Annotated in this window: 93 protein-coding genes, 3 pseudogenes and 1 riboswitch (1 of these 97 running past the window's edge); of the genes and pseudogenes, 54 read left to right on the top strand and 42 right to left on the bottom strand. The window is 71.6% G+C overall.

Annotated features, from left to right (window positions below; translation table 11 throughout):
• The 8 genes from AQJ84_RS01800 to AQJ84_RS01770 all read right to left on the bottom strand — a co-directional run.
• On the bottom strand, nucleotides 1-73 hold the beginning of the coding sequence (locus tag AQJ84_RS01800; RefSeq protein WP_053192318.1) for an electron transfer flavoprotein subunit alpha/FixB family protein. Its footprint begins 893 nt before the window's first position; 73 of the gene's 966 nt are visible here — the first part of the coding sequence; it begins with the start codon at nucleotides 71-73; the stop codon falls past the left edge of the window.
• Between the two features lie 31 nt (nucleotides 74-104).
• Entirely contained in the window at nucleotides 105-887 is a 783-nt protein-coding gene (locus AQJ84_RS01795; protein ID WP_030043636.1) for an electron transfer flavoprotein subunit beta/FixA family protein, read from the bottom strand.
• 24 nt (nucleotides 888-911) lie between these two features.
• Nucleotides 912-2,090 carry an acyl-CoA dehydrogenase family protein gene (locus tag AQJ84_RS01790; RefSeq protein ID WP_030043635.1) on the bottom strand — a complete coding sequence of 393 codons (1,179 nt, stop codon included), beginning with the start codon at nucleotides 2,088-2,090 and terminating at the stop codon, nucleotides 912-914.
• 55 nt (nucleotides 2,091-2,145) lie between these two features.
• The gene (locus AQJ84_RS01785) at nucleotides 2,146-3,390 is read right to left on the bottom strand and encodes a CaiB/BaiF CoA transferase family protein (protein WP_078632302.1); all 1,245 of its coding nucleotides are present in this window, start codon (nucleotides 3,388-3,390) and stop codon (nucleotides 2,146-2,148) included.
• A gap of 61 nt (nucleotides 3,391-3,451) precedes the next feature.
• On the bottom strand, nucleotides 3,452-3,880 hold the full coding sequence (locus tag AQJ84_RS01780; RefSeq protein WP_053192316.1) for a zinc ribbon domain-containing protein: 429 nt from the start codon (nucleotides 3,878-3,880) through the stop codon (nucleotides 3,452-3,454).
• 248 nt (nucleotides 3,881-4,128) lie between these two features.
• On the bottom strand, nucleotides 4,129-4,422 hold the full coding sequence (locus AQJ84_RS01775) for a putative quinol monooxygenase (protein WP_030043631.1): 294 nt from the start codon (nucleotides 4,420-4,422) through the stop codon (nucleotides 4,129-4,131).
• Complete coding sequence (locus AQJ84_RS42835; protein ID WP_128092351.1) at nucleotides 4,419-4,652, bottom strand: hypothetical protein; 234 nt, start codon at nucleotides 4,650-4,652, stop codon at nucleotides 4,419-4,421. Before AQJ84_RS42835 ends, AQJ84_RS01775 begins: the two co-directional genes overlap by 4 nt.
• A gap of 97 nt (nucleotides 4,653-4,749) precedes the next feature.
• Nucleotides 4,750-5,712, bottom strand: coding sequence for a carbohydrate kinase family protein (locus AQJ84_RS01770; RefSeq protein ID WP_053192314.1), 963 nt, complete (start codon nucleotides 5,710-5,712; stop codon nucleotides 4,750-4,752).
• A 248-nt stretch (nucleotides 5,713-5,960) separates the two neighbouring features.
• Here AQJ84_RS01770 and AQJ84_RS01765 point away from each other — a divergent pair, with 248 nt between their 5' ends.
• From AQJ84_RS01765 to AQJ84_RS01695, 14 genes are all read left to right on the top strand, one after another.
• The gene (locus tag AQJ84_RS01765; protein ID WP_030043628.1) at nucleotides 5,961-6,977 is read left to right on the top strand and encodes a sugar ABC transporter substrate-binding protein; all 1,017 of its coding nucleotides are present in this window, start codon (nucleotides 5,961-5,963) and stop codon (nucleotides 6,975-6,977) included.
• Nucleotides 6,978-7,125: 148 nt separating this feature from the next.
• On the top strand, nucleotides 7,126-8,121 hold the full coding sequence (locus AQJ84_RS01760) for an ABC transporter permease (protein ID WP_030043627.1): 996 nt from the start codon (nucleotides 7,126-7,128) through the stop codon (nucleotides 8,119-8,121).
• Nucleotides 8,118-8,954 (top strand): ATP-binding cassette domain-containing protein, encoded by an 837-nt coding sequence (locus tag AQJ84_RS01755; RefSeq protein WP_030043626.1) that lies wholly within the window; start codon nucleotides 8,118-8,120, stop codon nucleotides 8,952-8,954. The genes AQJ84_RS01760 and AQJ84_RS01755 overlap by 4 nt, the downstream gene beginning before the upstream one ends.
• Nucleotides 8,955-9,029: 75 nt before the next feature.
• Nucleotides 9,030-10,046, top strand: a complete 1,017-nt coding sequence (locus AQJ84_RS01750) for a LacI family DNA-binding transcriptional regulator (protein WP_030043625.1) — start codon at nucleotides 9,030-9,032, stop codon at nucleotides 10,044-10,046.
• A gap of 106 nt (nucleotides 10,047-10,152) precedes the next feature.
• Nucleotides 10,153-11,967, top strand: coding sequence for a methylmalonyl-CoA mutase family protein (locus AQJ84_RS01745; protein WP_053192313.1), 1,815 nt, complete (start codon nucleotides 10,153-10,155; stop codon nucleotides 11,965-11,967).
• Complete coding sequence (gene scpA, locus AQJ84_RS01740; RefSeq protein WP_053192311.1) at nucleotides 11,964-14,138, top strand: methylmalonyl-CoA mutase; 2,175 nt, start codon at nucleotides 11,964-11,966, stop codon at nucleotides 14,136-14,138. The genes AQJ84_RS01745 and scpA overlap by 4 nt, the downstream gene beginning before the upstream one ends.
• The gene (meaB, locus tag AQJ84_RS01735) at nucleotides 14,135-15,112 is read left to right on the top strand and encodes a methylmalonyl Co-A mutase-associated GTPase MeaB (RefSeq protein ID WP_030043623.1); all 978 of its coding nucleotides are present in this window, start codon (nucleotides 14,135-14,137) and stop codon (nucleotides 15,110-15,112) included. Before scpA ends, meaB begins: the two co-directional genes overlap by 4 nt.
• Nucleotides 15,113-15,209: 97 nt before the next feature.
• A riboswitch (cobalamin riboswitch) is annotated at nucleotides 15,210-15,392 on the top strand.
• A 30-nt stretch (nucleotides 15,393-15,422) separates the two neighbouring features.
• Nucleotides 15,423-16,124, top strand: a complete 702-nt coding sequence (locus AQJ84_RS01730) for an energy-coupling factor ABC transporter permease (protein ID WP_030043622.1) — start codon at nucleotides 15,423-15,425, stop codon at nucleotides 16,122-16,124.
• Nucleotides 16,121-16,552: an energy-coupling factor ABC transporter substrate-binding protein gene (locus AQJ84_RS01725; protein ID WP_030043621.1), complete on the top strand. Its 432-nt coding sequence runs from the start codon at nucleotides 16,121-16,123 to the stop codon at nucleotides 16,550-16,552. The genes AQJ84_RS01730 and AQJ84_RS01725 overlap by 4 nt, the downstream gene beginning before the upstream one ends.
• A gap of 6 nt (nucleotides 16,553-16,558) precedes the next feature.
• Nucleotides 16,559-17,308, top strand: coding sequence for a cobalt ECF transporter T component CbiQ (gene cbiQ, locus AQJ84_RS01720; RefSeq protein ID WP_053192309.1), 750 nt, complete (start codon nucleotides 16,559-16,561; stop codon nucleotides 17,306-17,308).
• Nucleotides 17,305-18,168, top strand: coding sequence for an energy-coupling factor ABC transporter ATP-binding protein (locus tag AQJ84_RS01715; RefSeq protein WP_030043618.1), 864 nt, complete (start codon nucleotides 17,305-17,307; stop codon nucleotides 18,166-18,168). Before cbiQ ends, AQJ84_RS01715 begins: the two co-directional genes overlap by 4 nt.
• 138 nt (nucleotides 18,169-18,306) lie before the next feature.
• Nucleotides 18,307-19,077 (top strand): carbonic anhydrase, encoded by a 771-nt coding sequence (locus AQJ84_RS01705; protein ID WP_030043617.1) that lies wholly within the window; start codon nucleotides 18,307-18,309, stop codon nucleotides 19,075-19,077.
• A gap of 131 nt (nucleotides 19,078-19,208) precedes the next feature.
• The gene (locus AQJ84_RS01700) at nucleotides 19,209-19,496 is read left to right on the top strand and encodes a hypothetical protein (RefSeq protein WP_030043616.1); all 288 of its coding nucleotides are present in this window, start codon (nucleotides 19,209-19,211) and stop codon (nucleotides 19,494-19,496) included.
• Between the two features lie 164 nt (nucleotides 19,497-19,660).
• Nucleotides 19,661-20,629 carry an ABC transporter substrate-binding protein gene (locus tag AQJ84_RS01695; RefSeq protein WP_030043615.1) on the top strand — a complete coding sequence of 323 codons (969 nt, stop codon included), beginning with the start codon at nucleotides 19,661-19,663 and terminating at the stop codon, nucleotides 20,627-20,629.
• A 33-nt stretch (nucleotides 20,630-20,662) separates the two neighbouring features.
• On the opposite strand, the gene AQJ84_RS01690 is transcribed toward AQJ84_RS01695, so the two are convergent.
• Complete coding sequence (locus AQJ84_RS01690; protein WP_030043614.1) at nucleotides 20,663-21,532, bottom strand: isocitrate lyase/PEP mutase family protein; 870 nt, start codon at nucleotides 21,530-21,532, stop codon at nucleotides 20,663-20,665.
• 250 nt (nucleotides 21,533-21,782) lie between these two features.
• Here AQJ84_RS01690 and AQJ84_RS01685 point away from each other — a divergent pair, with 250 nt between their 5' ends.
• Both AQJ84_RS01685 and AQJ84_RS45210 read left to right on the top strand, forming a co-directional pair.
• Complete coding sequence (locus tag AQJ84_RS01685) at nucleotides 21,783-23,291, top strand: family 43 glycosylhydrolase (protein ID WP_030043613.1); 1,509 nt, start codon at nucleotides 21,783-21,785, stop codon at nucleotides 23,289-23,291.
• Nucleotides 23,292-23,329: 38 nt separating this feature from the next.
• Nucleotides 23,330-23,428 (top strand): annotated as a pseudogene (locus AQJ84_RS45210) (AbfB domain-containing protein); the annotation flags it as partial.
• A gap of 22 nt (nucleotides 23,429-23,450) precedes the next feature.
• Here AQJ84_RS45210 and AQJ84_RS01680 read toward each other — a convergent pair.
• A complete protein-coding gene (locus tag AQJ84_RS01680; RefSeq protein ID WP_030043612.1) occupies nucleotides 23,451-24,053 on the bottom strand; it encodes an HAD-IIIA family hydrolase in 603 nt (200 codons plus the stop codon).
• 91 nt (nucleotides 24,054-24,144) lie between these two features.
• Between AQJ84_RS01680 and AQJ84_RS01675 the strand changes: the two genes are divergently transcribed.
• Complete coding sequence (locus tag AQJ84_RS01675; RefSeq protein WP_030043611.1) at nucleotides 24,145-24,585, top strand: SRPBCC family protein; 441 nt, start codon at nucleotides 24,145-24,147, stop codon at nucleotides 24,583-24,585.
• Nucleotides 24,586-24,635: 50 nt separating this feature from the next.
• Nucleotides 24,636-25,958: a lanthionine synthetase LanC family protein gene (locus tag AQJ84_RS01670; protein WP_030043610.1), complete on the top strand. Its 1,323-nt coding sequence runs from the start codon at nucleotides 24,636-24,638 to the stop codon at nucleotides 25,956-25,958.
• Here AQJ84_RS01670 and AQJ84_RS01665 read toward each other — a convergent pair.
• The 5 genes from AQJ84_RS01665 to AQJ84_RS01645 all read right to left on the bottom strand — a co-directional run bounded on the left by AQJ84_RS01665 (nucleotide 25,910) and on the right by AQJ84_RS01645 (nucleotide 32,605).
• Nucleotides 25,910-27,061 (bottom strand): XdhC family protein, encoded by a 1,152-nt coding sequence (locus AQJ84_RS01665; RefSeq protein ID WP_030043609.1) that lies wholly within the window; start codon nucleotides 27,059-27,061, stop codon nucleotides 25,910-25,912. The two genes, AQJ84_RS01670 and AQJ84_RS01665, sit on opposite strands and share 49 nt — an antisense overlap.
• A 51-nt stretch (nucleotides 27,062-27,112) precedes the next feature.
• Nucleotides 27,113-28,570, bottom strand: a complete 1,458-nt coding sequence (locus AQJ84_RS01660) for an NCS2 family permease (RefSeq protein WP_030043608.1) — start codon at nucleotides 28,568-28,570, stop codon at nucleotides 27,113-27,115.
• A gap of 161 nt (nucleotides 28,571-28,731) precedes the next feature.
• Nucleotides 28,732-31,128 (bottom strand): xanthine dehydrogenase family protein molybdopterin-binding subunit, encoded by a 2,397-nt coding sequence (locus AQJ84_RS01655; protein WP_030043607.1) that lies wholly within the window; start codon nucleotides 31,126-31,128, stop codon nucleotides 28,732-28,734.
• 2 nt (nucleotides 31,129-31,130) lie between these two features.
• Complete coding sequence (locus tag AQJ84_RS01650; RefSeq protein WP_030043606.1) at nucleotides 31,131-31,715, bottom strand: (2Fe-2S)-binding protein; 585 nt, start codon at nucleotides 31,713-31,715, stop codon at nucleotides 31,131-31,133.
• Complete coding sequence (locus tag AQJ84_RS01645; protein WP_053192307.1) at nucleotides 31,715-32,605, bottom strand: FAD binding domain-containing protein; 891 nt, start codon at nucleotides 32,603-32,605, stop codon at nucleotides 31,715-31,717. Before AQJ84_RS01645 ends, AQJ84_RS01650 begins: the two co-directional genes overlap by 1 nt.
• 321 nt (nucleotides 32,606-32,926) lie before the next feature.
• On the opposite strand from AQJ84_RS01645, the gene AQJ84_RS01640 reads away from it, so the two are divergent.
• Nucleotides 32,927-34,594, top strand: coding sequence for a PucR family transcriptional regulator (locus AQJ84_RS01640; RefSeq protein ID WP_053192305.1), 1,668 nt, complete (start codon nucleotides 32,927-32,929; stop codon nucleotides 34,592-34,594).
• 126 nt (nucleotides 34,595-34,720) lie between these two features.
• Complete coding sequence (locus tag AQJ84_RS01635; RefSeq protein WP_030043601.1) at nucleotides 34,721-35,500, top strand: hypothetical protein; 780 nt, start codon at nucleotides 34,721-34,723, stop codon at nucleotides 35,498-35,500.
• Between the two features lie 446 nt (nucleotides 35,501-35,946).
• On the opposite strand, the gene AQJ84_RS01630 is transcribed toward AQJ84_RS01635, so the two are convergent.
• Complete coding sequence (locus AQJ84_RS01630; RefSeq protein WP_053192303.1) at nucleotides 35,947-36,756, bottom strand: GntR family transcriptional regulator; 810 nt, start codon at nucleotides 36,754-36,756, stop codon at nucleotides 35,947-35,949.
• Between the two features lie 155 nt (nucleotides 36,757-36,911).
• On the opposite strand from AQJ84_RS01630, the gene AQJ84_RS01625 reads away from it, so the two are divergent.
• The gene (locus tag AQJ84_RS01625; RefSeq protein ID WP_053192301.1) at nucleotides 36,912-37,769 is read left to right on the top strand and encodes a (2Fe-2S)-binding protein; all 858 of its coding nucleotides are present in this window, start codon (nucleotides 36,912-36,914) and stop codon (nucleotides 37,767-37,769) included.
• A 303-nt stretch (nucleotides 37,770-38,072) separates the two neighbouring features.
• The gene (locus tag AQJ84_RS01620) at nucleotides 38,073-39,116 is read left to right on the top strand and encodes a DUF2637 domain-containing protein (RefSeq protein ID WP_030038895.1); all 1,044 of its coding nucleotides are present in this window, start codon (nucleotides 38,073-38,075) and stop codon (nucleotides 39,114-39,116) included.
• A gap of 75 nt (nucleotides 39,117-39,191) precedes the next feature.
• On the opposite strand, the gene AQJ84_RS01615 is transcribed toward AQJ84_RS01620, so the two are convergent.
• Nucleotides 39,192-39,614 (bottom strand): ATP-binding protein, encoded by a 423-nt coding sequence (locus tag AQJ84_RS01615; protein ID WP_030038894.1) that lies wholly within the window; start codon nucleotides 39,612-39,614, stop codon nucleotides 39,192-39,194.
• Between the two features lie 961 nt (nucleotides 39,615-40,575).
• Complete coding sequence (locus AQJ84_RS01610) at nucleotides 40,576-41,274, bottom strand: hypothetical protein (RefSeq protein ID WP_030038893.1); 699 nt, start codon at nucleotides 41,272-41,274, stop codon at nucleotides 40,576-40,578.
• Between the two features lie 175 nt (nucleotides 41,275-41,449).
• Between AQJ84_RS01610 and AQJ84_RS01605 the strand changes: the two genes are divergently transcribed.
• Nucleotides 41,450-42,979 (top strand): helix-turn-helix domain-containing protein, encoded by a 1,530-nt coding sequence (locus AQJ84_RS01605; RefSeq protein WP_374935422.1) that lies wholly within the window; start codon nucleotides 41,450-41,452, stop codon nucleotides 42,977-42,979.
• 16 nt (nucleotides 42,980-42,995) lie between these two features.
• Here AQJ84_RS01605 and AQJ84_RS01600 read toward each other — a convergent pair whose 3' ends face one another.
• Both AQJ84_RS01600 and AQJ84_RS40405 read right to left on the bottom strand, forming a co-directional pair.
• Complete coding sequence (locus AQJ84_RS01600) at nucleotides 42,996-44,738, bottom strand: pyruvate dehydrogenase (protein ID WP_030038891.1); 1,743 nt, start codon at nucleotides 44,736-44,738, stop codon at nucleotides 42,996-42,998.
• 88 nt (nucleotides 44,739-44,826) lie between these two features.
• On the bottom strand, nucleotides 44,827-46,488 hold the full coding sequence (locus AQJ84_RS40405) for a protein phosphatase 2C domain-containing protein (protein WP_079076126.1): 1,662 nt from the start codon (nucleotides 46,486-46,488) through the stop codon (nucleotides 44,827-44,829).
• 445 nt (nucleotides 46,489-46,933) lie between these two features.
• Here AQJ84_RS40405 and AQJ84_RS43835 point away from each other — a divergent pair.
• Together AQJ84_RS43835 and AQJ84_RS01590 are read left to right on the top strand one after the other, a co-directional pair.
• Nucleotides 46,934-47,056: pseudogene (locus AQJ84_RS43835) on the top strand (helix-turn-helix transcriptional regulator); the annotation flags it as partial.
• Nucleotides 47,057-47,143: 87 nt separating this feature from the next.
• Nucleotides 47,144-47,626, top strand: a complete 483-nt coding sequence (locus AQJ84_RS01590; RefSeq protein WP_030045930.1) for a DUF456 domain-containing protein — start codon at nucleotides 47,144-47,146, stop codon at nucleotides 47,624-47,626.
• Here AQJ84_RS01590 and AQJ84_RS01585 read toward each other — a convergent pair.
• The 6 genes from AQJ84_RS01585 to AQJ84_RS01560 form a co-directional block, all read right to left on the bottom strand.
• On the bottom strand, nucleotides 47,589-48,125 hold the full coding sequence (locus AQJ84_RS01585) for a methylated-DNA--[protein]-cysteine S-methyltransferase (protein ID WP_037805121.1): 537 nt from the start codon (nucleotides 48,123-48,125) through the stop codon (nucleotides 47,589-47,591). The two genes, AQJ84_RS01590 and AQJ84_RS01585, sit on opposite strands and share 38 nt — an antisense overlap.
• On the bottom strand, nucleotides 48,122-49,525 hold the full coding sequence (locus AQJ84_RS01580) for a DNA-3-methyladenine glycosylase 2 family protein (RefSeq protein WP_053192273.1): 1,404 nt from the start codon (nucleotides 49,523-49,525) through the stop codon (nucleotides 48,122-48,124). The genes AQJ84_RS01585 and AQJ84_RS01580 overlap by 4 nt, the downstream gene beginning before the upstream one ends.
• A 90-nt stretch (nucleotides 49,526-49,615) precedes the next feature.
• Nucleotides 49,616-50,725 carry a ribosome small subunit-dependent GTPase A gene (rsgA, locus tag AQJ84_RS01575; RefSeq protein ID WP_030045926.1) on the bottom strand — a complete coding sequence of 370 codons (1,110 nt, stop codon included), beginning with the start codon at nucleotides 50,723-50,725 and terminating at the stop codon, nucleotides 49,616-49,618.
• Nucleotides 50,726-50,969: 244 nt separating this feature from the next.
• Complete coding sequence (locus tag AQJ84_RS01570; protein ID WP_053192271.1) at nucleotides 50,970-52,448, bottom strand: cellulose-binding domain-containing protein; 1,479 nt, start codon at nucleotides 52,446-52,448, stop codon at nucleotides 50,970-50,972.
• A 318-nt stretch (nucleotides 52,449-52,766) separates the two neighbouring features.
• Nucleotides 52,767-54,086, bottom strand: a complete 1,320-nt coding sequence (locus tag AQJ84_RS01565; RefSeq protein ID WP_053192269.1) for a radical SAM protein — start codon at nucleotides 54,084-54,086, stop codon at nucleotides 52,767-52,769.
• Nucleotides 54,087-54,210: 124 nt separating this feature from the next.
• On the bottom strand, nucleotides 54,211-55,218 hold the full coding sequence (locus AQJ84_RS01560; RefSeq protein WP_030044787.1) for a hydroxyacid dehydrogenase: 1,008 nt from the start codon (nucleotides 55,216-55,218) through the stop codon (nucleotides 54,211-54,213).
• A gap of 106 nt (nucleotides 55,219-55,324) precedes the next feature.
• On the opposite strand from AQJ84_RS01560, the gene AQJ84_RS01555 reads away from it, so the two are divergent.
• The 10 genes from AQJ84_RS01555 to AQJ84_RS01510 all read left to right on the top strand — a co-directional run bounded on the left by AQJ84_RS01555 (nucleotide 55,325) and on the right by AQJ84_RS01510 (nucleotide 67,792).
• A complete protein-coding gene (locus AQJ84_RS01555) occupies nucleotides 55,325-56,569 on the top strand; it encodes an FAD-binding protein (protein ID WP_030044788.1) in 1,245 nt (414 codons plus the stop codon).
• 115 nt (nucleotides 56,570-56,684) lie between these two features.
• On the top strand, nucleotides 56,685-57,929 hold the full coding sequence (locus tag AQJ84_RS01550; protein WP_030044789.1) for an ROK family transcriptional regulator: 1,245 nt from the start codon (nucleotides 56,685-56,687) through the stop codon (nucleotides 57,927-57,929).
• Nucleotides 57,930-57,971: 42 nt separating this feature from the next.
• Nucleotides 57,972-58,802, top strand: a complete 831-nt coding sequence (locus AQJ84_RS01545; RefSeq protein WP_051870269.1) for a hypothetical protein — start codon at nucleotides 57,972-57,974, stop codon at nucleotides 58,800-58,802.
• Nucleotides 58,803-59,007: 205 nt separating this feature from the next.
• A complete protein-coding gene (locus AQJ84_RS01540) occupies nucleotides 59,008-60,267 on the top strand; it encodes an ABC transporter substrate-binding protein (protein ID WP_030044790.1) in 1,260 nt (419 codons plus the stop codon).
• 20 nt (nucleotides 60,268-60,287) lie between these two features.
• Nucleotides 60,288-61,253 (top strand): carbohydrate ABC transporter permease, encoded by a 966-nt coding sequence (locus AQJ84_RS01535; RefSeq protein ID WP_030044791.1) that lies wholly within the window; start codon nucleotides 60,288-60,290, stop codon nucleotides 61,251-61,253.
• Entirely contained in the window at nucleotides 61,250-62,146 is an 897-nt protein-coding gene (locus AQJ84_RS01530) for a carbohydrate ABC transporter permease (protein ID WP_030044792.1), read from the top strand. Before AQJ84_RS01535 ends, AQJ84_RS01530 begins: the two co-directional genes overlap by 4 nt.
• Nucleotides 62,147-62,173: 27 nt before the next feature.
• A complete protein-coding gene (locus tag AQJ84_RS01525; RefSeq protein WP_053192267.1) occupies nucleotides 62,174-65,047 on the top strand; it encodes a glycoside hydrolase family 2 TIM barrel-domain containing protein in 2,874 nt (957 codons plus the stop codon).
• A 131-nt stretch (nucleotides 65,048-65,178) separates the two neighbouring features.
• Entirely contained in the window at nucleotides 65,179-66,183 is a 1,005-nt protein-coding gene (locus tag AQJ84_RS01520; protein ID WP_053192265.1) for an ABC transporter ATP-binding protein, read from the top strand.
• Nucleotides 66,183-66,986 (top strand): ABC-2 family transporter protein, encoded by an 804-nt coding sequence (locus AQJ84_RS01515; protein ID WP_030044797.1) that lies wholly within the window; start codon nucleotides 66,183-66,185, stop codon nucleotides 66,984-66,986. Before AQJ84_RS01520 ends, AQJ84_RS01515 begins: the two co-directional genes overlap by 1 nt.
• Before the next feature lie 5 nt (nucleotides 66,987-66,991).
• Nucleotides 66,992-67,792, top strand: a complete 801-nt coding sequence (locus AQJ84_RS01510) for an ABC transporter permease (protein ID WP_030044798.1) — start codon at nucleotides 66,992-66,994, stop codon at nucleotides 67,790-67,792.
• Nucleotides 67,793-68,147: 355 nt separating this feature from the next.
• Here the strand turns inward: AQJ84_RS01510 and AQJ84_RS01505 are convergent, their stop codons facing one another.
• A complete protein-coding gene (locus AQJ84_RS01505) occupies nucleotides 68,148-69,452 on the bottom strand; it encodes an MFS transporter (protein WP_030044799.1) in 1,305 nt (434 codons plus the stop codon).
• A 152-nt stretch (nucleotides 69,453-69,604) separates the two neighbouring features.
• Here AQJ84_RS01505 and AQJ84_RS01500 point away from each other — a divergent pair, with 152 nt between their 5' ends.
• The 5 genes from AQJ84_RS01500 (at nucleotide 69,605) to AQJ84_RS01480 (ending at nucleotide 74,708) form a co-directional block, all read left to right on the top strand.
• Complete coding sequence (locus AQJ84_RS01500) at nucleotides 69,605-70,138, top strand: AAA family ATPase (protein ID WP_030044800.1); 534 nt, start codon at nucleotides 69,605-69,607, stop codon at nucleotides 70,136-70,138.
• 134 nt (nucleotides 70,139-70,272) lie between these two features.
• Nucleotides 70,273-71,592 carry a jacalin-like lectin gene (locus AQJ84_RS01495; protein WP_030044801.1) on the top strand — a complete coding sequence of 440 codons (1,320 nt, stop codon included), beginning with the start codon at nucleotides 70,273-70,275 and terminating at the stop codon, nucleotides 71,590-71,592.
• 96 nt (nucleotides 71,593-71,688) lie between these two features.
• Nucleotides 71,689-72,273 carry a TetR/AcrR family transcriptional regulator gene (locus AQJ84_RS01490; RefSeq protein WP_030044802.1) on the top strand — a complete coding sequence of 195 codons (585 nt, stop codon included), beginning with the start codon at nucleotides 71,689-71,691 and terminating at the stop codon, nucleotides 72,271-72,273.
• Nucleotides 72,266-73,081, top strand: a complete 816-nt coding sequence (locus AQJ84_RS01485; protein WP_051870270.1) for an alpha/beta fold hydrolase — start codon at nucleotides 72,266-72,268, stop codon at nucleotides 73,079-73,081. Before AQJ84_RS01490 ends, AQJ84_RS01485 begins: the two co-directional genes overlap by 8 nt.
• A gap of 214 nt (nucleotides 73,082-73,295) precedes the next feature.
• Nucleotides 73,296-74,708, top strand: coding sequence for a hypothetical protein (locus tag AQJ84_RS01480; protein ID WP_030044804.1), 1,413 nt, complete (start codon nucleotides 73,296-73,298; stop codon nucleotides 74,706-74,708).
• Here the strand turns inward: AQJ84_RS01480 and AQJ84_RS01475 are convergent.
• The 3 genes from AQJ84_RS01475 to AQJ84_RS01465 form a co-directional block, all read right to left on the bottom strand.
• Nucleotides 74,698-76,677, bottom strand: coding sequence for a PE-PGRS family protein (locus tag AQJ84_RS01475; protein ID WP_225877455.1), 1,980 nt, complete (start codon nucleotides 76,675-76,677; stop codon nucleotides 74,698-74,700). The genes AQJ84_RS01480 and AQJ84_RS01475 overlap by 11 nt on opposite strands.
• 5 nt (nucleotides 76,678-76,682) lie before the next feature.
• Entirely contained in the window at nucleotides 76,683-78,383 is a 1,701-nt protein-coding gene (locus AQJ84_RS01470; RefSeq protein ID WP_053192263.1) for a DUF2264 domain-containing protein, read from the bottom strand.
• A 114-nt stretch (nucleotides 78,384-78,497) separates the two neighbouring features.
• Nucleotides 78,498-79,541 carry a rhamnogalacturonan acetylesterase gene (locus AQJ84_RS01465; protein WP_030044807.1) on the bottom strand — a complete coding sequence of 348 codons (1,044 nt, stop codon included), beginning with the start codon at nucleotides 79,539-79,541 and terminating at the stop codon, nucleotides 78,498-78,500.
• Nucleotides 79,542-79,755: 214 nt separating this feature from the next.
• Here AQJ84_RS01465 and AQJ84_RS01460 point away from each other — a divergent pair, with 214 nt between their 5' ends.
• Nucleotides 79,756-81,432: a rhamnogalacturonan lyase B N-terminal domain-containing protein gene (locus AQJ84_RS01460; protein ID WP_030044808.1), complete on the top strand. Its 1,677-nt coding sequence runs from the start codon at nucleotides 79,756-79,758 to the stop codon at nucleotides 81,430-81,432.
• Nucleotides 81,433-81,439: 7 nt separating this feature from the next.
• Here AQJ84_RS01460 and AQJ84_RS01455 read toward each other — a convergent pair whose 3' ends face one another.
• A complete protein-coding gene (locus AQJ84_RS01455; RefSeq protein ID WP_030044809.1) occupies nucleotides 81,440-82,852 on the bottom strand; it encodes a family 43 glycosylhydrolase in 1,413 nt (470 codons plus the stop codon).
• Between the two features lies 1 nt (nucleotide 82,853).
• On the bottom strand, nucleotides 82,854-83,942 hold the full coding sequence (locus tag AQJ84_RS01450; RefSeq protein WP_030044810.1) for a glycoside hydrolase family 43 protein: 1,089 nt from the start codon (nucleotides 83,940-83,942) through the stop codon (nucleotides 82,854-82,856).
• 190 nt (nucleotides 83,943-84,132) lie between these two features.
• On the opposite strand from AQJ84_RS01450, the gene AQJ84_RS01445 reads away from it, so the two are divergent.
• Nucleotides 84,133-86,232, top strand: coding sequence for an autotransporter-associated beta strand repeat-containing protein (locus tag AQJ84_RS01445; protein ID WP_053192261.1), 2,100 nt, complete (start codon nucleotides 84,133-84,135; stop codon nucleotides 86,230-86,232).
• A 121-nt stretch (nucleotides 86,233-86,353) separates the two neighbouring features.
• Here the strand turns inward: AQJ84_RS01445 and AQJ84_RS01440 are convergent, their stop codons facing one another.
• Entirely contained in the window at nucleotides 86,354-87,499 is a 1,146-nt protein-coding gene (locus tag AQJ84_RS01440; RefSeq protein WP_030044812.1) for a protein kinase family protein, read from the bottom strand.
• Nucleotides 87,500-87,508: 9 nt separating this feature from the next.
• Nucleotides 87,509-88,894 carry an amino acid permease gene (locus tag AQJ84_RS01435; RefSeq protein ID WP_053192259.1) on the bottom strand — a complete coding sequence of 462 codons (1,386 nt, stop codon included), beginning with the start codon at nucleotides 88,892-88,894 and terminating at the stop codon, nucleotides 87,509-87,511.
• A gap of 131 nt (nucleotides 88,895-89,025) precedes the next feature.
• Between AQJ84_RS01435 and mmuM the strand changes: the two genes are divergently transcribed.
• Entirely contained in the window at nucleotides 89,026-89,952 is a 927-nt protein-coding gene (gene mmuM / locus AQJ84_RS01430; RefSeq protein ID WP_053192257.1) for a homocysteine S-methyltransferase, read from the top strand.
• Between the two features lie 149 nt (nucleotides 89,953-90,101).
• A complete protein-coding gene (locus tag AQJ84_RS01425) occupies nucleotides 90,102-91,163 on the top strand; it encodes a LacI family DNA-binding transcriptional regulator (protein WP_030044815.1) in 1,062 nt (353 codons plus the stop codon).
• 25 nt (nucleotides 91,164-91,188) lie between these two features.
• Here AQJ84_RS01425 and AQJ84_RS01420 read toward each other — a convergent pair whose 3' ends face one another.
• The 7 genes from AQJ84_RS01420 to AQJ84_RS01390 all read right to left on the bottom strand — a co-directional run bounded on the left by AQJ84_RS01420 (nucleotide 91,189) and on the right by AQJ84_RS01390 (nucleotide 102,378).
• Nucleotides 91,189-92,790 carry a carboxylesterase/lipase family protein gene (locus AQJ84_RS01420; protein ID WP_053192255.1) on the bottom strand — a complete coding sequence of 534 codons (1,602 nt, stop codon included), beginning with the start codon at nucleotides 92,788-92,790 and terminating at the stop codon, nucleotides 91,189-91,191.
• Between the two features lie 175 nt (nucleotides 92,791-92,965).
• Nucleotides 92,966-94,213 (bottom strand): alginate lyase family protein, encoded by a 1,248-nt coding sequence (locus tag AQJ84_RS01415; RefSeq protein WP_030044818.1) that lies wholly within the window; start codon nucleotides 94,211-94,213, stop codon nucleotides 92,966-92,968.
• Between the two features lie 38 nt (nucleotides 94,214-94,251).
• Nucleotides 94,252-97,602, bottom strand: coding sequence for an alginate lyase family protein (locus AQJ84_RS01410; RefSeq protein WP_225877456.1), 3,351 nt, complete (start codon nucleotides 97,600-97,602; stop codon nucleotides 94,252-94,254).
• A complete protein-coding gene (locus tag AQJ84_RS01405) occupies nucleotides 97,599-99,137 on the bottom strand; it encodes a glycosyl hydrolase family 28 protein (protein ID WP_053192253.1) in 1,539 nt (512 codons plus the stop codon). Before AQJ84_RS01405 ends, AQJ84_RS01410 begins: the two co-directional genes overlap by 4 nt.
• A gap of 33 nt (nucleotides 99,138-99,170) precedes the next feature.
• Complete coding sequence (locus AQJ84_RS01400; RefSeq protein ID WP_030044821.1) at nucleotides 99,171-100,034, bottom strand: carbohydrate ABC transporter permease; 864 nt, start codon at nucleotides 100,032-100,034, stop codon at nucleotides 99,171-99,173.
• Nucleotides 100,031-101,029, bottom strand: coding sequence for a carbohydrate ABC transporter permease (locus AQJ84_RS01395; RefSeq protein ID WP_030044822.1), 999 nt, complete (start codon nucleotides 101,027-101,029; stop codon nucleotides 100,031-100,033). The genes AQJ84_RS01400 and AQJ84_RS01395 overlap by 4 nt, the downstream gene beginning before the upstream one ends.
• Nucleotides 101,026-102,378, bottom strand: coding sequence for an ABC transporter substrate-binding protein (locus tag AQJ84_RS01390; RefSeq protein ID WP_030044823.1), 1,353 nt, complete (start codon nucleotides 102,376-102,378; stop codon nucleotides 101,026-101,028). The genes AQJ84_RS01395 and AQJ84_RS01390 overlap by 4 nt, the downstream gene beginning before the upstream one ends.
• A gap of 566 nt (nucleotides 102,379-102,944) precedes the next feature.
• On the opposite strand from AQJ84_RS01390, the gene AQJ84_RS01385 reads away from it, so the two are divergent.
• The 9 genes and pseudogenes from AQJ84_RS01385 to AQJ84_RS43830 form a co-directional block, all read left to right on the top strand.
• A complete protein-coding gene (locus tag AQJ84_RS01385; RefSeq protein WP_198536359.1) occupies nucleotides 102,945-103,958 on the top strand; it encodes a hydroxyacid dehydrogenase in 1,014 nt (337 codons plus the stop codon).
• A 379-nt stretch (nucleotides 103,959-104,337) separates the two neighbouring features.
• Nucleotides 104,338-105,426: a LacI family DNA-binding transcriptional regulator gene (locus AQJ84_RS01380; protein WP_030044824.1), complete on the top strand. Its 1,089-nt coding sequence runs from the start codon at nucleotides 104,338-104,340 to the stop codon at nucleotides 105,424-105,426.
• A gap of 471 nt (nucleotides 105,427-105,897) precedes the next feature.
• Entirely contained in the window at nucleotides 105,898-107,229 is a 1,332-nt protein-coding gene (locus AQJ84_RS01375; protein ID WP_030044825.1) for an ABC transporter substrate-binding protein, read from the top strand.
• An 11-nt stretch (nucleotides 107,230-107,240) separates the two neighbouring features.
• Entirely contained in the window at nucleotides 107,241-108,125 is an 885-nt protein-coding gene (locus AQJ84_RS01370) for a carbohydrate ABC transporter permease (protein WP_030044826.1), read from the top strand.
• On the top strand, nucleotides 108,125-109,036 hold the full coding sequence (locus tag AQJ84_RS01365) for a carbohydrate ABC transporter permease (protein WP_198536358.1): 912 nt from the start codon (nucleotides 108,125-108,127) through the stop codon (nucleotides 109,034-109,036). Before AQJ84_RS01370 ends, AQJ84_RS01365 begins: the two co-directional genes overlap by 1 nt.
• Complete coding sequence (locus AQJ84_RS01360; RefSeq protein WP_030044828.1) at nucleotides 109,033-110,619, top strand: family 43 glycosylhydrolase; 1,587 nt, start codon at nucleotides 109,033-109,035, stop codon at nucleotides 110,617-110,619. Before AQJ84_RS01365 ends, AQJ84_RS01360 begins: the two co-directional genes overlap by 4 nt.
• A 190-nt stretch (nucleotides 110,620-110,809) precedes the next feature.
• Nucleotides 110,810-111,853, top strand: coding sequence for a LacI family DNA-binding transcriptional regulator (locus tag AQJ84_RS01355; protein ID WP_053192250.1), 1,044 nt, complete (start codon nucleotides 110,810-110,812; stop codon nucleotides 111,851-111,853).
• A 91-nt stretch (nucleotides 111,854-111,944) separates the two neighbouring features.
• On the top strand, nucleotides 111,945-112,532 hold the full coding sequence (locus AQJ84_RS01350; RefSeq protein ID WP_030044830.1) for a hypothetical protein: 588 nt from the start codon (nucleotides 111,945-111,947) through the stop codon (nucleotides 112,530-112,532).
• A 116-nt stretch (nucleotides 112,533-112,648) separates the two neighbouring features.
• Nucleotides 112,649-112,778, top strand: a pseudogene (locus AQJ84_RS43830) (IS630 family transposase); the annotation flags it as partial.
• Between the two features lie 71 nt (nucleotides 112,779-112,849).
• Here the strand turns inward: AQJ84_RS43830 and AQJ84_RS01345 are convergent.
• Nucleotides 112,850-113,893, bottom strand: a complete 1,044-nt coding sequence (locus AQJ84_RS01345; RefSeq protein WP_030044831.1) for a GlxA family transcriptional regulator — start codon at nucleotides 113,891-113,893, stop codon at nucleotides 112,850-112,852.
• A gap of 136 nt (nucleotides 113,894-114,029) precedes the next feature.
• Here AQJ84_RS01345 and AQJ84_RS01340 point away from each other — a divergent pair, with 136 nt between their 5' ends.
• Nucleotides 114,030-114,956, top strand: coding sequence for an NADP-dependent oxidoreductase (locus AQJ84_RS01340; RefSeq protein WP_053192248.1), 927 nt, complete (start codon nucleotides 114,030-114,032; stop codon nucleotides 114,954-114,956).
• Nucleotides 114,957-115,343: the final 387 nt, after the last annotated feature.

Here is a 115,343-nt window from a genome sequence, read left to right as displayed (position 1 = left end):
CCGCCAGGAGCTCATAAGTGGATTTGTTGACATGGTGCCCGTCATGGTCGACGAGCACGAGGACATCGGGCATGGGTGCCTGGTCTCTTCTCTGGTCGGGTCGTTCAGAGCAGCTTGTGGGCGATCAGGTACGCGGCGACCTGCCGGCCTGCCGAGCCGTCGTCGGTGATGCGGGTTCCGGCCGACCGTGCGGGGCGCGCGACGGCCTCCACCACACGGGTGCGGGTCACGAGGAATCCGGCGTCGTCCGCGTCGGGGAACAGGTCGTCGAGGTCGACCGTGTCCACCGGCTTCTTCTTGGCGGCCATGATGCCCTTGAAGGAGGGGTAGCGCGGTTCGTTGATCTTCTCGGTGACGCTGACCAGCGCGGGCAGCGGTGCGTCGAGCGTCGCCTCGCCGTTCTCGGTCCGGCGCTCGGCGCGCACCCGTCCGGCGCCCACGTCGAGCTTCCGTACGTGGGTCACCTGCGGCAGCGCGAGCAGGTCGGCGACGACGGCGGGGACCGCGCTCGCCTGACCGTCGGTGGTCGCGTCGCCGGCGAGCACCAGGTCGACGTCCGCCACTCTGCGCACGGCGGCCGCCAGGACCTTCGCGGTGGTCAGCACGTCCGCGCCGCGCAACCGGTCGTCGCAGACGTGGATTCCCCGGTCGGCGCCCATCGCCAGCACCTTGCGGACGGCTTCGAGCGCGGACTCGGGTCCCATGGAGACGACGGTGACATGGGCGTCCGCCGTGTCCTTCAGGCTCAGGGCCTCTTCGGCGGCTCGCTCGTTGATCTCGTCCAGGACGAGGTCGGCGTCCTCACGGTCGAGGGTGTGGTCGGCCCGGGACAGGGTGCGTTCGGCACCACTGTCCGGGACCTGCTTGACGAGTACGACGATGTTCACGGATCTGCTCTCGGTCTTCGGTGGTCAGCGGAACGCCGCCTGGCCGGTGATCGCCTGCCCGACGACCAGGGTGTGCATCTCACTGGTGCCTTCGTACGTCAGCACGGACTCCAGGTTGTTGGCGTGGCGCAGCGGCGAGTACTCCAGGGAGATGCCGTTGGCCCCGAGGATCGTGCGGCACTCCCGTGCGATGGCGATCGCCTCGCGGACGTTGTTGAGCTTGCCGACGCTGATCTGCTCGGGCCTGATGCGGTGCTGGTCCTTGAGCCGGCCCAGGTGAACGGCGAGCAGGGCGGCGTTGCCCACCGACACGCTCATGTCGGCGAGCTTCTTCTGGGTGAGCTGGAAGGCGCTGATCGGCTTGTCGAACTGCACGCGGGAGTCGGCGTACTCGATCGCCGCCTGGATGCAGTCGCGGGCCGCGCCGACCGCGCCGAACAGGATGCCGAAGCGGGCCTCGTTGAGGCAGGACAGCGGTCCTCGCAGCCCCTGGGCGAGGGGCAGTCGCGCCGAGTCGGGCAGCCGTACGTTGTCGAAGTACAGCTCGGAGGTGATGGACGCGCGCAGCGACATCTTCTGCTTGATGTCCTGGGTGGTGAAGCCGGGCGTGCCGCGCGGCACGAGGAAGCCGCGGATGCCGTCCTCGGTCTGGGCCCAGACGGTGGCCACGTCGGCGATGCCGCCGTTGGTGATCCACATCTTGGAGCCGTTCAGGATCCAGTCGGCGCCGTCGCGGACGGCCCTGGTGCGCATCCCGGAAGGGTTGCTGCCGAAGTCGGGTTCGGTCAGGCCGAAGCAGCCGATCGCCTCGCCGGCGGCGAGCCGGGGCAGCCACTCCTGCTTCTGCTCCTCCGAGCCCCACTTCCAGATGGAGAACATGGACAGCGAGCCCTGCACGGAGACGAAGCTGCGGAAGCCGGAGTCCGCCGCCTCCAGCTCCAGACAGGCCAGTCCGTAGCTGACGGCGTTCGTGCCGGAGCAGCCGTAGCCTTCGAGGTGCATGCCGAGCACGCCCAACTTGCCGAGTTCCGGGGCGATCTCCCGCGCGAAGTGCGCGTTCTCGAACCACTCGCCGATGTGCGGGCGCACCCGGTCGGAGAGGAACTTGGCGACGGTGGCCTGGATCTCGCGTTCCTCGTCGGTGAGGGTGGAGGGGAGGTCGAGCAGGTCGAGGGGGTCCTTCATCGGCTTGGCGCCGCTCATCGTGAGCTCCTGGGGTGGTGGTGATCGGTGGGGTGGTCGTGCCGCGCTCGAACGGTCAGGTGGCCGCTTCGCCGGGCGCGGAGGAGTGGTCGAGGAGGCCGTGCGCGATCTCCGCGCTGTGCTGGCCCAGGCGCGGCGGCGCGAGGTGGTACCGGGCGGGTGTGCCGCTCAGCGTGATGGGGTTCGCGACCTGGCGCGAGGCCCTGCCCCGCGCCCCGTCGGCCGGTGCCGCGGGGATGTCGACGATGCCGGGAAGGCCGAGCTTGTGGGCGAAGTCGAACGCTTCGTGGAGGGTGTTGACCGGTCCGGCGGGCACTCCCGCGGCCAGCAGGACGGCCGACCAGTGGTCCGCTCCGGCGGTGCCCAGCCGCCGCGCCAGGATGTCCCGCAGTTCGGTGCGGTGGGCGACCCGGTCCGTGTTGGTGCGGAAGCGGTCGTCGAGGGCGAGACCGGGTTCTCCCACGACGTCGGCGAGCGCGGCGAACTGCCGGTCGTTGCCCACCGCGATCGCGATCGGGCGGTCGGCGGCGGGGAAGGTCTCGTACGGGGCGATGCTCGGGTGCGCGTTGCCCATACGGCCCGGGACGACACCGGCGACGGCGAACGCCGACGCCTGGTTGACCATGGCCGACAGCAGCGAACTGAGGAGGTTCACCTCCACGTGCTGGCCCTCCCCGGTGGCGTCCCGGTGCCGGAGGGCGGCGAGGATGCCGAGTGAGGCGTGCAGGCCGGTGATCACGTCGACGAGTGCCACGCCCGCTTTCACGGGCTCCCCGGCGGCGTCCCCGGTCACGCTCATCAGACCGCCGACGGCCTGTACGAGCAGGTCGTACCCGGGGATCGCGGCGCCCGCGCCGCTGCCGAAGCCGCTGATCGAGCAGTAGACCAACCTCGGGTGCCGGGTGCGGAGTTCCTGGTGGCCGAGCCCGAGCCGTTCCATCGTGCCGGGGCGGAAGTTCTCCACCAGCACGTCGGACCCGGCGACCAGGGCACGGGCCTGTTCGCGGCCGGCGTCGGTGGTGAGGTCCAGGGTGACGGACTTCTTGTTCCGGTTGACGCCGAGGAAATAGGTCGAGGTGCCCTCGTGGTCCGCGGGCGGGTGCCAGGCCCGGGTGTCGTCGCCGACGCCGGGCCGTTCGACCTTCACCACCTCGGCACCGAGGTCGGCGAGGAGCATGGTGGCGTAGGGCCCCGCGAGAACCCGGGAGAAGTCGGCGATGCGCAGCCCTTCCAGCGCGCCGCGCCCCGCTCCCTCGGCGGCGCCGGCCTGTCCGTCGGGGCCATGGTGCTGGGTGCTCACGCACCCTCCTCTCTTGGCGTGCGGCCTTCGCTTCGGGCGGCCGCGTCTCGTCCGTCTCCCGTCACCACCAGCGCTCCGAGGTCGACGCCGGGCGCGTGGGTTCGACGACGGGCAGTCCTTGACCGAGGGGGGCGACAGCCCGGACGACGCTCACCCGCGAGCCGACCGCGACCGGTGTCTTGCCGGTGGCCTGGCAGAGCAGGTTGAAGCCCTCGTGCATCGCGACGAACCACGTGTTGTGCGGGACGTGGCCGTGACGGCGGACGACGACCCCGTCGCCGGCGCTCTGCTCCCGCCGGAAGGCCGTCGAGCCGCAGGCACGGCAGAACGAGCGGCGGTAGGCCGGAGTGCCGCACCACAGGCAGCGCTGGAAGAACAGGCCGCCGCGGTCCGCCGGAGCGTTCGGTGGGGCGGGCGGGGTCGTCGCGGTGTCAGCCGCTTCGCGTTCTTCTCCGAGCGCGATGTGTTCGAGGGTGTCGGTCTGGGGCATCACGGCCTCCTGCACTCAGTTCGGTGACCGGAAACGGGTGGTCGGAATCCGATGTGGCTCCCTCAGCCTGGCCCTGTCCAGGAGCGCCGGTCAACGACGGGCTGACGCATCTTTGTGCGCGGAACGCGTTCCGTTCACCGAGGTCAGAGCCACCGCGCGGGCACTACTCTGGCCCGGTCCGTGACATGCCGAGGGCCGGACCCGCGAGGCGGGCCCGGCCGAGGTCGAACAAGCGGCTCGAGGGGCCGTCAGGTCACCGGATCGAGGAAGGTCAGCACCGAGGCGTCCTCCTCGATCAGGGGAGTGAGAGCGGCGTTGAACGGACCGCCGTACGGAGCCTTCAGGTGCGCCTGGAAGGCGTCCTCGTCCTGGTACACCTCGAAGATCCAGTAGGCGCGCGGGGCGGAGGCCTTGGTGTAGACGTCGAAGGCGAGGTTGCCTTCTTCCTCGCGGACCGTCCGGGCGTAGTCCCGGATCAGGCGGGCGACCTCGTCCTCCGCTCCCTCGCGGGCGGTGAACTCGGCGAGCAGGGTCTTCTTCACGGTCTCGTGTCCTTGTCGGTCGTGGGCGGAGTCGAGGCTCCGGACGGTGGTTTGTCCGGCTTCACCGAGCCGTTGTCGGCGAGGATCTGCCCGCCTTGGCAGGCGGGGTCGGGGAGGGTCTGGTCGGTGATCACGGCCTCGCCGCTGCGGGGTGGACCGACCGTGCGGGTCGCCCGGTACGGCTTACGTCGTCCACGCCGCCGGGGGGTGTCCTCGTCGACTGGTGTCATCGATGACATGGAGTGGCCCCGAGGATGGACGAAGTTTCGCCGACGCGTCAACGGTGCGGGCGGCCCGGCCCGGCCCGGCGGGCGCCCCGCCTGCCGGTCAGGCGCCGCCGGCGGCCGTGAGCTCTTCCAACTGGCTCTGCCACGGCGGGTTGGGGCCGGCGACGGAGCAGGTCAGGGCCGCGACCCGGGTGCCGAACCGGCAGGCCTCAGCGACGTCGTCGAGGCCGAGTTCCGTCAGCCGGCCGCCGAGGAGGCCGCGGGCGCCGAGATGGTGCAGCAGCCCGGCGGTGAACGAATCCCCCGCCCCGACCGTGTCGACGACGGCCGTCGTCACGGCGGGCACCTCCAGCCGTTCGCCGTCGAGCGAGGCCAGGACGCCGTCGGCGCCGCGTGTGATCACGACGAGCCGCGCCCCGGCCGCGTGCCAGACATCGCACGCCCGCTGCGGCGACGTGTCCGGCAGCAGGAGTCCCAGGTCGTCCTCGCTCAGCCGCAGCACGTCGGCGAGGCCGCACCAGTGCGCCAGCCGGGCACGGTAGACCTCGGGACGCACCAGCAGCGGCCGGACGTTGGGATCGATGCTGATGGTCGCCCGGGGGGCGGCCGCCGCCAGGAAGTCCTCCACCACCGCCGCGCCGGGCTCCCGGACCAGGGCCAGGGATCCGGTGTGCACGCAGGCGGCCCGGGACAGGTCCACCCGGGCCAGCTCCTTTGCCGTCCACTGCCAGTCGGCCGTGTTCTGCGCGTGGAAGGAGAACGCGGCCTGCCCCTGCGCGTCGAGTTCCGCCACGGCCAGCGTGCTGGGTTCGGCGGCCTCGACGGCGTCCGACAGATCCACCCCCGACGCCTCCAGACGCGCGCGGAACAGGCGGCCGAACACGTCACCGGACAGCCGCGCGAGGAAGTGGGCCGGGGTGCCGAGGCGGGCCAGGGCCACCACCGTGTTCGCAGGTCCGCCGCCGGGCAGCACGCGCAGGGCGAGTTCGTTCGAGGTGCTCGCGGGCTCGGCGAACGCGTCCGCGACGCACTCCCCCAGGACGGTGATCTGACGCGGGCTCATGGGCTGCTCTTCTCTGACGGACGCACGGGCACACCGGACGCGTCGAGCGCGGCTGCCGGGCGGCTCCGGTGACCGGGGCCGGGAGCGTTGCCGATTTGTGACGAGTGCAGGGCATTGACGTTTCCGGGAGACGGAGTCCATCATCCTCGCCAGGCAGTGTCAACGATGACATAAGTCAACGATGACACCTCGGGCAGCATGCTCTGATCCCCGACCCCGTGCCGCTCGCTATCCCACAGGAGTCGATCATGTCTCGCACCACTCGTCCGTCCTCCTCCCTCCTCAGAGCCGCCGCGGTCACGGGCGTCGTGGCCCTCACCCTGACGGCCTGCGGGTCCGGTGCCGACTCGGGCTCCTCGTCCTCCGGCTCCGGCAGCGTCAAGGTCGGTCTGATCACCAAGACCGACACCAACCCGTTCTTCGTGAAGATGAAGGAGGGCGCGGAGAAGGCCGCCAAGGAGAACGGTGTCCAACTGTCCACCGCCGCGGGCAAGTTCGACGGCGACAACGCCGGACAGGTCACGGCCATCGAGAACATGGTCGCCGCCGGTGTGAAGGGCATCCTGATCACCCCGAGCGACTCCAAGGCCATCGTGCCCGCGGTCGAGAAGGCCCGCGCCAAGGGCGTCCTGGTCATCGCCCTGGACACCCCGACCGAGCCGGAGAGCGCCGTCGACGCCCTCTTCGCCACCGACAACCTCAAGGCGGGCGAGCTGATCGGCGAGTACGCCAAGGCCGCCATGAAGGGCAAGACCGCGAAGATAGCCGCCCTCGACCTCGCACCGGGTGTCTCCGTCGGCGTCCAGCGGCACAACGGCTTCCTCAAGGGCTTCGGCGCCACCGACAAGGACGTCGCCTGCGCCCAGGACACCGGCGGCGACCAGGCCAAGGGCCAGACGGCGATGGAGAACTGCCTCCAGAAGGAGCCCGGCATCAACGTCGTCTACACCATCAACGAGCCGGCCGCGCTGGGCGCTTACACCGCGCTCAAGGCCAAGGGCCGGGAGAAGGACGTCCTGATCGTCTCGGTCGACGGCGGCTGCACCGGGACCCAGGCGGTCAAGGACGGCAAGATCGCCGCCACCTCGCAGCAGTACCCGCTGAAGATGGCCGCCGAGGGCGTCAAGGCCGTCGTGGCGTACGCCAAGGACGGCAAGAAGGCGTCCGGTTACACCGACACGGGCGTCACCCTGATCACCGACAAGGCGCAGGACGGGATCACGTCCGAGGACACCGCCTTCGGCCTGGAGAACTGCTGGGGCTGAGCGGGCCCCTGAGGACCGTACGCCCGCGCCTTTCCCCTCAGCGGGGCGGCCGTCCCTTCCTCCCTGACCGGGGGGACGGCCGCCCGCTCGTCCTCTTGCCCTCCGACCAGGGCGGGCAACGACTTCTGTCTTCCGACAAGGATCTCGCATGACAGCCTCGACCACGCCGTACGCCGAGCTCAAAGCACCCACCACGGCCCGCAGACTGCTCACGGCACCGACCACGGGTCCGCTGGTCGCACTCCTCCTGGCCTGCGCCTTCTTCTCCCTCTCGACCGACCAGTTCCTCACGGGCGGCAACTTCTCGCTGATCGTGCAGCAGGTCATGGTGGTCGGCACCCTCGCCATCGGGCAGACCCTGATCATCCTCACCGCGGGCATCGACCTGTCCTGCGGTGCCGTGATGGCCTTCGGCAGCATCGTGATCGCCAAGATGGCCGCCGAGGGCTCCCTGCCCCCGCTCGCGGCCATCGCCCTGGGCCTGGCCGTCTGCGGCGGCTTCGGGCTGCTCAACGGGCTGTTGGTGCAGAAGATCCCGCTGCCGCCGTTCATCGTCACCCTCGGCATGCTCAACGTGGCGTTCGCACTGACCCACATCTACTCCGAGGAGCAGACGGTCACCAACCTGCCCGGACCGCTGACCGCTCTGGGCGAGACCTTCCCGCTGGGCCACACCGACATCACCTACGGCTCACTGGTCACCATCGCGCTGTTCCTCCTGCTCGCGTACGCGTTGAGCAACACCGGCTGGGGACGGCACGTCTACGCCCTGGGCAACAGCCAGGAGGCGGCCCGCCTGAACGGCATCCGCACCTCCCGCCTGACCATCGGCATCTACGCCGTGGCGGGTCTGCTGTACGGCATCGCCGCCCTGCTGCTCATCTCCCGCACCGGAGTCGGCGACCCGCAGGCCGGCCAGACCGACAACCTCGACAGCATCACCGCGGTGGTCCTCGGCGGCACCAGCCTCTTCGGCGGACGCGGATCGGTCCTGGGCACCTTCATCGGCGTCCTCATCGTCGGCGTCTTCCGCAACGGCCTGCAGTTGATGGGCGTCGCCTCCATCTACCAGACCCTGATCACCGGCGTCCTGGTGATCCTCGCGGTGACCGTCGACCAGCTCTCCCGGAAGAAGGCCCGATGACCGCCACCTCCTCCCCCACGCCCGTGCTGCAGGCCCGCGGACTGGTCAAGCGCTACGGCCACGTCACCGCCATCGACGGCGCCGACTTCGACCTGCTGCCCGGCGAGGTGCTCGCCGTCATCGGTGACAACGGAGCCGGCAAGACCAGCCTGATCAAGGCCCTGACCGGCGCGGTGGCCCCCGACGCGGGCGAGATCCGCCTGCACGGCGAACCCATCACCTTCTCCGGACCCCAGAGCGCCCGTGCGCACGGCATCGAGACGGTCTATCAGGACCTCGCGGTGGCCGCCTCCATGGACATCGCCTCGAACATGTTCCTCGGACGCGAGCTCCGCCGCCCCGGTGTCCTCGGCAGTGTCTTCCGCATGCTGGACAAGAAGCGCATGCGTCAGGAGGCCGCCGAGCACATGTCCGACCTGAAGATCGGTCTGCGGTCGCTGACGCAGTCGGTCGAGACCCTCTCCGGCGGACAGCGGCAGGCCGTGGCCGTCGCCCGTTCCGTCGCCTGGGCCCGCAGTGTCGTCGTCATGGACGAACCCACCGCCGCGCTCGGCGTGAAGGAGTCCGGTCAGGTCCTGGACCTCATCCGGCGGGTGCGGGACAAGGGCATGCCGGTCGTCCTGATCAGCCACAACATGCCGCACGTCTTCGAGATAGCCGACCGGATCCACGTCCACCGGCTGGGCCGGCGCGCCGCCGTGATCAAGCCCTCCGACTACTCCATGGCGGAGGTCGTCGCCATCATGACCGGCGCCCTCACCGTCGACGCGGCCGGAGATACTGTCGTTGCGGATTCGGAGGCCGCGAAGGCCGCCGGAGTCCAGGCCACCTGACAGCACAACCCAGCTCTCGTGGTTTCCGGCCGAGGCCGCGGCCGGAACCGAGGGCCCTCAGGAGACGGTTTCCTCATGGCAGCGAACCGCCGCCCCACCCTCGCCGACGTCGCCCGAGAAGTCGGCGTCAGCGCCAAGACGGTCTCCCGTGTCCTCAACGAGGACGGGCCCGCCTCGGCGCAGACCAGGGAACAGGTGCTCGCCGCGGTGGCCAAGCTCGGCTTCCAGCCGAACCTCATGGCCCGCAACATCCGCGTCGGCGGCCCCGACACCACCATCGGCCTGGTCATCCCCGACCTCGCCAACCCCTTCTTCGGAGCAGTGGCCCGCGCCATAGAGGACACCGTCCGCGAACGCGGACTGACCCTGCTCATGGGCTCCTCCGCTGACGACCCCGACCGCGAACGTGCCCTGACGGACAAGTTCCTGGCGCGCCGCGTCAGCATCCTGATCGTCGTCCCGTCCGTCGGCGCCGACCACTCCCACCTCAAGCCACACCGCGCCACGGGACTGCCCGTGATCTTCCTCGACCGCCCCGGAGTCGGCCTGTCCACGGACAGCATCGTCAGCTCCAACCGGGCCGGAGCCCACGACGGCGTGGCCCACCTCGTCGCCCACGGCCACCGGCGCATCGGCTTCGTCGGTGACCTGCCCACCAGGCTCTACACCCGCCGCGAACGCCTGGCCGGATACCGTTCGGCCCTCCAGGAAGCCGGAGTCCCCCACGACCGTTCGCTCATCGCCGACGCCCACGACCAGCAGGGGGCCGAGGCCGCGACCGCCCGGCTCCTGGGCCTGGCCGATCCCCCCACCGCCCTGTTCGCCGGCAACAACATCATGGCGCTTGGCATCGTCGCCGAACTGGCCCGCACCAAGCGCAAGGACGTGGCTGTCGTCGCCTTCGACGACGTGTCGCTGGCCGAGGCACTCGAACCGGCCCTGACCGTGGTCGCCCAGGACGCCGAGGCGCTCGGCCGAACGGCGGCGACCACCGCGCTCGCCCGACTCGACGGAGACCGCTCGCGCGCCCGCACCACCACCGTCCCCACCCGGCTGATCGTCCGCGGTTCGGGTGAGCAACGGCCGGCCTGAGGGCACCGGGAGGACGACGGCGAGGCCGAGGTCACAATCATGGGGAGGGCAAGGTCACAGCCGTGCCCTCTCCTGCTCCTTTGCGCCGCTGGCCTAGCATCCGAGCATGACGGTCCTGCCTGACGACGGGCTTGAACTGGCCGCCGAGTTCCCTGACGTTTCCCACGAGCAGTGGCAGCGCCTCGTTGCGGGTGTGCTGCGCAAGTCGGGCAAGGACGTCGAGGGTGCTCAGGCCGAGCAAGCCCTGTCCACCGCGCTGGAGGACGGGCTGCGCACCCGTCCCCTGTACACGGCGCGCGACTGCGCGCCCGAGCCCGGCTTCCCGGGGTTCGCCCCCTTCGTCCGCGCGAGCCGGCCGGAGGGGAGCACCCTCGGTGGCTGGGACGTACGTCAGCGGCACACGACGGCCGACAGCGGCGGGCTGCTCGCGGACCTGGAGAACGGCGTCACCTCCCTCTGGCTCACCGTCGGCGACGGTGGCATCCCCGTGGCCTCGCTCGGCCGCGCCCTGGACGGCGTCCATCTCGACCTGGCTCCCGTCGTCCTGGACGCCGGGCCGGAAGTGGAGCCCGCGGCACAGGCGCTGCTTCGGCTGTACGAGGAGCGGGGCGTCGCCAAGGGGGCGGCGCGCGGCAACCTGGGCGCCGATCCGCTCGGCCACGAGGCCCGTACCGGACAGGCCCCCGACGTCGCGTCGGCGGCCCGTCTCGCGCGGCTGTGCGCCGACCAGTACCCCGGGCTGCGGGCGTTGACGGTGGACGCGCTGCCGTACCACGAGGCCGGCGGCTCGGCCGCCCAGGAACTGGGCTGCTCCCTGGCGACCGGGGTGGCGTACCTGCGCGACCTGACGGAGAAGGCCGGGCTGAGCGTCGAACAGGCGTGTGCCCAGCTGGAGTTTAGGTACGCGGCGACCGCCGACCAGTTCCTGACGATCGCCAAACTGCGGGCCGCCCGCCGCCTGTGGGCCCGGATCGCCGAGGTCTGCGGTGCGCCGGACGCGGGGGCACAGCTCCAGCACGTGGTGACCTCGCCGGTGATGATGTCGCGCCGCGACCCGTGGGTGAACATGCTGCGCACGACCATCGCCACCCTCGCCGCCGGGGCGGGCGGGGCCGACTCGGTCACCGTGCTGCCCTTCGACCACGCGCTCGGGCTGCCGGACGCGTTCGCACGCCGTATCGCCCGCAACACCTCGACGATCCTCATCGAGGAGTCGCATCTGTCCCGGGTGATCGACCCGGCGGGCGGCGCCTGGTACGTCGAGCGGCTGACCGACGAACTGGCCCACGCGGGCTGGGAGTTCTTCCAGCGGATCGAGCGGCTCGGCGGGCAGGCGGCCGCGCTGCGCTCGGGACGGCTGGGTGAGGACCTGGCCGCGACCTGGCACCGGCGCAGCAGCAGGCTGGCCGAGCGGCGCGAACCCGTCACCGGGGTCAGCGAGTTCCCGCACCTGGCGGAGAAGCCGGTCGTCCGCGAGCCCGCGCCGGAGCCGCCGTCCGGCGGACTGCCGCGGGTGCGGCGCGACGAGGCGTTCGAGACGCTGCGCGCCCGCTCCGACGCCCACCTCGCGGCGACCGGCCGCCGGCCGCGCGTCTACCTCGCCACGATCGGTCCGGCCGCCGCCCACACCGCGCGGGCGACCTTCGCCTCGAACCTCTTCCAGGCGGGCGGCGTCGAGCCGGTCACCGAGGGCACGTTCGAGCAGAGCGGCGCGACGGAGGCCTGCCTGTGCTCCAGCGACGCGCTCTACGCGGAGCAGGCCGAGACCGTGGCCGAGGAGCTGCGGTCGGCCGGTGCCTCGCAGGTGTTCCTCGCGGGTCGTCCCGGCCGGTACGCCGGTGTCGACTCGTACGTCTTCGCGGGCTGTGACGCCGTGGCCGTCCTGTCCGCCGCCCTCGACCGCATGGGAGTGTCCCGATGAGCATCCCCGACTTCTCCGGGATCGAGCTGGGGGCCCCGACCGTCGGCGGCGGCGCCGACGAGTGGCGTACGGCCGTCAAGCGGGCGGCGGGCGGGGACGACCTGCTCTGGGAGACCCCGGAGGGCATCCCGGTCAAGCCGCTGTACACCGGTCAGGACCTGGAGGGCCTGGACTTCCTGGGCACCTTCCCCGGCACGGCCCCGTATCTGCGCGGCCCGTACCCGACGATGTACGTCAACCAGCCCTGGACGATCCGCCAGTACGCGGGCTTCTCCACGGCCGAGGAGTCCAACGCCTTCTACCGGCGCAACCTCGCCGCCGGGCAGAAGGGCCTGTCGGTCGCCTTCGACCTGCCCACCCACCGCGGCTACGACAGCGACCACCCCCGGGTGACCGGTGACGTCGGCATGGCCGGCGTGGCGATCGACTCGATCTACGACATGCGGCAGCTGTTCGACGGGATCCCGCTGGACCGGATGAGCGTGTCGATGACGATGAACGGCGCCGTGCTGCCGGTGCTCGCGCTGTACATCGTCGCCGCCGAGGAACAGGGCGTACCGCCCGAGAAGCTGGCCGGGACCATCCAGAACGACATCCTCAAGGAGTTCATGGTCCGCAACACCTACATCTATCCGCCGAAGCCGTCGATGCGGATCATCTCCGACATCTTCGCCTTCACCTCGCAGCGGATGCCCCGCTACAACTCCATCTCGATCTCCGGCTACCACATCCAGGAGGCGGGTGCGACCGCCGACCTCGAGCTGGCCTACACGCTCGCCGACGGCGTGGAGTACCTCCGGGCGGGGCGGGAGGCGGGCCTGGACGTGGACGCGTTCGCGCCCCGGCTGTCCTTCTTCTGGGCGATCGGCATGAACTTCTTCATGGAGGTCGCCAAGCTGCGGGCGGCGCGCCTGCTGTGGGCGAAGCTGGTCCGGCAGTTCGAACCGCAGAACGCCAAGTCGCTGTCGCTGCGCACCCATTCGCAGACCTCGGGCTGGTCGCTGACCGCGCAGGACGTGTTCAACAACGTGATCCGTACGTGCGTGGAGGCCATGGCGGCCACCCAGGGCCACACCCAGTCGCTGCACACCAACGCGCTCGACGAGGCACTCGCCCTGCCCACCGACTTCTCGGCCCGCATCGCGCGCAACACGCAGCTGTTGCTCCAGCAGGAGTCCGGCACGACCCGGACCATCGACCCGTGGGGCGGCAGCGCCTACGTCGAGCGGCTGACCCACGACCTCGCCCGCCGGGCCTGGCAGCACATCCAGGAGGTCGAGCAGGCGGGCGGCATGGCGCGGGCCATCGACGCCGGCATCCCCAAGCTGCGCATCGAGGAGGCCGCCGCCCGCACCCAGGCCCGCATCGACTCCGGCCGGCAGCCGGTCATCGGTGTCAACAAGTACCGGGTGGACAGCGACGAGCAGATCGATGTCCTCAAGGTCGACAACTCCTCCGTGCGTGCCCAGCAGATCGAGAAGCTGCGGCGGCTGCGCGAGGAACGGGACGAGCGGGCCTGCCAGGACGCGCTGGACGCGCTCACCAGGGCGGCCGGGGGCGACGGCAACCTGCTGGAGCTGGCCGTGCACGCCGCCCGCGCCAAGGCCACCGTCGGCGAGATCTCCGACGCCCTGGAGAAGGTGTACGGCCGGCACGCGAGCCAGATCCGTACGATCTCCGGCGTGTACCGCAACGAAGCAGGCGAGTCCCCGTCCGTGGAACGCACCCGCACCCTCGTGAACGCCTTCGCGGAGGCCGAGGGCCGCCGACCGCGCATCCTGGTCGCCAAGATGGGCCAGGACGGCCACGACCGCGGCCAGAAGGTCATCGCCACCGCCTTCGCCGACCTCGGCTTCGACGTCGACGTCGGCCCGCTGTTCCAGACGCCGGCCGAGGTCGCCCGGCAGGCGGTCGAGGCGGACGTGCACATCGTCGGCGTCTCGTCACTGGCGGCGGGCCACCTCACCCTCGTGCCGGCGCTGCGCGAGCAGCTCGCGGAGGAGGGCCGTGAGGACATCATGATCGTGGTGGGCGGGGTGATCCCGCCGCAGGACGTGCCCACGCTGCTGGAGATGGGCGCGGCCGCCGTCTTCCCGCCCGGGACGGTGATCCCGGACGCGGCGTACGACCTGGTGGCACGGTTGTCCGCCGACCTCGGGCACGACCTGTGATCGATGTCGACGCCTACGTGAAGGGGGTCCTCGACGGGAAGCGGGCGGTCATCGCCCGTGCCGTCACGCTCGTCGAGTCCACCCGCCCGCAACACCGGGCGCTCGCACAGGAGTTGCTGACCGCGCTGCTCCCGCACAGTGGCCGGGCCCGGCGGATCGGCGTCAGTGGCGTGCCAGGGGTGGGCAAGTCGACGTTCATCGACGCGTTCGGCACCCTGCTCACCGCGCTCGGGCACCGGGTGGCGGTGCTCGCCGTCGACCCCTCGTCCAGCCGTACCGGTGGCTCGATCCTCGGCGACAAGACCCGGATGGAACGTCTGGCCGTCGACCCGGCGGCGTTCGTGCGGCCCTCCCCCACCGCGGGCACGCTCGGCGGGGTCGCCAAGGCGACCCGCGAGTCGATCGTGGTGATGGAGGCGGCCGGCTACGACGTCGTCCTCGTGGAGACGGTGGGCGTCGGCCAGTCCGAGACCGCGGTCGCGAACATGGTCGACTCCTTTCTGCTCCTCACCCTGGCCCGCACCGGCGACCAGTTGCAGGGCATCAAGAAGGGCGTCCTGGAGCTGGCGGACGTGATCGCCGTCAACAAGGCGGACGGCCCGCACGAGCGCGACGCCCTCGCGGCGGCACGGGAGTTGTCGGGCGCGCTGCGGCTGATGCACGGCCGCGACGCGGCCTGGACACCGCCGGTGCTGAGTTGCAGCGCACGGGAGTCGACCGGCCTGGACACCGTCTGGGAGCGCCTGGAGCAGCACCGCACGCTCCTGGAGTCGACCGGGCGCCTGGCCGCCAAACGCCGCGAGCAGCAGGTCGACTGGACCTGGAGCATGGTCCGTGACGAACTCCTGGGTCGCCTGCACGCCGATCCGGCGGTACGGGCCCTCGCACCCGTTCTCGAACAGCAGGTGCGGGACGGTGAGTTGACAGCCACCCTGGCCGCCGAGCGGGTTCTGCGGGCGTTCGAGGAGCCCTGACCGGGCGCACGGGACCGGCCGGGTGTGCGCCGGGCGCGAGCTGTCGGGCGCCGCCCCCGCGCCCCCGTCTGCGCTTGTCAGCACCCCTGTACGAGCACTACTGTCACCACGCCTTGGTGAACGGGAAATCCGGTGTGATGCCGGTGCGGCCCTCGCCACTGTGATCGGGAAGTCCGGCTCCGGCCCTCGCGGGCAGCCACTGGGTCCTCGGACCCGGGAAGGCGGAGCACGGGCGGTGGTACCCGTCAGCCAGGAGACCGGCCAAGGCGCGTCAACCATCCACGAGGTGCTGGAGAGGGTCTGCTGAGCCATGCACATAGCCGAGGGTTTCCTTCCTCCGGCGCACGCGGTCGCCTGGGGCGTCGCGTCCGCGCCTTTCGTCGTCCACGGAGTCCGGTCACTCACCCGTGAGGTCAGGGAGCATCCCGAGAGCACCCTGCTGCTCGGTGCCTCCGGGGCCTTCACGTTCGTCCTGTCGGCACTGAAGCTCCCGTCGGTGACGGGCAGTTGTTCCCACCCCACCGGCACGGGCCTGGGCGCCATCCTGTTCCGGCCGCCGATCATGGCGGTGCTGGGCACCATCACCCTGCTCTTCCAGGCGCTGCTGCTCGCCCACGGCGGCCTGACCACGCTCGGCGCCAACGTCTTCTCGATGGCGATCGTCGGACCCTGGGCGGGATACGGCGTCTACCGGCTGCTGCGGCGTTACGCCGTGCCGCTGATGGTCGCGGTGTTCTTCGGCGCGTTCGTCGCCGACCTGTCCACCTACTGCGTCACCAGTGTGCAGCTGGCGCTCGCCTTCCCCGACCCGAGCAGCGGTTTCCTGGGGGCGCTCGCCAAGTTCGGCTCCATCTTCGCCGTCACGCAGATCCCGCTCGCGGTCAGCGAGGGGCTCCTCACGGTGTTCGTGATGCGCCTGCTGGCCCAGTCCAGCAAGGGTGAACTGAGCCGGCTCGGAGTGCTCGTGGCCGACCGGAAGACCACGACCGGGACCGAGGCGGTGGCCCGATGAGCCGTAACGCGAAGATCAACACGCTGCTGCTGGTGATCGTGGCGGCGCTGGCCGTCCTCCCGCTGGCCCTGGGCCTCGGCGACCACAAGGAGGAGCCGTTCACGGGCGCCGACGGGGAGGCCGAGACCGCGATCACGGAGATCAAGCCCGACTACGAGCCGTGGTTCTCGCCCCTGTACGAACCGCCCTCCGGCGAGATCGAGTCGGCGCTGTTCTCCCTCCAGGCGGCGCTCGGCGCGGGCGTCCTCGCCTACTACTTCGGTCTGCACCGGGGCCGGCGCCAGGGCGAACTGCGTGCCCTCGCGCAGCGGGACGTCCGAGTCGCCACGGCTGCCGACGGCGCCTCCGACGAGCCCGGCGGCTCCGGCGAGTCCGGCGAGTCCGGCGAGTCCGGTGTCTCCGGCGTCTCCGCTCACGAACGGGCCTGAGCGCGCGTGCTGCCGATCGACGCGGCGGCGCACAGCAGCCGCTGGCGCCGCCGCCACCCCGTGGACAAGGCCGTGCTCGGGCTCGGCCTCACCCTGCTCGCGATCTCGCTGCCGCCCTGGCCGGGCGCGGCCCTGGTGCTGGTGACGGCGCTCGCCGTGCTGCTCGGCCCGGCGGGCGTGCCCGGTCGCCGGCTGTGGCGCGCCTACCGGGTACCGCTGGGCTTCTGCACGACGGGCGCTGTCACCCTGCTCGTCCAGGTCGGCGGGCCCGACGGGTTGGTGACCCTGGCCGCCGACGGGCCGGTCCGCGCCGGGGAGTTGCTGCTGCGTACGTCGGCCGCCTCCCTCGGCGTCCTGCTGTTCGCGTTCACCACGCCGATGTCCGACCTGCTGCCCCGCCTGGTCAGGGCGGGGGTGCCCGCTCCCGTGGTGGACGTCGCGCTGGTGACGTACCGGATGAGCTTCCTGCTCCTGGACTCCGTGCGCCGGATCCGGGAGGCCCAGGCGGCCCGGCTCGGTCACACCACCCGGGCCGCCACCTGGCGTTCGCTGGGCGGGCTCGGTGCCATCGCCTTCGTCCGGGCCTTCGACCGGGCGGCACGGCTCCAGGACGGACTCGCCGGACGCGGCTACGACGGCACACTGCGCGTCCTGGTGCCCGAGGCCCGTGTCTCCGCCCGCTTCACCGCCGCCAGCCTCGCGCTCCTCACGGCCGTCGCCGCCCTCACCTTCGTTCTGGAAAGGCCGCTGACATGAGCGAGCCCGTGCCGGTCGCCCTGCGGGGCGCTTCCTTCGCCTACGAGGAGGGCCCCACCGTGCTCAGCGGGCTCGACTTCGAGATCCGAGCGGGCCGCGCGCTCGCCCTGCTCGGCCGCAACGGCAGCGGCAAGACCACGCTGATGCGGCTGCTGAGCGGCGGACTGCGCCCGCACACCGGCGAGTTGACCGTCGAGGGCCGGACCGTGCGCTACGACCGGGCCGGGCTGACCCGGCTGCGTACGACCGTCCAGCTGGTCGTGCAGGACCCGGACGACCAGTTGTTCGCCGCGTCCGTCGCCCAGGACGTGTCGTTCGGGCCGCTCAACCTCGGTCTGCCCGACGTGCAGGTTCGGGCCCGCGTCGAGGAGGCGCTCGCCGCCCTGGACATCACCGCCCTGGCCGACCGGCCCACCCACCTGCTCTCCTACGGTCAGCGCAAGCGGACCGCGATCGCCGGGGCCGTCGCGATGCGGCCCCGTGTCCTGATCCTCGACGAGCCGACCGCCGGCCTCGACCCCGACGGCCAGGAACGGCTGCTGGCCACCCTCGACGAACTGCGCGGCTCCGGCACGACGGTCGTGATGGCCACCCACGACGTCGACCTCGCCCTGCGCTGGGCCGACGACGCCGCCCTCCTCACACCGTCCGGAGCGCGCACCGGCCCCGCCGCCACGATGCTGGCCCGCACGGATCTCCTCCAGCAGGCGGGACTGCGGCTGCCCTGGGGGGTCGCGGCCGCCCGGCTGCTCCGCGAGCACGGGTTGTTGGCCGACTCCGCTGCGGGGCCGCGCACCCCGGACGAACTCGCCGCCCTGACGGCGGACCGGGCCGCTCCGCCGATGCCCGCCGACGGCTGACGCTCCGTCAAGAAGGCGTCACCTCTTGGCGGAAGTGAATTGGACGAACGCTTCTCCCGCCCTTGATCGACGTTGTACGAGCCCTAACCGGTCCTCGGAAAGAGTGGAGATCACTCGACCGGAAGGAAGCAGCAGATCATGGGCAGTGTCGGCATACCGCAGCGCAGGGCCGTTCTCACCGGAGGGCTGGTGGCCACGGCGGCCCTGATCACCGGCTGCTCGTCGAAGGCGGAGGGGGCCGGGGCGACGAAGACGGCGGCCGTGGGCGCGGCGACGACCCCCTCGCCGGCCGCGACCACCCGGCCCGACTCGCCCCGGACGGCGTTCGCTCGGCTGATGGACGGCAACGCGCGCTGGGTGGAGGGGACTCTCCAGCACCCCGACCGGGACCCCGGCCGCCGTGAGCTCGTCGCCCAGGAGCAGGACCCCTACGGTGTGATCCTCTCCTGCATCGACTCCCGCGTGCCGCCGGAGCTGCTCTTCGACACCGGGCTCGGCGACCTGTTCGTGCTGCGGACCGGTGGCCAGGTGGTCGGACCGGTGGTGACCGGCTCCGTCGAGTACGGGCCCATGACCTCGGGAACCCCGCTGATCCTCGTCCTGGGCCATCAGCGCTGTGGCGCGATCAAGGCGGCGTACGAGGCGATGCGCGACGGCAAGAAGCTGCCCGGCAACCTGCAGGCGATCTCCGACGCCCTGCGGCCGGCCTACACGGAGACCGTCAAGGCGAAGACCGGCGACCCGGTCGACACGATGATCCGTATCCATGTCAGGCAGACCGCCGCGGACCTGCGCTCCAACAAGGATCTCGCGCCGCTGGTGAAGAAGGGCGAACTGGCCGTCGTCAGCGCCTACTACTCGCTCGACACGGGCCGGGTTGAAGTCCTCGCCGGCGCGCCGTCCGCGTGAGGCGGGGCCGCTTTGCGACCAGTCGCCCGCACCGGGTCCGGACCTCAGGAGCGCGCTTCGGCGCGGGTGACGAACGCGGTGAGCCGGGCCCACATCTCCGGGGCGTTGGAGTACATGGGGAAGTGGGCGTAGTGACTGATCTCGGCGAGCTCGACGCCGCCCTCGGTCAGAGCCGGGAGGTATGGGCGCGGTCGGTGACCTCCCAGATCGCGATGGTCGAGTGCGGCCTCGGTGTCACCGTGGTGCCCGCCGCGGCGTCCGCGGCACGCCCCGCCGTCCGGTTCAGGCCGCTGCGTCACGCGACGGCGACCATCGAACTCACCGCCATGACGAGGTCCAGCCCCGACGCGCTGGCCGAGCGCCTCACGGTCCTCGCGACGCGACTCACCACGGAACAGGCTCCGCCGCAACGCCGTTGAGTGGGGGCGGAGTTGTCCGGGGTACTGACAGCACGAAAGCTGGTGTGTAGATTGCCGCCGTCAAGAAACTGCACAACATAAGCCAGGGCAGCCGGTCCGCGACCGGCGGTTCCGGCCTCCTGCCCGACCCCCCTGCCTCGTCGTGCTTCCTTCAGGAGGAGCCCATGCAAAGGCGCGTTCACGGGCTGGCCGCAGTGTTGATCACCGTCGCCGGTGTGGCCGGGTGCGGGTCCTCGGACTCGGGGTCGGGCGGGCCTTCGTCCTCGGGCGGGACCACCACGGTCAAGGTCGGGGTCATTCCGATCGTCGACGTGGCGCCGCTCTACCTCGGGCAGCGCAAGGGGTTCTTCACCAGCCGCGGCATCAAACTGGAGATGGTGAGCGCCCAGGGCGGCGCGGCGATCATTCCCGGCGTGGTGAGCGGCCAGTTCCAGTTCGGGTTCAGCAACACGACGTCGTTGATGCTGGCCCAGGTCAAGGGAGTTCCGGTCAAGTCCGTGGCCAACGGCGCGGCCACCAACGGCAAGGTCGGGGCCGACGTCACCGGGGTGGCGGTCAGGAAGGACAGCTCGATCAAGTCGGCCGCGGACCTCGCCGGGCACACCGTGGCGGTCAACACCCTGCAGAACATCGGGGACACCACGGTGCGCGAGTCGGTGCGCCAGGCCGGCGGCGACCCGTCCGAGGTCAAGTTCGTCGAGATCCCCTTCGACCAGATGCCGGCCGCCCTGGACGACGGGCGGGTGGACGCGGCCTGGATGGGCGAACCCTCGCAGACGATCGCCAAGGCGCAGGGCGCCCGCATCGTGGCCTCACCCTTCGCCGAGACGGACCCCGAGCTCACCGTGGCCACCTACTTCACCTCGACGCAGCTCGCTCAGCAAAAACCCGACCTGGTGAAGAAGTTCACCGAGGCGATGACCGAGTCGCTGCGGTACGCCTCGGACCATCCGGACGAGGCCCGCCAGGTCCTCACCGCCTATACGAAGATCAGCGGCGATGTCCTGAAGAACCTCACGCTCCCCAGCTGGCCGGCGCAGGTCGACATGGCGTCGCTGGAGAAGCTGGCCTCGCTCAGCGAGAAGGACGGCCTCTTCGGCGACCAGAAGCCGGACCTGCAGGCCCTGTTCTGACGCACCGTCACTGTCGCTACCGGCAAAGGTCGTTCAGTGACGGGTCTGGTCGGGTCCCGGCTGGAAGAGCTGGTTGAGGTCGGTCTGGGAGAGCTGGTCGTCGGCGTAGGAGAAGGTGCCCTGGTCCGCCAGCTCCCTCGCGGCGCTCAGCAGGTGCCGGTACATGCTGCGGGCGATGCTGCCGCCGACGGTGACGCGCCGCACGCCGAGTGCCCGGAGGTCGTCCAGGGACAGCGCGTTGCCGGTCAGTCCCATCACGACGTTGAGCGGGCCGTCGAGTTCGCGCACCAGCGTGGCGATGGTCGCGGCGTCGCCGGCACCCGGCACGAACGCGCAGTCCGCGCCCGCCGCCAGGTAGGCGTTGGCCCGGTGGACGCACTCGTCGAGTGAGCCCCCGACCAGCAGCGCGTCGGTCCGGCCGACGAGGACGAACGGCTCTCCTCCGGCGTCCAGGGCGGCCCGGGCGGCCTGGATACGGTCCGTCGCGAGCGCCTGGTCGTAGAGGGGCCTGGCGCGATCGCCGGTGAAGTCCTCGATGTTGCCGCCCGCGGCGCCGACCGCGAGGGCCATGGAGATCGTGGACGCCACGACCTCGGGCGCCTCGCCGTAGCCGTCTTCGAGGTCGGCGCTCAGCGGCACCGCGATCTCGCCGGCGATCTCGCCCACCCGGCGCATCATCGTGTCGCGGTCGACGCGGCCCGCCGGTCCGTGCTCGGCGAAGTAGTCGTGGTCCGGGCGTCCCAGGGAGAACGCGACCCCCGCGCTCGTGGTCGCCACGGCGGGAAAGCCGGCTTCCTGAAGGATGCGGGCGCTCCCCACGTCCCACGCGTTGGGCAGCAGGAAGCAGCCCTCCCGGTGCAGCTCGACGAAGCGTCGCGCTCGTTCTCGGCTGTGGCTTTCCATGAAGTCCTTCCTGAGGTGCTTCCCTAGGCCCTTCCCGAGGCCCTTACGCGACCGGCTCCAGGAGAACCTACGGTCCCGGTTTCACGGGCGGAACCCCCGACCCGGAAGCCGGCTTCGACGCTGAGCATCGCCACGCGCGTCTCCGATGCGGAGCGCATGTGACCAAACCGTTGACGCAGGCATGCCCCCCACTTATCTTCTGATCGAATTTACGAACCACGTTCGATATTACGGACAGGAACGGTCTCGTATGCCGCACTCCCCCTCCCTCTCCCCCTCGCACCGCAGATCCTGGATCCTGTGCGTGCTCGCCGTGCTCGTCGCCCTGGTGTCGGCGACGACCCAGCCGGCCGTCGCGGCCGACGGCCGCCCGTACACCAACCCGCTCAAGTCCACCAAGGGCGCCGACCCCTGGCTGGAGTTCTACGACGGCAACTACTACCTGGTCACCACGACGTTCACCGGCGTCCTCGGCATGCGCAAGTCGCCGACCCTCGCGGGCCTCGCCACCGCGCCCACCGTGCAGGTGTGGTCGGACACCACGTCGACCCGCAACACCAACATCTGGGCGCCGGAGATCCACTTCCTGAACGGCCACTGGTACCTGTACTACTCCGCCGGCCAGAGCGGCGTGGCCTGCTGCGACTCGCAGCGCACCCATGTCCTGGAGAGCACCGGCACCGACCCGATGGGCCCCTACACCTACAAGGGTTCGCTGACCGGCTCCAACCTCACCCCGGGCGGCTGGCTGATCGACGCGAGCGTGCTGCAGGCGGGCGGCAAGCTCTACCTCGTCGGCAGCGGATTCGTGAACGGCAGCACCCAGAGCCTGGTCATCGCGCCGATGAGCAACCCGTACACCCTGGCGAGCAGCACCTTCAGCGTCATCTCCAGTCCGACGCTCGACTGGGAACGGGTGGGCTCCCCGGTCAACGAGGGCCCCGAGCCGCTGTATCACGACGGCCGCACCTTCCTGTCGTACTCCGCGAGCTCCTGCCAGACCCCCGACTACAAGCTGGGCCAGTTGGAGCTGACCGGCACCGACCCGCTCAGCCCGGCGTCCTGGACGAAGAAGCAGACCCCCGTTTTCCAGCGCAGCGACGCGAACAGCGTCTACGGCCCCGGCCACAACGGCTTCTTCACCTCGCCTGACGGCACCGAGAACTGGATCGTCTACCACGCCAACTCCGCGTCGAACGGCGGCTGCGGCAACGCCCGGACCACCCGCGCCCAGGAGTTCACCTGGAACGCCGACGGCACCCCGAACTTCGGTGCCCCCGTCGCCCTCGGCACCTCCCTGCCCGGCCCCTCCGGCGAGACGGCGGCGACCCCGACGTCGTACACCCTCGTCAACCGCAACAGCGGCAAGTGCCTGGACGTCGAGGGCGGCAACACCGCCAACGGCACCAACGTCTTCCAGTGGAGCTGCACCGGCGGCGCCAACCAGAAGTGGCGGATCGAGGACCGCGGCGACGACACCAGCCGCCTGGTCAACGTGGCCACCGGCGGCGTGCTGGACGCGGCCGAGTGCTCCACCGCGGACGGCGCCGACCTGCGCCAGTGGTCGTGGCTGAACAACAAGTGCCAGCGCTACCGACTGGTGTACACGGCGACGGGTGACTACGTCCGGATCGTCAACGAGAACAGCGGCAAGGTCGCCGACGTCGCGAACTGCGGTACCGCGAACGGAACCGACGTACGCCAGTGGACGTGGCTGAACAACACCTGCCAGCAGTGGCGCCTCGTCCCCACCACCTGATCGCCGCCCTCTGGTCCGGAGAACTCCGAGTCGTACGACTACGCGGCCGCTACATCCGGCACTACGACAACCTGCTGTACGTCCAGGCGTTGAGCACGGCCACCGACCGGGCGGACGCCACGTACTACGGCCAGTGAGACACCGGCACCGGAGAAGGGCTCACCCGCGCCCTTCTCCGGTGTCGTACGCGGCTTCGATCGGCCGCTCGTCGGCCAGCACCCGGCCCCGCGGCGGCGGTCCGGTCAGCAGCGCGCGGACGGCGGTCAGCACGTCCGGCGCCACCAGCTCGGCGCGCGCCGTCACCGCCGGCGGTGTCCCGTCGGCCGGTACGAGGATGCCGTGGGCTCCCGCCCGGCGGGCGGCCTCCAGATCCACTCCGGTGCCTCCGACGACGACACAGTCCCCGGGGGCGGTGCAGATCCGTCCGGCCGCCCACAGCAGCAACCCCGGTTCGGGCGGTCGGCAGCGGCAGCCCTCGTCGGGTCCGTGCGGGCACACGCCCCACACGTCGAAGGGGCCGAGGAGTTCCTCGACACGGTGGTGGACGCGGCGGACGTCGGCGTCGGTGAGCCGTCCCCGCGCGTCACCCGGCCACCGCCGGGCGACGACACCGGTGCGGACGCCGTGCAGGCGCAGCAGGCCGAGCGCCTCACGGGCGCCCGGGGCGGGACGTACCCGGTCGGGGTCCGCGCCGCCGGGTCCGTTCTCGACGAGGAGGCCGTCCCGGTCGAACAGCACGGCCTTCACCTTCATGCCGGTCATGGCAGACGGGTATCCCCGAGGCGACGACACATGCGTCGCACCGGTGCCACGCACCACCTGATCGACGGCCCGGGTTCCCTACGATCCTCGCGTGGCCACCTTCTTCCTCGAACGCACCGTCCCGCTCCCCCGCGAGGAGGCGTGGCGTCGCATCACCGACTGGCCGCGGCACGGCGACGCGGTGCCGCTCACGCGAATCATCGTGAGCACGCCGCAGCCGACACACCAGGGCACGGTCGTCGTGGCCCGCTCGGGCGTCGGACCGCTGACCTTCGACGACCCCATGGAGGTCACCCTCTGGCGCCCTCCCACACAGGACCTTCCCGGCCTGTGCCGGCTCGACAAACGCGGCCGCCTCGTCACCGGCTGGGCCGAGCTCGAAGTGCACCCCGGCCCGGGCGGCCGTACCCGCGTCCTGTGGCGCGAGGAACTGCGCGTCCGGCTCCTCCCCCGCCTCTTCGACCCGCTGCTGGCGGCGTCGGCACGGTATGTGTTCGGTCGGGCGGTGAACGCACTGCTGAGACGCCCCTGACGCCGAGGGTGCCGTGGGCGCGCGGCAGGCCGGATGCCAGAGTAGGCCGCATGACGCACGCGGAGGGGGCGGTCGTGAGGGTGGACGGGACCGAGGTCGAGGCGCTGGCGGCGGACGCGTTGCGCTGGCTGCGCGGGACCGCGCGGGAGACCGGCGGCGGTGGCCTCGGCTGGAGTACCCGCCCTTCGGACGACGAGCTCAACCCCATGCTGTACAGCGGCACGGCAGGGGTCGTGCCGGTGCTGCTGGAGGCGTGGCGGCACTTCGGGGACGACACGTACGCCGACACCGCGCTGCGGGCGGCCCGCTCACTGACCGCCGCCGTCGACGAATGCGCCGACAGCTCCCTGTACTTCGGCCTCACCGGGATGGCCCTGACACTGCGGACCGTCCACCGGGAACTGGGCGACCCCGCCGCCGACGTCGCCGCGGACCGGGCCATGGAGCTGGTGCGGACCCGCTTCGACGGGACGCGCTGGGGCGAGTTGTTCGAGCTGATGGGCGGCAACGCGGGAATCGGCCTCGGCGCCCTGCTCGTCGGCGACGCCGACCTGGCCGTGCGGGCCCTGGAGCCGTACGCGCGCACCGCGGAGGCACTGCCGGGAGGCGGCGTCCACTGGGAGTTCCGCACCGGCCGGGAGGGGCGCATGCACCACATCTCCCACGGCACGCTGGGGATCGTGTACGCGCTGGCCACCGTCGGCACCGCCACGGGACGCACGGACCTGGTCGAACTGGCCGAGGCCGGCGCCGCCGGGGTCGTCGACCGGGACGAGGACGGACCGGAGGGCTTCCTGGTCGCCCACTCCGACCCGGCCCACCTGCCCGACCTGATCGCGCGCCACAGCTACGGCTGGTGCCACGGCCCCGCCGGCGACGCCCAGGTGTTCCGCGGACTCCGCGACGTCCTGGGCGACGCGGCCTGGTCGGCGCTGGCCGACCGGTGCTGGCACACCGTCACCCGCTCAGGACTCCCGCGCCGCCTGCGCCCCGGCTTCTGGGACAACAACGGCCGCTGCTGCGGCACCGCCGGGGTCCTGGCACTGGCCTGCGACCGCATCGCCGAACAGGACGACGGCCACGACTTCGCCCGGGTCCTGGTCGCCGACCTCACCGAGCGCGCCACCCGGGACGCCGAGGGCGCCCGCTGGTCCAACTTCGAGCACCGGGCCACCCCGGGCGAGCTGGAACCCCAGACCGGCTGGGCGATGGGCAACGCGGGCATCGCACGGGAGCTGATGCGCTTCGTACGGCTGGGCCGGGGCGGCGACCCGGACTACGCGTTCGCCTGGCCGGACCAGCCGGCGGTGCGCCGCACCGGCGTTCAGGCCACCGACCCGATCCGCCCCGCCGGCACCGACGCCCCGTCGTGATGGATCGGCGTGTGCGCGCCCGTCAGTGAGACCCCGCTGCCGCCGCGCCGGCCGGCGACGATCTCGGCGGCGATCGACAGGGCCGTCTCCTCCGGCGTACGGGCGCCGAGGTCCAGGCCGATGGGCGACCTGAGCCGCGCCAACTCCATTTCGCTCACGCCGACTTCACGTAGCCGCTCGTTGCGGTCCAGGTGGGTGCGCCGGGAGCCCATGGCACCGACGTAGGCCACCGGCAGCCGCAACGCCAGCTTCAGCAGGGGGACGTCGAACTTGGCGTCGTGGGTCAGCACGCACAGGACCGTGCGGGTGTCGACGTCCGTGCGCTCCAGGTACGTGTGCGGCCACTCGACCACGATCTCGTCGGCCTCGGGGAAGCGGGCCCTGGTGGCGAAGACGGGCCGCGCGTCGCACACCGTCACGTGGTAATTCAGGAACTTGCCGACCCGGACCAGGGCCGACGCGAAGTCGATCGCGCCGAACACGATCATCCGGGGCGGCGGGAGGGCCGACTCCACCAGCACCGTGAGCGGCGCCCCGCAACGGGAGCCCTGCGCACCGATCTCCAGGGTGCCGGTGCGGCCGGCGTCCAGGAAGGCACCGGCCTCCGCCGCGAGGGTGCGGTCCAGTTCGGGGTGGGCGCCGAAGCCGCCGTCGAAGGACCCTTCGGGCCCGACCAGCATCGCGCGGCCCACCAGGTCCGCGGGTCCGGACACGATCCGCGCCAGCGCCGCCGCCCGGCCGCTCGCGGCGGCCCCGAGCGCGGCCGTGACCACCGGCCGGACCCGGTCGCCCGCGCGGACCGGCGTCACCAGGATGTCGATGACCCCGCCGCAGGTCAGACCCACGGCGAAGGCGTCGTCGTCGCTGTAGCCGAACCGCTCCAGGACCGACTGCCCGTCGTCGAGGGCCTGTTGGCACAGCGCGTACACCGCGCCCTCCACACAGCCGCCGGAGACCGAGCCGATCGCCGTGCCGTCGGCGTCCACCGCGAGGGCGGCGCCGGGCTGACGAGGGGCGCTGCCGCCGACGGCCACCACGGTGGCCACGGCGAAGTCACGTCCCTGCTCGACCCACCGGTGCAGTTCTTCGGCGATGTCCAGCATCTGTCTCGGTCTCCTTGGCAGCAGAGGTGGGGCGGGTTCCCGAAAGGGCGGCTAGTGCACGCCCATCCAGCTCTCGATGGGGTCGAGGGCGAAGTACACCAGGAAGATCACGGTCAGTCCCCACATGAAGGCACCGATCTCCCGCGCCTTGCCCTGGGCGGTCTTGATGGCCACGTACGAGATGACGCCGGCCGCGACACCGGCGGTGATGGAGTACGTGAACGGCATGATCACGACGGTCAGGAAGACCGGGATGGCGGTGGCGCGGTCGGACCAGTCGACATGCCGGGCGTTCATCATCATCATGGCGCCGATCACGACCAGGGCCGCGGCGGCGACCTCGCCCGGCACGATGGCCGTCAGCGGGGTGAAGAACAGACAGGCCGCGAAGAACAGCCCGGTGACCACGGAGGACAGCCCCGTACGGGCCCCCTCGCCGACGCCGGTCGCCGACTCGACGAAGACCGTCTGGCCCGAGGCGCCCGCGACGCCGCCGATCGCGCCGCCCGCGCCGTCGATGAACAGCGCCTTGGACAGGCCCGGCATCCGGCCCTTGTCGTCGGCGAGCTTCGCCTCGGTGCCGACGCCGATGATGGTGGCCATCGCGTCGAAGAAGCCGGCCAGCACCAGGGTGAACACGATCATGCCGACGGTCATCGCGCCGACCTCGCCCCAGCCGCCGAACTCGACGTCGCCGAAGATCGAGAAGTCGGGCATCGAGACCGCGCCGCCGTGCAGTTCGGGCGCGCCGCTCGCCCACTGCTTCGGGTCGATGACGTCCAGCGCGTTCAGCAGCACGGCGAGCACTGTGCCGCCGACGATGCCGAGCAGGATCGCGCCGGGGACGCCGCGCGCCTGCAGCATGAAGATCGCGAGGAGGGTGACGGCGAAGAGCAGCACCGGCCAGCCGGCCAGTTCGCCGGCCGGGCCGAGGGAGACCGGGGTCGCCTGGCCCTGGTGCACGAAACCGGCCTTGTAGAAGCCGATGAGCGCGACGAACAGACCGATGCCCATGGTGATGGCGTGCTTGAGCGCGAGCGGGATCGCGTTCATGATCATTTCGCGCAGGCCGGTCACGACGAGCAGCATGATGACCACGCCGTACATCACGCACATGCCCATGGCCTGCGGCCAGGTCATCTGGGGTGCGACCTGGGAGGCGAGCACGCCGGAGACGGAGAGGCCGGCGGCCAGGGCGAGGGGCACCTTGCCGAAGAAGCCCATCAGCAGTGTGCTGAGGGCCGCCGCGAACGCGGTCGCGGTGATCAGCGCCTGCTGGCCGAGGGTGCTCCCGGCCACGTCCTTGCCGGACAGGATCAGGGGGTTCAGGAGGAGGATGTACGCCATCGCCATGAAGGTGGTGACGCCGCCGCGCACCTCACGCGCGACGGAGGACCCTCGCTGGGATATGTGGAAGTACCGGTCGAGCCAGGACCGTCCGGCCGGGACGCGGGTGCCTTCTCCCGCGTCGTCGGCGACGGTCTTCGGCTCGAGTGACTGCTGGGTCATGTGGGCCTGCTCCCAAGGTTCATAGGGACACCCGCGGGGTCGCCTTCGGCCACCGGCGGGATTTGGGGAGGTGCACGACCCGGGGGACGGCCCGAGACGGACAACGGGGGCCCGGGGGACGGTGTCCCCCGGACGTACTCACCTGCTCGACCCCGAGGGGGTCACGTGCCCGTGAGGTGCTCCGGCCTCACCGGCGTCCTGTTCAGCTCCAGCCCCGTGGCGTCGCGGATCGCCGCGAGCACGGCCGGGGTGGAGGACAGCGTCGGTGCCTCGCCGATGCCGCGCAGTCCGTACGGGGCGTGGTCGTCGGCGAGTTCGAGGACCTCGACCGGGATGGTCGGCGTGTCGAGGATGGTGGGGATCAGGTAGTCCGTGAAGGAGGGGTTCTTCACCTTCGCCGTCTTCGGATCGACGATGATCTCCTCCATCACCGCCACGCCGAGGCCCTGGGTCGTGCCGCCCTGGATCTGGCCGATGACGGACAGCGGGTTGAGCGCCTTGCCGACGTCCTGGGCGCAGGCCAGTTCGATGACCTTGACCAGGCCGAGCTCGGTGTCGACCTCGACCACCGCACGGTGGGCGGCGAAGGAGTACTGGACGTGGCCGAAGCCCTGTCCGGTCCGCAGGTCGAATGCCTCGGTCGGACGGTGCCGCCACTCGGCCTCGACCTCGACGGCCTCGTCCTCCAGGACGTCCACCAGGTCGGCGAGGACCTCGCCGCCGTCGGTGACGACCTTGCCGCCCTCCAGGAGCAGTTCGGCGGTGGCCCAGGCCGGGTGGTAGGAGCCGAACCTGCGGCGCCCGATCTCCAGGACCTTCTCGCGCACCAGCTCGCAGGAGTTCTTCACGGCGCCACCGGTGACGTACGTCTGCCGCGACGCGGACGTCGAACCGGCGCTGCCCACCTGGGTGTCCGCCGGGCGGATGGTCACCTGCGCGACGCCCAGCTCGGTGCGGGCGATCTGCGCGTGCACGGTGACGCCGCCCTGGCCGACCTCCGCCATGGCCGTGTGCACGGTGGCGACGGGCTCGCCGGCGATGACCTCCATGCGCACCCTGGCCGTGGAGTAGTCGTCGAAGCCCTCGGAGAAACCGACGTTCTTGATGCCGACCGCGTAGCCGACACCCCGTACGACGCCTTCGCCGTGCGTGGTGTTGGACAGTCCGCCGGGCAGCTGCCGTACGTCGGCCTCCTCGCCGGCCGAGAGCCACTGCTGCTCCGGTGGCATGGGCATCGCCTTGACGCGGCGCAGGAGTTCGGCGACCGGCGCCGGCGAGTCGACGGGCTGCCCCGTCGGCATGATCGTGCCCTGCTCCATGGCGTTGAGCTGCCGGAACTCCACCCGGTCCATGCCGACCGCGTCGGCCAGCTTGTCCATCTGCGCCTCGTAGGCGAAGCACGCCTGGACCGCGCCGAAGCCGCGCATGGCGCCGCAGGGCGGGTTGTTGGTGTAGAGGGCGATGGCCTCGATGTCGACGTCGTCGACGACGTACGGGCCGACCGAGAGCGAGGAGGCGTTGCCGACGACGGCCGGCGAGGCGGACGCGTAGGCGCCGCCGTCCAGGACGATGCGGCACTTCAGGTGCGTGAGCCTGCCGTCCTTGGTCGCGCCGTGCTCGTAGTGGAGCTTGGCCGGGTGGCGGTGGACGTGTCCGAAGAACGACTCGAAGCGGTTGTAGACGATCTTGACGGGCTTCCCCGTGCGCAGCGCCAGCAGACAGGCGTGGATCTGCATCGACAGGTCCTCGCGACCGCCGAAGGCGCCGCCGACGCCGGACAGCGTCATCCGCACCTTGCTCTCGGGCAGGCCGAGGACGGGCGCGATCTGGCGCAGGTCGGAGTGCAGCCACTGGGTGGCGACGTAGAGGTGGACGCCGCCGTCCTCCTCGGGCACGGCCAGGCCGGACTCCGGGCCGAGGAAGGCCTGGTCCTGCATGCCGAAGGTGTACTCGCCCGTGACGACGAAGTCGGCCTTCTTCGCGGCCTCCTCGACGTTGCCGCGGACGATCGGCTGGCGGTGCACGATGTTCGGGTGCGGGACGTGCCCGACGTGGTGGTCGTCGCGGCCCTCGTGGATGAGGATCGCGTCCGGCGCGGTCGCGGAGGCCTCGTCGGTGATCACCGGGAGTTCGCGGTAGTCGACCTTGATCTTGGCGGCCGCGCGGCGCGCGGTCTCCGGGTGGTCGGCGGCGACGATGGCGACCGGTTCACCGTGGTGGCGGACCTTGCCGTGGGCGAGGACCGGGGTGTCCTGGATCTCCAGGCCGTAGTTCCTCACGTCGGTCGGCAGGTCGTCGTACGTCATGACGGCGTACACGCCCGGCATCGCGATGGCCTCGCTCGTGTCGATGGACACGATCTCGGCGTGGGCGACGGTCGAGCGGAGGATCTGGCCCCAGAGCATGTCCTCGTGCCACATGTCGGACGAGTACGCGAACTCGCCGGTGACCTTGAGGGTGCCGTCCGGGCGGAGGGTGGACTCACCGATGCCGCCCTTGGTCTTCGAGCCCTGGGTGACCTTGGTGGGAGTCCCGATGGGGGCGCCGTTGCTGGGCATGCTCAGACCACCTCTCCCTGCCGGGCGGCCGCCAGGCGGACCGCGTCCATGATCGTCTCGTAGCCGGTGCAGCGGCACAGGTTGCCCGACAGCGCCTCGCGGATGTCCGCGTCGCTCGGGTTCGGGTTGCGCTCCAGCATCTCGTCGGCGGCGACCAGCAGACCCGGGGTGCAGAAACCGCACTGGACGGCGCCGGCGTCGATGAACGCCTGCTGGACCGGGGAGAGTTCGGCGCCCTCGCCGGTCTGCGAGTCCTGCCCCTGGGCCGCCCACCCCTGGGCGTCCTGCAACGACGTGCCGCAGGCACCCGAGGCACAGCCGCCGCGCTCCGCGCGCTGCTTGGCGAAGTCCGCCAGCCCCTCGACGGTGACGACCTCGCGGCCCTCCACCTGCCCGGCGGCGACCAGACACGAGCACACCGGCACACCGTCCAGCCGGACCGTGCACGAGCCGCACTCGCCCTGCTCACAGGCGTTCTTGGAACCGGGAAGCCCGAGCCGCTCGCGCAGTACGTACAGCAGGGACTCGCCCTCCCAGACGTCGTCGGCTTCCTGCGGACGGCCGTTGACCGTGAAACTGACGCGCATTACGCGACTCCCTCCGTGCGGGCGGCGGTGCCGCGGTACGACTCCCAGGTCCAGGTCAGGGTGCGGCGGGCCATGACGCCGACCGCGTGCCGGCGGTAGCTCGCCGTGCCCCGGACGTCGTCGATCGGGTTGCAGGCGCCGGCGCACAGGTCCGCGAACTGCTTGGCGACCGACGGGGTGATGATCTTTCCGTTGTCCCAGAAGCCGCCCTCTTCGAGCGCGGCGTTCAGGAACTCCTCCGCCACCTTGGCACGCACGGGTGTGGGCGCCGCCGAACCGATGCCGGTCCGCACGGTCCGCGTCTCGGGGTGCAGCGCGAGCCCGAAGGCACACACCGCGATCACCATGGCGTTGCGCGTGCCGACCTTGGAGTACTGCTGCGGCCCGTCGGCCTTCTTGATGCGGACGGCCCGGATCAGCTCGTCGGCGGCGAGCGCGTTGCGCTTCACGCCGGTGTAGAACTCGTCGATCGGGATGAGCCGCGACCCCCGCACGGACTCCACCTCGACCTCGGCGCCGGCCGCTAGGAGGGCGGGGTGGGCGTCGCCGGCCGGGGAGGCGGTGCCGAGGTTGCCGCCGACGCCGCCGCGGTTGCGGATCTGCGGGGACGCGACGGTGTGCGAGGCGAGGGCCAGTCCCGGCAGCTCGCCGCGCAGGTTCTCCATGATCTTCGTATAGGGAACCGAGGCCCCGAGCCGCACACTCTCCGCACCGACCTCCCACTCCTCCAGGTCGCCGATGCGGTTGAGGTCGAGGAGGTACTCGGGCCGGCGGTGGTCGAAGTTGATCTCGACCATCACGTCGGTGCCACCCGCAATCGGCACAGCGGTGGGGTGCTCGGCCTTCGCGGCGAGCGCCTCCTCCCAGCTGGCGGGGCGAAGGAAGTCCATGACCGGCTCTCTTCTTCGTCTGAGTCGTACAGATTGAGCCAATCCGTGTGCGGCGGTCCCGGCTCGTTCATGTGCTGTTTACGCGGAGTGGGGCCAGTACACAGCGCTGTGCGCCGACCGGGTCAGTCACGGAAACCATGAAGGAGTTGGCTGGCCAGGGCGGGCATCTTGTAGATTCGTATGAACGGAGGTCATCGGTAACCTCCTCGTTTTCCTCTGGAAACGCGCGGCACACCCCGAGTGACCTGGGACACGGCCGGAACACGACGAGCCCTCACGATCCATCGTAGATTTCGAGACTAGGAACGGCGGCGACGAGACATGCGGCTGCGCGCACTGCTGGACACGGACGCGCTGGGCCTCAGGCTGCTCGGCGGCGAGGCCGAGCTGGATCGCGCCGTGCGCGGCGTGATGACCACCGACCTCAGGGACCCCAGCCGCTATCTCTCGGGCGGGGAAGTGGTCCTGACCGGGCTGGCCTGGCGCCGGGACGCCGCCGACTCCGAGCCCTTCGTACGGATCCTCGTGCAGGCCGGGGTGGCCGCGCTGGCGGCCGGCGAGGCGGAACTCGGGGACGTCCCCGACGACCTCGTGGTGGCGTGCGCCCGCCACCACCTCCCGCTCTTCGCGGTGCACGAGTCGGTGGCGTTCGCGACGATCACCGAGCACGTCGTGCGACAGGTGAGCGGCGAGCGGGCCGGCGACCTGGCGGCCGTGGTCGACCGGCACCGGCGGATGATGACCTCGGGCCCGGCGGGCGGCGGCCCGGACGTGGTCCTGGACCTGCTCGGTTCGGACCTGGACCTGCGCGCCTGGGTCCTGTCCCCCACGGGCCGGCTGATCGCCGGTTCGAAGACCACCGGCCCCGCCCTGCCCGCCGACGTGTGCGCCAGGCTCGCGGCCGAGCATCTCGCGGCCGTCCGCACGGGCCGGCGGGGCCCGCATCGGGTGACGCTGGGCTCGGGAATCTTCTCCCTCTTCCCAGTCCGCAGCAGCGCCCGCTCCCCGCACGCCGCCCGTGACGTGCGGGAGACGGTGCTGTCGGACTGGCTGCTGGCCGTCGAGGCGGACGCCGGGGACTGGCCGGAGGAGCGGCTCGACCTGCTCCAGGGCGTCACCCAGCTGATCGCGGTGGAGCGCGACCGCCGGGACGCGGCCCGCACGGTCCGCCGCCGGCTGGCCCAGGAGGTCCTTGAGCTGGTCCAGACGGGAGCCGCCCCGGCGGAGATCGCCGCCCGTCTGCGGGTGGCCGCCCCCGTCCTCCTGCCCGGACTGGGCGCGGCCCCGCACTGGCAGATCGTCGTCGCCCGCGTCGAGTGGGACGGCGGCGACCTGGAGGGCGGCCCGGTCGCCCAGTCGCTGCTGGAGGAGATCCTGGCCGACCCGCTGTCGACGGGCCCGGAACCCTCCGACCGGATCGCCGTCGCCCACACCGGCGATGAGGCGGTCGCGCTCGTCCCCCTGCCCGCGGTCTCGTCCGAGCACGACGGCTCGGAGATCCTCGCCGACGTGCTCCTGGAGTCCGTACGGGACCCGCTGTCGTCCGGCCTCGACGGCGACGGCCGGGTGACGCTCGGAGTCAGCGCGTCGGTCCACTCGGCGGAGGGCCTGCGCGGCGCCCTGGAGGAGGCCCGCCACGCCCGCCGGGTGGCGGCGGCCCGCCCCGGCAGGGTCTGCGCGGCCGGCCACCAGGAACTGGCCAGCCACGTCCTCCTGCTCCCCTTCGTCCCCGACGACGTCCGCCGGGCCTTCACGGCCCGCCTCCTGGATCCCCTGCGCGACTACGACCGCCGCCACCGCGCGGAACTGATCCCCACGCTGGAGGCCTTCCTGGACTGTGACGGCTCCTGGACCCGCTGCGCGACCCGTCTCCACCTGCACGTCAACACGCTGCGCTACCGGGTGGGCCGTATCGAGCAGTTGACGGGCCGTGATCTCTCACGCCTCGAGGACAAGCTGGATTTCTTCCTGGCACTGCGGATGAGCTGACCTCCGCGGACGCGCGGAGTCCCACGACTTTGTGAAATCCTTCACCCACCCTCTTGGCCAGGCCCGTCAATTCGTGCTGAGATGCCGCCACCACCAAGGCTCGATGGCGTGCTCGGGGAGGGCAACGTGGCGCATACCGCCATGTCTGGTAACGGAACGACCGCCGGTGACGATCCACTCCAGACCGCGGTATGGCGGTTGCGCTCCCGCGCCTGCTGGGCGGACGCCGCCGCCCTGCTCCAACCGGTCACCGCGCAGGCCGCGCTGCAGAGGGCGTCCCTGCTGGTGGAACGGTGTCTGTACACCGAGCAGGGCTGGGAGCAGGCCGAGGACGCGCTGCGTACGGCCGAGGCACTGGCCCACAGCGACGACGAACGGGGCGCGGCCGCTTGTGAAAGAGGGCAACTTGCCTACGCCGCCACCCTGCACGGCGTGCGGGACCGAGCCGACGAGGCACGGGCGGCTCTGGGCCGAGCGGCGGCGCTGATCGCTCCGGGAGCGCCGGGACGGGCGTTGCTCGACTTCCGCCGGGGCCTGCTGGCGGACAACCTGTCCCACTCCCCGCAGTCCGCGCGAGCGGCCTACCGCCGGGCACACGCGGGCGCCACCGCCCACCCCGACCCCCTCCTGCTGTCCTTCACCTGGCGCCACCTGGCCGGCCTGGCCCTGCGGGAGGGGGAGCTGGCGGAGGCGAGGCACGGTTTCGCCGAGTCCCTCAGGATTCGCGAGGAACTGGGCTACCTGGTCGGCACGGCCCCCGCACTGGCCTCCCTGGCGGACGCGGAGGTGGAACCGGAGGCCTCACGCCTGCGCGCGGAGGCCCGACGCCTGTACCAGCTCCTGGGCGGCGTACCCACCTGGCTGGCACGACAGCTGGCCCCGGCCCCCCCGGCGGCAACGGCGTAGCCCGCACACGGCGGCGGCAAGGGGACGTATCGGGTAGGTGCCCACCCGCAACGATTACGGGCGGCGCACCCACACCACTGGCACAACAACCAGCCCCGCCCCCCGTCAGCAACGACGCAGCCCGCACACGGCGACAAGGGGCATCGGGGAGGTGCCCACCCGCAACGATTACGGGCGGCGCACCCACACCACTGGCACAGCAGCCAGCCCCGGCCCTCCGTCAGCGACGGCGTAGCCCGCGCACGGCGAGCAGGGGACGTGTCGGGGGGTGTCCGCCCGCAGCGGTTGTCGCGTCAACACGGCCGCGTTGGTAGATGACCGATTCCGCGACGTTCCGAGGACGGACACCCCCCGACACGGCCCCGACCCACCCCCGAACCCAAGGCGCAACGCGCACCCCCGCTCCACCCGCACAGGCCGCCGCAGGCACCCGCCCCCAACGCGCCTCAGCGAGCCCCCGAAAAGTGCTCCCCCACCAGCGACCGCACCACATCCAGATCCCGAGCGACCAACGCGTCCAGCAACGCCGCGTGTTCCGCCGCGTCGGCCACCAACTCGGCCCGCCCCCGCGAGCCACTCCCGCCGACCAGCGGCCACTGGGCACGACGGTGCAGGTCCTCGGCGATCTGGACCAGCTGGTCGTTCCCCGACAGGGCGAGCATCGCGCGGTGAAAGGCCCGGTCGCTCTCCGCATAGGTGGCAGGGCAGCCGGAGGACGCCGCGCGCACCGTGGCCTCGGCGAGCGGCCGCAGTTCGCCCCACCGTTCGACCGGAACCGTACGCGCCAGGCGCAGCATCACCGGCACCTCGATCAGCGAGCGGACCTCGGCCAGTTCGGCCAGCTCGCGGGTACCGCGCCGGACGACCCGGAACCCGCGGTTGGGGACGACCTCGACGGCGCCCTCCAGCGCGAGCTGCTGCATCGCCTCCCGGACCGGCGTCGCGGAGACCCCGAAGCGGTCGCCGAGCGCGGGCGCCGAGTAGACCTCGCCGGGCCGCAGCTCACCGGCGACCAGCGCGGTGCGCAACGCGTCGAGGATCTGACCGCGCACGGAGGACCGCTGGACGGCAGGCCGAGGCCGCGGCACGGGCGGTTCGCCGTGGGTGTGCTCGCCACGAACGGCCCCGGGAGCGGCGCACCGCTCACGGTCCACGTCCGCGGCCGTGGGCTGCGCCGGCACCCGGGCGGCCTCGGCGGCCCCGTCCGTGAGACGGGAGACCCCCGCCCCGCCGGAGCCCTGCGCGCCCTGCTTCACGGGTCCTCCTCCGGACGTATCGGTACTTGGGGTCATTACGGCGGCTTGTTACTCGCCCGTCAAGCAGATTAGGCGCATAAGCCGACAGTTCAAATTACGACCACATCAGATAAGGTAAGCCTTACCTCAAGCTCCCCCGACTCAGGTGGTCCCGCATGCCCGTGCCGCCACTCGCCTCCCCCTCCCCCACGACGGACGCGTACGCACAGGTCACAGCGGCCTTCCCGGCCCTGACGATCACGGAGCTCACCCCCGGCCAGCAGCCCCCCGGCGGCGACGGCCGGGTCACCGCGGCGGAGCTGGCGGCGGGAGGGGCCGGCCTGGAGAAGTTCCTCGCCTGGGACGCCGCGCAGGTACTGCGGGACCACGGACGCCCGGGCCGCCCGGACGTGATCGCGAGCTTCGGGCTGCACCGGTACGCCTGGCCGGCCTGCCTCCTGGTCACCGCCCCGTGGTTCCTGCACCGCCGGGTACCACGCTTCCCCGTGACACAGGTCTCGTACGACCGCACACAGGGCCCCATGTCCTTCGCCGTCCGCCCCGGCCCCTTCGCCTGCCTGCCCGGCGACCCGGCGGCGACCCTGCCGGGCGCGCGTGTCGTCCCCGACGAGGATGCGCTGCGAGCCGAGGTGCGTGCGGCGGTGGCCGAGCACATGGAGCCGGTGCTGGCCGGATTCGGCCCCCGTATGCGCCGGCGCGGCCGCGCGCTGTGGGGCATGGTGACGGACGAGATCGTCGAAGGGCTCTGGTATGTCGCGGGGCTGCTCGGCGAGAGCGAGCGGCGGCGGGCCGAGCGCGAGCTGGAGCTGCTACTGCCGGGCACGACCGGACCGTACGTGGGCTCTGCGGCGTTCCGCGTCCTGACCGGCCCGAACGGCGAACCGCTGCCCACCCGGGACCGGGTGAGCTGCTGCATGTACTACACGCTGGACCCGGACGACACCTGCGCCACCTGCCCGCGCACCTGCGAGGCCGACCGGGTGGCCAAGCTGGCGGCGCTCGCCACGAGTTGAGGCACCCTCAGGTCAACGCGGAACCACCCGTCCCGTAAGATCACTCGGGATTGAGACACCCGTCCGGTTACAGCCAATTCACAACTTCCTCACTCGCCGCGGGAACTTTCCGTGGAACCACCCGTACGGGTAGTCTTATTCGAACTCAACTCCCGCCCCTCACGCGGCAGTTCGAGCAGATCGCCGCCCTGGGCATCCCCTTGCACTTCCTTGGCGGCCTCTTGCCCCGAAAACGCCTGAGGGCCGTTGGGATTGGGCCACTATGGCGGGCGTTACGCCCTATCCCAATGCAAGGGACCCCAGATGAGACTGACCGACATATCGCTGAACTGGTTGCTTCCGGGCGCCGTACTGCTCCTGGGCATGCTGGCGGCGGTTGCGGTGCTGGCGCGCGGTAAGCGCTCCGTGGGGAAGGACGCGAGCGCGGACGACTCGTGGGAGCGCAGCGAGGAGCGCCGCAGGCGCAAGGAGGCCATATACGGCACCGCCTCCTACGTGCTGTTGTTCTGCTGTGCCGCGGTGGCCGCGGCGCTCTCCTTCCACGGCCTGGTCGGCTTCGGCCAGCAGAACCTGAACCTGTCCGGCGGCTGGGAGTACCTGGTCCCGTTCGGCCTGGACGGCGCGGCGATGTTCTGCTCCGTACTCGCGGTGCGCGAGGCCAGCCACGGTGACGCCGCCCTCGGCTCCCGGATACTCGTGTGGACGTTCGCGGGCGCCGCGGCCTGGTTCAACTGGGTGCACGCGCCCAGGGGCCTCGGCCACGACGGTGCCCCCCACTTCTTCGCGGGCATGTCCCTCTCGGCGGCCGTCCTGTTCGACCGCGCTCTGAAGCAGACCCGCCGGGCCGCCCTGCGCGAGCAGGGACTGGTGCCCCGTCCGCTGCCGCAGATCCGCGTCGTGCGCTGGCTGCGGGCCCCCCGTGAGACGTACAAGGCGTGGTCGCTGATGCTCCTGGAGAACGTGCGCAGCCTGGACGAGGCGGTCGACGAGGTCCGCGAGGACCAGCGGGAGAAGGAAGCCGCCCGACTGCGCCGACGCGGCGAGCAGCGCGTGGAGCGGGCCCAGCTCAAGGCGATCAGCCGGGGCCACCGCGGTTTCGTCGGCCGCGGCCGCCAGCTGGAGACGCAGGCCACCCTGGAGCGTGCCTCGTCGGACCGGGTCACCGCGGAGCCTGCCATATCGGCGCCGGAGCAATTGCCCGTGCGCCAGCGGCCCTCCCTCCAGCCGGTCCGCAAGGGATCTGAGTCCCCCTCCGTCGATCTCACCGCGGAGGACGACACTATGGCCCTTCCTCGACTGGACTCCCTGGAGCGCAAGCTCAAGGACCTTGAGCAGCAGTTCGGCTAGACCGAACGGGTAAGACGGGACGGGGTGCGGCTCACACGAGCCGCACCCCGTCCCGTTGTCGGCCGCGCCGTCGCCTCACCCGGCTCCGGCGTCCAGCTCGAACCAGACCGCCTTCCCCACCCCGTGCACCCGTACCCCCCACGCGTCCGCGAGGGACTGCACGAGGACCAGGCCCCGGCCGTGCGTACCGTCGCCGGCGTTCGGTACCCGCAGTCGGGGCCGGTGGGAGACGAAGTCCCGCACCTCCACCCTGAGACCACGCGCTCCGACGGTGGCCGTCAGGAGTGCGTCGTGGTCGGTGTGGACGATCGCGTTGGTGACGAGTTCGCTGGTCAGCAGTTCCGCTACGTCGGCTCGGCCGGGCTTCCCCCAGTGCCGTAACAGCTCGCGCAGTGCCCTGCGCGCCTCGGGAACCGCCCCCAGGTCCGCCCGCCCGAGTCTGCGCCTGAGCTGCGGCGCCGGTGCCTCCTGCCCGGCGCTGTCGGTCTCGTCCTCCACTGTGTCCGCCGAGAAGGCCCCTGTTGCCGTGGGACCGCCTCCTCGTGCCTGCCTCTTCATGACCCCCGCCCGCGTGCCGATGTCGGTTCCCCTCCTGCTCGAACACGTTCACGGGGATCCATGCCCGTCAGTTCACGGGCCAGTCATGTCACGTCGTCAACGACCAGGTGTTCGGCCAGATTCGAGGCCGTCCGCGCCGACGGGTGCGGGGCCGGGGGCGAGCGGGTGCGGCTCGGACCAAGCTCCGCGTACCGCCGGGGAGCCGAGCGGCACGGCGACCGACTTCCCCCCGCCCTCTGCCCGGAACATGCCACGAGCCCGTTCGTGCGGCCTGCCCACTGGGCGGCGAACGGGCCGACGGACGACCCGCCGCCGCCCGCCCACGGGCTCTCCCCGCCCGGCACGACGGCGGCGAAACCCTGGCCGACGTGCCGCTTCAGGCTGGTGGCTCGGGTGCCCGGGCAGCGGCCGGGGCAGGACGCCGATGCGGTGACCGAGCACCGGGGTCAGGGTGCGGGCTCCTGCGGCCGGGGGCCGGACCGGCGGTCCCGTACGACTTCGCGTCCATGCGGACAGGGTGGCGGGTCCCGGGCGCCGAGCGGCTGATGTGCCGAGGTCACGGCGCCCCCGGGAGCGGTTCGCCAAACTGGCCGGAATCCGACGCTGTTCGCCCGCGTCCACGCACGCGCCTTCTGGAACGGCCGCCGCGCGAATCCCCCCGGATTTCGGGCTGCGGCCGTTCCAGCCCCTCACACCGCGGCCGCGACTGCGGCCGGTGTGAGGCGTCGTCACTTCCCCCGGCCTCCCTCGTCGCCAAGTGCTTCGGGTTGTTCGTCCGGCCGAAGCGGTCGGACCGGCCGGAGCGGTCGGACCGGCCGGAGCGGTCGGACCGGCCGGAGCGGGGCCGCCCGCCCGACCCCCGTGCGGGAGGGCGGCCCCGGTTCCTTCGGCAGCCGTGCGGTCAGTAGAGCTTGTTCACCGCCGTCGTGGTCGTCTTCTTGAATGCCTTCACCGGCGCGTCACCGAAGTCCCCCATCTGCCCCCACTCCACGACGGTGACGGTCCGCCCGTCCCGCCCGACGGAGAGCAGGCTGATGTCCGTGGCGCCCCAGGAGGCGTTGGTGTGCAGGCCGTGCACCTGGGCGCCCTCCTCGACCGGCAGGCTGCCGTAACTCTTGTAGGAGGCCTCGATCTCCGGGTCGGCCTGCTCGGCACGCTTCGCACAGGAGCGGATCTCCTTGTTCAGCCGCGTGACGAGCGCCTTGGCCTTCGCGGTGCTGCCGACGACGATCGTGAGCTGCTGGGCGCTCGTCTCGAGGTCGGTGTGGAAGGGCCGGTACCGGGAGTCGTAGGCGAGGAGCGCCTCCTCCAGGCAGAACCGCATCTCGTCCGGCACACCGTCGGTGACCTTGCCGGCGGTCCACGAGGAGGAGGGGTGGGGCGGCAGTTCGGAGGCCGCGAGGAACTTGGGTGCGGCGACGGCCTTGGCCGCCACCGTCGGCGTGACCGCGGTGTCGGTCCGCGCGGTACTGGTCTGCGCGGCCTTCGTCGCCGCGACCGGCGCCGGCTGGGCTTCGGCCTGCACGGCGAGTGCGGTGCCGAGCATGGCGCCCGTGATGGCCAGTACGGTGAGCGCGCCGGATCGGATGTGCTTGGGCATGGGTGTCCCCCGTGAACAGGTGCGTGAATGTGGGATGCCGCCGCCACGCCGAATGGTCGGTCCGGCCGTGGTCGGTGCGACACCAGAAGCATCAGCGGTCACCGCAGGCAGGCGCAACAGGGGACACTCGATCCACCACGGTGGAACCGTCCCAGCCCTTCTGACGTGCAGGTATATGGAGTGCCTGGGATACGGATCCGGGGCGGACGGGGGAACGGTGTCGGCACCGAGGGACGACGTAGCCAACTTCGCGGCGCTGCTCACGCGGCTGAAGGAACGGACGGACCGCAGTTACGGTTCGCTCGCCCGCCGTCTGAACATGAACACCTCCACGCTGCACCGCTACTGCGCCGGTGAGGCGGTCCCCCAGGACTTCGCCCCGGTGGAGCGGTTCGCGGCGCTGTGCGGGGCGTCGGCCGAGGAGCGGCTGGAGCTGCACCGGCTGTGGCTGCCGGCGGTGGCGGCACGGCAACGGCCCCGCGGGGCGGAGCCGGCAGCTGCCGCGGCGGGCACCGCGCACCCCGCGTCGACGGAGGGCGAGCGGTCACCGGCCTCGCACCGGCCGGCCGAAACGGAGTCCGCGGCACCGGTGTCCCCGACACCCGTCTCCCCGACACCCGTCTCCCCGGCACCCGTGTCCGCCGAACCAGAGCCCGCCCCACCCCGGCCCGCGTCGCACGCGCCGACCGTCCGGGAACCGGCCGCCGGGACGGACAGCGCCCCCGCCCTCTCCTCGGAGGACCAGGCCTCCGCGCCCCCTGCCGCCCGCTGGTTCCGCCGTCGCCGCACCCTGGTGTCCGCGGCCGTCGCGGCGGTCCTCCTCGTCACGCTGGGCAGTCTCGCGGCCCTGCCCTCGGCGAAGGACCGGACCGGCGACTCCGCGCGGCCCCCCGGCACCACGCCCCGTACGACCGCACCCGGTAACGCGGTCCGCCCCTCGCCCACCTCGCCGAGCCCCTCCCCCACCGTCACCGGGTCGCCCCCGGCCGAGGGCACCACGTCGAAGCCCTCGCCGAGCCCCGGCAAGAGCCGCGGTCCTTCGGGAAGCCATGGGCAGGGCGGCGGCACGGGCCCCTCCGGCGTGCCTCTCACGTGGTCCGCCGACTCCCATGTCTGGGCGTTCGGCTGCGGCCACGACTACGTCATCGCGAAGCCGCCCGCGCAGGTCCCGCCACCGCCCGTTCCGCAGTACGCCGCCACGTGGGCCACGACCCAGAACGCGGTGCACGGCAAGGACACCAACGTGAGGATCACCGTGCAGGGGCGGACCTCGACGGCCGTGGTCCTGGAGGCACTGCGGGTGCGGGTCGTGGGCCGCGCGGACCCCGCGGCCGGCACCGCCTACTCCATGGACCATGGCTGCGGCGGCGCCGTCACCCCGCGCTACTTCGACGTCGACCTGGACATCGACCGCCCGATCGCCCGCCCGGTCGCGGGCAGCGACATGGGCGAGCCGATCCCGGCGATGCGGCTGCCGTACCGCGTGTCGGCCCAGGACCCGGAGGTGCTGCTGGTCACGGCGGCGACCGAGGGCTGCGACTGCCGCTGGTACCTGGAGCTGGACTGGTCCTCCCAGGGCCGCACCGGCACGGTCCGCGTCGACGACCACGGCCGTCCGTTCCGCACGAGCTCCATCAAGGGGCTGCCGCGCTACTGGTACGGCGGCGAGGGCTCCGAACGCGGGTGGGTGGAGCGGACCGACTAGGAACTGCGGGTCGCCGCTACGGCCTGGGTACGTTACGGAGGTTGGAGCGGGCCATCTGGAGCATGCGGCCGACTCCGCCGTCCAGCACGATCTTGGAGGCGGAGAGGGCGAAGCCGGTCACCATCTCGGCGCTGATCTTCGGCGGGATGGACAGGGCGTTGGGGTCGGTGACGATGTCGACGAGTGCCGGGCCCTTGTGTGCGAAGGCCTCCTTGAGGGCACCGGCGAGTTCCTTGGGCTTCTCGACGCGCACTCCGTGGGCGCCGCAGGCGCGGGCGACGGCCGCGAAGTCGGGGTTCTTGTTCGTGGTGCCGTAGGAGGGGAGACCGGCGACCAGCATCTCCAACTCGACCATGCCGAGGGAGGAGTTGTTGAAGAGGACGACCTTCACGGGCAGGTCGTACTGGACGAGGGTGAGGAAGTCGCCCATCAGCATGGAGAATCCGCCGTCGCCGGACATCGACACGACCTGCCGTTTCCGGTCGGTGAACTGCGCGCCGATCGCCATCGGCAGCGCGTTCGCCATCGAGCCGTGGGTGAAGGAGCCGATGACACGGCGTCGGCCGTTGGGGGAGATGTAGCGGGCGGCCCACACGTTGCACATGCCGGTGTCGACGGTGAACACGGCGTCGTCGGCGGCGAGTTCGTCGAGGACGGCCGCGACGTACTCGGGGTGGACGGGGGTGTGCTTCTCGACCTTGCGGGTGTACGCCTTGACGACCCCTTCCAGCGCGTCCGCGTGCTTCTTCAGCATCTTGTCGAGGAAGCGCCGGTTCTTCTTCTCCCGCACCCGCGGGATGAGACAGCGCAGGGTCTCGCGCACGTCTCCCCACACCGCGAGGTCCAGCTTCGAGCGGCGGCCGAGGTGTTCGGGCCGCACGTCGACCTGGGCGATCTTGACGTCGTCGGGCAGGAACGCGTTGTACGGGAAGTCCGTGCCGAGCAGGATCAGCAGGTCGCACTCGTGGGTGGCCTCGTAGGCGGCGCCGTAGCCGAGGAGGCCGCTCATGCCGACGTCGAAGGGATTGTCGTACTGAATCCACTCCTTGCCGCGCAGTGCGTGCCCGACCGGTGACTTGACCTTCCCCGCGAACTCCATGACCTCGGCGTGCGCGCCCGCCGTGCCGCTGCCGCAGAACAGGGTGACCTTGTCGGCCTCGTCGATCATCTCGACGAGCCGGTCGATCTCGGCGTCACCGGGGCGGACGGTGGGCCGCGAGGTCACGAGGGCGGTCTCGACGGGCTTGTCCGGGGCGGGTTCGTCGGCGATGTCGCCCGGGAGGGAGACGACACTGACGCCGCTGCGTCCCACCGCGTTCTGGATGGCGGTCTGCACCAGCCGCGGCATCTGCTTCGGGCTGGAGATCAGCTCGCTGTAGTGACTGCACTCGCGGAACAGCTGGTCGGGGTGGGTCTCCTGGAAGTAGCCCAAGCCGGTCTCGCTGGAGGGGATGTGCGAGGCGAGGGCGAGGACGGGGGCCATGGAGCGGTGGGCGTCGTACAGGCCGTTGATGAGGTGCAGGTTGCCCGGTCCGCAGGACCCGGCACAGGCGGTCAGCCTGCCGGTGATCTGGGCTTCCGCTCCGGCCGCGAAGGCCGCGGTCTCCTCGTGCCGGACGTGCACCCAGTCGATGGCGGAGTTGCGGCGGACCGCGTCCACGACCGGGTTGAGGCTGTCGCCGACGACGCCGTACAGGCGCTTCACTCCGGCACGGACGAGGATGTCGACGAACTGCTCGGCGACGTTCTGCTTTGCCATGGCTCAGCGTGCCCCTTCGGTCTTCCGGTCCTCCGGCCCCCTCATCCTGCGGATCCCCCCGACTTCCATGGATACACAGGGCCGGCCGTCACGCCTCCCAAACGGCGGCGGCGGTACGGTCGTCCGAATACCCCTTGACCCTGACCTGAGCATCCGCCAGGAACGCGGCGAGACCGGGCGGGGTGGGCCCGGACCACCGCCCGGTCAGGTATCCACACAGCTCGGGTTCGCCGTGCAGCGGCTCGGCGAGGCCGCTGGTGCACATCAGCAGCGTGTCACCCGGTCGGGCTACCGAGGCGCGGAAGCGGAAGGGTTCGCGGGGCGGCTCGGGGGCGGGCTCGTACGGGCTGGGCGGCGTCGGGATGCCGAGGTCCATGGTGAGCCGGTCGCCCTCGGGGGTCTCGGCGGGCGGGGAGCCGAAGCCGACGACCGGTTCGCCGGGGACGTCGAAGACCCGTGGTTCGATGTCCTGCCACTCGCCGCCGCGCAGCCGGAACAGTCCGCCCGTGCCGACGCCGAAGAAGACACGCGTACGGCACTGGGCGTCGGCGGGCAGGAGCAGGCAGCGCAGGGTGGCGGCGTACTCCTCCGGCTCGATGCCCTGCTCCGCCGCGCTGGCGCGGAGTTTGCCGAGACTTCGGTCGGTGAGGCGGTGCAGGCCCGACTTCAGGTCGCCGCGCCGGCCCGCCCTTATGTCCTCGGCCAGTCTGGCGTGGCTGCGGCCCACGGCCCGGGCGATCCAGTGGCACGCTTCGGAGGCCGCGCGGTGCGCGCCCGGCGTGGCCCGCGCGCCGGTCGCCATGGCGACGAGGACGAGTGCGTGGTCGCCCGTTCCGAAACGGGCGGTGAGCAGGGAGTCCCGCCGCGGCTCGCCGCGGAAGCGCGCTGAGTCCCCCCGCACGGACACCGCCCGCAGCGTGCACGCCCCGTACCGGGCCCCGTCCAGCACGGTGTCCGCGACCAGGTCGTCGAGCTCGTCGGGGTCCGCCGGGGGCAGCGCGGTGGGTTCGGCTTCGTAGGTGGGCGGCCCGGAACCGACATGGCCGACGGACTTGGGTGCGGTCACCGGCAGATCGACGCGGGTGGGGGTACGGGCGCTGGGCGGGGCGGCGGGCGCGGGGGCGTCGGGGTCGGCGCTCCCGGCGGGGGCCGCGGCGGGTGGGGCGGCCGGCGCGGAGCCGTCGGCGGCCGGCGGGACGCGGGGGGCGTCCGGGGGCAGGGCGGCGGGTTCGGTGGCGGGCGGGGAGGGGGGAGCGGGGGGTGGTGGTCCGAAGGGGGGCGGGGGCGGTGGGATCGTGGGTGGCAGCGGGGGCGGTGGTGTGTCCGGGGGCCGTGGGGCGTCCGGGGGCCGTGGGGCGTCCGGGGGCATCCGAGAGGCGGGGACGGTCGCGGCAGGGGGGTGCGTGGACGGGGTTTCGGTGGAGGTGCGAGGCGGGTCGGCCGGCGGCTCCCAAGGGGCCCGCTGCCCGGCGTCCTCCGCGCGGCGCGGGGCACCCACCGCGCCGGTCCCACCGGTGCGAGGCGGAGGCACCCCGACGTCAGGAGCCTCGGCGGCTCCGGCACGCGACACGGGGACGTCCTCCGCCCCCTGAGCCGCTCCCCGTCCCTCCACCGTGCCCGCCGCCGAGGCGAAGCGGTCGTCCAGGGACTCGGGCGTGGCCGTCGGGCCCGTGTCCGCGGTGGTGTCGTCGTACAGCTGCCTCCACCAGTCGTCCTCGTGACCGCTGGGCTTTCCCCCCTGCTGACTCATGCCCTCGATTGTCCACTGCACGGGCCGGATGAAAACGGGGCATCTGGAAAATCGGGCCGCGCGTCCCGCGTCGCATGGCGTGTCGAGTGAGCCGTCGAACGCCGGTCCGAGAGAAGTCGCCGGGCGATCCCACCCCCCACGGGAGGACCGCCCGGCGACACCCGAGTGACCCGGACCCCGATCCCCTAACGTACGAGTGCACGTCGGGGCCCGGGTCACGCTCTGGTTGACCGAATTCAGCCGTGCGCCGCTCAGGCCGGTCCGAGTGTGGCCTGCTTCCCTGTCGCCTCGCTGTGATGCGACGACAGCTCGCGGCGCGAGCGCGAACGCGCAGGCCGAAGTACCCCGATACGGGCATCACCGGCCGTGTTCGGTGCTGCGGTGCTGCGGTCCTGCGGTCCTGCGGTCCTGCCACGTTGGCAGACGGGCGGGTGGTACCGCGCCTGGGCCGCGGACCGTGCGGCGCCGTGTGGAGCGGCTGATGGAGCCGGCCGGGGTGACTACCCGGTTCCAGCTGGGGTGGCACGCGTACGAGCGGGGGCGGGTGGCCCGGGAGCGTACGCGGTGACCTCGCCCACGCCCCCGCGCACGGCCGGCCCGCCGTCCGCTCACCTGCTGATCTGCGCCTTCGCCGTGCCTCCGGCACCCTGGACAGATGGGAGTGGTGGACCTCCTGCTCGTCGGCCTGGTCATTCTGCTCGGTGTGGGCGGGGTGCTGGTGCCCGGTGTGCCGGGGTCGTGGCTGGTGTGGGCCGCCGTCATGTGGTGGGCGCTGAAGGATCCGCAGCCGCTCGCCTGGTCCGTGCTGGTGAGCGCCACCGTCGCGCTGTTCCTCTCCCAGGTGGTGCGCTGGGCCCTGCCGCCCCGCCGGCTGCGGGCGAGCGGCGCCACCCCGCGCATGGGCGTGTACGCCGGGGTCGGGGCGTTCGTGGGCTTCTTCCTGCTCCCCGTGCTCGGCGCGATCCCCGGATTCGTGGGCGGCATCTACCTGTACGAACGGCTCCGGCTCGGCCGCCACGGCGAGGCGATGGCCGCCCTGCGCACGGCGATGCGCTCGGGCGGCTCCAGCGTGCTGACGGAGCTGTTCACCTGCCTGCTGATCATGGGTGCGTGGCTGGGGGCCGTGCTGTGGGGATGAGCGGCGTCCCCTGGCCGACGCCTTCGAGGGCGAGCAGCCTGGTCTTGCGCTCCAGCCCGCCCGCGTACCCCGTGAGGGAACCGTTCGCCCCGATCACCCGGTGGCAGGGGCGCAGGATCAGCAGCGGGTTGGCTCCGATCGCGCCGCCGACGGCCCGGACCGCGGCCCGGGAGGCGCCGACGCGGGCGGCGATCTCGCCGTACGTCGTGGTGGCGCCGTAGGGAACGGTGTCGAGGGCGGCCCAGACCTTCTCCCGAAAGGCACTGCCGTCGCTGCGCGACTCCAGCCGGAACTCCTTGAGTTCACCGGCGAAGTAGGCGGCGAGCTGCTCCTCGGCGTCGCGGAAGAGGTCCGGGGTGTGCCGCCAGCCCTCCTGGACGGTACGGCCGTTCTTCTGACCGGGGACGGAGAGGGAGGTCAGCACACCGTTCGGGTCGGCGGTGAGGAGGAGCGGGCCGAGCGGGCCGGCCAGCGTGGTGTAGTGCGTGTCGGTGGTCATCGCTGCTCCCACTCCCCTGCTGCGCGCAGGTGTTGCAAGGCGTACGAGCGCCAGGGGCGCCAGCTGTCGGGGATTTCGAGGTCAGGCGGGGCGACGTCGGGGTCGCCCAGGGCCCGGCTGCGGATGGTGGCGACGGTACGGGCGTCCAGGCCTGGCAGGGCCAGCAGGGCCGCCTCGGCGTCGTCGCGGTCGGCGCCCGGGTCCAGCCGTACGGCGCCGTCGGCGAGAGCGGTGGCCAGGGCGCCGAGGGTGCCGCCCGGCTCGGCCCCGGCGAGGATGGCCGGTTCGGGGAACAGGTGGGTGAGGCTGCCGCAGGGGGCGTCCAGCGTCTTGCCGTACCGCTGGACCAGCCGCTCCGCCTCGGCCCGCCCCACGAGGGCTCGTACGGCGAGTTCCTCCGGGTCGGCGGCGCCGGGCGACCGCAGTCCCGGCCGGGCGGCGACCAGCGGGCCGAGCCGTTCGTCGGTGCCGAGTCGTTCGTCGACGGCGTACGGGTCGGCGTCGAGGTCGAGGAGCCGGCGCAGTCGCTGTACGGCGGTGGTGAGGTCGCGCGGGTCGGTGAGGTGCAGACGGGCGTCGAGCCAGCCGCCGGGATGCGCGCCTGACGCGGTCCTCGCCGCGCCCGGCCGTTCGTCGACGGCGACGATTCCGGTGCCGTGGGGCAGTCGCAGGGTGCGGCGGTACGTGCGGCGCCCGGGCTCTCCGCCGACCTCCTCCACACCCGCCACCGCCTCGGCAGCCAGCAGGTCGAAGACGGCTCGGGACTGGTAGGGCCCGCGGTGGGCGAGCCGCAGCGGGACGCCCGCGGTCGGGGTGGCCGAACGCCGGGCGGCCCGGCCGCCGCGCGGGGCGGCGGCCCGCAGTTCGCTGGGCGTCGAGGCGTACACGTCCCGCATGGTCTCGTTGAACTGGCGCACGCTCGCGAAGCCGGACGCGAACGCGATCCGGGTGATCGGCAGGTCGGTGGTCTGCACCAGGACCCGCGCGGTGTGGGCCCGCTGGGCGCGGGCCAGGGCGACCGGCCCGGCACCGAGCTCGGTGGTGAGCTGGCGCTGGACCTGCCGCGCGCTGTAGCCGAGCCTGGCGGCGAGCCCGGCGACGCCCTCCCGGTCGACGACACCGTCGCCGATCAGGCGCATCGCCCGGCCCACCACGTCGGCCCGTACGTTCCAGTCGGCGGAGCCCGGCACGGAGTCCGGCCGGCACCGCCGGCAGGCCCGGAACCCCGAGCCCTGCGCGGCGGCGGCCGTCGCGAAGAACCGGACGTTGTGCCGCCGGGGCGTCACCGCGGGGCAGCTGGGCCGGCAGTAGATGCCGGTCGTCTCGACGGCGAAGAAGAACTCGCCGTCGAACCGCCCGTCCCGGCTGCGTACCGCCTCGTACCTGGTGTCCTCGTCCATCACGCCCTCCAGTGTGGGCCAGGACGAGGATCCCGGCTGGCGGAAATCGGACGCCGAGCTGCCGCCCGGGGCGCCGACGGCGGAGACCGTCTACGCCCAGCGCCCGCGCTTCGCCTCCATCGCGGCCTTGCCCTGCGCCCCCTTTCGCTTCCAGTCCCGCTTGATCTCCGCCCTCAGCCGGGCGTCGGTCCTGGCGACGATCCGCTGGTTCTCCCGCATGAGCTTGCGGTAGCTGTCCAGCCGCCGCTCGGGCAGTGCGCCGTCCTCGATGGCCCCCAGGACCGCGCAGCCCGGCTCGCTCTCGTGTGCGCAGTCGTGGAACCGGCAGCGCGCGGCCAGCTCCTCGATCTCGGCGAAGACCCGTCCGACGCCGCTCTCTGCGTCCCAGAGGCCGACGCCGCGCAGCCCCGGTGTGTCGATGAGGACGCCCCCGCCGGGCAGGGCGAGCAGGTTGCGGGTGGTCGTGGTGTGACGGCCCTTGCCGTCGGCGTCCCGGGTGGTCCGCACGTCCATGACGTCCTCGCCGAGCAGCGCGTTGGCGAGCGTCGACTTGCCCGCTCCGGACTGGCCGAGCAGCACGGACGTACCGCCAAAGACGACGGCGGTCAGGGTGTCCAGTCCGGCCCCGTCCAGGGAGCTGACCGGCAGCACCGGCACGCCGGGAGCGGTCGTCTCCACGTCCTGGACCAGATGGCCGAGCGTCACGGCGTCCGGCACGAGGTCCGCCTTGGTCAGCACGACCACGGGCTGCGCGCCGGACTCCCAGGCCAGCGCCAGGAACCGCTCGACGCGGCCGAGGTCGAGCTCGACGGCGAGGGACACCGCGATGATCGCGTGGTCGACGTTGGCGGCGAGGATCTGCCCCTCGGACCGCTCGGAGGAGGTGGAGCGCACGAAGGCGGTACGGCGTGGCAGATACGTCCGTACGTAGCGCGGGTTGCCCGCGGGTTCCACGGCGACCCAGTCGCCGGTGCACACGACCCGCATCGGGTCGTGCGGGGTGACGAACGCGGTGTCCGCCCGGACGACTCCGCCGGGGGTGACCACGTCGCACTGGCCGCGGTCGACCCGGATCACTCGTCCGGGCAGGAGCCCTTGCGGCTCGTGGGGGGCGAACTGGTCCGCCCACGCGTCGTCCCAGCCGTAGGGGGCGAGCGCGGAGAAAGCGGAAGAAGGGGAGAAAGCGGTGCTGGAAGTCAAGGGTGACCCTTCAAAGGGACGGCCACCGGCCACACACGCGTGAGCGCGCTGTGGGAATGGTTCAGCCGGAGACCAGGGAGGTGGAGTGGACGATCTTCTGGTTGCGGGCAGCGCCCATCACAGAGACAGCCATCGGTCACACCTCCCGTTTCTCACTCGCTCGACACCAGCGGCCACCGGCCGCCGCACGACTCACGCCGACCTTAGACGGCCCGCCCCGCGCGACGCCACACCTTTTTCGTCCTCAGGCCTTCGCGCACCTGTCCCCGTTCAGCGTGAAGTCGTACGCCGGGGCGTTCTTCCCCTGCCAGGATGCGAGGAAGCCGAAGGCGAGGCTGCCGTCCGCGGCGATCTTCTTGTTGTAGTCGGCGGCGGTGGCGGTGACGCGGGTGCCCTTCTGGGAGAAACTCGCGTCCCACATCTGGCCGACCTTCTGACCGTCCCGGAAGGACCAGGCGACGCGCCATGAGTCGAGGGCGTGTTCGGTGGTGACGGTGACGGTGGCCTGGAAGCCGTCGGGCCACTCGCCGACCACGTCGTACCGGACCTGGCAGGCGACGGACTCGCTGCGGTCGGGGTCCGGTTCGTCGGAGCCGGGCTCGGTGGAGGAGGACGTGCCCTGGGGTGTGGTGCCGGCGGACGCCCGCGAGGTGCTCGGCGAGTCGCTGTCGGTCGGCGCCGGGGAGGAGGGGGGCCGTCCGGTGGCGGCCGGGAGGGAGGGGCCCGGGTCGGCCACCGGCTGGCTGTCGGCCGAGCCGCCGGGAGAGGCGGCACCGTGGTCGGTGCCGCCGCCCGGCATCATCGAGACGGCGAGCGCCAGCATGGATACCAGTACGGCCGCGACCAGGAGGCCGTTGCGCACGACCCGCGCCTTGTGGGCGCCCGGGTTCGGCGGGCCGTTCTCGCTGTCCGCGGGTGTGGGCCGCCCGGCTCCGAGGCGGACCTCGGCGGCCCGGCGGCGGCGTTCCAGGTAGGCGAGGCCGCCCCAGCCGATCACTCCGCCGGCGAGCGCGGCGGGCAGTCCGCCGCCGTGCAGCCGGAGACAGGCGGCGGCCTCCGCGCAGTCCACGCAGCGGGCGAGGTGCCGGGAGAGGTCGGTCGGGGTGTCGGCGACGGGTGAGCGGGTGACCGCGTCGAGCAGCCGGGCATAGCTGCGGCACCGCGCGTCCATCGGGGTGTCGAGGTGGTTGCGGTGGCAGCGGTCCCGGAACAGGCCCCGGACCTGGGTGAGTTCCTCGCCCACCTCGGCCGGGTCGAGGCCGAGCCTGCGGGCGACCACGGTCAGCGGCAGCGCCTCCACCTCGGCCAGCCACAGGAGGGCCGCGTCCGGTTCCTGGAGGTCGCGCAGGCCGCGCAGCGCGAGCGGGCGCCGCAGCGGGGGGCCGGTGTAGCGGGCGGCCTTGTCGGAGTTGAGCCACAGCCGCAGTTCGGGGTCGAGTTGGTGGCCCTGCCCCTGGATTTCCCAGGCCGCCGCCGTGGTGCGGACGGCGGTCAGCAGCAGCGGGATCCTGGGCAGGCGGGACGGGCGGCGGCCGGCGGCGCGGGCGGGAGCGGACTCCGCGTCGCGGGCTTCGCGCATGCCGAGGGAGAATGCCTCCGAGGCCAGTTGGTTGGCCGCGGTGGAGCCGGACGTGCACAGGTCGGCGTAGGAGAGCACGGCGTCCCAGCATTCTGAGAAGAGTGCGGCCTCGGCGGCGTCCTGGGGAGTCGGCAGGTCGGGCATGGGTCTCCTGCGTTCACAAGCGAGGTCAACTCGCCATACTGGCAAAGGAGTTGGGGGGAACCTCGCGGCAGGACACGAGCTTTTCACGTCACCCACACAACTGACAAGCTGGCTATTCAATTTCCGGGATCGAGTACGCGGCGGCCGGACCCCGGCCCGTCGGCGTCCCGTGCCTCCCTGCGGCGCCGCGGGCGGCCCATCCTTGCCGCTCCCGAAGTTATACGGAAGAAATGCCGGAAAGTCTCGATGCCGACCCACCCGGATCGGCTGCTCAACGAGCTTTTGTCAGTTTGCCCTTTGTGTCCGGCAGGACGTCACTCACGCCTCGGCCGGGGCCTGTTCGGGGAGGCTGTCCATGAACGAGCTGACGGAGAACACCGCGCGGCCGGGTCCGGGCGGGCCGTAGCCGGGGGGCGAGGACAGACCGAAGTCGTCCATCGTCGCGCGGTAGGCCTCCAGAAGCCGGATGTGGTACTCCAGCGGCGCGCCCTGCGGGTTGGCCTTGCCGAGCGGGGTCGTCGGCTCGGGGCACCAGGTGGTGAAGCGGGGCGTGATGCCGTGCGACATGAAGAAGCGCAGGCCCTCGGTGGTGGAGGCGATCGCCTCGTCGACCGTGGTGAAGCCGAAGGGCTCGGCCATCTCCACGCCCGCCACGAAGTTGGGGATCACGTTGCGGGCGCCGAAGATCTCCGCCGAGTCGAGGATGCGCTTGTGCCACTCGTCGCGGCCGACGTAGCGCTCCTTGCCGGGGCAGTACAGCTCGAACAGACGGCGGTCCCACACCTCGTAGTTGGGGTGGTAGATCTGCACGCCGTAGTCCTTGAAGCGCTGCACGTCGTCCCGCGGCAGTGCCTGTGCGACCACCTTGCCGATCCAGCGGCCCGGGAAGCGCTCCTCGATGGCCTTGGCGTAGTGACCGTAGAAGTCGGCCTCGTCGCGCCCGGCCACCGTCTTGGTGATCGCGCCGCCGGTGAGGGTGTAGGCGGTGGACGCCTTCGCCGTGTCGTACCGGTCGATGATCTCCAGGGCCTCGAGGACCTCCTCGACGTCCTTCACGCCCGTGTAGGGCCGGCCGGCCGCCTTGTGCTGGCGCCAGTTGTGGTTGATGTCGCAGTACTGGCACTCCTCCTTGGCGCCGAAGTACTGGCAGACCCGGAAGACGGTGAGGTAGATCAGGTAGCCCCACTGGATGGTGGGGGCGACCTCCATCACCGACTTCCCGCTCGCGAGGGTGTGCCGGTAGTACTCCGGCATCGGCGGCACGCCGACGTCGGAGATCCGCCTGCCGTCGAGGTAGAGGCCGAGCACGCCGTGCTCGTCGGCCGCGACGCGGTAGGGCGAGGCCGGGTTCACCCGCACCGACACCACGGTCCGGCGCAGGTCGTACGGGCCGCCCGTGAGGATGATCTCCTCCGGCGGGCGCCGCAGCGCCGCCTCGCCGAGCTCCGGCAGGGTGCCGTGGTCGAAGGAGAAGATGAAGTACGACTTCGGCTTGACCTCGCCGTTCTCGTTGTCACTCAGGGCCGAGGCGTCGAACGCCACGCCGCCCCGGAGCAGATCCTCCTTGAAGACGGCTTCCCTCGGTACGTGCGGGAATCGCTCCATCAGATCCTCGACCAGCGCGGTACGGCTGCCCATCCCGTGTCTCCTCCCGGCTCAGGCGTACGACTCCTCACGGTATGCCCCCGGCCACGGACGAGCCGTGCCGGGTCCCCCCGGAGCCGCGTGTTGCCGTATATGCGCTGAATATGCCGGTCTCAGGTCACGCTTCCCGGGCCAGTGCCTCAGGATCGACGGGGTGTGCGGGGGGATCGCCGGCCAGCAGGCGGGCGGCCTCCTGGGCGACGAGACGGCCGAGGCGGGCCACCTCGTTGCCCTGGGAGCCCGCGAGATGGGGGGTGACGAAGGCGTTGGGAAGGTCGAAGAGGGGCGAGTCGGCGGGCAGCGGCTCGGGGTCGGTGACGTCGAGGACCGCGCCGATGCGCCCGGTGCGCAGCTCGTCCACCAGGGCCTCGTGGTCGACGAGCCCGCCCCGCGCGGTGTTGATCAGGACCGCCCCGTCGGGCATCAGGGCCAGCTCCCGGGCGCCGATCATGTGCCGGGTCCGCGGGGTCTCGGGGGCGTGCAGGGTGACGATCTCGCAGGTGCGCAGGAGGTCGTCGAGGCCGAGCAGGGGTACGCCGAGTTCGGCGGCGCCGGCCTCGTCGACGTACGGGTCGGTGAGGGCGGGCCGCAGGTCGAAGGGGCGCAGCAGCCCGATGAGGCGGCGGCCGATCCGGGAGGCGCCGACGATGCCGACGCGGCGGCCGTGGTTGCCGATGCCGGGGATCAGGCCCCAGCCGGGGTGGACGCGGTCCGCGCGGAGCCGGTCGCGGCCCGCCAGGATGTCCTTGCCCGCCAGCAGGATCATCGCGAGGGTGTACTCGGCGACGGGGACGGCGTTGGCCTCGGCGGCCGAGGAGACGGCGATGCCGCGCCGCCACAGCTCGGGCGTCGCGAACCCCTTGACCGAGCCGGCCGAGTGCAGCACCGCGCGCAGCTTCGGGGCGGCGTCGAGGACGGCGGCGTCGAGGCGGGGGCAGCCCCAGCCGGTGACGAGGATCTCGGTGCGGGCAAGGGTCTCGGCGACCCGCGGATCGGTGAGGTCCTCCGCCACCAGGGTGGGGTCGATGTCCACGGACTCCCGCAGCGACGCCAGCACCTCCGGCGGGAAGACGAGCGGCACGTTCTCGGCGGTCATGGCGAACAGCGCCTGGGGACGCTCGGACAACGAAGGGCCTTCCGGTTCGGGAAACGGGACAGCAAGCGTTTTCTAACGTAGGCGGCGGCGGATGAGAGGGTCAATGGACACGCACTCACCTCGAGGGACGGCAGGCATGACGGAGACAGTCACCAACTGGGCGGGCAACATCACCTACACCGCCGGGGAACTGCACCGCCCGCACTCGCCCGACGCGCTCGCGGCCCTGGTGGCCGACAGCGCGAAGGTGCGGGTGCTGGGCAGCGGGCACTCCTTCAACGAGATCGCCGAGCCCGGCGCCGGTGGCGTCCTGCTGTCCCTCGCCGCGCTGTCGCCGGTGCTCGACGTGGACTCGGCGGCCGGGACGGTACGGGTCGGGGGCGGCGTCCGGTACGCGGAACTCGCCCGCCTGGTGTACGCGCACGGCCTCGCGCTGCCCAACATGGCGTCCCTGCCGCACATCTCGGTGGCCGGGTCGGTCGCGACCGGCACGCACGGCTCGGGGGTCGGCAACGGGCCGCTGGCCGCCTCGGTACGCGAGGTGGAGCTGGTCACCGCCGACGGTTCGACGGTGACGATCGGACGCGGCGACGAGCGGTTCGGCGGCGCCGTGACCTCGCTGGGCGCGCTCGGCGTGGTCACCGCCCTCACCCTCGACCTGGAGCCCTCCTACGAGGTCGAGCAGCACGTCTTCACCGAACTGCCTCTGGACGGGCTGGACTTCGAGACGGTGGCGGCATCGGCGTACAGCGTGAGTCTCTTCACCGACTGGCGGGCGCCCGGCTTCCGGCAGGTGTGGCTCAAGCGGCGCACCGACCAGCCCCTGCCCGACTTCCCGTGGGCCGCGCCCGCCACCGAGAAGATGCACCCGGTACCGGGGATGCCCGCGCTCAACTGCACCGAGCAGTTCGGGGTGCCGGGGCCCTGGCACGAGCGACTGCCGCACTTCCGGGCCGAGTTCACGCCGAGCAGCGGCGCCGAGCTGCAGTCGGAGTACCTGCTGCCGCGCACGCACGCCCTCGACGCCCTGCGCGCTCTGGACGCGATCCGTACGACCCTCGCCCCCGTCCTGCAGGTCTGCGAGGTGCGCACGGTGGCCGCCGACGAGCAGTGGCTGAGCCCGGCGTACGGGCGGGAGACGGTGGCACTGCACTTCACCTGGATCGAGGACACCGCCGCGGTCCTGCCGGTGGTGCGGCGGCTGGAGGAGGCACTGGACGGCTTCGACGCGCGGCCGCACTGGGGAAAGGTGTTCACCACCCCGGCGACGGCGCTGCGAGCTCGCTATCCGCGGCTCGGCGACTTCCGCGCGCTGGCGCGGTCGCTCGACCCGGAGGGTAAATTCGCCAATGTCTTCGTCGAGGACGTGCTCTCCGGGTGACTTTATAAAGCCCCTTTCCTAACCCCTTGTCGAAAGTCCCCCGCAGCCCATAGCCTTGCGCCGCGCCGGTGCCGCTGTCGTCCCGGCATGAGCTGAAGGGATTGGGCCGGCCCCGATGAAGCGCACATCACGTGACATCCGTACCGCGAACCGCTACGAGGTGCTGCGCCAGATCATCGCCGCGTCGCCCACCTCCCGCCAGGAGCTGGCGGCCGCCACCGGTCTGAGCCTGGCCACGGTCGCCACCCTGGTCGGCGAACTCCTCGACCTCCAGATGATCACGGAGGTGGGGTTCGAGGACTCGGCGGGGGGCCGCCCCCGGGGCCTGGTGGCCGTCAACGCCTCCGGGGGTGCGCTGATCGGCGTCGACATCGCGGAGACGTACGTCCATGTCGAGCTGTTCGACCTCGGGCTGAACGTGCTGGCCCGCGCCGAGGAGGACGTCCGCCCCGGCGAGAGCCTCCCCGAGCAGGTGGTCAGCCATGTCGCCGCCGTCGTCGGCTCGGTCGTCGCGCAGGCCGGGATCGAGGGCGCCCGGGTGCTCGGTGTCGGCGTGAGCGTGCCGGGCCAGGTGGACCGCGCCAGCGGTGTCTCGGAGTACGCGCCGAACTGGGACTGGCACGACGTGCCCCTGCTCGACCTGCTCACCGAGCACATCGCCTACCCCCTGTACCTGGACAACCCGCTACGCGCGAGCGCGGTGGCCGAGCTGTGGTTCGGGGCCGCCCGCGGGCGCGGGGACGCCGTGGTGGTCAACCTCGGGACCGGCGTGGGCGCCGGGCTCGTCCTGGGCGGCGGCCTGCACCGGGGCGTCAGCAACAGCGCCGGCGAGTGGGGCCACACCACGATCGTCCTGGACGGAAGGCTGTGCCGCTGCGGCAAGCACGGCTGCGTGGAGGCGTACGTCGGCGCGTCCGGCATCATGCTGAACCTGCGGGAATCGTCTCCCGACAGCGCGCTGCTGCACCCGGAGGACCAGACGGCCACCATCGCCGCGCTGGCGGAGGGTCTGCGCCGGCGCGACCCGGTGGCACTCGAGGTGGTCCGCGACACCGTCCGGTACCTCGGCGCCGGCATCGCCGACCTGGTCAACCTGTTCAACCCCGAAGTGGTCGTGCTCAGCAGCTGGGTCGCGGCCGCCCTCGGCGAACCCCTGGTCACCGAGGTCCGCGAGGCCGTCGCCCGGCACGCGCTGCCGCGGCCGATGGCCGCCACCGAGATCGTCCTCTCCCCCATCCCCACCGATCCGGTGTGTCTGGGCGCGGCGACGTTCGCGCTCGAGGGGGCTCTCCAGTCCGTCGGGCAGAAGAACGGAAAACGCACCACCCCCACCAGGAGCAGGGCGCACCACGCCCGCTAGGAGCAGTACCGCACCGCCTTCGCTACGACGGAAGGGCTGCACGTGATCCACTCCCACAGCTTCGACGGCTGCGGCCAGGAGGGCATGCTGGTCGACGCCGACCGGCGCGACGACATCGTGCGCCGACTGGGCGCCGAGCAGGACGCGCGCGGACAGGAGGCCGGCATCATCGCCGACGAGTCGACCGGCACGGTCACGTCCGACGAGGAGGTCCCGCGGTGGCTCTCGCAGCCGGGCACGGCCCGGTACGTCGACAGGCCGGCCCACCACACCCACGACAACTCCGGTGACGCGAACCGGGTGAAGGTCCACGAGACCTCCAAGGCGGCCGGCGCCGAGTCCTGGGCGACGGAGGTCCGCTGCTTCGGCAAGGGCGGCACGGGCTGGGCGCAGGGGTACGACCCGGGCATCGACGGTGGTCTGAACCTGTCCCGGATCATCGACAAGGACTTCGCGACCGCGCACGATTCGGCGTTCCTGGTGGGTCGCCCTGTCGGAGATGACCGGCAGCGATCCGTACGCGAGGCCAAGTTCGTGAAGCCGGGCTCGGTCGCGCACGACGTGCCGGACGGCGTCGAGGTGTCGGCGTACGACAGGAACGGCACGTGGGTGGTGGTGGCCGACGGCCACCACACCACCGACACCGCGCTGAACCCGCGCTTCAACAGCAGGGCGCCGGTGCGGGCGGGCCAGGCGGTACGCACCTCGGCGGACGAGAACCGGGCGAACGTGGCCAGGCCGTCGGTCAGGGGCGGCACCGTCTCCGCCTCGCTGCCGGCCCGTTCATGGGCGGGCAGGCGACCGCGGGACGGCAGCGAGGTGAGCGTGTACAGCTGCAACGGCGGAAGCAACCAGGTCTGGTTCCGGCAGTAGTTCTCCGGGGTGGCGGGCCGCTGGTGCGGCGGCCCGCCACCCCTCACGTCCGGAATCCCGAACGCTACACAACGCTTCGAACAGACTTCGTCCAACCCCTTGCCGAAGCCTTAGCCGAAGGTTAACGTCCCGCACCGCAACCCCTATTGAGCCATCTGGCGCTGAGCGACAGAGCCGCAAGCCGCCTCGAGACAAGGACGTCACCATGTCGGCAATGAGCAACACCAACTGGGACCGCCGCAACGTACTGCGGGCCGCGATGGGCCTGGCCGCCACCGGCGGTCTGGCCGCGTGCGGCGGGAACACCGGCCGCAGCGGAGGGTCGGGCGAGGCGCTCGTCCAGTACTTCCACGCGTACGGCGAGGCGGGCACCGAGCAGGCCATCAAGCGGTATGCGGCGGCCTACGACAAGGCCCGCGTGACCACCCAGTGGATCACCGGCACCAACTTCGAGAGCAAGCTGTTCTCGGCGCTGCTCACCAAGAACGCACCCGACATGTTCGAGTTCCACCCGCAGATCCAGATGATCAAGAGCGGCCAGGTGGCGGATCTGTCCGACATCATGGAGCCGGTCAAGGACGACTTCAACCCGGCCGACATCGCTTCGCACACCATCGACGGGAAGATATGGGGCGTCCGCATGATCGACGACCCGCAGTTCTTCTACTACCGCAAGTCGATGCTCGAGGACGCTGGCGTCGAGCCGCCCACCACGCTGGACGAGCTCGTCGAGGCCGCCGCGAAGCTCACCACGGACAAGGTGAAGGGCGTCTTCCTCGGCAACAGCATCACCCCTGTGATGAACCCGCTGATCTGGTCGACCGGCGCCAACACCCTCACCGACAAGAACGAGATCGCGTACCACACGGACGAGGTCGCGGCCGGCCTGAAGAAGCTCCGCACCATGTTCAAGGACGGCCACCTGCTGCTGGACGCCCCCGCCGACTGGTGGGACCCGTCAGCGATCACCCAGGGCCTGGTCGCGATCCAGTGGTGCGGCATGTGGGCGATGCCGGTGATCCAGAAGGCGCTCGGCGACGACGTCGGCATCATCCCCTTCCCGACCTCCGCCGACGGCGGCAAGCCCGCGGTCACCAACGGCGGCTGGTCGATGTTCGTCAACGCGAAGAGCAAGAACGTCGACCTGGCCAAGGAATACGTGAAGTGGCTCTGGATCGACCAGAAGAAGTACCAGGAGGACTGGTCCCTCTCGTACGGCTTCCACATCCCGCCGCGCACCTCGCTCGCCGAGTCGGCCACCAAGCTGAAGACGGGCCTGCCCGCCGAGGGCGTCAAGCTCTTCAACGAGTTCGGTCACTTCGACAACCCGGCCTGGACGCAGGCGATGATCGTCGCCCTCGAGAGCGTCATCGCCGACACCGTGCGCAAGGGCGGGGACCCGGAGGCCGCGCTCGACAAGGCCGACAAGATCGTCAACCGCGAGCTCAAGAAGCTCTTCGGATAGATCTCGGACGGACTCAGGACATGTCGACCACCACCACGCGCGGTGTCGCCAAGGGCCGCGCCACTACCGAGACCCCCCAGGTCCGGAAGCGGCGCGGCGTGCGGGGCCGCACCCTCAACTTCTGGCTCTTCACCGGCCCGTTCCTCATCGGGCTCGCGGTGTTCGTCTACATCCCGATCGGCTGGAGCGCGTACCTCTCCTTCTTCGAGGCGCGCTACACGGTCACCCCCAGCACGTTCGTCGGCTTCGACAACTTCACGTACATGCTGACGAACGAGAAGTTCACGGACTCCCTCGTCACCTTCACCGTCTTCGCCGCGTTCATCGTGCCTGTCACCTGGGCGTTCTCGCTCGGCCTGGCGCTGATGGTGCACCGGCTGAGGTTCATGCGGGCGTTCTTCCGGTCGGTGTTCTTCCTGCCGACAGCAGTCAGCTTCGTGGCCGCGTCCCTGATCTGGAAGATGTCCATCTTCAGCGGGGTCCGCTTCGGTCTGGCGAACACGGTGCTCAGCTGGTTCGGCATCGAGAACGTCGCCTGGCTGGCCAACCCCAATCCACCGTGGTATTGGCTGGTGATCATCACCGTGCGGCTGTGGCTGCAGGCCGGGTTCTACATGATCCTGTTCCTGGCGGCTCTGCAGAACATCCCGCCGGAGCTGTACGAGGCCGCCGCGATCGACGGCGCCAAGCCGGGCTGGCAGACCTTCTGGTACATCACGCTGCCGCAGCTGCGTGCCACCTCGACCGCGGTGATCCTGCTGCTGCTCGTCGCCGCCTACCAGGCCTTCGACGAGTTCTTCAACCTCCTCGCCAAGACCACCTGGGGCCGCCCGCCCCTGGTCGAGCTGTACTACACGGCGCTCGGTGAGAACCAGGACTACGGCGCCGGCAGCGCGGGCGCGATGATCCTGACCGTGCTGATCTGCTGCGTGACCATGCTCCAGGGCAAGTTCATGGGCTTCGGAAGGGGTGAGGAGTCCAAGTGACCACAACCGTGCCTCCCATCAAGGACGCCAGGCCCGGAGCAGGCGAGAGGCACCCCGTGAAGAAGCGGGGCGGCGGCGTCAGCAGCATCGGCCTCTACTTCGCCACCGGTATCTGCGCCCTGCTGTTCCTCGTCCCCTTCTACCTGATCGTCCGCAACGCCCTGTCCACGGATGTGGAGATCACCGGCGAGAACTGGAAGTTCTTCCCCACGGACATCCAGTGGGGAAACTTCACCGAGTTGTTCGACGACCCCACGGTGCCCTTCGCCCAGTCCCTGTGGAACTCCACGGTCGTCGGCGTCCTGCACACCGTCGGCACCCTGCTGGTGTGCTCGCTGGCCGGATACGGCCTCGCCCGCATCCCGTACAAGCACGCCAACAAGATCTTCTACGTAGTCCTGGTGACCCTGATGGTCCCGACCGCCGTCACGTTCGTGCCGAGCTTCGTGCTCGTCTCCTCGCTGGGCTGGGTGTCGAGTCTGCAAGGTCTCATCGTGCCGGGGCTCTTCAGTGGTTTCACCTGCTTCCTGTTCCGGCAGTACTTCCTGGGGTTCCCTAAGGAACTGGAGGAGGCGGCGCGTGTGGACGGGCTCAGCTACTGGGGTGCGTACTGGCGCATCGTCGTGCCCAACTCGCTGAACTTCTTCGCCGCGATCGCGACGATCACGTTCATCAGCGGCTGGAACGCCTTCCTGTGGCCGCTGGTCATCGGCCAGGACCAGGAGGCGTGGACCGTGCAGGTCGCGCTCTCCTCGTACATGACCAACCAGACCGTCAACTTCCACCTGATCTTCATGGCCACCCTCATTTCCATCCTGCCCCTGGTGCTCGTGTTCCTGTTCCTCCAGCGCTGGCTGGTCCAGGGAGTCGCGCAGACCGGTATCAAGGGCTGACACCTTCTTCTCGACACCTGGAGACCGATGTCTTTCCGCACGACGACAGCAGTCGACTACGTCGAGGACGTCTCACCCGGCAGCGGGGCCCTCCCGCCCCGCGCCTGGTACCCGTCCTCGGACGCCGCCTCGCTGTCCCTGAACGGCAGCTGGCGTCTGCGGGTGTCGCCGACCGCCGACGCCGAGGACGACTCGTTCGCCGAGGAGGGCTACGACGCCGGGGACTGGGCCGAGGTCACGGTCCCCGGGCACTGGGTCCTCCAGGGGGACGGGGCGTTCGGGTCGCCGATCTACACGAACCACCTCTACCCCTTCCCCGTGGACCCCCCGCACGTCCCCACCGAGAACCCGACCGGCGACCACCTGCGGGTCTTCGACCTGCCGGCGGACTGGCCCGCGGACGGCAGCGCCGTGCTCCGGTTCGACGGCGTCGAGTCCTGCGCACGGGTCTGGCTGAACGGCACGGACATCGGTGAGTTCAAGGGTTCCCGGCTGCCCCACGAGTTCGCGGTCGGCCATCTGCTGAAGCCGGCCGGCAACGTGCTCGCGGTCCGCGTCCACCAGTGGTCGGCGGGTTCCTACCTGGAGGACCAGGACCAGTGGTGGCTGCCCGGCATCTTCCGTGACGTCACCCTGCTGCACCGCCCGGCGGGCAGCGTCCTCGACTTCTTCGTGCACGCCTCCTACGACCACGTCACGGGCGAGGGCACCCTGCGCGTCGACTCCGACGTCGACGGGCGGGTGACCGTGCCCGCCCTGGACATCGATGTCGCGACCGGCGAGCCGGTGACGGTCGCGGTCCGGCCGTGGACCGCGGAGACGCCGTACCTCTACGACGGTGTGCTGACGACCGAGGGCGAGCGGGTGCCGTTGCGCATCGGCTTCCGCACGGTCGTGCTCGAGGACGGCCTCATCAAGGTCAACGGCAGGCCCGTCCTCTTCAAGGGCGTCAACCGGCACGAGTGGCACCCGGAGAAGGGCCGCGCGCTCGACCTGGAGACCATGCGCGAGGACGTGCTGCTGATGAAGCGGCACAACCTCAACGCCGTGCGCACCTCGCACTACCCGCCGCACCCGGCCTTCCTCGACCTGTGCGACGAGTACGGGCTGTGGGTCATCGACGAGTGCGACCTGGAGACCCACGGTTTCACCGAGCAGGGCTGGCGCGACAACCCCGTCGACGACGACCGCTGGACCCCGGCCCTGCTGGACCGCGCGGCCCGCATGGTCGAGCGGGACAAGAACCACCCGTCGATCGTCTTCTGGTCCCTCGGCAACGAGGCCGGTACCGGCCGGGGCCTGACGGCCATGGCCGAGTGGATCCACGGCCGGGACTCCTCCCGCCTCGTGCACTACGAGGGCGACTGGGACTGCCGGGACACGGACGTGTACTCGCGGATGTACGCCTTCCACGCCGAGGTCGAGCAGATCGGCCAGGGCCTGGACGGGGGCACCCACAAGCGGCGTGAACTGCCCTTCATCCAGTGCGAGTACGGGCACGCCATGGGCAACGGCCCCGGTGGCATCGCCGACTACCAGCGACTGTTCGAGAAGTACGAGCGGCTGCAGGGCGGTTTCATCTGGGAGTGGATCGACCACGGCATCAGGCACCCCGAGCTGGGCTACGCCTACGGCGGTGACTTCGGCGAGGAGCTGCACGACGGCAACTTCGTCTGCGACGGCCTGGTCTTCCCGGACCGCCGGCCCTCCCCCGGGCTGGTCGAGTACAAGAAGGTCATCGAGCCCGTCCGCATCGAGGGCGACAGCTCGGACGGCACCGTACGGGTGACGAACCTGCACGACTTCGCCGACCTGTCCGCGCTGGCCTTCGAGTGGTCCTACCAGGTGGACGGCGAGACCGTCGAGGCGGGCACGCTCTCGGTGCCGGAGCTGGCGGCGGGCGAGTCCGCCGACGTGAAGCTGCCGGAGCCGCCCGCGGAGGTCCGCGGCGGGGAGACCCGGTGGACGGTACGGGCGCTGCTCGCGGCGGACACGGCATGGGCGCCCAAGGACCATGTCGTCGCCTGGGGCCAGTTCCCGGCGGCCGCCCGTGTGCTGCCCTCGGTGGCACCCACCGACCGGCCGGTGCCCGGCGAGAAGCTGGTCACCCTCGGCCCGGCCTCCTTCGACGCCCGCACCGGCGCGCTGCGGACGATCGGCGGGGTGAGGGTCGACAACCCGCGCCTCGACGTGTGGCGAGCGCCGACCGACAACGACGACGGCACGGAGTGGCAGTCGGGCACCCGGTACAGCGCGCTGTGGCGCACGCTGGGCCTGCACCGTATGCAGCACCGCCTGGACTCCGTGGAGGTGGGCGAGGACGCGCTGACCGTACGGACCCGGGTGGCTCCGGCCGCCCGCGAGGTGGGCCTGAGCACGGTGTACCGCTGGACCTCGGACGGCGGGCGGCTGCGGCTGACCGTGTCGGTGACGCCGGAGGGCGAGTGGACGCTGCCGCTGCCCCGGCTCGGCGTCCGCCTGGGGCTGCCGGCTTCGACGGACCGGGTGCGCTGGTTCGGCGGCGGCCCCGGCGAGGCGTACCCGGACACCCGCTCGGCGTCCATGGTGGGCCGCTGGGAGTCCTCGGTGGACGAGCTGCAGACGCCGTACGTCCGCCCGCAGGAGAACGGCGCCCGTGCCGACGTGCGCTGGGTGGAGCTCGGCGGTCTGCGGATCGAGGGCGACCCGGAGTTCTGGTTCAGTGCCCGCCGCTGGACGACCGAGCAGCTGGACGCTGCCTCGCACCTCACCGACCTCACGGCCGGCGACACGGTGTGGGTCAACCTCGACCACGGTCTGCACGGCGTCGGTTCGCAGTCGTGCGGCCCGGGCCCGCTGCCGCAGTACTTCCTGCGGGCCGAGCCCTCGGAGTTCTCGTTCGTCTTCTCGGTGATCGGTTAGTCCAACTCCGTGATCGATTAATCCATTGACCGATTGATCGACTTTCTGCGACGGTCGTGAGGTGCCCGCGGCCGGTCGGCCTCCCAAGCCGACCGGCCGCACTTCACGTTCAGAGCAAGGGAGTTGACGGCGTGAGCGGCAGTATCGACGTCCGCGGCCTGTCCCGCACCTTCCACACCACCGTCCGCCGCCCGGGCTTCACGGGCGCGCTCCGCTCCTTGGTGAACCCGGAACGGGTCGCCAAGCAGGCCGTCTGCGACATCAGCTTCGACGTGGCCCCGGGCGAACTCCTCGCCCTGCTCGGCCCGAACGGCGCCGGCAAGTCCACCACCATCAAGGTGCTCACCGGCATCCTCACGCCCACCTCCGGCACGGCCCGGGTCGCGGGCGTGGTGCCGTACGAGGAACGCGAACGCAACGCCCGCAACATCGGCGCCGTCTTCGGGCAGCGCACGCAGTTGTGGTGGGACCTGCCGGTGCGCGAGTCGTTCGCGATCCTGCGGGACATCTACGAGGTGCCGAAGGCCGAACACGCCGCCCGGCTCAAGGAGTTCGACGACCTCCTCGACCTGTCGTCGTTCTGGGACACCCGGGTGCGGCACCTCTCCCTGGGCCAGCGCGTCCGCAGCGACCTGGCCGCCGCCCTGCTGCACGACCCGCAGGTCGTCTTCCTCGACGAGCCGACCATCGGCATGGACGTGGTGGTCAAGGAACAGGTGCGGGAGTTCCTGCGCCACCAGGTGGAGCAGCGCGGCCGTACGGTCCTGCTGACCACGCACGACATGACGGAGGTCGAGCGGCTCGCCGAACGGGTCGTCCTGATCAACCACGGCCGGCTCGTCCTGGACGGCAGCCTCGACGAGATCCGTCGCAGGTTCGGCTCGACCTGGCAGGTGCGGGCGACGCTCGCCGACGCGCACACCGAGGTCCAACCGCTGCCGGGCATCGAGGTGCTGCGGCACGAGGGCGCCCGCGTCGTGTTCGGCCCGGCGAGCTGTGAGGGAGCCGACGCCCCCACCGTGCACCAGGCCCTCAAGGCGGTCATCGAGCGGTACGAGGTGACGGACATCGCCATCGACGAGGCGGACCTCGAGGACGTGATGCGGGCCGCCTACGTGCATGCCGAGGCGGCGTGATGGCCCTGCTCCACGCCTGGCGCACCGCCCGTGTCACCCCGCTCGGGGAGCTGCACACCCCGCCCCGGATGACCGCCGTACTGCTCAGGCTGACCGTCCAGGTGGTGCTGGTCGCCTCCCTGTGGCACGGCCTGTACGCCCACACCGGCACCACCGCCGGAATGGACCGCGACCAGGCGGTGACGTACGCCGTGCTGGCCGTACTCGCCTCCCGGCTGCGGGAGTTGGACCAGTACGCGGGCCGGGACACGGTGCTGCAGCACATGCACTTCGGCACCATCGTCTACTGGTACCTGCGCCCGCTGCCACCCCAGCGCTACCACGCGCTGCGCGCCCTCGGCGAGCAGCTGTACGGCTTCACGTGGGCGCTGGGCGGATACGTGGTCTGTCTCGCGGCCGGGGTGGTCCAGCCGCCCGGATCGGCCGCCGTGGCAGGGGTGTTCGCGCTCAGTCTGCTGCTCGGCCAGCTGGTTCTGTACCACGTCATGCTCGTCCTGGACCAGCTGTGCTTCTGGACCGTGCGCAACAACGCGGCGATGCTCATCCTGGTCTTCGCGCAGAACCTGCTCTCCGGGGTGTACGCGCCGCTGTGGTTCTTCCCGGACTGGTTCGTGACGATGAGCGCGTTCCTGCCCTTCCAGGCGACGTTGAGCGTGCCGCTGTCCCTGTACATCGGCCGTATCCCGCTGTCGGACGCGGCCGGTCAGCTGGCGGTCCAGGCCGCCTGGGTCCTGCTGCTCTTCCTGTTCACCCGTTTCCTGTGGCGGCGGGCCGCCCGCCGTGTCATGTCCCAGGGAGGCTGAGGCCCATGAAGGGCGTCCGGATCGCGTGGCGCGTCACGCGCCTCAACTTCCGTGCCCAGCTGGAGTACCGCACCGAGTTCCTGCTGATGATCGCGATCGGCGCGATCTGGCAGGTGTCGGTGATCGTGTTCGCGACGGTACTGCTGTCCCGGTTCACCGGGATGGGCGGCTGGGACAGCTCCGAGGTGCTGCTGATCCCCGCGACACGCATGCTGGCGCACGGGTTGTTCGTGCTGGTGCTGGGGCGGGTCCACCTCATCGGCCGGCAGATCCAGGAGGGCAGGATCGACATCTACCTGACGCGCCCCATGCCGGTGCACCGTCAGGTCCAGCTCGCCTTCTTCCCCACCAACGCCATCGGTGACCTGACCGTGGCGGCGGGCCTGATGGCGGGCGCGCTCAGCCGCAGTGACCTCGACTGGACGGCGGGCCGGGTCTCGTACCTGGTCGCCGCGGTCGTCGGCGGCATGCTGCTGGAGGCGGCCCTGTTCACGGCGGTGGCCTCCGCGTCCCTGCGCTTCCCGGCGGCCGACTACTGGGGCCGCTGGCTGGAGGAGCTCCTCGGCACCTTCGGCAGCTATCCGCTGAACGTGCTGCCCAAGGCGGTGGGCGGTTTCCTGACGTTCGGGCTCCCGCTCGCGTTCGTCGCGTACTTCCCGGCCGCCGTCCTCACCGGACACGGCCACGACGCCGGTGTCCCGTACTGGCTGGCGGCCGTTTCACCGCTGCTGGGGGTGCTGGCCTACCTGGGGGCGAGACTGCTGTGGCGGCGCAGCCTCGGGCACTACTCCGGGGTGAACGGATGACACCGACGCGGCCTCCGGCTCACGGTGAGGGCGGGAGCTGCCGGGTCCTACGGAGTCGGGCCGGGAACGCGGCGTGAGCCCGGCCCGTACCACCTGCGGTCCGGGCCTCTCCCGGGCGCCGCTGAGGCAGGTGTCCGGCCCTGGTCACCGGCTCCAGCCATCAGTCCGGGCCTGCCGGCGCGGCGGCCACGGCGTGAGCCGCACCCGGACCTGCGTCGTGCCCCGCCCCCGGGAATCGGTGCCGACCGGGGCCGCCGGTGCTCCGGAGCACACCGTCGGGCGGACGCGGTGCCACGCCGAAGTCCCTGCTCCGCTACGGGGGTTGCCCCCTCGGCCAGGGGCATCGCCCGGGGCGTCACGGTTTCGCGGTACGGGATCGCCGTATCGGCGTGAACAGCGCGACCACCGCGATCAGTACGCAGCAGCAGCCCGCGGCCAGGGCGACCGGTGCGGTGCCCCGGTGTTCCGCGGCCCAGGTCAGGACGGCCGCGCCGATCGGGGCGGCGGCGTACTGGAGGGTCCAGAACGCGGCGGTGACACGGCCCAGCAGGGGTTCCGGGGTGACCTCCTGGCGCAGCGACATGGAGCAGGTGCCCGCGATACCGCCGCAGGCGAGGAACGCAGCGCTGAGCGCCGCGACGACCGGCACGTCCCGCGCCCAGCCGATCCCGGCCATGGCGAGGCCGCACACCGCGACCGCGCCGGTCCAGGTCGGGCCGAAGCCGAGCCGGCGCCGGATCCGGGCCACCAGCAGGGCGCCGGTGATCGTGCCGAGCGCGCCGACGGCCATGACGGTGCCGACCGTGCCGTCGTCGTGCCCGAGGTCGTGCTTGACGTGGTAGATGACCAGGTCGGTCAGGCCGAGGGTGAGAAAGCTGAAGACGAACAGCAGGGCGGTGAGCGTACGCAGCACGGGATGGCCGTACAGGAAGGACACTCCCGCGCGCAGGTCCTGCCACAGGCCGGACCGCCCGGTGCGCTGCGCCACGGCGCCGTCGTCCCCGGCGCGCGGGGCGAACCGTACGAAGAGCAAGCAGAGGGCCGACACCCCGAAGCTGGCAGCGTCGACGCCCACCGCGGCGGCCGGCCCGGTCCACGCGGCGACCATGCCGGCGCACAGCGGCCCGAGCACACCCGCCGCGGCGGCGGTCGCGTTCAACCGGCCGTTGGCCTCGGTGAGTTGCTCGGTGCCGACCAGGCTGCGCACAACGGTGACATAGCCGACGGCGAACAGCATGCCGACGGCCTCGCACAGCGGGAGGACGGCGTACAGCAGCCAGACCTGCGGGCCGAACAGCCAGACCAGCGGGATGACGCCGTACAGCACCATGCGCACCAGGTCGCAGACGATGAGCAGCCGGCGGCGGTCCACCCGGTCCACCAGCGCCCCGGCGAAGACGGCCGCCAGCACGGAGGCCGCCCCGCCTACCGCCGTGAGCAGTCCCATCCGGGCCAGCGAGCCGGTGGCCTGGAGGACCAGCAGGGGCAGCGCGATCAAGGCGAAGGAGTCGCCGAGGACGGAGAGGGTCTGCGCCACCCAGAAGATCCCGAAGTTCCGCTGCCGCCACAGGGGGCGCCTCTCGGCGGGAGGCACCTCGCGGTGTGGTGCGCCTGGCGCCCCGCGGGCCGGCTCCTCCTCGCGCCGCGCGTCGTACGCCACGCGCCTCCTCCCCGTGCCCCGCGTCCCGAGGTCCTCGTGTCGTGAACCCGGCAACCTTACGGCGCCCCCGCGGCGGCCCGCATACGAATAAACCGCACCCGCGCCCCCACCCCGAAGCGTGGCGTCCCCCTTGCCGGTACGGTGCCCCCGTGATGGTGGGCACCGGCACGACCAGGCTGATCGTGCTGCGCGGCAACAGCGCCTCGGGCAAGTCGACGACCGCGGCCGGCATCCGCGACCGCTTCGGCCGCGGTCTCGCCCTCGTCGGCCAGGACAACCTCCGCCGCGAGGTGCTGCGCGAGCACGACCGGCCCGGGGCCGCCAACATCGGGCTGATCGACACCGTCGCCCGCTACGCGCTCGACGCCGGCTACCACGTCGTGATCGAGGGCATCCTCTACGCCGACCGCTACGGCGACATGCTCGCCCGACTCCGCACGGAACACCGCGGCCCCACCCACGCCTACTACCTCCACGTCCCCTTCGAGGAGACGCTCACCCGGCACGCCGCCAAGGCGGACCTGGCGCACATCACCGAGCCGCGACTGCGCTCCTGGTACCGCCCCCTCGACCTCCTCCCGGGCGCGGTGGAGACGGTCGTCGACGCGGCGAGCTCCCTTCCCGAGACGGTCGAACGCATCATGCGCGAGACGGGCCTGGCGGACCTTCCGGCACGGGAGAACTGAGGGGACCGTCCGGGCCGGTCACCTCGTCTCTCACTGTTTCCCCAACTGCCCTTTCCGGTCACACTGGTTCGCGGTGAAGCTGAGCACCGTTCACCTTCAGTCCCCACCCCCTCCGAACCGGAGAGACCCCCACCATGAGACGACTCATCGGCACCCTCGCGGCCGCCGCTCTGGCCGTGACCGGCCTCACCGCCACCGGCGCCGCTCCCGCCGCGGCCGCCACCACGGGCTCGTTCAACGTCCTGACGTACAACGTCGCGGGTCTGCCCGAGGGGCTGAGCTCGGGCAGTCCGCAGACCAACACCCCGCTGATCTCGCCGCGCCTGGCGTCGTACGACATCGTGAACGTCCAGGAGGACTTCAACTACCACGCGGCCCTGTACGCGGGTGACAACCACCCGTACCGCACCGCGACGAGCGGCGGAGTGCCCTTCGGCGACGGCCTCAACACCCTCTCGGATTTGCCGTTCGAGGACTTCGAGCGGGTCAAGTGGAACAACTGCACCGGCACCAACTGCCTGACCCCGAAGGGCTTCTCGCTGGCGCGGGTGCGGCTCGCGGAGGGCGTCTTCGTGGACCTCTACAACGTGCACACCAACGCCGACGCCACGGACGACGCGCTCGCCGCCCGCCGCGCCAACATCGAGCAGCTCTCCGACTTCATCCAGGCGAACTCCGCGGGCAACGCGGTGATCGTGATGGGCGACACGAACACCCGGTACACGCGCTCGGGCGACAACATCCGCACGCTGGTGAGCGAGAACGGCCTGACGGACCCGTGGGTGAAGCTGGTGAAGGGCGGTACGCCCCCGGCTCAGGGCGCGGACGCGCTGGTGTGCCCCACGACGGCCCCCACCCATGACTGCGAGGTGGTGGACAAGGTCCTCTACCGCGGCAGCGAACTGCTCACCCTAAACGCCACCCGCTACCACAACGAGTGGGCGTCCTTCCTGGACTCCGCCGGCGCGAACCTCTCCGACCACTTCCCGCACACGGTCGACTTCTCCTACACCCTCAACCCGTCCCTGAAGGCGAGCGACTTCTTCGGCGGGCCGCACGGCACGGCCTTCAACGACGCCGACGACTTGCCCGCCCCGCCGTCACCCCGCACCCTGACCCTGCGCGGCGGCTCCCGTCTGGACGCGGTCACCCTCACCCACGACGGCGGCACGGCACTCACCCACGGCGGCACGGGCGGCACGGCCACCTCCCTGACGCTGGCCTCCGGCGAACACCTCACGTCCGTGAAGCTGACACAGGGCCAGAAGGACGGGCGCACGCGACTGTTCTCGGCCGCGTTCACCACGGACAAGGGCCGCACCCTGTCCTCCGGCACGGCGACCTCGGACACGAAGACCTTCACGGCCCCGCCCGGCTGGCAGATCACCGGCTTCACGGGCCGCTCGGGCACCGAGGTCGACAAGCTGGGGGTGCTGTACGCGCCGATCGGCTGACGGATGCGCGTTCACCCGGTCCGCCCCTCTCGGGAAACCTGTGCCCCCTAGGCGATAACCTAGGGGGCACAGCTTCAGGAGTCCCGGAGGTATTCCTTGCCCAGAGCCGGCCTGACCCCAGACCGCATCACCGCGGCCGCCGCCGATCTCGCCGACGAGGCCGGGTTCGAGCAGGTGACGCTCTCCGCCCTGGCCCGGCACTTCGGGGTCAAGGACGCGAGTCTGTACTCGCACGTCAAGAACCTTCAGGACCTGCGGGTGCGCGTCGCGCTGCTGGCCGGCGGGGAGATGATCGACCGGATCGCCGCCGCCGTGGTGGGGCGGTCCGGGAAGGACGCGCTGGCCGCCTTCGCCGGCGCCTACCGCGAGTACGCCCTCCGGCACCCGGGCCGCTACGCGGCGACGCAGATCCGGGTCGACCAGGCCCTCGTCGCCGACTCCCCCGCCCTGCGCCGCACCGCCGAGGTCACGTACGGAATGCTCCGCGCCTACGGACTCGACGAGCCCGACCTCACCGACGCCGTACGGCTGTTGCGCGCCACCTTCCACGGCTACTGCGCCCTGGAGGCCGGCGGTGGCTTCGGCCACTCCCGCGCCGTGCGGGCCTCGTGGGACAAGGCGGTCGAGGCCCTGCACCTCACACTCGAACACTGGCCCCGCGAGGAGAACACCCGTGGCTGACGAACGACTCCACTACGACGTCGGCGGCGACGGGCCCGTTCTGCTGGTCGTCCCGGGTGGCGCCGGACACCCCATGGGACTCGACGCGATGACGGACGTACTCGCCGAGAGGTTCCGTGTCGTCACGTACGACCCCCTGGGCCTCGCCCACGGCCGCCTCGGCCTGCCCGTCGGCGACCAGCGGGTGCGGGCGTGGAGCGACGGGGCGCACCGGGTGCTCGAAGAGGTGCTGGCCGAGGGCGAGTCGGCGTACGTCGTCGGCACCAGTTCCGGCGCCGTCGCGGCCCTCGACCTGCTCGCCCGCCATCCGCGGCGGCTCCGGCACGTCGTGGCGCACGAGCCGCCGTGCGTGGGGGTGCTGCCGGACGGGGCCCGGCAGCAGGCCATGTTCCGCGAGGTGTACGACACCTATCGCGCGGCGGGACTCCAGGCCGCCGGCGCCCGCCTCGGCGCCGGGCTGGCGGGACAGCGGGCGGAAGGGCCCTTCGAGGGGCAACCCCTGTCGCGCGAGGAGGAGTTGGGGCTGCCCATGGCCGTCTTCCTCGCCCATGTCCTGGTCCCGTTCACCTCGTACGGCCCCGAGCTGGGTGCCCTCGACGCCCGTCTCACCCTTGCCGCCGGGTCCGACTCGCGGGGGCAACTCCTGTACCGCACGGCCCAGTTCCTCGCCGAGCGGACCGGCAGCCCCCTCGTCGAGTTCCCCGGAGGACACGTCGGCGCGGTAGAGCACCCGGCCGCCTTCGCCCAACGGCTCCTGGAGACCCTGACCGAGGGCCGGGCGGCGACGGACCGGCCTCGGGCGTCGTAGGCCTCGCCGGCGGCCGCTCTCGCGGGCGGCCGGTACCAGCCGGCGAACAGCCGGACTCCGGCGATCTCGTGCCGCCCAGGGGCGAGGATCGGACAGTCCGGGAGGACGAGGACGCGTTCCGGGGTGCCGGCCGGGCCCGGGGAAGACCGGCACGTTCCGCCTCCCGGGCGCGCCCGCACGGCAACCTTTGATCGCCCGGCGGCAACCCCTGGACATGACTTCCGCAAGACGCGCGCCCTCCCCCGGCGCCCCCTCCCCCGTCGGCCACCGCCGAGTCCGCGCCGCCCGCAGGCCCGTGGTCGCCGGACTCGTCGCGGCCGGCGCGTTCGTCGGCGCCTGGTACGCCGTGGCCGGCGCGGCCACGTCCGCCGCCCCGACGCTCGCCGTGACCAGCACGGCCGTGAGCCTCCCCGCCAAGTTCCCCTACCTGTCCGCCGGTTACAACAACTCCCGCGAGTGGACGCGGACGGCGACCGCGGCGGCCCCGAACGGCACCCTGCGGGTCGCGTGGCCCGCCTCGGACGGCGTCCACGTCACCCCGCTGACGGCCGCCGGGAAGCGGTCGGGCGCGGACACCGTGGTGAAGGGCGCGAAGGAGGTCGGCGGTCTGGTCGCGCACAACGACGGCTTCGCACTGCTCACCCGTGTCGCCGACACCAACAAGTGGAAGGAGACGGCCGCCGCCCTGATCCGCTACACGGGCGGCAAGCAGACCTTCACGACCAAGCTCACCTCCACCGCCTCGAAGGACACCGCCCCGCTCCTCGACGGCCAGCTCACCTGGAACGGGACGAAGTACGGCGCGTACTTCGTCGTGCACGGCGCGGGCGGCCAGACCGACGGCCACTTCGGCGACAAGCTCTCCTACGTCAGCGCCAAGGGCGCCAAGCTCGGCGGTGGCTGGAGCTGGGGCTGCAGCCACAACGAGGGCATCGCCCTGCACGCGGAGAAGACCGGCGCCTTCACCTCCCTCTGCTTCGACGACTGGCGTTCGGGGCTCTTCGTCTCGACCGGGATCGGGGCCCCGGACAACGCTCCGGTCCTGCAGCGTGAGCAGTGCTGGGCGGGTTACTGCGGCGGCACGTTCGCGAGCCGCACCGGCGACCTCGTGAAGTCGTCCACCGGCCGCTATGCCACCGCCTTCGCCTCGCGGGGCGCCGCCTCCGCCGCGAAGAACCCGGACGACGCCAGCGGCCGCGGCTGGACGGTGAAGCCGAGGACCGCCACCCACCAGGTGACCGTCGCCTTCCTCAAGAACCGCGACACCCCGGCCGGCAAGGCGATCCGGCTGTCCGGCACGACGGGCACCGAACACGTCAACGTGCGTCTCGCCCCGTACGGCAAGGACCGGCTGCTGCTGTCCTGGGAGTCGCTGAAGAACGCCAAGTGCGCGGCCGGCACCTGCACCGGCACGTTCGCGGGCACCCACCTCAGGCTCATCGACTGGAACGGGAAGTTCCAGAGCCCGGACAAGGTCGTCACGGCGCGGCTGACAGGTGACGTGGCCGTACAGAAGGACGGCACGCTGACCTGGGCGTACGTGCCGGTCAAGCCGTCCTACGCGAGCGCGCTCACCGGCGCGTCCCCGACCTCGACGAGCCTCAGGATCGCCCGCCTCACTCCCTGACCGCCGACTCGGCCATCCGGCGCATGACCTCGACGGGCAGCGCCGGATTGCGGGCGGCCCATTCCGCGTCGTCGGGGCTGCGCAGCAGACCGACGAGGAGGCGTGCCGGGAGGTGGGGGTGCATGACGGCCGCGTGCCGTACGGACTCGTGCGGGTCCTCCAGAAGCCGGACCGCGCAGGCCGCCGGCAGCCGCGGGTCGGTCGCGGCGCGGTACCGCACCTCCGCGCTGCTGTCCCTGCTCTGCCGCTCCACGTGGTCGGGCGTCGACTCCGGATCGTCCAGGACCAGCCGGCGCATGCGCGGGTTGGGGTCGTCGGCATACCGCAGCAGGTCGCTGCGCGGGAAGTTCGGGTGGCCGCGCGGGCGGTCGGGGGCGCTGAGACTGCCGTCCCACCACTGCCACACGTTCATGAGCATGTCGGCGGGCGCGTCGTCGCACGCTTCGGCGAGGAAGAGCTGGACGACCCGGTCCTCGTCGTGGGCGAGGCGGTCGACGACGTCGGGCGGCAGACGCCGGGCCCGGGCGACGCTTCTGCGCACCAGGGGATGGGCGGAGGCGGCCAGGCGGCGCATCGCGTCGTCGTCGTGGTGGAGGGCCACGACCCAGTCGAGGGGGTGGTAGTGCACGCCCGGGTCGAAGTCGATGCGGATGGCGGCGCGTTGCTCCTCGGTCAGGTCGGCACGCTTCGACACCGCGAACCGGACGCTCGCGTCCGGGTCCTCGCCGAGGAGGGCGACCACGTCGGGGTCCAGGCGCGGGTTCGCGGCGAGGAAGCAGCGCTCGGCCCGCTCGCCGTGCCGTGCCAGGTGGACGGCGAAGTCGCGCTCCAGCCGGCAGGTCTCCAGCGCGTCGGTCCTGAGGTCCTGGTCCTCGAACACCGAACGGGGCATCGGATGCACCTGGTGGTGCAGCAGCCGGGCCCGGGCCCGCACGGTGCCGTCCGGGTCCGCCAGGAGTGCCTCGCGTCCCGCGGCGTCGAGGTGCGGCCAGGCCGCCCGGCAGGCCGCGGCCCGCACACCGCCGTCCATGTCGCCGGTCAGCGCGACCAGCAGGGAGACGGGCAGGCCCTCAAGGCGGGCGGCCTCGGAGCGGACCCGTGGGGAAGGATCGGCGGCGAGCCTGCGGCAGGTGTCCTCGGTGAGCTCGGCCCGGCGGTCGGCGGCCAGCATGACGAGGATCCACCGCCGCCGGTCGCTTCGCTCCGCGAGGATCACCCGGGCCCACTGCGAGGGCGTGATGTTCGGCTGGCACTCGGCCGCCCGCGCCCGGAGCGTCCAGTCGGGGTCGGCCAGGACGGCGTCCACGACTGCCGTCGGCATCGGGCTGTACAGGCTGTAGGGGGACCTGGCCAGCAGGCGGATCCGCACGTCGTGCGGGACGGACCGGTTGGCGCAGACACCGCGTGCCCAGGCGTCGAGCAGCTTCTCGCCCGGCGTCGGTTGCCCGGACAACGCGGTCCACGCGGCCGCCCGCTCCCGGGGTGTCTCGTCGGCCGCCTCCCGGGCGTCCGCCTCCTGCCGCTCCCTGATCCGGTCGACGAGGAGGAGCCGGACCGAGTCGTCCTCGGTGGCCGCGGCGAGCAGGGTCTCCCCGTCCCGTGACAGGGTGAGGAACCCCGGCCGCCCCGGCTCCGGGGTGAAGACGCCGGCGAGGTCCCAGCCGTCGCCGAGCCGGACCCGCGTCCAGCGCCGGGCGCGACAGCGGGTCCGGTCGCCGACGACGTCGACGAGGAACACCCCGTCCCCCGCGAGGATCCCCGCCCCGGACGCCAGCCGGTGCCAGCGCGCGTTCAGCTCGGCGGGCAGGCCGGGCCCCGCCGGCAGGGTGACGACCGGCTCCGCCCCGCCCGCGAGCGCCCTGCGCCAGGCGGCCTCGGGCGGCAGGACCTCCTCCACCGGCCAGTCACCGAGGTCCTCCAGCCCGGCGCGCCGCAACAGCTCCGCGAACTCTTCTCTCCCACCCGCCACGCGGCTCATCCTGCCCGACGGGGCTCCGCCGCTTCGACGCTCACTCCCGAGGCGTCCCACCGCACCCGCACCTCGGGCCCGTCGCTCCAGCACACCGTCAGCACATCGCCGGCCCGCACGCTCACGGTCTCCGCCAGCGGCACGGGTTCCGGTTCGGCGGTCAGCCGGGCGAGCGCGACGAACAGGCTGTCGCCGTCCCCGGTGACCCCCGCGAGCCCGCCGTCCAGGCCGGCCACGGGCAGCAGCTCCGCCCGTACACCGTCTCCGGCCGCCCACCCGGTGACCCGCACGGGCGTTCCCGCCGGCGCTCCCGTCACCACATGGGCCCGCACCTCCACCGCGCCCCGCGCGAGCACGACACTCGTCACCCGCGCTCCCCCGCCCGCCGTGTGCCGGGACGCCACCCAGCCGTCGCCGACCCCCAGCGGCTCGATTTCGGTACGGCTCGGATCGTCGCCGACGATCACGCTGTTGTCGTACTCCGGTGCGGGCGTCGTCACGGTCGAGTAGGCGAGGCGCGTGTAGTACGGGTCGTAGCGGACGTCCTCGCTGCCGTGGTTGTGCAGCCGGACGAGGCCGTCCGCACGCGTGGACTGCAGCAGCCAGTTGGGCGCGGCGACGGCCGTCACCGCGTCCTCCCGCTCGGCCGGGCCCGGCTCCTCCTCGGCCGTCCACACCGGGTGGTCCGCCGGCAGCAGCAGTCCGAGGAAGCCCTTGCTCGCCCAGTAGGGCGAGGCGGGTCCCGAATAGCCCTGCAGGACGGCCGGGTCGGGGCCGTGCCAGCCCAGCGTCAGCAGCCCGCGGGAGTCGACCGCCCCCCGGTCCAGGAAGTACGTCAGCGCCCCCGAGGCCAGCCGCCGTGTCTCCCCCGGCGACAGCGGGGTGCGGCCCGTCATGGCGCCCAGCCACAGCGGGGCGGTCGTCGCGAAGCGGTAGGTCAGGGAGCGGCCCTGGTGCATGGGCGCGCCGTCGCCGCCGAACAGGCGGGCGTAGTCGGCGAGATGGCGTTCGAGGCGGCCGCCGTAGAGGTCCAGCAGCCGGTCGTCGCCTGCCAGCCAGGCGTGCAGCACCGGGTAGAGGTGCATCGCCCAGCCGTTGTAGTAGTCGAACTTGCGGCCGTCGCCGTCGGTGTACCAGCCGTCGCGGACGTACCACTGCTCGATGCGTTCGAGGCCGTTGTCGATCGCCTTGCGGGCCGCGTCGGTCTCGTAGCCGATCTCCTGGAGGAAGCCGCCGACCGTGACCGGGAACAGCTCCCAGTTGCAGGGCCAGGCCTCGGCGGTCAGGGCGTCGCCGAGCCAGGCGGCCGCCCGCCGGCGCACGTCGTCGTCGAGCCGGTCCCACAGCAGCGGCCGGGTCAGGCGCAGCGCGAGGGCGATCGACGCGGCCTCGACCAGTGGCTGGCCGCGGTCCTCGATGCGGGGCCACACCCCCGCCACTCCGGCGGCGAGTCCGTCGGCATAGCGTTCGAGGGCGGTCTCGTCCCGCCGGAAGGCCGCCAGCAGCAGCGTACGGGCGTAGCCCTCCAGGCCGTCGGACAGCCGCCCCGACCAGCTCCCGTGCTCCCCGGGGAAGTGGTAGAGGGCGCGGTCCTCGGTGGCGTACGGCTCGACGGCCGCGAGCAGGGCGTCGGCGGCCGCCTCCCAGTGGGCGCGGGTGCAGCCGGTGCGGGGGCTGAGGGTGCGGTCGTCGGGGGGCAGCTGCATGGGTCTCTTTCGTGCTCGGGTCGCTCGGAACAGCGGGGACGCGGAAGCCGGCCGGAAGGTCCGAGACGGCCGGAGCCTGGGGCGCCCCGGTTCCGGTCGGAGCGCCCCAGGGGTCTATCCCACCCTCATCAGGCCCTTGGGCACCAGATGCTGGGCGACGAGTTCGTCGCGGACCAGTTCCGCGTACACGGTCGCGCCGTGGGCGGAGGTGTGGGTGTTGTCCCGTTTCTCGTTGTACAGGTACAGCGCCTTGGAGCCCTCGACGCCGAGCGACTCCACGACCGCCTTGGTCTTCGCCGTCAGGTCGATCAGGGGCACGTCGTGGGCGGCGGCGACCGAGCGGACGACCTCGGGGTGGTTCACGCCGAGGCCGTTGACCAGGAGCGCGGTGCCGTTGTTCAGGGTGCCGTCGGAGTTGAACCAGCGGCGCACGATCGGGGTCACGAGGACCGGGCTGCCGCCCTTCTCCCGCACACCCGCCACCAGGCTCTCCAGGTTCGCCCGGTAGGTGGCCTCGTCCGTCGTCTTGTCGTTGTGCGCGAGTTGGATCAGGACCAGGTCACCGCGGCGGATCTGCGGCTGGACGGTCGCCCACAGTTGCGGGTTCCCCAGGTACGTGACCGTACTCTCCCCGGAGTCGGCGTAGTTGGCGACGGAGACGCCCTTGCGCAGGTACCGGGGCAGCTGCTGGCCCCAGCCGGAGTACGGGTCGCCGGGCTGGTCGCAGACCGTGGAGTCGCCGACCAGGAAGATCTGGCGGGCGTGACGGGCCGGGGTGACCCGGATGTCGGCGAGTTCGGGTGCCGAGCCGCCCAGGACCAGGTCCAGTCCGGGGGTGCCCGCGGGGCCGGTCGGCTCGCCCTCGGGGGTGCGGACGTTCACGGTGAAGCTGCGGGCGACCCGCTCGCCGGCCGCGACCGGCGTCTCGGGGAGCAGGGAGCGCCGGGTCTCACCGCTGACGGAGGTGCTCGACTGGGCGTCGCCGCCGAGGAGGACGCGCACGTCGTAGGTGCCGGGCGCGACGTCGAAGTGGCAGGTGGTGGCGGTGCAGTTCTCGATGCCGAGGGGGCGGTGGCCGCCGTGCGCCTGGGCGGGTGCGGCGATCGCGCCGGCGCTCAGTGTGAGCGCCGCCAGCACGGCGAGGTTGAAACGTCTCATACGGCTCCTCCGACGGTCCTGCGACGGGATCACTAAGCCTGGCCGGTGGACCGTACCGCTCCTGGCAAGCGCTTTCTAGCCCCCGGATGGATTTCACACAATCGCCAACCCGGCAGCGGCGAAAGCCCTTTCGCGAAATCGATTCAACTGTCACTCTGCCAACCGGGCAGGCCCCCACACCCGCACCCCCACACCTCCCGAAGGAGGCACCCCCATGTCCGGATCCGTGAACAGACCGGTCCGCCGCCGCACCTTCGTTCTCGGCACCGCTGCCGCCGCCGGCAGCGCCGCTCTCGCCGGCCCGCTCGCGCAGAGCGCCTCCGCCGCGGCCTTCGGCTACAGCGACGACGGGTCGAACTACGTCGTCGACACCGGCGCCAGCCTGGTCTTCAAGGTCAGCAAGACCAACGGCGACCTGACCTCCCTGGTCTACCGGGGCGTGGAGTACCAGGGCTACGGCGGCATGAACTCGCACATCGAGTCCGGCCTGGGCACCTCCACCGTGAGCATCCGCCAGTCCGGTTCGACCATCCTGATCTCCGTGGCGTACGGCACGATCCGGCACTACTACGCGGCCCGCAGCGGCGAGAACAACATCTACCTGTGGACCAACAAGGCGGACACCTCGGTCTCCGCCACCCGCTACATCGTGCGCGTCAAGAAGGGCCTGTTCCTCAACGACGAGCCCGACTCCTACACGTACACCAACAGCACCATCGAGGCCTCGGACGTGTTCGCCAAGTCCGACGGCCAGACCCGCTCCAAGCACTACTCGAAGCGGCGGGTGATGGACTACGACTACGTCGGCTGGTCCGCCGGCGGCGTGGGTCTGTGGATGGTCCGCAGCAACCACGAGAAGGCCTCCGGCGGCCCCTTCTACCGCTCGCTGCTGCGCCACCAGAGCGCGGACGGCGGCGGCCTGTACGAGATCCTGTACTACGGCCAGAACCAGACCGAGGACCAGCGCTTCGGCCTCCAGGGCCCGTACGTGATCGCCTTCACCGACGGCGGCGCCCCCTCCTCGTCGCTGTTCCCGGGCACCCTGACCACCTCCTGGGCTGACTCGCTGGGCATCCCCGGTTACGTGGGCGCGAGCGGCCGGGGCCGGGTCGCGGGCGTCGGCATCACCGGCCGGAACACGGCCCACGCCTACACGGTCGGTATCGCCAACTCGGCGGCCCAGTACTGGGGTTCGGCCCGCGCCTCCGACGGCTACTTCTCCATCGGGGGCGTCCTCCCGGGGACTTACACGCTCACGGTGTTCAAGGGCGAACTCGCCGTTCACACCACGTCGGTGTCGGTCACGGCCGGGGGCACCACCACGCTCAACTCGATCGCGATCGCGTCCACGAACGACCCGTCCAACGCGAGCGCCATCTGGCGGATCAACGACTGGAACGGCACGCCGGGCGGCTTCAAGAACGCAGACCTGATGACGTACGCGCACCCGTCCGACGTCCGGGCCGCCGCCTGGACCGGCAATGTGGTGATCGGCAGCGGCAGCGAGACCTCGGCGTTCCCCTGCTACCTCTGGAAGGACGTCAACAGCGGCCTGCTGGTGTACTTCAAGCTGACCGCCGCCCAGGCCGCCGCCGCGCACACCCTGCGCATCGGCGTGACGACGGCCTACGCCAACGGCCGCCCGCAGGTCGCCGTCAACAACTGGACCTCGGCCATCCCCTCCCCGCCCACCCAGCCGAACACCCGGTCACTGACCAACGGGTCCTACCGGGGGAACAACCACACCTTCACCTACAGCGTGCCGGCGAGCGCCTGGCTCACGGACACCGGCCAGTACAACGTGCTGAAGATCAACGTGGTGAGCGGGTCGGGGTCGACCTCCTACCTCAGCGCGGGCACGTCGATCGACGCGATCGACCTGCTGAGCTGAGGAGACGTCAGGTGCCGCGCGTCCACTGCTGGTTGGTCGCCCCGTTGCAGGTGTACGTGATCACCGAGGCGGCGTTGGCGGTGGACGCGCCGTTCACGTCCAGGCACTCACCGGTCGCGCGGGACTTGATGTTCACGTAGGAGCCGGTGGTGGTCACCGACCACTGCTGAGCGGTCGAGGAGGCGTTGCAGTTCTCCTGGCTGACCGTGTTCGCGTTCTCCTGCACGCACAGGGAGCTGTTCCTGACCATCAGCTGGAAGTAGCCGCCGCCGACGGACTTGAACCAGTACTTCTGGTTGTTGCCGCCGTTGCAGTCGTACTGCTTGATCTGGGCGCCCTGCCACAGCGACTGGCTGGTCACGTCCGCGCACCTGGAGCTGTGCCGGGCGATCAGCGTGTTGTACGTGGCGCTGGTGCCGCTGACGGTGCCGGCGGCGGTGTCGACGGTGACCTCCGGAGTCCAGGACATGGACATCGAGGTCGAGCTCGGGAAGGTCAGCGGCAGCCACACGTACCGGGAGTCGTTGACGGTCCCGCCGAAGGAGTTGCCCCAGCGGTCGCCCAGGTAGAGGTAGGAGGTGCCCGAACTGCCCTGCACGGGCAGGACGAAGGCGGTCTGCGAGCCGTACGTCGTGGAGTCGCCGACGTTGGTCATCGCCGTCCAGGGTCCGGCGAGGGAGGTGGCGGTGGCGTACTGCTGCTGGTTGGGGTTCCAGCCGGTCGCGCCGGACGTGAGCATGAAGTACACGCCGTTGCGCTTGAACAGGGCCGGGGCCTCGCGGTGGCCGCCGTGCCAGGGGTCGGCGACCAGGCTCGCGATGCCGGTGTAGTCGGCGGTGAGCCGGTAGATCTGAAGGTCGTAGTTCTCGCGGGCGGCGGAGACCATGTAGCCGGCGCCGTCGGTGTCGACGAAGACCGTGATGTCACGGGACATGTGCTGGCCGAGCGGACGGAAGCTGCCCCGCCAGGAGTAGTTGCCGTCGACCGTGTCGGAGACGGCGACCGCCGCGCGGGCCTCGCTGTAGTCGGTGCCGTTCTCCTTGTGCATCCACATCACGAACTTGCCGGTGGAGGCGTTGTACATGACCTTCGGCCGCTCGATGTTGGCGGTCGCCAGCTCGGGGTCGCTGGCCTCGGTCAGGACGTGGTTGCGGAACTCCCAGTTCTTCAGGTCGGTGGAGCGGTAGGCGCTCACGTACCGGAAGGTGTTGTCGGCGTTGCGGTTCTCGCCGAACCAGTAGTAGTAGTTCCCGACCTTGAGGACCCCGCCGCCGTGGGCGTGCACGGGGTTGCCCGAGGTGTCGGTGAACTGCGTGCCGGTGGTGACCGTCTGCGGGGCGGCCTGGGCCGGTCCCGCGGTGGCCAGGGCGCCGAGCAGCGCCAGGCAGAGGGCGAGCAAAGCGGCGTAGGCACGTCTCATGTCACGCACTCTCCTTGACGGTGGCGGCGGCCGTGTCGGCCACGGGGACGCCGAAGTTCGGGGTGCCGTCCGCGTTCCAGCCGAGCTTCTGGACGCGGGTGTGGCGGTTGGGGTCGTTCAGCGGGTCGCCGACGATCTCCTTGTACTGCCGGGCGTGGTAGACGAGGACGTCGGTGCGACCGTCCTCGGCGACCGTGAACGAGTTGTGGCCCGGGCCGTACTGCCGGGTGGTGTCGTTGCTGGTGAACACCGGGGTCGGGGACTTGGCCCAGCTCGCCGGGTTCATCAGGTCGCTGTCCGCGTCGGCGGTGAGCAGACCCATGCAGTAGTTGAAGTCGGTGGCGCTGGCGGAGTACGTCATGAAGAGGCGGCCGTGCCGGGCGATGACCGACGGGCCCTCGTTGACCTTGTAGCCGACGCACTCCCAGTCGTACTCCGGTGTCGACAGCCGTATCTGGGGGCCGGTCAGCGTCCAGGGGTTCGCCATCCTGGACAGCCACAGGGCGGTGTTGTTGGCCATACCGGGTTCGTGCTGGGCCCAGGCGAGGTAGCGGGTGCCCCGGTGGGTGAAGGTGGTGGCGTCCAGGGAGAAGGTCTCCCAGGCGGTCCGCAGCTGGCCGCGCTCGGTCCAGGTTCCCTTGAAGGGGTCGCGGTGGGCGTTCTCCAGCACCCAGATGCGGATGTCCCACACGCTCTCCGCGGGCGCCGCCGCGAAGTAGATGTACCACTTGCCGCCGATGCGGTGGATCTCCGGCGCCCAGATGTGGGCGCCCATGTTCCCGGTGGCGTGCTTGGTCCAGATGACGGACTCGGCGGCGGTCGACAGACCGTTCAGGGTGCGGGAGCGGCGCAGGATGATCCGGTCGTACTCGGGGGCGGTGGCCGTGAAGTAGTAGTGGCCGTCGGCGTGCCGGTGGATGTGCGGGTCGGCGCGGTTGCGGACGAGCGGGTTCACGTACGGCGGCGCTTTCGGCGGCGGGGCTGCGTGGGCGACCCCGGGACCGGCCGCCGCCAGGGCGCCCGCGGCCAGGGCGCCCTTCAGCAGCAGTCTGCGGTGGGGGTCTTCGGGCAGGTCGTTGTCGCGGCTCATGCGGACTGCCTCTCGGGGGCGGGGGGACCTGAGAGCGATGTTCGATATTGAGAACATCTGTCGTTATTCCAAACGCCGAAAAGGTAAGGGTGGGCAACCCGGAGGTCAACGGGTTGGACGTGATGAAAGAAGGCGCTTTCTGTGAGCGGATTTTCTGTTATCGGCCGCCGCCCCGGTCCGTCTCCCCTGTGTGCGCAGCCAAACCAGCAAGACAGCAGCGGCCGTCGGCGCCCTCGCGGCGGTCGCCGCCCTCCTCGCGACCGCGCCCCCGGCCGCGGCCGCCGGCCCCCGTGACGTCACCGCCGACGTGCTCGCCGACCGCGACGTGACACTCACCGGCGACACGGTCGTCACCGTGCCGTCGGGGACGACGACGTACGACGGGGTGTTCCGCGGCGTGGGCACGCTCACCGTGCGCGGCGGCGGGACGCTGGTCCTGACCAAGGACAGCGACTTCACGCTGCCGAAGTCCCGGCAACGGCAGAGGGTGTCCACGCGAGGCGGCAACCACCCCTACGTCACCACCGCCGACGCCGACCCGCCCGCGATCACCGTCCAGCGCGGCGCGACGCTGCAGTACGGCGACGGCGGCACGACCGGACTGATCGGCCACTTCCCCTACGGCACCCCGGCGTTCCGGCTCAACCAGGACAACATCCGCGTCGACGGCACCCTGCGGCTGTCCCTGAAGAGCGCCTACAACCTGGGCACCATCAGCGGCTCCGGGCTGATCACGCAGCCGAGGTTCCTCTGGGGCACCTGGGACCTGTCGGGCACCCACTCCTTCTCCGGGGTGATCGACAACGGCACACAGGTCAACGCCGGACGGCCGGAGTACGCGACCTCGCTGCCGAACGTGCGCAAGGTCCTCAACCAGGGCACCTGGACCGTGGACACCCCGCTGGGCCAGACCGTCACCATGGGCATGGACTTCTACCAGCGCGAGTACGGCAGCGACATCAACGTCCAGTCACGTCCGGGCAGCGAGGTCGTCCTCACGGGCCAGTACAGCTGGTCGGACCGGGGCGGCGACACCGACCCCTCGCTCAGCGACCCAGCCCTGAACTGGACGCCCGCGCGCAAGAACGTCAACAAGCGCGGCACCAACATCAAGGGGGCGAACGTCCGGTGGGGTGACGGGACCACGAACAAGATCTTCATGCCGGGCACCGCCGAGACGGTCTACATCAACCTGCTGGCCGCCCGGTCGCGTTCGCTCCTCACCTTCGACTACAACGGCCCCGTGACACTGGGCGCCCCCATCGGCGGCGGCCGGTTCCACGACACCCTCTCCGCGCCCGGCGCGGGGGACATCGTCATCGCGGGCACGCGCGGCAACGACGTCACCTTCGCCGCGAAGCAGTACTACGACGGTTCCACGACCGTGCAGAAGGGGGCCGTGCTGCGGCTGGGCTCCGGGCAGCGGGACGGTTCCCTGCTGACGGGCACCGAGCGCCGACGGGTGGTGAACGACGGGACGCTCGTGGTGAACAACGCGAGGACCGCGATCTCGCTGGCGCACCTGAGCGGGGGCGGTTCGTTCGTGCAGTCCGGCGCGGCCACCACGACACTGACGGGCGCCGCGGTGACGTACACCGGGGCGACGACCGTCAAGAAGGGCACGCTGGCTCTGCGGTCGGGAGCGACTCTCGTACACAGCAAGGTGATCCGGCTGTCCGGGGCGGGGGCGCGGCTGGACGCCTCGGCGTCCGGGCTGCGGGTGGCGACCACGCTGACCGGCACGGGCACGGTGAAGGGGGCCGTGACGAACGAGGGCGTGGTCGCCGCGGGCCTCACCGTCCTCGGCGACTACACGCAGCGTGCGAAGGGCGAACTGGTGCTGCGGAAGCGGCCGTTGAAGGTGACGGGGTCGGTGCGGCTGGCCGGCGGGCTCGACCTCTCGGCCGCCGGGTCGAGCCCCGCCCGAAAGATCACTGTGCTCGACCACAGGGGGCGAGCGAAGACGAGCGGTTCCTTCACCGGCCTCGAGGAGGGCGCGAAGGTGAGGCTCGCCGAGACGACGTACCGGATCAGCTACCGGGGCGGTGACGGCAACGACGTCGTGCTCCGCGCGGCCGCCGCGAGTCCGTCGCCGTCCGCGTCCGGCGGTGACGCACCGGCGGCCGGGCCGGTGACGGCGGACACGCGCGGCGCGAACGCGGCGGCCGAGGGGCTCGGTTGGTGGCCCTACGTGCTCGCGGTCGGGCTGCTCCTCGGGCTGATCGTGCCGACGGTGGTGCGCACGCGTCGGGGACGGCGCGGCGGCGGGCGGCACGCGGCGCACGGGTGACGGCGCCCGGCGGTGTGTGGCTGGGGCCCAGGGGTTCGCCTACCCGCGTGTGCGGGACGCCGCCGCGCCCACCGGTGCGGCCCCGGCGGCATGATGGCCCGCAGCCGGGTGGCGCCTCTCCTCAACGTCCGCTCGGGGCCTCCGAGAAGCCCAGCCTGGGCGCCAGCACTCGGGCCTCCCTCGCCCACTCCGCGAGGAACGCGAGGGTCAGGCCTCGCTCCCGATAACGGGTTTCGGCGTCCACGGCCCGGTCGCCGCCGTAGTCCACCTGTTCCTCGCCCGCGCGGGCCAGCATGAGGGCGGTGAGCCAGTCGTACTTGACAGCCGAGGCGCAGACCGCGAGACGTACGAGGTTCTCGTCGCCCCTCCAGCTGCTTTCGCGCAGGCCGTGCAGGTAGGCGTCGTAGGCCCTCGCCGCGTACGTGGGGAGGCGGACCGCCGGGACGAACAGGTCGAAGACGGTGTCGGGGAGGTAGTTTCCGAGGTCCTCCCCGAGGGCTCCGTCGCCGGCGAAGGCCCAGTCGAACACGACGCTGTGGGAGCCGTCGGCGCAGGTGTTGGCGGGCCACAGGTCGAGGTGGCTGAAGGCGCGCGGCAGGGATTCCGAGACGTCCAGGAACCATTCGCGGTCGTGGTGCAGCCGGACCATGTCACGGCGCAGGCCCTCGGGGAAGTGGTCGCGGACCAGGGGCTGTTGCCAGGCCTCGTCGTCGTCGAGGAGTTCCTGGCCGAGGGTGTTGCCGCCAACGTACTGGCGCAGGAAGCGGTACGAGAGCCACGGCTGGTCGTCGACCTCGCCGACGGCTCCCTGGGCGGCGCCCAGGCGGCGGGCGTGTTCGATGTGCCGGGCGGGCTTCCAGCGGGTGGCCGGTCGGCCCGGTACCCGCTCCAGCCACAGCGCGATGTCGCCGTCGGCCCGTTCGACGCGGGCCAGCAGCCGGGGTGCGCGGATGCCGTTCCGCTCCCAGGCCTGCGCGAGGCCGGACGTGTAGACGTCCGCCTCGCGCCGCCAGTAGTTCCAGTGCCGGGGATCGTCCGAGGCCGCCCAGCGTCCGGTGGCCTCCTTGGAGCGGGTGAGGACCTTCAGGACCGCCGAGCGGTCACCGGCGCTGACGTTCCAGACGCCGCCGGTGACGCCGTTCTTCGCGTTGTGGGTGAGGGAGGCCAGGAAGACCGGCCCGGTGAAGGGGCCGAGCACCTGCCGGGCTTCCTCGGGCACACCCTCGGCGTCGGCGACTTCGGCGTCCACGGCATCGGTGTCAGGCATGTCCCAAGGCTAGGCGGCCACCTCGGTCGTCTCCCGGCGTCCACGCATCCACACGTACACGGGGATGCCCGCGAAGAGGAACAGCACGCCCTGGTAGACGGCCGCGTAGCCGGCGCCCGCGATCAGCCAGAAGGAGAAGGCGAAGGAGAGCGCGGCGACGGTCAGGTCGCGGACCAGACCGGCCGGACGGACCTGTTCGCGGGTGCCCTTGGCCAGCCAGTACAGCTGGGCGGCGGCCGACAGGAGGTAGGGCACGCAGCCCGTGAACGTGGTGATCAGGACGAGGACGCGGAAGGTCGTGTCCGGGCCGGCCGTGTAGTTGAGGGCGATGAGCAGCGTGCCGAGCACGGCGACGGCCCAGACGCCGAAGCCCGGCACCCCGCCCTTGCCCACGCGGGCGAACGGCGCCGGGAAGAGGCCGTCGCGGGCGGCGGCGTAGGGCATCTGCGCGGCCATCAGGATCCAGCCGTTGAGGCAGCCGGTGATCGAGGCGACGGCGACCAGGGCAATGGCGGTGCCGCCCCAGGTGCCGCCGGTGATGGAGTTCACGGCGTCGGCGAAGGGGGCGCCGGAGTCGGCCAGCCTGTCGTGCGGCACGAGACCGAAGACGGCGACGATGCCGAGGATGTAGACGAGGGCGGAGGCGAGCGTGCCCAGGACGCTGGCGCGGCCGACGTTGCGCTCGGGGTCACGGACCTCGCCCGCGCTGACCGCGGCCGACTCGACGCCGAGGAAGCTGTAGAGGAGCAGCGCCGCGGAGGCGGCCAGCGCGCCGGAGACGCTCTGGCCGGAGGCGTTGAACGGGCCGTAGTTGTCGGTGTCGATGAAGAACAGGCCGACGGTGGCGACCAGCAGCAGCGGGACGAACTTCAGGATCGTGGAGACGACCTGGACCGTCCCGACCCAGCGGGTGCCGGCGAAGTTCGCGGCGGCCGGCAGCCACAGCGCGGCGAGGGCGACCAGGCCTTCGAGGGTGTGGTTGCCGTGCAGCGGGATCAGGACGTCGACGTAGCCGACGACCGCGACCGCGAGGGCGGCGATGCTGACCCAGCACATCGTCCAGTACGACCACGCCGACAGGAAGCCCGCGAAGGGGCCGAAGGCGTCGCGCGGGTACACGTACAGGCCGCCGGTGACGGGGCTGCGCCGGGCCAGCTTGCCGAAGAGCAGCGCGAGCAGCACCGCGCCGACCGACAGGACCACGAAGGCGAGCAGGCTGACGCCGCCGTAGGGGGCCACGGTGGCGGGCAGCGCGAAGATGCCGCCGCCGATGATGTTGCCCATGACGAGGGCGGTGGCGGCGGCCAGGCCGAAGGGGCGGCGGCGTGGGGTGGCGACGACGGCCGGTCCGGTGGGGTCCGGTCCGGTGGTCTCGCTGGTGCTCGGGGCGGTCATGGCGGTTCCCGGGGAGGAGGGGACGGGGCGGGGAGGGCGTGATCGTAACCCGTCATCCCACATGGTGGGCAACCTGTTCATGTAATGGACACAGTCGGCTGTCGTGCCCCGTCGTCGACTAGCGTCGTGGCATGACCAGCCACGCGCCTTCCGCTTTCTCCGCAGCCCTCTCCGCCGGGACGGTCGTCCTCGACGGCGGCATGTCCAACCAGCTCGAGTCGGCCGGGCACGACCTGAGTGACGAGCTGTGGTCGGCGCGCCTGCTCGCGGAACGGCCCGAGGCGATCACCGAGGCGCATCTCGCGTACTTCCTGGCGGGCGCGGACGTGGCGATCACCTCCAGCTACCAGGCGACCTACGAGGGCTTCGCGGCGCGCGGGATCGGGCGCGAGCGGGCGAGCGAACTGCTGGCCCTGAGTGTCGGGTTGGCCAAGGACGCCGCGGCACAGGCCGGTGCCCGGGGCGTCACCCGGCCGCTGTTCGTGGCGGCCTCGGTCGGGCCCTACGGCGCGATGCTCGCCGACGGCTCCGAGTACCGGGGCCGGTACGGGCTGAGCGTGGCCGAGCTGGAGGCCTTCCACCGGCCCCGTCTGGAGACCCTGGCCGCCGCCGGGCCGGACGTGCTGGCGCTGGAGACGGTGCCCGACGCCGACGAGGCCCAGGCGCTGCTGCGCGCGGTGCGCGGGCTCGGGGTTCCGGCCTGGCTGTCGTACAGCGTCGCGGGTGACCGCACCCGCGCCGGCCAGCCCCTGGAGGAGGCGTTCGCGCCGGCCGCCGAGGCGGACGAGGTCGTCGCGGTGGGCGTGAACTGCTGCGCTCCCGAGGACGTCGCCGCCGCGACCGAGACGGCCGCCCGGGTCACCGGCAAGCCGGTCGTCGTCTATCCCAACAGCGGCGAGGCCTGGGACGCCGAGGCCCGCGCCTGGAACGGCCGCTCGTCGTTCGCGCCCGAGGAGGTGCGCGGCTGGCAGGCGTCGGGCGCACGGGTGATCGGCGGGTGCTGCCGGGTGGGCCCGGAGGCGATCGCGTCCATCGCGCGCACCCTATCGCGGGCGTGAGCGGCCGCCGGTACGCACCAACGCCCGCGCGACTCCTGCCCGTTTCCGCCTCCCGCTGCTAGCCTCCGCCTCGGGAACCGGTTTCCATCCATGTTGCCGCAGTTCCCGAGGGGTGGGCTACACGGCCCGGGAGAGGGACGAGGCAGGGGATGACGAGGAAGAGCGAGGACGCCGGGCGCAGCACCATCCGGGACGTGGCGGCTCGCGCGGGGGTGTCCGCGTCGACCGTGTCGCGGGTCCTCGGCGGCGTGTACCCGGTGAGCTCACAGACCCGGACCCGGGTGCTGCGGGCGGTCCGTGACCTGGACTACGTGGCCGACGCGCGCGCCAAGGCGGTCGCGGGGGTGGGCACACCCACGCTGGCGTTCGTCCTCGAGGACATCACCGGCCCGTCGTTCGCGCTGATGGCGCACGGCGTGGAGCGCGAGGCGACCCGGCTCGGGCATCTCTGCCTGGTGTGCAGCACCGAGGGCGACGTCCGCAACGAGGTCGAGTTCGTCGAGATGATGCGCGCCCAGCGGGCCGCCGCCGTGATCCTGGTGGGCGGCGCCGCCGACACCTCCGAGTACCGCGAGCGCACCCGGCGCATGGCCGACTCGCTGGCCTCGGCCGGCTCCCGCCTGGTGCTGTGCGGGCGCCCGCCGCTGGGCCCCGGGGCGCCGGTCACCGTCATCGAGTACGACAACGAGGGCGGCGCCTTCGCCCTGGTCGCGCACGTCCTGGCCCAGGGTCACCGGCGGGTGCTGTTCCTCGGCGGCAAGCCGGACCACACCACCGCGCAGGGCCGCGAGCGCGGCTTCCTCGCCGCCCACCGGGCCCGCGGCCTGGAACCCGACCCGGCGCTGCTGCTGAACGGCGACTTCACGCGTGACGCCGGGCACCGTCTGATGCGCGGGGCGCTGAAGGACGGCCTGGACTTCACGGCTGTGGTCGCCGCCACCGACATGGTCGCCGCGGGCGCGCTGACCGCCCTGCACGAGGCGGGCCTGGACGTGCCGCGGGACGTCTCGCTGGCCGGCTACGACGACATCCCCTACGCGCGCGACCTGCACCCCGCGCTGACGACGGTCCACGTCCCCTACGAGGAGCTGGGCCGTCTCGCCGTACGCACCGCGCTGGGCCGTACCACGGAGGCGCCGGCCGAGCACCTGCTGCTCGGCACGCACGTGGTGGTGCGGGACTCGGTGGCGGCGCTGCCGGCCCGCCCCTGACCCCGTCCCGGCGGGCCGGCCGGGATCAGGGGCGGCGGGGGACGTCTCCGGGGCGGCGCAGGCGGCGTACCACCGCACGCAGCTCCGTCCCGCGCGGGCGGGCGTCGGGCAGCGGCGGCGGGGCGGGGGCGCTCTCCCGCGCCGCGGCGTCCGCCGTCCACACCGCGAACTCCCGGTCGCGCGGACCGTACGCCGTGTGCGGCCGCCCGTCGCCGAAGACCCGAACCGGGTGGGTGGCGTCCCACGCCTGCCAGCCGGGGTCGCCCTCGACGGCGAACCGCACCCACGCCCCGTGCATCGCGTCGGCCAGCTCCCGCGGGGTGTCCCGGCCGGCGAGCTTGGCGGAGTCGGGTTCGTCGCCGGTGTCGAAGACGAAACCGAGTTCGAGGGCGTGGCAGGCGCCTAGCCCGGGGAGGTTGGAGGGCCAGGCGAACTCGTAGACGTACGACGATCCCGGCCGGGCGTCGGCGAGGCGGTGCAGCGGGCGGCGGAGCAGGTGGTCGGTGACCATCTGGCCCACGAGTTCGGCGGTGCCGGCCTCGGGATGCAGCGCGCGGTAGCCGCGGGGCACCTCGTGGCCGCAGTGGCAGCGGGCCATGGCGCCGGCCAGCGCGACCGCGCCGAGCCGGTCGACGCGGTCCAGGAGGCCGCCGGGGACCAGCCACAGGCGGTACTCGTCGCGCGTCCAGCCCGTCATCAGGTCGACGCCCCGGGCCGCGTCGCCCGCCACCAGAGCCTCCAGCGGGTCGCGCGGCACCAGGTCGCCGTCGACGACGATCCCGAAGGCGGGGCCGCCGAGCACCGGGCTGCTGAGCCGGCCGACCTCGGCCTGGGTGCGCAGCAGCAGGTCGCGGTCGACCTCGGCGAAGGCGGCCGCGGTGGCGGGGATCCGCAGCCGGGTCGCCATCCGGCGCACCATCCGCCGTACCTTGTCGCGGTCGCTCGCCTCGGGCGGCCCGCTCTGCAGGACGGCCCGCCGCACCAGGCCCTGGGCCCGCGGGGCGGCCAGCAGGGCGCCGGCGCTGATGGCGCCGGCGGACTGGCCGCACAGGGTGATCCGGCCGGGGTCGCCGCCGAAGGCCGCGATGCTCTCGTGCACCCACTCCAGCGCGGCGAGCTGGTCGCGCAGGCCGGGGTTGGCGGGGGTGTCCGGGAACAGGCCGTAGCCCTCCACACCGAGCCGGTAGTTGACCGAGACGAAGACGATCCCGTCGCGGGCGAAGGTCCGCCCGTCGTACACGGGCACGGCCGAGGAGCCGCGGGTCAGGGCGCCGCCGTGCAGCCACACCACGACCGGGAGCCGGGCTGTGGGGCCCGGCTCCGGAGTCCACACGTTCAGGTTGAGGCAGTCCTCGCCGGGCACGACCGGGTCGGACAGGTACTGCGCGAAGGCCTCGGAGTACGGCGGTTTCGGCGCCGTCGGCCCGAAGGCGCCCGCGTCGCGCACCCCGTCCCAGGGCTCGGGCGGCTCGGGGGGCCGAAACCGGCGCGGTCCGAAGGGCGGGGCCGCGTAGGGGATGCCCCGGAACACCGCGACACCGTGTTCGTACCGGCCTCGTACGGCCCCGTACGGGGTCGGGGCCACCGGGTCCAGGCCCGGCCCGTCCGTCTGGTCTGCTGCCGTCATGCGCCCACCAGCCTCCCGCACCGCGCTCGTGCACCGTGAACAACAGAGCACCACAGGAGCGCCGGGTATTCCGGCGCACGAGCGCGATCGGGGGCTGTTCGGGGGACACCGCCGCCGGACGCGCCCGGGCGGGGACGGCGGTGAACCGCACGCCGGTGGGCACGTCGGTGGGCGGCTACTTCGCGTACATCAGGGTGCCGAGGCCCAGCTGGTCGTAGCCGCCGCTGTCGGAGCCGTAGTCACCTCCCCCGCCCTCGGGGGCGATGGAGAAGCACATCTGGGAGATGTACTTGTCGTCCAGGTTCACCCGCCGGTTGTAGTGGTAGTGGAGCATCGCCCACACCGGGCGGACCTGCCCCCGGGAGGTGGAGGAGATCACCGTCTGGGACGACTGGGCGCAGCTCTGGCCGGTGCCCCAGGTGTAGGTGGTGAAGGGCACGTCGCCGCCGAGGTTGTACTTGGCGACGTACTGGGCGGCCTTCATGAAGCGGCGGCCGTCGTAGGAGTACAGGTCCTCGCCCTGGTTCCACGCCATCTCGCAGATGGCGCCCATCTGGCCCATCCCCATCATGGTGTGGCCCTGGTCGCGTCCGGACTCCTGCCACTGGCCCAGCGCGTAGCCGGCCGAGTCGGTGTACAGGTAGGGCACGGCGTGCGCGAGGGAGCCGTTGCCGGCACCGGACTTGAAGTAGGTGACGGCCTGGTCGTACTTGGCGCCGTCGTCGTTGAGGATCCCGATGGCCAGGACGGAGGCCATGTTGCACAGGTCCCAGTTGGCCCAGTAGTTGGTGATGCAGGCGTCGTTGTGGTTGGTCAGGAAGCTGTTGTTGAGCGGGTAGAACACCTTGACGAGCATGTCCTGGCAGGCGGCGAGGTCCAGCGCGTCGTAGTCCCGCATGAGTTCGACCGCGTTGGCGAACTGCCAGCCGTAGAGGCCGGCCGCGAGGAACCGGTCGGCGTTTCCGGTGACCGAGGTCAGGGTCGTCGCCCAGGCGTTGAGGATTCTGGCCGCGCACTGGGCGTTCGCCTCGGTGCCGCCGACCCGCCAGCGCAGCGCGTTCTGGTAGGCGGCGGCGATGTCCTGGTAGAGGAGGCTGTAGTTCTGGCCGGTGCCGCCGCGGATGATCGTGGCGGTGGCCCGGGGTGTCCAGGTCGACTGGGAGCGGGCGTTGGCGACCAGCTTGTTCCAGCCGGACAGCCAGGGGTCCGTGCCCTCGGCGACCCTGACCTTGGCGCGGTTGATGTCTCCGGCGTTGTGCAGCATGCCGGGGTGGGTGAAGGCCGAGGGCGCCGCGTCCGCCGTGGTGGCGGCGAACGTGGAGCCCAGAGCGAGAGCTGCGGTGAGACCGCCGGCGGTCCTGAACAGACCGCGGCGGCTCAACTCGGTTTCCTGGAGGTACCGGTGGGGGGAGGTGCGGCTCATGCGGCTCATGGCGGTGCTTCTCCAATCCGTGGGGGGATCTAGAGGGGCGTGATGCTCACCCCTTCGAACCGTGCGGTGGCGAGGGCCAGCGGGCTGCGGGAGCAGACCACGAGACCCACGTAGTAGGGGGCGTCACCGAAGTCGGGGACCTCGCCGGAGGCGAGGGCGGTCCAGGTGGCGCCGTCGTCGGTGGAGACGGCCGCGGTGAAGGCACTCCCGGCGCGCCTCAGCCGCAGCAGCAGGGGAAGTCCGACGCCGGAGGTCCCGGAGAAGGCGGAGGCGCCCGCCACCGTCCTGCGGAGCATCAGCTGCGCGGTGCTCCCGCCGGTGACGATCGCCCCGGCCGCCTGGTCGAACGGCGACAGCGACTTGGCCATCAGCAGTCCCACCCGGTCGGCGGTGGCTCCGGTACGGGAGACCAGCCGGGCGGTGAACTCGCAGTCGCCGGTGACGGCCCGCCTCACGAACTGGCCTGTCATGCCCTGGTTGTTGACGGTGAGGTCGGTGCCGGCGCCACGCACCACGAAGGTCCCGTCCTCGTGTGAGGTGCTGCCGGGGGTCCGGACCGCGACCACGCCGAGCGTCCCGTAGGCGCGCTCGTCGAGGATCACGTCGCCGAGGTCCGCGTGGGTCCACGGGGCCGGCGGCGGGGTGCCGACGGTCAGGGTGAGCGTGCCGGTGGCGTCGCCGGCCGCGTTGCCCGCCCCGGTGGTGACCGTGAACTCGCCGGTCCTGGTTGGGGTTCCGTGGATCAGGCCGGTGCGCCGGTCGACGCGCAGTCCGTCGGGCAGGCCGCGCGCGGTGAACCGTACGGGCTCGTGCGAGGCCCGCAGCAGGTGCCGGAAGGCGGCTCCCTGGTTGGCGAACGCGGTGGTGGCGGAGGTGAGTTGGGGCAGGTCGGGGGCCGGCATCCGCGCGGTGACGGGGGCCGACAGCGGGCCGCGTCCGGCGGTGTTGGTCTTGGCCACGGCGTAGTGGTACGTCGTCCCGGGGCTGCCGGTGGCGTCCGTGTACCGGATGCGGGTGCCGGACCCGACCGGCCCGACGCCGGTCGCGACGGTCGCGTAGGGGCCGTCGGCGTGGGGGGCGCGCAGCACCCTGTAGCGGGCGGAGAGGTCGGGGTCGGTCCAGGCCAGGCAGACGGCGTCGGCACCGCCGGTGGCCTTCAGGTCGCCCGCGGTGCGGGCCGGCTTCGGCATGGACCAGACCTCGCCGGACGAGGAGGAGGTGACGGTGACGTTGTCGAAGGCCCCGGTGCCCGTGTCGGCGTACTCCTCGTCGACGCCCAGGCAGGAGGTCAGGACGAGGCCCGCGTACGCGGTGCGCCCCAACGCGACCTCGGTGGAGCCGACCTGGGTCCAGCGGATGCCGTCCGGGGAGATGGCGCCGGTGCAGCGGCGGCCCTTGCGGGTCACCCGCACCCAGTAGGGCGCGCGCAGCCGGTAGCCGTCGCCCGCGCCCTCGACGTACGGCGCCTCGAGCGGGGTCGCCGACTCGGGCAGGCTGCCGAGGCCGGAGATGGGGAAGGCGGCGGACGTGGTGATCGTCTGCTGCTGGGTGGGCGGTACGGGTGTGCTGCCGGTGCCCGTGACGTCGGCCCCGTCGGCCGGACGTACGCTCCACACCCCGCTCCAGGTGTGCAGCGGCAGCCCCTGGACGAGCATGGCGGCGTGGGCCGCGTCCGCTTCGAGGGAGGCCCGGAGGGTGACGCCGATCTTGGAGTACTGCGAGCTGAGCGGCCACACGATCCGCGCGGTGACCGTGCCGTCGCCGTGCAACGGCAGGTGGGCGAGACGGTAGGTCTCGGCGGTCCCGGAGGCCTCCAGCACGAACCGTTCGCCGTCGAAGACGGCGGAGCCGGGGATCCGCACGTCGCCGAGGTCCCGGGTTGCCCACGGGGCGGGGAGAGCGGCACAGGCCGACGCGGCGGCCGAATCACCGCTGTGGCCCTGGGAGTTGGCGGCGACGACGGTGTAGTAGTACGTCCGCCCGGCGCGCACCCGGCGGTCCGTGTACGTCGGTTCGTCGACGCGGTCGGCGATCTTCTCGTACGGGCCCTCGGGTCGCTCGGCCCGGCGGACGGTGTAGGTGCTCGCCCAGGCCGACGGCAGCCAGCCGACGGTGATGTCCTCGCCGTCCCCCACCGCCGTGACGCCCGCCGGTGGCGTGGGCACGCTCGCTGCCGGGGCGGTCGTGCCGGCGTAGGCGAAGGTGCCCCAGCCGGGCAGGTCGTCGTTGCCGCCCTCGATCAGGCGGGCGCCGCCGGTGCCGCGGAAGACGGCCGCCCTGGTGTACGGCGCGTCGAGGCCGCGGACGCCCGTGTAGTGGGCGTAGGCCATCTCGTAGACCGGGGGCAGGGCGCCGCGCGCCTTGTCGGAGACGGTCGTCTTGATGTACTTGCCGGTGCGGTCCAGGTCGGGTGTGAAGGGGACGTCGCCGCCGAGGTTGTAGCGGGCGGCGTACTCGAAGTTCGCGAGGACGCGGTTCTCGTCGTATCCCCACAGGTCGACGCCCTGGTTCCAGGCGACCTGGGCGAGGTCGCCCGTCAGGCCGACGGCGAGCTGCTCGTGGCCCTGGTCGCGGCCTGCCTCCTGGCCCTGGCCGGCGCCGGTGACGACGCGGTGCGCGATGCTGCCGTTTCCCGCGCCGGCCGCGGCGAAGCGCAGGGCGTCCTCGAAGAGGGTGGGCTGTTCGCAGAAGACGCCGATGGCCAGGATGGTCTGCAGGGCCGTCAGGTCCCAGTTGCCGTTGGCGTAGAGCATGTATCCGGACACCGCCGGATACCAGACGTCGAGGAAGGAGTCCTCGCAGCGGGCGATGTCCGCCCCGGCCCAGCCGTCGTAGCCGGTGTGGCGCAGCAGTTCGGCCGCGTTGACGAACTTGAAGGCCTGCAGGCCGGCGCCGAGCGGGCCGTCGGCCCCGGTGACCGTCGTCAGGGAGGCCGACCAGGCGTTGAGGATGTCGCGGGCCTTGTCGGCGTTCGCGCGGTTGCCGGTGACGGCCCACATGAGGGCGTTCTGGTAGGCGGCGGCCGAGTCGGCGACGGCCTGGTTCTGGAAGTTGGTCGGGCCGCGTCCCCAGGAGGTGATCTGGCCGGTGTTCTGGACGGCGTACGTCGCCTGGGAGCGCGCGTGCGCGGCGAACGCGAGGTAGCCGTCGTGGACCGGCGACTCCTTCGCGGCGACCGCGGCCTTCATCCGGGCGAGGTCGGCGGCGCCGTGCAGCAGCCCGGGGTGCGTGAAGACCCGGCTGCCGGTGGCCTGCGCGGCGGCCCGTGCGGTGCCGGGCGCGAGCAGTCCGCTCGCGCCCGCCACCAGCAGCAGGGCGGCCGTGCCGCCGAGGAAGCCCCGGCGGCTCGGGGCGGTGGTGTGCGGGGGCATGGTGCTCATGACGCGGCGGCCGCCTCGGCCTCGGCGGTCGTGATGAACCTGAGGTTCGTCACGTGCTCGTTGGCGAACCACTGGATCGTGTCCGTGGTGTAGTACCAGCTCGGCTTCTTCATCGAGTCGGCGACGACGAGACCGTTGACCACCAGGTTCTCGAAGGTGATGTCCTTGATGGCGTGGCGGGCGTCGTAGCCGAGAAAGAGGGACGGCTTGGCGTTCGTGCCCGTGTAGCTGAGGTTCTTGACGTAGACGTCCTCGATGCCTCGGCCTACCGAGGTGTTGTACTTCGTGTTGTACATGACCTTCATGTAGATGACCTGGCCCCAGCGGAAGTCCTCGATCCGTACGTCCTCGATGCGGACGTTCTTGATCAGGTTGGAGTCGCCGGGGTTGAGGGCGATGCAGCCCTGGTAGTTCATCTGCGGTTCGCGGTGGTCGAGGATGTCGAGGTTCTTGAAGGTGAGCTTCTTCAGTACCTCGGGGTTGTCGGTGTTGCCGTGGGTACCGACGTTGATGGGGTGGGCGACGTCCGCCCAGAGGGTGGAGTTGCGGACGGTGATGTTCGTGGTGTCGCCGTAGTACTCCCAGCGGTGGGTGTAGATGGCGATGCAGTCGTCGGAGTTGCGCATGAAGACGCCGTCGATGACGACGTTGCTGCTGCAGAAGACGTCGATGCCGTCGCCCCAGCCCTTGGAGCTGAAGGAGCCGAGGCCCTTGATGGTGACGCCGGTGGCCTCGCCGAGCTGGACGGCGTAGCCGTTCGGGTTGAGCACGGTGACGGCGCCGATGGAGATGTTCCTCGAACTCTCCACGAGGGCTCCGCCGCCCGCGGTCCCGGCGAGCACGCCGCGGCCGGCGATCCCGGCGTGCTCCACGTTGCGGAAGACGACGGTCGCCTTGAGGACGGCGCCGCCGTCGAGGTACACGGTCTTGCCGGAGGGGACGTTCAGGTAGCCGTCGGCGGTGGTGTGGACACCGGGGCCGTAGTAGAGGACGTTCGGGTCGTCCGCGGCGGGCTTCTTCTTCTCGACGGCGCGGGCGAACAGGTGGAGGACGTCGAAGATGTCGTCGTTGATCTGGACGACGACGTTGCGCGGCCTGTCGAGCGTGAAGCGCAGGGTGTCACCGAGGAGTTCGGGCTTGATGCCGTAGGAGTCGGGTCTCACCCGGGCCTTGGTGGTGCCGCCCTTGAGGTAGGTCACCTCGATCTCGACGGATCCCTGGAAGTCGAAGTACGCCAGCGAGGAGTTGTAGATCTTGCTCGACCCCGTGGTGGGGTTGATCTCTCCCAGCTGCGGGCGCCAGATGTCCAGGGTCTGCCAGTCGCCGTCGGGGGTGGTACGCACCCGCACCCTGAAGCTGGTGTTGGTCGGCATGGCGGCGGGGCGGGGATAGGTGACGAGCTGCGGCGCCGCGTCGGCGTCGGCGTCGGCGTCGGCCGCCCGGGCCGCCGTGGCCGTCAGACCGGTGAGGCCTGCGGCGAGCACGGTGGCACCGGCCGCCTGGAGGGTGGTACGGCGGGACAGGGGCGTGTTCATCCGGGAACTCCTTGCGACAGGGGTGGGGTGGGGCTACTTGAGGCCCGAGGTCGACATGCCGGCGACGAAGCCGCGCTGGGCGATGAGGAAGATCAGCAGGATCGGCACCACGTACATCACGGACGCCGCGGCCTGGAGGTTGGTGATGGGTGTGCCGGCCGAGGAGACGTAGGTCGACATGACGGCGACGGCGAGTGTGGACTTGTCGGTGGACAGCAGCAGTTGGGGGGCGATGTAGTCACCCCAGGTCCAGGTGAAGGCGATCACGAAGCTCGCGCTGAGCACCGGCCAGGACTGCGGCAGGAAGATCCGCCAGAAGATCTGGCCGTACCCGCAGCCGTCGACGATCGCGGCCTCCTCCAGCTCGCGGGGCAGACCGGCGAAGAACTGCCGGAAGAGGAAGACCAGGTACGGGGCGGACGACAACCCCCACAGCACCCACGGCCAGTACGTGTCGACCATGCCGAGCTTGGCGAAGATCAGGTAGGTCGGCAGCAGGGTGATCATCTGGGGCAGCATCATCGAGCCGATGAGGATGCCGAACAGCACCTTCTTGCCGGGGGCGGACAGCCGGGCGAAGCCGTAGCCGACCCAGGCCGAGCTGAGGGTGACGAGGCCGCCGTAGACGAAGGCGATGATCAGGGAGTTGCGGGCGTAGCCGAGGAAGTCGATCAGGTCGAAGGCGTCGGCGAAGTTGTGCCACTGGAAGTCCGCGGGCACCCAGTGCACGGGGGCGGAGGCCAGTTCGCCCGGGGACTTCAGGCCGGTGAGCACCAGCCAGCCGAAGGGGCCGAGGAACAGTCCGGTGACGACGACCAGGACCGTGTAGAGGACGATGCGGTTGACCCGTATCCGCACGTGGACCGGCGACTTGGGGGGCAGGCTGGTGGCGGTCACTTCTTCGCCTCCGGGTCGACGTTGTAGAACACCACACCGGACGTGAACCTGAAGATGAGGCCGGTCGCGATGAGGATCAGGACGAAGAGCACCCACAGGAGCGCGGAGGCGTAGCCGTACCGTCCGAGCGCGAAGTACTGCGCGAACACGTGGATCATGTACGTGTAGTTGGACTGCGGGACGGTGGTGATGCCGCCGGTGGTGGACAGGGGCGCCAGCAGCATCGGCATGACGGTCTGCACCGAGGCGATCACCCCGGTCACGGTCTGGAACAGCAGCACGGGCGACAGCAGCGGCACGGTGATGCTGCGGAAGGTCCGCCAGGAACCCGCGCCGTCGATACGGGCCGCCTCATGGAGCTCACGGGGCACGTCCTGGAGCCCGGCCAGCGAGATGATCATGATGTTTCCGGCGCCCCAGAGCACCGTCATCACCAGTACGTAGCGGGCGTAGGGGTCGGCGAGCCAGCCGACGGCGTCGAAGCCGAGGAACGTCAGGACACCGTTGGTGGCACCGGCGTTCTGGTCGAAGAGGTTCTTGAAGGCGATACCGGCACCGACCGGCGGCACCACGGCCGGCAGATACAGCAGGGTGCGGAACAGACCGCGCGCCTTGACCGGCCGGTTGACCAGAACGGCGAGGCCGAGGCCCGCGATGATCGACAGCGGCACCGAGACCACCGCGAACAGGCCCGCGCGCCCCAGGGAGTCCCAGGTCACCGAGTCGTTCATCAGCTCGCGGTAGTTGCCGAGGCCCACGTAGTGCCAGTTCGGCGAGATACCGTCGAACGTGGTGAAGCTCAGCCACAGCGCGTACGCCATCGGCACGATGGTCAGCAGCAGGAACCCGACGATCCACGGCGAGACGAACATGTAGAACGCCCGGTGGCGGCGCGCTGTCATCGAGGACCGCGGGCCCTCCGCGGTCCGGGTCGGCCCGGTCCTCGCGGTCGAGCGGAGCCGGTCCGCGACCGTGGACATCTGATCGACCGTCATCCCACCTGCTCCTTACCGCGCTTGAGCTGCTCGTTGATCACCGAGTTCAGGCGTCCCGCGAGGGTGTCGACGGAGATCTCGCCCTTCATCGCGGCCGGGGCGGTCTGGTTGAAGAGCGCTTCGAACGAATCCCCCGTGGTGTACGGGGAGAAGGCGACCACCGAGAAGTGCTCGAGCTCGTTCTCCTGCACCTTCAGCACACGTTTCTGCTGGTCGTCCTGGGCCGGCATCAGCGGCCGCAGTGAGGTCAGGGTGGGGATGCCCCAGCCGCCGGCGGCCCGCGCCTTGGCCGGTGCCTCGCCGAAGAACCACTCGAAGACCCGCCACGCGGCGTCCTTGTTCTTCGCCTTCCTCGGCATCCACAGTCCGGTACCGCCCTGGCAGGCGCTGATCCGCGGACCGCCCTCGAAGACCGGGGTGGGGGCGAGCCGGGAGACCTTCGCCAGCTTCCCGTCGGTGGCGATCATGCCGCCCATCCAGTAGCCGGAGTTGCACATGGCCAGCCGCCCGGCCTGGAAGGTCGGCCCGTCCCAGCCGTTGGGGTCGGGCAGGACGAGGCTCGCGCCGACCTTGAGCTTGCAGTAGTCGACGTACCAGGCCAGGGCCTTGCGGGCCTCGGGGGTGGTGAAGTCGATCCGGGAGAAGTCGTCGCTGAAGAGGCTGCCGCCGGCGGACGCCGTGAGCGTCGACAGGAGGGTGGCCTTGTACAGACCGTTGTAGGTGCCGCCGAACACCCTCGTCTGCCCCTTCGACCGCTGGACCAGACGCTGTGCGGTCTCCAGCCACTCCTCGTACGTGACCGGGTCGAGCTCCGGCGGGTAGTCGACCGCCTTCTCGTCGAAGGCCGTGGTGTTGTACCAGTACATGGAGTCCTGGGAGAAGTCCTTCGCCATGCCGTAGCGCGGGCCCTTGCCCTGCGTGGTGCCGTCGTAGCGCCACAGGTCGTTCACCGGGTCGAGGTCCTCGACCCTGAGCACGCGGCTCCCGGCGAAGTAGCCGTCCAGTTCCTGCATCACGTCCCGCGCCGCGAAGTACGCCGCGTCCACGGCGCCGACGCCGCGCACCAGGTCCGGCGGGTTGCCGCTGGTGAGCATCGCGATCAGCTTGGTGATGTCGTAGTCGACCCGCTTGATCGAGACACCGGTGTCCTTCAGTGCCTGCCGGACGAGCTCCGGCGTGATGTCGTCGGCCTTGACCATCATGGTGATCGTCTCGCCCGAGCCGCCGCCTGCTCCGTTGGACACCTGCAACGCGCAGCCGCTCAGCGCCGCCGCTCCGGTCGCGGCACCGGCTGCGGAGAGGGTGAGAAATCGGCGGCGGCTCAGGGGGGCACCGGCATGTGGGCGCATGAACGCACCACCTCCTGCTCTGTCCGTTCGAGGTGTCGACCAAGAGACCGGTCGGCGATCGCGGTAACCGGTTAGGCAACCGGTTGTTACGCATTGGGGCAGAGCTTCTTCCTGTCCGGAAACGGCGTCAAGAGGCTTGACGAACTTTCGAAAAGACTGTGTAACCTCGACGTCATGGGCCGATCGGTCGAACGGGACCGGGGGAAAGCGTCCTGATCTGCGAAGAGGCCGGCGAACGGGTCGGTGAGGTCGACTGATCGAACGCCGGGAACCGGTTGTCATGCCCGGCGGCCCGGTCTGGCCGACCCGGGTCGGAGCACGGGCGGGGTCCACCCCTGCGCCCACCGGGGTCGTCACCCGTTCACGAGCCGGGGACCTTGGAGCGCACCACAGGCCCGCAGTAAGCGATTTCAGGACACCCGGCGCTCCCGGCCTCGCCGACACCGGTACCGAACCCCGCCCGATCCCCCGTCCTGCCGATTGACCGCTCGTCATCGCCAGATCTACGGTAGAAGACGCTTTCTGAAAATGTTTCCGTGCTTCCAGCATCCTGTGTCAGGAGAGACATGCCCAGCCCACAGCCACCCAGGGCCGTGTTCGCGATGGATCCGGTGCACCTCCCCCTGCTGTTCCCGCCGCCCCTCATGACCCGGCTGACACAGGCGGCCCACCTCGACCCCGCCCTCGTCGTCCAGGACTTCACCGACCCTGCCGCGGCCGACGCCCTCGCCCGGGCCGAGGTGCTCATCACCGGCTGGGGCTGTCCCCGCCTCGACGCCGCCGTCCTCGCCGCCGCCCCCCGGCTCCGCACGGTCCTGCACGCCGCCGGCTCCGTCCGCTCGCTGGTGGGCGAGGAACTGTGGACACGCGGGATCACCGTCTCCAGCGCGGTCACCGGCAACGCCCTGCCCGTCGCGGAGTACACCCTCGCGATGATCCTGCTCGCCGGGAAGGACACCTTCACCCACCGCGAGCGCTTCCGCGCCACCCACACCTACCCCTCCCCCGCCGAGACCGCGCACACCGGCAACGTCGGCCGCCGCGTCGGGGTCATCGGCGCCTCCCGGGTAGGCCGCCGCCTCCTCGAACTGCTCCGGCCGTTCGACTTCTCGGTGCTGCTGCACGACCCCTACGTCAGCACCGCCGAGGCCGCCGCGCTCGGCGCCGAACCGCTCCCGCTGGACGACCTGCTCCGGCACAGCGACATCGTGTCCCTGCACGCCCCGGACATCCCCGAGACCTACCGCATGCTCGACGCCGGCCGGCTCGCCCTGATCAGGGACGGCGGCATCCTGATCAACACCTCCCGAGGCGCACTGGTCGACCCCGACGCGCTGACCGACGAACTCGTCTCCGGCCGGCTCCACGCGATCCTCGACGTCACCGAACCCGAACCGCTCCCCGCCGGGTCACCGCTCTACCGCCTCCCCAACGTCTTCCTCACACCGCACATCGCGGGGTCACTCGGAAACGAACTGGAGCGACTGGGACGGATCGTCGCGGAGGAACTCGAGCGGCTGGGGGCGGGACTGACGCCCACCCACGAGGTACGGCAATCGGATCTGGCCCGGGTGGCCTGAACGATGGCTCGGTCGCCTGTGCCTGACGGCTCGGTCGCCTGTGCCTGACGGCTCGATCGCCTACGGGGCCCTCCCCGCCGGTGTCGGGAGGAGAAGTCCCCCTGCCACCCATCCCGCACCCGGCGCCGCACCCTCCCCTCGCCCCCGGCTCGGCCGCCTACCACCCGGCGCCCCCTGCGATCCGCCCCACCCGCTCCAGGCCACCGGCAGAAACAATGGGATACGGTTTCCGCACCGGCGCGGACCCGGGCCCCGGGCCTGAACCGGCGAGCGGGCCGGGAACCGGCCGGAGATCCGCCGGGGCCACGGCCGTCCGGCGCAGCAGCCGAAGCAGTCGTAGCGCTGCGCGGCGACACGCAACGATGAAGGAGCCGCAAGGGTGAGTCAGCGCAAGGCGGCCGGTGACGCCGGACGGTCCACCATCCGCGACGTCGCGGAGCGGGCGGGCGTCTCCGTCGCGAGCGTGTCCCGCGTCCTGTCGGGCAACTACCCGGTCTCGGAGGAACTGCGCCGCCGGGTGATGAAGGTCGTCCAGGACCTGGACTACGTCACCAACGCCCACGCCCGTTCCCTCGCCGGGGGCGGTACGCCGACGGTCGCCATCCTGATCAACAACATCACCGGCGCGGCCTTCGCCCACGTCGCCAAGGGCGTGGAGGGCGCGGCCACCCTGCGCGGCTGGCTGTCCCTGGTCGGCACCACGGGCGACGACCCCGAGCGGGAACTCGCGCTGGTCAACCTCATGCGCCAGCAGGGCGTGGCCGCCGTGGTGCTGCTCGGCGGCGCCTACGACTACGACGAGTACCAGCTGCGTATGGCCCGCTTCGCCCGCTCCCTGGACGCGGCCGGATCCCATCTGGTCCTGGTGGGCCGGCCGCCCCTGGAAGGGGACGTGCCGGCCACGACGGTCGACTACGACAACGAGGGCGGCGCCTACGCGATGGCCAGCCATCTGCTGTCGGCCGGTCACCGCAAGGTCCTGGTGCTGCCGGGTCACGCCGAACTGACCACCGCCCAGGGCCGGTTGCGGGGTGCGGAGCGCGCTTTCGAGGCGTACGGCGTGCCCTTCGGACCGGGCATGGTGCGGCACGGCCCGTACGACTACGAGCACGGGTACGAGGCAGTGCAGGACAGTCTGCGCGCCGGGCTCGACTTCACCGCGGTACTGGCGGGGACCGACGTGGTCGCCGCGGGCGCGATGCAGGCGCTGCGCGCGGCCGGCCTCAGGGTGCCGGAGGACGTCTCGATCGTCGGCTACGACGACATCCCGCTGGCGTCCCAGCTCACGCCCCAGCTCACCACCGTGCACGTGCCGTACGAGGAGATGGGCCGGGTCGCCCTGCGCGCGGTGGCCGACCGGCGCGAGGGCGGCTCGGGTCGCCGCAAGGGCAGCGACGGCGACCATCTGGTGCTGGGCACCCATGTCGTCGTACGGAACTCGGTGCGGCCGCCCGCCCAGCGCACCTGACGCGAGCGGCAACGGCAACGGCACTGGCAGTGGCAGTGGCAGTGGCAGTGGCAGTGGCAGTGGCAGTGGCAGTGGCAGTGGCGTTCAGCTGCGCTGGAAGATCGTAGTTTCGTAAACGTTTTCCGGAGATTTTTCACGAGGCCGTGGCGGCGGCCCGGTCATCCCGCGTACCGCACATGGGCGCGACGCAATGACATCTGACCTGCACAGATCCCGGGCCGCCCGCACACCGGCGCCCTCGACCCGCACGTGACCGCCCGGACAAACCGCCGTAACAAATTGCCGTCCACCTCTTGCTATGGACGCGGCCGTCAGCCTACGGTCCCAGCAACCGCTTACTACAGCTTCCGCTTGGCCGACCCCCCGCAACCGCGAGCCGATGGTTTCCGGCCGCCGTTCCCGGCCGGCGCAAAGACGCCGCTTGCTCTCCTCCTCTCTGAGACGCCCTACTTTCCGAAGGAACACGGTCAGATGAACTTCACCAGCCCCCGGAGAAGGTTCGCCCGCGCAGCCGTGGCGGGACTCGCGTTGACAGGTCTGCTCTCCGCGTGCGGCGGATCGGACTCCGGCGACGCCAAGGCGTCCGGCCCGGTCACCCTCCCCTTCTGGGGCTGGGCCAACGGCCAGGACGCCGTAGTGAAGGCGTTCAACGCCTCGCACAAGGACGTCAAGCTCAAGTACACGAAGGTCACCGACCAGCTGACCATGCAGAAGCAGCTGACCAACGCGGTCAAGGCCGACAACGCGCCCTGCCTGGTGCAGAACACCGCCGAGTACGTCACGAGCTGGGTCTCGCAGGACGCGCTCGCCGACATCACGAAGTACGTCGAGTCGAGCAAGGACCGGTTCAACGCCGGCTCCTGGGCGAGCGCGCAGGTGCAGGGGAAGACGTACGGCGTTCCCACCAGCTCCGCCCCGAACTTCACGATCTACCGCACCGACCTCTTCGAGAAGTACGACCTCAAGCCGCCCACGACCTGGGACGAGTTCGTCGCGGCGGGCAAGGTGCTGAAGAAGCACGGAGTCAAGATCACCAACTTCGCCGGTGAGGACCCCAGCACCCTGGAGGTGCTCGCCATGCAGGCCGGGGCGCACTGGTACGCGATCGACGGCAACGCCTGGAAGGTGGACTTCCAGGACGCGGGCACCCTGAAGGCCGCCAAGGTGATCCAGGAGATCATCGACAACGACCTCAACTCCAAGCTGTCCTTCGCGGACTACGCGGCCGTGCAGCGCAACTACGACACCGGCGGCACCGCGACCCGGCAGATCTCCACCTGGCAGATGGCGGGCATGGTGCAGAACTTCACCAAGTCCTTCGGCAAGTGGGCCCTCGCGCCGTGGCCGGCGTTCACCGGTGAGGCCGCCAAGACCCCGGCCGGGACGAACCTGACCGGCAGCGTGACCCTGGTGACCAAGGGCTGTGCGCACCAGGAGCAGGCCGCCGAGGCGGCGCTGTGGATGTCGACGAACGCGGACGCGGTCAAGACGATGGCGAGTCCGGAGACCGGCAACGGCGTGATGCCGGCGCTCAAGGACAGTGACACGTACGTCGGTGAGGCGATCTCCCAGAAGCTGCTGGGGACGAACTACGAGCCGGCCAAGAAGGTCGTCACCGACAGCCTGGGCACCGTCACCTCCGACTGGGTCTACGGGCCGAACTGGACCGCCATGTTCACCGAGATGCAGGCGGGCTGGGCCAAGGTCGTCAACAAGGAGGAGAAGGTCACCGATCTGCTGGCGCACATGCAGGAGTGGACGGTCAAGGACCTGAAGTCCCGCGGCATCAGCGTCAAGGGCTGAGGCTACTCACGATGATTCGCTCCCTGCGCTGGAAGGGCGCCGCCTTCACGGTGCCCTTCCAGCTCGGCTTCGTCTTCCTGTACCTGATTCCGATCGGCTACGCGGTCTACCAGTCGCTGTTCAAGGTGCAGCAGTCCGGGCTCGGGCTCGGCGGCTCCACGGAGGAGTTCGCCGGGCTCGACAACTACCGGCAGGGGCTGACCGACTCGGCGTTCATGGGCTCGGTGCTGCGGGTGGTGCTGTTCGCCTGTGTGCAGATCCCGGTGATGCTGGTCATCAGCCTCGTCCTGGCACTGCTGCTGGACGCGGTGACCTCGAGGGTGGCGAGCCGGTTCCGGATCCTGCTGCTGGTGCCGTACATGATCCCCGGGGTGGTCGCCGCCCTGGTGTGGATCAACCTCTACAGCCCCGACGTCGGCCCGCTGACGCCGATGGGCGAGGTGCTGGGCTTCGACTGGAACTTCTTCGCGCCCTCGATGGTGTGGCCGGCCATCGGCAACCTGCTGACCTGGCACGGCATCGGCTACAACATGGTGATCATCTACTCGGCGCTCCAGGGCGTGCCCCGTGAGCTGTTCGAGGCCGCGCGCCTGGACGGGGCCTCGGAGCGGCGGATCGCGCTGAGCATCAAGATCCCCTACGTGCGGGGCGCGCTGGTGCTGACCGGGATGCTCTCGGTCATCCAGATGCTGCAGATCTTCAACGAGCCCGCGCTGTTCCGCAACGTCACCCCGCAGACGGTCAGCGACAGCTTCACCCCGATCATGATCATCTACAACCAGGCGTTCAACGCCGGCAACTACCACTACGCCGCCGCCCTGTCGGTGCTGCTCGCCCTGATCCTCGGCGTCGCCTCCTTCCTGTTCTACCGGCTCACCTCGAAGGAGGCCGCCTGATGGTGATGACCGACAACGCCACCGAGCGGGAATCGCGTCCGCTACGGCGGATCAGCAGTCCCGACCCCGTCGCGCGCGGTCGCGGTGGGCAGCGGTTCCTGCTGGTGGGCCTGGTGCTGGCGAGCGTCTACAGCCTGTTCCCGGTGTGGTGGCTGATCGTCGCCTCCACCAAGGACCGCACCGGGCTCTACCAGACCAACGGCCTGTGGTTCTCCGGCTGGCACCTGTGGGACAACCTGCACCAGCTGTTCACCTACGAGGACGGCATCTTCCTGCGCTGGACGGCCAACTCCTTCCTCTACGCGGGAGTCGGCTCCCTCGGCGGCACGCTGCTCGCCCTCGCCACCGGATACGGCCTCGCCCGTTTCGACTTCCCCGGGCGCAGCCTGGTGTTCGCGTGCGTGGTGGGCTCGTTCCTCATCCCGATCGCGCTGCTCACCCTGCCGCTGTACCTGCTGTTCTCGGAGATCGGCCTGGTCGACACGCCCTGGGCGATGCTCATCCCCTGCCTGATCAACCCCTTCAGCGTCTACCTCGCCAAGGTGTACACCGAGGCCACCATCCCCTTCGAGCTCCTCGAGGCGGCCCGCATCGACGGCGCCGGCGAGTTGCGGATCTTCTTCAGCATCGTCCTGCGGATGATGACGACCGGCGGCGCCACCGTCTTCCTGCTCGCCTTCGTCAACACCTGGAACGCCTTCTTCCTGCCGCTGACCGTGCTGCGCGGCGAGGAGAACTGGACCCTGAACCTCGGCCTGTACAACTGGTCCGGCAAACGACTGGAGTCGGGCGTCGACCTGACCAGCCTGGTCCTGACCGGCGCGCTGCTCTCCATCGTGCCCATGGCGATCATGATGGTCGCGATGCGCCGCTACTGGCGGACCGGTGTGACGCTGGGGGCCCTGAAGTGACCGTGCTGCGCAACCCGGTGATCCGGGGCTTCGCCCCCGACCCCTCACTGGTCAGGGTCGGCGACTGGTACTACGTGGCCACCAGCTCCTTCGAGTGGTTCCCGACGATTCCCATCCACCGCTCCCGGGACCTCGCGCACTGGCAGTACGCGGGTCACGTCCGGGGCGCGGTACCCGGCGACTCGCTGGCGGGCGTCCCCGACTCGGGCGGCGTCTGGGCGCCGTCCCTGAGCTGGGACGGTGAGCGGTTCTGGATGGTCTACTCGGTCGTCCGCTCGGTCGGCACGCCGTACTTCGACCTGGACACCTACGTCTGCACGGCCACCGACGTGAGCGGTACGTGGTCGGCTCCGCGCCGGGTCGCGAGCCACGGCTTCGACCCCGCGCTGTTCCATCACGAGGGCCGGCTGTGGCTGCTCAACATGCAGAGCGACCATCGTCCGGGCGGGCGACGCTTCGCCGGCATCGTGCTGACGGAGCTGGACCGCCGGACGCTGGCCCCGTCCGGTGCCACCCACCTCCTCCTCCAGCACGAACGGCTCATCGAGGGGCCGAAGTTGGTGCACCGCGACGGCTGGTACCACCTCGTCCTCGCCGAGGGCGGCACGGGTGTCGAGCACGGGGTGCTGGTGGCGCGCAGCCGCGCGATCACGGGACCGTACGAGCTGGACCGCCAGCCGCTGCTGACCACCCGCGACGATCCGTCGGTGCCGCTGCAGAAGGCCGGGCACGCCGAGCTGGTGCAGACGCCGGACGGCGATTGGGTGATGAGCCACCTCGCCGCCCGCCCGCTGCGAACGGCTCAGGGACCGCGCTGCCCTCTCGGCCGCGAGACCGCCGTCCAGGCGCTGACCTGGGACGAGGACGGCTGGCCCCGGCTGCGGGACGGGGGCTGGCATCCGGCGGTCGAGGTCGACGTACCGACGAGGAGGCAGGAGCTCGCAGCCGCCGCTGATACCGGTGAGCCGCTGGGCTGGCCGTGGAGCACCCTGCGGGAACCCGCCGACCCGTCCTGGGCCGACACCGTCGCCCGGCCGGGCTGGATCCGGCTGCGCGGCCGGCACGGTCCCGAGTCGTGGTGGGCGCACAGTCTGCTGGCCCAGCGGATCACCGAGCACCGTGCCGAGGCCGAGGTCACCGTCGAGGCGCGGCCGCGCACCTTCACCCAGGCCGCAGGGCTGGTGCTCTGGTACAACACCGAGGCGTATCACGCCCTCGACCTGACCTGGGCGGAACCCGAGGGCGCGGGGCAGCACGGCCAGCAGTGGGAGGGCGGCGGGCGTACGGTGCTCAGCCTCGTGGAGCGCGAGGAGGGCGCCACCCGGACGGCGGCCGTGGTGGAGGTCGACGCGGATTCGCCGCTCACCCTGGGTGTGACGGTCGACGGGGTGGAGGCGCGGTTCTGGTACGTGCGCGAGGGCGTGCGCACACCCGTCGGTCCGCCGCTGGACTTCGGCAAGCTCTCCGACGACCACGGATCCAGGCTGCGCTTCACCGGGGCGATGGCCGGCGTCCATGCCGTGGATCTCGTCGACGGGGCGTTCACGGCCGACTTCACGGGCTTCCGGCTCACCTGCTGGTAGCCGTTCCGCCCCAGTCCGGAGTTTCGAAAGCCGGGGTGCGCCGAGAGCGGCGTAGTCCTGCCCCTTCCCGAGGTCCGGCCGCGAACCTAGGGTAGAGAGCGCTTACTATCCACGTGGTCCGGCACCGCGCGGTGGCAGCGCTGGTCGAAACTTTCATGGCCCTCGGGCGGGCCGGAGAGGTGGTTCCCCTATGGTCCGCACGGAGAGTGCGAGTGTGACGGCCGGGCCGACCCTGGCGGTCGTGGCCCGGGAGGCGGGCGTGTCCGTGCCCACCGCGTCCAAGGTGGTCAACGGACGGGAGGACGTCGCTCCCGAGACCCGCCGCCGGGTCACCGAGGCGCTCGACCGGCTCGGTTACGTGCGCAGACCCCGCTTCGAGGCGGCGAAGGCGTCCGGGCTGGTCGACCTGGTCGTGCACTCGCTGGAGAGCTCCTGGTCGGGCGCGGTGCTGCACGGTGTGGAGGCGGCGGCGCACGACGCGGGCCTGGAGGTGGTGGTGTCGGCGGGGCTCACCCGGACCCGCGGCGGCCGCCCGGAACGCGGGTGGCTCGACAAGCTCATAGCCCGCGGCTCGTCCGGCGTCCTGTTCAACCTGGCCGAGCTCACGGAGTCCCAGTACGTCTGGCTGAACCAGCACCGCATCCCCTACGTGCTGATCGACCCGGTGCTGGAACCGCCGCCGGGCGTCGTGTCGGTGGGCGCGGCGAACTGGCAGGGCGGGGTGACGGCCACCGAGCACCTGCTGTCCCTGGGGCACGAGCGCATCGCCGTCATCGCCGGTCACCAGCGCAAGATGTGCAGCAGCGCCAGGGTCGCCGGCTACCGCTCGGCACTCGCCGCCGCGGGGATCCGCCAGCGGCCCGAGTACGTCCGTCACGCCGGGTTCGACGAGAGCGTCGCCTGCCGCCGGATGCGGGAGCTCCTCGACCTGCCCGAGCCGCCGACGGCCGTCTTCGTCTGCTCGGACCGGATGGCCCTCGGGGTGTACGAGGCACTGGCCGAACGCGGGTTGAGCGTGCCGGACGACATGAGCGTCGTCGGCTTCGACGACCTCCCCGAGGCCCGCTGGCTCGCCCCGCCCCTCACCACGGTCCGCCAGCCGCTGTCGGAGATGGCGGCGACCGCGCTACGCCTGCTGGTGCGGATGATGGCGGGTGACCGACCGGAGAGCACCCGCACGGAACTGTCCACGCGGCTGGTGGAGCGGGCGAGTACGGCGGGGCCCCGGGTCTGAGTGTCCGCGCGGGCGGGCGGAGGGAACCGGACGAACCCGGCTCTGGCCGCGGGTCTAGGGTGGAGCGCGTGATCGAGCCTGGCGGGATCTAGTGGGTGCGCCTGACGGGACCTATGCGATCCGGTACGGGTGGAACGCCCGTGTCGCGGGTTCCTTGCTGTTCCTCGCCCTGGTGGCCGCGGGTGACTTCGCCCCAGGGCCCCTCGCCCCGCAGGACGGTCATGTCGAGGGGCTCTTCGTTCCGCTCGTCGCCGCGCTCGTCCTGCTGCTCTCCACCCGCAGGACCGCCGTACGCGTCGGCCCGGCCGGCATCACGCTGCGCCGCGCGGCCTTCCTCGGCCGGCGCGAAGTCCTGCCCTGGTCGGCGATCGCCTCCGTCGCCCTGGTGCTGACGCCACGCGCGGAGAGCACGCTCACCGTCCTGTGGCGCGGGACGGACACCCCGCCGCCGGACCTCCCGGCCTCCCCCGCGCTAAGGGAGCTCGACACGTACCTGGACACCCAGGTGGAGCCCGACTTCGTGGCGGCCTTTCGCGGGACCACGATGACGACGGTCGGCATGGACCTGTGCAAGGTGGACCCGGTCCGCCTCAGGACCGCGCTCCGGACGTTCGCACCCGACGTCCGTCTCTTCGGGGACCTCGCGTCCCAGGGTTCCCAGGGCCACCAGGACTCCTAGGGCTCCCGGGACTCCCAGGGCTCCCGGGACTAGTGCTGTGACCGCATAGGTTCGCCGGGTCGGCGGTCGTGGCGGTTGCATGTGCGGTGACATCCGATCCGACCGCTGGAGGCGCGGTGGCCGAGCCCGTCCGTGTGCGCAGACTGACCGACCACGAGGGGCAGAAGCTGCAGCAGATCGTGCCGGGGCAGCACGAGTTCGGTGCGCTACCGGCGGGCGATGATGCTGCTGGCCCCGCTGGAGGGGGCACCGGCAGCGGCTGATCAGGCGGATCCCGGCCGACCCGCGGAGCGGGGATGTGCGGCGCTGATGTGTCCTCAGACGCCCGCTTCCACCAGGTCGTCGGTATGGAAGGTGCGGCGGTAGGAGGCGGGTGAGACACCGAAGGTGGTGCGCATGTGGGCGCGCAGGGAGTTGGCGGAGCCGAAGCCACAGCGGTGGGCGACCAGGTCGATGGACAGGTCGGTGGTCTCCAGCAACTGCTTGGCCAGTTCCAGGCGTTGCGCGGTGAGCCACTGCACGGGGGTCATGCCGACCTCGTCGCGGAAGCGGCGGGTGAAGGAGCGCAGGCTCATCCGGGCGTGTTCGGCCAGGCGGTTCAGGGAGAGGGGTTCGCCGAGGTGTTCCAGGGCCCAGGCGCGGGTGGCGGTGGTGGTGGCGACGGTGGGTTCGGGCACCGGGCGGTCGATGTACTGGGCCTGGCCGCCGTCCCGCCAGGGCGGGACGACGCACGCGCGGGCGGCGCGGTTGGCGGCGGCGGCGCCGTGGTCGCGGCGGATCATGTGCAGGCACAGGTCGATGCCGGCGGCGACGCCCGCGGAGGTCAGGACGTCGCCGTCGTCGACGAAGAGGACCTCCTCGTCGACCTTGACGCGGGGGTAGGCGCGGCGGAACTCGGGGGCGAGGTTCCAGTGGGTGGTGGCGGGCCGGCCGTCGAGGAGGCCCGCGGCGGCCAGGACGTAGGAGCCGGTGCAGATGGACACCAGGCGGGTGCCGGGCCGGATGCCGGCGATGGCCGCGGTGACCTCGGGCGGCAGCGGGCCGCCGCGGCCCAGCTCGGGCATGGCGTGCGTGGGCGGGACGATCACGGTGTCCGCGGCGGCCAGGGCCTCGGGACCGGCCGCGGGCTGCACGGTGAACCCGGCGTCGCTGAGGACCGGGGCGCCGTCGGCGGTGCAGACGGTGACCTCGTACAGCGGGCGTGAGCCGGCGTCCAGGACGCTGCCGAAGACGCGGGAGGGGATGCCGAGTTCGAAGGGCGGGACGCCGGGCAGGGCGAGGACGGCGATGCGGTGCCGCCCGGCCGCGTCGGCGCTCGGGTCGGGGCTGGGGTCGGTGCACGGCCACTGCATCTCGCTCATGGCCAGATCCTGTCACATAGTGGCCAGACGGCCAACACCATGGTGGGGGCGGCTGACGGATCGTGGACTGCGTCGCGCCGGGAAGGGCCCGGGCGACCGGTATCCGATCAAGACGGAAAAGAGTGAGGCGGACAGCATGCGTGCGGTGGTCGTGGAGCAGTGGGGCGGACCGGAGATGCTCGTGGAGCGTGAGGTCGCCCGGCCCGAGCCGGGACTGAACGAGGTCCTGGTGCGGGTCCACGCGGCCGGCGTGAACCCGGTGGACTTCAAGACCCGGGCCAGCGGGGCCCTGATCGAGTGGGGCGAGGTCCCGGCGGTCGGCTGGGACGTCTCCGGCACCGTGGAGGCCGTCGGACCGGGCGTGGGGATGTTCCGCCCCGGGGACGAGGTGTACGGCATGCCACTGTTCCCGCGGCAGGCCGGCGCCTACGCCGAGTACGTCGTCGCCCCGGCCCGCCACCTCGCGCCCAAGCCGGCGAACCTCACCCACGTGCAGGCGGCGGCGCTGCCGCTGGCCGCGCTGACCGCCTGGCAGGCCCTGGTGGACACCGCCGGGGTGCGCGCCGGTGAGCGGGTGCTGGTGCACGCGGCGGCCGGCGGGGTCGGCCACCTGGCGGTGCAGATCGCCAAGGCCCGCGGCGCGTACGTCATCGGCACGGCCAGCGCCGGCAAGCACGACCTGCTGCGGCAGCTGGGCGCGGACGAGGTGATCGACTACCGCACGGTCCGCTTCGAGGACGCCGTCGGGGACGTGGACGTGGTGCTGGACGGGCTCGGAGGCCAGAACGCCGAGCGGTCCCTGAAGGTGCTGCGCCCGGGCGGCCGGCTGATCACCCTGCCCGGCCCCGACGACGTCCCCGCCGCCGTCCCCGGCCACGTGCGGGCGGTGTGGATGCTGGTCGAGCCCGACCACCTGGGTCTGCGCGAGATCGCCGCCCTGGCCGAGCGGGGCGCGCTCACGCCCGTGGTCGAGGCCGTCGTCCCGCTGGCCGAGGCCGCGAAGGCGCACGAGATCGGCGAGCAGGGCCGCACCACCGGGAAGATCGTCCTGAGCGTCGCCTGACGCCGGCCGCCCCGGCCGGGTCGGCTGCGGGCAGGTGGAGCGGGACCGGAGCCCCGGGAATGACCGGTCCCGGGGCTCCGGGCGCGGCCGAACGGGACGGGGCGGACCTGCGGGCACGGCCGACTGCTGTGCCGTGACCCCGCTGACGCCGTGTTCGGCGAACAGTTCGCGGGCTGCGGTCATGATGCGCTCACGCTTGGCCTGCTTGGCCCGCTCGCGGCGCCCGATCGGCATGTACCGCGTCCCATGGGACCTCCCTTGACAATAATCCTGAGCAGACTCATAATTGAGTGCAATCGGATTAATGGAGTGAGGCTAGGCCCCATGTCACGCCGAATTGGCTGATCTGGCCTCACATCTGGATAAACAGGATGAAGAGAAGGAGTA

Source organism: Streptomyces resistomycificus (assembly GCF_001514265.1).
In the GTDB taxonomy this organism is placed as follows: Bacteria; Actinomycetota; Actinomycetes; order Streptomycetales; family Streptomycetaceae; genus Streptomyces; species Streptomyces resistomycificus.
Note: the sequence above shows the minus strand (reverse complement) of the source record. Positions and strands in the feature narration are given on the sequence as shown.

Coding starts and splice junctions, on each gene's coding strand:
- AQJ84_RS01790 (WP_030043635.1), bottom strand. CDS start 2,090: ATGAGCGGCGCCAAGCCGATGAAGGACCCCCTCGACCTGCTCGACCTC.
- AQJ84_RS01780 (WP_053192316.1), bottom strand. CDS start 3,880: ATGCCCCAGACCGACACCCTCGAACACATCGCGCTCGGAGAAGAACGC.
- AQJ84_RS42835 (WP_128092351.1), bottom strand. CDS start 4,652: ATGACACCAGTCGACGAGGACACCCCCCGGCGGCGTGGACGACGTAAG.
- AQJ84_RS01770 (WP_053192314.1), bottom strand. CDS start 5,712: ATGAGCCCGCGTCAGATCACCGTCCTGGGGGAGTGCGTCGCGGACGCG.
- AQJ84_RS01765 (WP_030043628.1), top strand. CDS start 5,961: ATGTCTCGCACCACTCGTCCGTCCTCCTCCCTCCTCAGAGCCGCCGCG.
- AQJ84_RS01760 (WP_030043627.1), top strand. CDS start 7,126: ATGACAGCCTCGACCACGCCGTACGCCGAGCTCAAAGCACCCACCACG.
- AQJ84_RS01755 (WP_030043626.1), top strand. CDS start 8,118: ATGACCGCCACCTCCTCCCCCACGCCCGTGCTGCAGGCCCGCGGACTG.
- AQJ84_RS01750 (WP_030043625.1), top strand. CDS start 9,030: ATGGCAGCGAACCGCCGCCCCACCCTCGCCGACGTCGCCCGAGAAGTC.
- AQJ84_RS01745 (WP_053192313.1), top strand. CDS start 10,153: ATGACGGTCCTGCCTGACGACGGGCTTGAACTGGCCGCCGAGTTCCCT.
- scpA (WP_053192311.1), top strand. CDS start 11,964: ATGAGCATCCCCGACTTCTCCGGGATCGAGCTGGGGGCCCCGACCGTC.
- AQJ84_RS01730 (WP_030043622.1), top strand. CDS start 15,423: ATGCACATAGCCGAGGGTTTCCTTCCTCCGGCGCACGCGGTCGCCTGG.
- AQJ84_RS01725 (WP_030043621.1), top strand. CDS start 16,121: ATGAGCCGTAACGCGAAGATCAACACGCTGCTGCTGGTGATCGTGGCG.
- AQJ84_RS01715 (WP_030043618.1), top strand. CDS start 17,305: ATGAGCGAGCCCGTGCCGGTCGCCCTGCGGGGCGCTTCCTTCGCCTAC.
- AQJ84_RS01705 (WP_030043617.1), top strand. CDS start 18,307: ATGGGCAGTGTCGGCATACCGCAGCGCAGGGCCGTTCTCACCGGAGGG.
- AQJ84_RS01695 (WP_030043615.1), top strand. CDS start 19,661: ATGCAAAGGCGCGTTCACGGGCTGGCCGCAGTGTTGATCACCGTCGCC.
- AQJ84_RS01690 (WP_030043614.1), bottom strand. CDS start 21,532: ATGGAAAGCCACAGCCGAGAACGAGCGCGACGCTTCGTCGAGCTGCAC.
- AQJ84_RS01685 (WP_030043613.1), top strand. CDS start 21,783: ATGCCGCACTCCCCCTCCCTCTCCCCCTCGCACCGCAGATCCTGGATC.
- AQJ84_RS01680 (WP_030043612.1), bottom strand. CDS start 24,053: ATGACCGGCATGAAGGTGAAGGCCGTGCTGTTCGACCGGGACGGCCTC.
- AQJ84_RS01670 (WP_030043610.1), top strand. CDS start 24,636: ATGACGCACGCGGAGGGGGCGGTCGTGAGGGTGGACGGGACCGAGGTC.
- AQJ84_RS01665 (WP_030043609.1), bottom strand. CDS start 27,061: ATGCTGGACATCGCCGAAGAACTGCACCGGTGGGTCGAGCAGGGACGT.
- AQJ84_RS01660 (WP_030043608.1), bottom strand. CDS start 28,570: ATGACCCAGCAGTCACTCGAGCCGAAGACCGTCGCCGACGACGCGGGA.
- AQJ84_RS01655 (WP_030043607.1), bottom strand. CDS start 31,128: ATGCCCAGCAACGGCGCCCCCATCGGGACTCCCACCAAGGTCACCCAG.
- AQJ84_RS01650 (WP_030043606.1), bottom strand. CDS start 31,715: ATGCGCGTCAGTTTCACGGTCAACGGCCGTCCGCAGGAAGCCGACGAC.
- AQJ84_RS01645 (WP_053192307.1), bottom strand. CDS start 32,605: ATGGACTTCCTTCGCCCCGCCAGCTGGGAGGAGGCGCTCGCCGCGAAG.
- AQJ84_RS01640 (WP_053192305.1), top strand. CDS start 32,927: ATGCGGCTGCGCGCACTGCTGGACACGGACGCGCTGGGCCTCAGGCTG.
- AQJ84_RS01625 (WP_053192301.1), top strand. CDS start 36,912: ATGCCCGTGCCGCCACTCGCCTCCCCCTCCCCCACGACGGACGCGTAC.
- AQJ84_RS01620 (WP_030038895.1), top strand. CDS start 38,073: ATGAGACTGACCGACATATCGCTGAACTGGTTGCTTCCGGGCGCCGTA.
- AQJ84_RS01610 (WP_030038893.1), bottom strand. CDS start 41,274: ATGCCCAAGCACATCCGATCCGGCGCGCTCACCGTACTGGCCATCACG.
- AQJ84_RS01605 (WP_374935422.1), top strand. CDS start 41,450: ATGGAGTGCCTGGGATACGGATCCGGGGCGGACGGGGGAACGGTGTCG.
- AQJ84_RS01600 (WP_030038891.1), bottom strand. CDS start 44,738: ATGGCAAAGCAGAACGTCGCCGAGCAGTTCGTCGACATCCTCGTCCGT.
- AQJ84_RS40405 (WP_079076126.1), bottom strand. CDS start 46,488: ATGAGTCAGCAGGGGGGAAAGCCCAGCGGTCACGAGGACGACTGGTGG.
- AQJ84_RS01590 (WP_030045930.1), top strand. CDS start 47,144: ATGGGAGTGGTGGACCTCCTGCTCGTCGGCCTGGTCATTCTGCTCGGT.
- AQJ84_RS01585 (WP_037805121.1), bottom strand. CDS start 48,125: ATGACCACCGACACGCACTACACCACGCTGGCCGGCCCGCTCGGCCCG.
- AQJ84_RS01580 (WP_053192273.1), bottom strand. CDS start 49,525: ATGGACGAGGACACCAGGTACGAGGCGGTACGCAGCCGGGACGGGCGG.
- AQJ84_RS01570 (WP_053192271.1), bottom strand. CDS start 52,448: ATGCCCGACCTGCCGACTCCCCAGGACGCCGCCGAGGCCGCACTCTTC.
- AQJ84_RS01565 (WP_053192269.1), bottom strand. CDS start 54,086: ATGGGCAGCCGTACCGCGCTGGTCGAGGATCTGATGGAGCGATTCCCG.
- AQJ84_RS01555 (WP_030044788.1), top strand. CDS start 55,325: ATGACGGAGACAGTCACCAACTGGGCGGGCAACATCACCTACACCGCC.
- AQJ84_RS01550 (WP_030044789.1), top strand. CDS start 56,685: ATGAAGCGCACATCACGTGACATCCGTACCGCGAACCGCTACGAGGTG.
- AQJ84_RS01540 (WP_030044790.1), top strand. CDS start 59,008: ATGTCGGCAATGAGCAACACCAACTGGGACCGCCGCAACGTACTGCGG.
- AQJ84_RS01535 (WP_030044791.1), top strand. CDS start 60,288: ATGTCGACCACCACCACGCGCGGTGTCGCCAAGGGCCGCGCCACTACC.
- AQJ84_RS01525 (WP_053192267.1), top strand. CDS start 62,174: ATGTCTTTCCGCACGACGACAGCAGTCGACTACGTCGAGGACGTCTCA.
- AQJ84_RS01515 (WP_030044797.1), top strand. CDS start 66,183: ATGGCCCTGCTCCACGCCTGGCGCACCGCCCGTGTCACCCCGCTCGGG.
- AQJ84_RS01510 (WP_030044798.1), top strand. CDS start 66,992: ATGAAGGGCGTCCGGATCGCGTGGCGCGTCACGCGCCTCAACTTCCGT.
- AQJ84_RS01500 (WP_030044800.1), top strand. CDS start 69,605: ATGGTGGGCACCGGCACGACCAGGCTGATCGTGCTGCGCGGCAACAGC.
- AQJ84_RS01495 (WP_030044801.1), top strand. CDS start 70,273: ATGAGACGACTCATCGGCACCCTCGCGGCCGCCGCTCTGGCCGTGACC.
- AQJ84_RS01480 (WP_030044804.1), top strand. CDS start 73,296: ATGACTTCCGCAAGACGCGCGCCCTCCCCCGGCGCCCCCTCCCCCGTC.
- AQJ84_RS01470 (WP_053192263.1), bottom strand. CDS start 78,383: ATGCAGCTGCCCCCCGACGACCGCACCCTCAGCCCCCGCACCGGCTGC.
- AQJ84_RS01465 (WP_030044807.1), bottom strand. CDS start 79,541: ATGAGACGTTTCAACCTCGCCGTGCTGGCGGCGCTCACACTGAGCGCC.
- AQJ84_RS01460 (WP_030044808.1), top strand. CDS start 79,756: ATGTCCGGATCCGTGAACAGACCGGTCCGCCGCCGCACCTTCGTTCTC.
- AQJ84_RS01455 (WP_030044809.1), bottom strand. CDS start 82,852: ATGAGACGTGCCTACGCCGCTTTGCTCGCCCTCTGCCTGGCGCTGCTC.
- AQJ84_RS01450 (WP_030044810.1), bottom strand. CDS start 83,942: ATGAGCCGCGACAACGACCTGCCCGAAGACCCCCACCGCAGACTGCTG.
- AQJ84_RS01440 (WP_030044812.1), bottom strand. CDS start 87,499: ATGCCTGACACCGATGCCGTGGACGCCGAAGTCGCCGACGCCGAGGGT.
- AQJ84_RS01435 (WP_053192259.1), bottom strand. CDS start 88,894: ATGACCGCCCCGAGCACCAGCGAGACCACCGGACCGGACCCCACCGGA.
- mmuM (WP_053192257.1), top strand. CDS start 89,026: ATGACCAGCCACGCGCCTTCCGCTTTCTCCGCAGCCCTCTCCGCCGGG.
- AQJ84_RS01425 (WP_030044815.1), top strand. CDS start 90,102: ATGACGAGGAAGAGCGAGGACGCCGGGCGCAGCACCATCCGGGACGTG.
- AQJ84_RS01420 (WP_053192255.1), bottom strand. CDS start 92,790: ATGACGGCAGCAGACCAGACGGACGGGCCGGGCCTGGACCCGGTGGCC.
- AQJ84_RS01415 (WP_030044818.1), bottom strand. CDS start 94,213: ATGAGCCGCACCTCCCCCCACCGGTACCTCCAGGAAACCGAGTTGAGC.
- AQJ84_RS01410 (WP_225877456.1), bottom strand. CDS start 97,602: ATGAGCACCATGCCCCCGCACACCACCGCCCCGAGCCGCCGGGGCTTC.
- AQJ84_RS01405 (WP_053192253.1), bottom strand. CDS start 99,137: ATGAACACGCCCCTGTCCCGCCGTACCACCCTCCAGGCGGCCGGTGCC.
- AQJ84_RS01395 (WP_030044822.1), bottom strand. CDS start 101,029: ATGACGGTCGATCAGATGTCCACGGTCGCGGACCGGCTCCGCTCGACC.
- AQJ84_RS01390 (WP_030044823.1), bottom strand. CDS start 102,378: ATGCGCCCACATGCCGGTGCCCCCCTGAGCCGCCGCCGATTTCTCACC.
- AQJ84_RS01385 (WP_198536359.1), top strand. CDS start 102,945: ATGCCCAGCCCACAGCCACCCAGGGCCGTGTTCGCGATGGATCCGGTG.
- AQJ84_RS01375 (WP_030044825.1), top strand. CDS start 105,898: ATGAACTTCACCAGCCCCCGGAGAAGGTTCGCCCGCGCAGCCGTGGCG.
- AQJ84_RS01370 (WP_030044826.1), top strand. CDS start 107,241: ATGATTCGCTCCCTGCGCTGGAAGGGCGCCGCCTTCACGGTGCCCTTC.
- AQJ84_RS01365 (WP_198536358.1), top strand. CDS start 108,125: ATGGTGATGACCGACAACGCCACCGAGCGGGAATCGCGTCCGCTACGG.
- AQJ84_RS01355 (WP_053192250.1), top strand. CDS start 110,810: ATGGTCCGCACGGAGAGTGCGAGTGTGACGGCCGGGCCGACCCTGGCG.
- AQJ84_RS01345 (WP_030044831.1), bottom strand. CDS start 113,893: ATGAGCGAGATGCAGTGGCCGTGCACCGACCCCAGCCCCGACCCGAGC.
- AQJ84_RS01340 (WP_053192248.1), top strand. CDS start 114,030: ATGCGTGCGGTGGTCGTGGAGCAGTGGGGCGGACCGGAGATGCTCGTG.